Source organism: Mesorhizobium delmotii, from assembly GCF_900149755.1.
Taxonomy (GTDB): Bacteria; Pseudomonadota; Alphaproteobacteria; order Rhizobiales; family Rhizobiaceae; genus Mesorhizobium; species Mesorhizobium delmotii.
Genome location: NZ_FUIG01000013.1, coordinates 1,678,369 through 1,792,198 on the forward strand (window position 1 = coordinate 1,678,369; position 113,830 = coordinate 1,792,198).

Sequence of the window (113,830 nt, forward strand, 5' to 3'; positions counted from 1 at the left end):
CGTTCGGTTTGATCGGTTTCTCAAGATAGGGCCGTTTCGCGGCGCGCAGGAACATCTGCGCGTCTGGGCTGATCGTGTCCCCCGTCAGGAAGGCTAACCTGTCGAGCTCGGCCGGATGAAGCTTGGCAATCTGGTTGAACAATCCCCGTCCATCCATGTTCGGCATTTTCAGATCGCTCAGGATCAGCGCGAAAGTGCGGTTCTGGAGGTGCAGCAGCGCTTCTTCGCCGGATCTGGCAATGGTGACCTTGAAACCATCTCGCCTGAGCACCTCAGCAACCAGCTCACCCACTTCCTCTTCGTCGTCCACGACCAGACAAGCAATACCGGTTGAATTCGGGAGCTCGTCTTCGGCCGTTTCGGCTCGTTCCTCGATACGGTCCGAAGCAGGCAGCGAAAGTATGAAGGTCGAGCCACCCCCCTCGGGGGATTCTACTTCGATGGTTCCTCCATGGGATTGAACGATCCGATGACAGAATGACAGCCCGATCCCGGTCCCTGACCCAATCTCTTTCGTCGTGAAGAACGGCTCGAAAATGCGGGGAAGTATCTCTTTGGGAATTCCCGGACCCGTGTCGGCAACGCTGACGACTATGTTGCCGGTTTTGGGATGAAGCCGCGTTGAAACCGTGATTGTCCGTCGCCCTTCCCAGCCGTGAAGCGCCTGTTCTGCATTGACAAGCAAGTTGATCAGCACCTGGCCAAGCTGATCGGGATCCGCCCAAATCGGGGGAAGACCAGGTTCAAGATGAACTGAAAGCCCGATGTCCGACGATCGAATCGAATAGCTCGCCACTTCCACCGCCTCGGAAATAATGTCATCGATCGCAACGTTTGAGGTTCGCGTCGGCTGCTGTCTGGCCATAGCCAGGAAAGTCTTGACGATCCTGGCGCAGCGTTCGGCTGCCTTGCTCATCTTGTCGGCGCGTTCCACGACCTTGGCGTCCGTTGCGGTCTCCTTCAACAGCGATGACAGGCCAAGCACCACCGAGAGCGGGTTGTTCAGCTCATGCGCAACCCCCGCCAGCAATCCACCGAGCGCCGACATTTTTTCGTTCTGGTGCAGCGTCTCGCGCTGTCGCTCCAATTGCTGCTGCATTTCGATACGGTCGGTGAGATCGTAGGCGTGGGAAACGATCACCTTCTCACCGTGGTAATCGATCAGTCGAGACGAAACCGAGCACCAGCAGGTTCCACCGTCCTTGCGTTTGAGCTGGGTTTCGAAATCGTCGACCAGCCCCGTCGCGAGCAGCCGTTCAACGTATCGCATCCGCTCTGAAGGATCGACATAATAGTCGACGGCGCTGGTGACGTCGCCGAGCAGCTCAACGGTGGCGGGGCTGCGGTAGAGCAGCTTCCCGTCATGCGCGCGGGTCATCTGGATGTTGACGGGGCAGGCTTCGAGGACTTTGCGGACCATTTCATCTGCTTCCTTGGCGGCCTCCTCGGCTCGCTTGCGCTCTGTAATGTCGACACGGGTGACCACGAACCCGCCTTCGCGGGTCGGACAGTTCGAGACGAAAAACCAACCCCCGTCCGTATGACGGAATTCCTGTTGCCGGAATTCGCGGCGGTCCCTTGCCCTCTCGGCAAGCCAGTCGTCGATCTTGTCCCGTGGAACCGGAAACTGGTTGCGCTCTGCGGTCACGCGGAGGAAATCGAACCAGTTCACCCCGGGAACGAGCACATCCGCGCTTATCGCGTGCATCTGGCGGTACCTGCTGTTGGCCAGCACTAGGCAATCGTTCCTGTCGTAGAGAGCAAACCCTTCGGCCAGAGATTCGATCGCGTCGATCAGCCGCTCGTTGGCCTTGCGCGTTTCTTGCTGGGCGGTGATCATGTCGGTGATATTAGTCGTGTTCGACACTATCACCTGCCTTCCCTGGAAATCGATCAGGCGAGCGGAAATCGAAGCCCAGAAGGCCTTGTTCTCGGTGTCGTACTGCTGGACCCGAAAATCATCGATCCTGCCCTTTGCGATCAGGGTGCGCTCCAATATTGCGCTATAATCTGGATCGACATAGTGGTCGGTTATTCGAGGACGGTCGGCGTAGAGATCTCTGGTAGCAGGATTGCGGTAGAGCGTTTCTCCCTCGATCGTGGTCATGTGTATCGGCGAAGGGCAGGCATCGAGCACCTTTTGCAGCAGTGCCGTGGCGTCGCGCTCGGCAGCCTCGGCCTTCTTGCGCTCGCTGATGTCGGCGCGCGTTACGACGAAGCCGCCAAGATCGGTGGGATGTATCGATACCGAGTGCCATTTGCCGTCGGAGAGGGGTACTTCGAAATGGGAGTGGAACTCAATTCGGCTTTGGATACGCTCATCGAGCCACTCATCCTCGCGCCCAACCGCATTGCGGAACACGCCGCGCTTGGCGGATTCGCGAAGGAGTTCGCCCCATTCCACGCCCGGTTCAACGAGATCCCGCACCGGGTGGTTCAACTCCCGGTAAAGACTGTTGCACATGACCAGGCGGTGGTCTTCGTCGTACAGCGCGAATCCCTCGGAGAGTGATTCAACGGCGTCTGCGAGCATCTCCCGCGCCGCGGCGACTTCGCCGTCACGCTTCTTCTGCTTGGTCACATCGGCGATGCCGGCGAGAACCACTCGCCGGCCCTGGAACTCGACAATCCTGAGATTGCCCGTGGCCCAGAACTCCTGGCCGTCGGGTCTTTTAAGAAGCACCTCGCAATTTTCGACGACGCCCTTTTGCATGAGCTCCCGATTGATTTCCCGGTGTTTCTCGGGGTCGACAAAGTAGTCGCCGAGCCGCACCGTCTCGCGTTGCGCCTTTTTGCTCCATCCAAGCAGCCGTTCGGCAGCATTGCTCTGGTAGATGAGTTCCCCCGAACTTGCATCGTTCATCCATACCGGCAACGGATGATGCTTGATCAGGAAACCGAACAGATCCTCGCGCTGCTTCCGTTCCGTGATGTCCAATACCCCGATGATGAGCGAGGGGCGCCCGCCATAAACGCCGCGACGGCAGTTAGTCGAGCACCAGACAGTCGATCCGCTTGCGTTTCTAAGCTGGATTTCGTGATCCCGCACGATGTCGGTGTTGCTGGCGAGAGAACTGATTTCATCGAATTCGCCAGTATTCACGAAATGATCCGTCAGGAATTGCGGCCCTTGCGGGGCCCATTTTCGGCCAAGCAGGTTCGACGCATCGAGGCTTTCGTAGAGGATCTGCCCGCTTCCCGCGTCCACCACCCAAACCGGCAGCGGGTGACTGTCCGTGATGCAGCGGAATATCTCCGCGTTTTCCCGGTGCGCGATCTGCGCTCGCTTCATCTCGGTAATGTCGACGCTTACCAGGGCCATGCCGCCATCAGGCCGAGGATGTGCGGTGAGCAACTTCCACCGGCCATCCAAAGTCTCCGCTTCAACTGGAGCGTCGTCGATTTGCGTCCATCGCGCCGCGGCGCTTTCAACAAACGTGTTGCCAGGCTCGATGGGGCGGCCGTCGAAACTCTTTAGATGTGAGAGGGCTTCGGCGACTGCGGCAATGGCATCCATCGGCTGCATCTCGCCGCGATTGAGCCGCTGGCTTCCAAATATCTGCGGATTGCTCCCAACGAGGACATTGTTGGCGTCAAAAAGGGCATAGCCTGTGTGTGTGGATGGCACCGGATTATCAGGCCGCATGGTCGTTCCCTTTGTTCACGTGATCTCCCGACGGCGGATACTAGACCCTCTTTGTTTCAGCACACATTCAGACGCCGCGTGATTTGTTTCAACTGTTTCGGCGCGTGGGAGTCTTCGCCAGCGCTGACGTGAAAACGAATTCTATCAATCCTCCGGAAAAACGGCCGAAACACGAATGGCCTAGGTTGCACGGCCGATATCAAGGCTCGAGCAAACGACCCGGACCATAACCAGCCACAAAATGCCGCCTGTCATCGCCATGGCGCGCGCGCTGAAACAAACGAAACACTCCCACCGCACCACTGAAAAACGTCGGAAACGAAGGCGGTGTATGACAAGAAGAGCCGCAGATGCGGCAAATTCAACCGGCGAAACGCAAATGTCTGGCGCCCAGGATGAACAATCTAGTCTTGGCGAGTGTCGATGCGTCTTGCTCTGAAACCTGAGGGTTCAATATGGATAAGCCAGTTACTTCGTACGATTTCCCCGACCGGCTCCTCGCGAGCCTTATTGACCAAAACCATCCGGCCTATGAAGAGGCTCGCGGGCTCTACAACGCTATGATCGACAAGCGGCCGCGCTGGATCGTCCCCTGCGCCGAGGTCGCCGACGTCGTCGCGGCAGTTAATCATGCCCGAGAGAAGCATTTGCTTCTTGCCATTCGCGGCGGCGGCCACAACGGTCCAGGCTTCGGCAGTTGCGACGGCGGAATGGTCATCGACATGTCGCCGATGAAACGGGTCGATATCGATCCCAGGACCAGCACGGTCCGCGTCGGGGCCGGCTGCACCCAAGGCGATGTCGACCGCGCCACCAGCGCTCATGGGCTGGCGGTGCCGGCGGGCCTCGTCTCGACCACAGGCATCGCCGGACTGACGCTGGGCGGCGGAACCGGCCATCTAACGCGCAAACACGGCCTCACCATCGACAATCTGCTTGCGGCCGAGGTCGTGCTGGCCGACGGCAGCGTCTTGACGGCAAGTGATGACGAACACCCGGAGCTGTTCTGGGCGCTGCGCGGCGGCGGCGGCAACTTCGGCGTCGTGACGCGCTTCACATTTCAGGCGCATCCGGCGAAGGATGTCTATGCCGGGCCGATCTTCTTCGACATCGAACATGCCGCAGAGATCATGCGCTGGTACCGCGACTTCCTGCCCGGAGCGCCGCGAGAGCTCGGGATGTTCTTCGGCATCAAGACGGTGCCCGCCTGCGACCCTTTCCCACGCGAGATCTGGGAAAGGCGCATCTGCGCGCTGATCAGTTGCTACAACGGCGCGGAGGAGGACGGCATCCGGGCGATGCAGCCCGTGCGCGACGCGCTTCCCAGGCCTCTGATGGACGGTATGATGCAGATGCCCTTCGTCGATCTGCAGGCGCTGTTTGATCCGCTGCTGCCGAAGGGCTTGCAGTGGTACTGGAAGGGCGATTATGTCGACGAGCTGTCCGATGCGGCCATCGCTGCCCATGCCGAGCACGGCTCGAAGACCCCGACCGAGCTGTCGCTGATGCATCTCTACCCCATCGACGGAGCGGTCCAGGAAGTGGCTCCGGACGCCACCGCCTGGGGAGCGCGGCGAGCGCGTTGGTCCATGGTTATCGCCGGCATCGACCCCGACCCGACGAAGGCGCCGGAGCTGAGGCGCTGGGCAAGCGAGTATTGGGCCGCGGTGCACAAGCACAACCCGCATGGTGGCGCCTATATCAACTTCATGATGGATGATGAAGGCGAAGCGCGCGTACGCGCCGCCTACGGCGCCAACTATGAGCGGCTCGTCGCGGTCAAGCGCAAATACGATCCGGCGAACCTCTTCTGCGTCAACCACAACATCCGGCCGTAAGCCGAGGCTGAGCCTGTCCGTCCTTGGGTCGCGCCGAGGCGGACAGGCCTGTGGCATGCGGAAGCCGGTGTCGCGCCATCGAGGAAGACTCTCGTCGAATCTCCGACGAGACCACAACCAACAAAATGCGGCCCGCCCCGTCGCGCGTGCTGCTGAAACAAACGAAACACTCCCACCGAACTACAGAAAAACGCCTGAACGAAAGCGGTACATGACAATAAGAACCGAAGACACGGAAGATTAAATGGGAGAGACGAAAATATCCAGAGCCAAATACCGAACATCTAGTCTTGGCAAGGGTCGACACGTTTTGCTCCGAAACCTGAGGTTCAAAATGCATAGGCCAGTTACTTCATACGATTGCCCCGACCGGCTTCGCGCGAGCCTTGTTGACCAAAACCATCCGGCCCATGAAGGGGTTCGCCGGCTCTTGCAACGCCATGATCGACAAGGGGCAGACGATCATTCGTTGCGGACGCCATGTCACACAGACGCCGCGCAGGCGCTCTGTACTGAGTTTCAAAGGTTTTGATGGCGCCGCGCGTGAAGGGCCAGCCTTGCTGCGGCCGCGGCTAAAACTAAACTACGATTGTCATGTTATCCTAGTCAGGTGCGCGGATCAACCTCCGAAGGCGGTCATCTGGGCAATGCCACCGCGGCTCATCTGGACAGTTCGGTCTCGGCCGCGATTGCCCTTTCAGCCGAAACGGTTGGCGCGGAAGGTTGCAAGCATGGGGTGCGGATTGCCGGAGGCGATTTCTTTGGCTAGCAATTCGCCGACGATCAGTCCAAGCGTGGCGCCGCTGTGGCTAAAAGCGACGTGAAGGTCGGCGACGGTCTCGACGGAGCCAAGCACCGGCTCGCCATCGCCGGGGATAGGCTTCGGGCCAACGGCGTAGGTTGCGAGTTGGAGCCGCGGATTGCCGTCAAGCACGGCGCTAGCTTCGTCGAGCAGTCCTTTTACGGTTTTGTCGTGCACGGTGTAGGTGTCGTCCGAGTTGACCACGACTTCTTCCTCCGACCATGCCGAATCCAAAACAAGTGCGCCATCCGGCGTCGGGCGTACCGCCACGCGCGGCGTATTCAGCACGGCGCGGAGGTCGGTCTTGATCGGCTTGGTCTTCAAGAGAAGTGAAATCGGCGTGGCGTCGGGGACATGGACTCCGATCTCCGCAAGCATGGAAGGCGTCGCTGGCCCAACGGCAAGGACGACTGCATCCGCCTCGACCGCCGCACCGCCAGCAGTGACGACGCCACGCGCGCGACCACCTGTGGCAACTATCCGCACGCGTCCAGCGTCCTGAACAAGCTTGCCGCCGCGCGAGCGGAATTCATTGAGCAGCAGATCGATCAAAGAGGGCAGGTCAACCCATCCTTCGCCAGGATTGAAAATGGCGCCCTGCGGGGTGACTGCACTGGCATTGACCCCGGGCGTCACTGCGCCAACTTCGGCAGGGCCGAGCAGAAGCGCGTCATAACCAATATCCTGCTCCAGCTGCCAGATGGACGCGATCTGGTTCGCCTTATCATCCGCATCCCAGGTGAGGCCGCCGTCAAAGCGAAGCCAGGACGCGGTTTCCGGCCTTGTGGCGGCCAGGGTCCGATAACGGTCGACGCCTGCAAGCCTCAAGCGGTGATAGGCAGTCTCCGCGCGTCGCGCTGAGTTCAGCCAGGAAAGTGAACGGCCGGATGCACCGTTGGACGGCGCGCCGTCATTGACAATGGTCACATCAAAGCCAAGGCGGGCGAGGTGCAGCGCAGTTGAGGTACCAAAGATGCCTGCGCCGACAACGACGACATGGCGCGGCTTTGGGAATGCAGTCATAGAGAAATCCTTCTACGCAGAAGATGGGCCGGAAATTGTGAGATCGCTACAAAGCGCTGCGGAACTAGTAGTCCGACAGCTTCTTCATGTAGCGCCTACCCTCGAGCATCGGCCGGTCGCGCAGACCTGCCAGCTTGTAGGCAAAACGCCATAGAGTGTCGAAGAAGACCAAAGGCACGAGATAGGGTTTGATGTGTTCGGACATACCGCCGAGGTCGAGTTCCGCTCCATCGAGCACCAGGATGTTTTCCCGGCTGCCGTATTTGATAAGGAAATCACGGGCACGTTCGGAAAGGCTCCGCGTTTCGTCCAAACCCAGCAGGACCACGAAGGAAGCATCCCTATCCACCACTTCGAATGGGCCATGAAAGAACTCGTTCGCGTGTATTGCCTGCGAGTCGTACCAGTGCATTTCCATGAGCACGCAGATGGCGTAGGAATAGGCCGCACCGTAGCTGGCACCGCTGGCTAGTGTGTAGATTGCCTCTCGAGGTGCGAAGCGAGCGGCGAAGGTCTCGAACCGGTCAGCGTAGGCCCGGTGCGCGCGCTCGATGGCCGGTTGAAGATGGCTCAGGCTGATCAGCAGGTCGTCGGTTAGCCCGCCGTCTTCCCGAGCATCGATCAAACCGGCGAGCAGCATGTAGAGCACGCCGTAATTGCTGTAGGCTGCATCGATTGCTTTGCCCGTCGTATACGAGGCCTGGTAGGCAATCGGGTGGTCGACCGCCCGCGCGAGGGGCGATGTTTGGTCGAGCGTCATGCCGATTGTCATTGCGCCTCGGTCTTTTGCGTGATTGGCCGCCCGCACGGTCTCCTTGGTGTTTCCTGTCTGCGAGCAAAGGACAACAAGCGTGTCAGGTCCCAACCGCCGCGGATCTCGGCAGACGAACTCATCCGCGTTGTAGATGTCGCAGGCGAAAGTGCCACTATGGCGGTCGAGGAAGTATTTGCCTGCCATCATGATCGAGAGCGAGCCGCCGCACGCCACGAGAAAGAGGTGCGAAAACTGCCTGCCCGCCGCAGCGTTCAGAGCGCGTTCTAGGTCGGCGGGCAGGGCGGAAATCATGAGCTTCCTCGTCTGGTTGACAGAGCTTTGGCCGGCGCACAATTGACAGATAATTGCCATTATGCGAACGTTCTCACATCCTTTTAAGCTGAAAGTCCTGTAATGGTCAAGATTGCCGCGATGGGCGATAACGTGGTCGATTGCTATCTTGCTCGCGGCGAGATGTATCCTGGCGGAAACTGCCTCAATGTCGCGGTCTATGTGAGCCGCTTCGGCGGGCAGTCGGCCTATGTGGGAGCGATCGGCAAAGACCGGGCCGGGGACCTGATCTGCACTGCACTGGCGTCGGAGCGCGTTGACGTCACCAGATTGCGGCGCCTCGAAGGGCCGACCGCTTACTGCCTCATAGGTCACCACAACGCCGATCGGATTTTCCTGGATTTCGATCTCGGCGTTTCGATGTTTACGCCGACGCAAGAAGATCTGGATTTTCTCTCAGGCTTTCAGGCCGTCCACATCGGCCAGTCCAGCGGGTTAGACCCATGGGTTGCCGCAGCTTCGAGTAAATCACTGTTATCTTACGATTTTTCCACGCGGCGGGAACCGGAACACCGGCGCGAGGTTGGACCCTATTGCTATCTGGCTTCTGTTTCAGGGGATGGTCTTGACGACAAGGAATTGGCCGTAGTCGCATCCGATCTGCTTGCGTGTGGTCCAAAGTGGGTTTTGGTGACGCGCGGTCGAGCCGGCGCGGTGCTTCACAGCGACACAGGCTCCTACCGTACCCCGGCGCGGCTGGTCGAACCCGTCGACACCCTGGGCGCGGGCGACACCTTCATCGCCCGAACGCTACTCGGCCTGCTTACGGAAGAGGCGCCTCAGGACATTCTCTGCCATGCCGCAGAGGCGGCGGCTGCAACCTGCCAGTACTACGGGGCGATCGGCCATGCGTCAGCAATCGATATAGGGAACATGACGCCCGAGATCCTCCGCGGAGCCCGGCACGCTCAACACGGGAAAACCGTCTAGCTGCGAAATTCTCCGAAACAATTGACGCGAGAAACGGACAATGCTAGGTGAAAGTGATAACGTTCTCATCCATCTCATTAAATGCCACCTAAGAGCATTTTGATGGATCAGACGTCGAGTGGGAAGGCCGGGTTCGGCTAATCGTAAGAGGAGAAGACATGCAAACGAATTCGAGCAGGCGCCAACTGGTGAAATGCGGCCTGGCGCTGTCTATCGCGCTGGCGACAGGACTTAGCACCTTGGCCGCGTCAACGCAGGTAAAGGCGAGCGACAACCCCTACAACCTCATCGACCCGACGGTGATCAGCGTCGGAACCATGGGCGATGCGAAACCCTACGTCTTCACCGACGCCAACGGCAACTTCACCGGCTTCGACGCTGAGCTCTTCCGCGACGTGGCGCACCGGCTCGGGTTCAAGGAGGAGCAGGTCGTCTTCACCGGCCAGGAATTCTCGGCGTTGCTGCCATCCGTCGCCAACGGCCGCTTCGACGTCGCTGTCGCCGCCATTGGCACGACCGCGGAGCGCAAGAAGACCGTGGATTTTGGCGATGGCTATCTCGCGGGTTACCTTTCGATCATTTCGGCCGATCCGGCTCTGACGAGCAATGAGAGCACCGCCGGAAAGCGCATCGGCGTGATCCAGGGGACGCTGCAGGAAATCTATGCCGAGAAGAATCTGAAGGGCGACATCGTCAAGTTCCCCGACAACAACACCGCGGTGGCGGCGCTGAACAACGGGACGATCGACGGCCATTTCACCGACTATGAGTCGGCCAAGCAGTATGCAGAACGCTATAAAAACCTGAAGATAACAATGAACGTGCCGTCCTTCGATGCGCCAGCCGGGTTCGTGGTCAAGAAAGGCAACGATGCCTTCCGCGAGGCACTGAACAAGGCACTGCGCGAGGCCATGGAGGATGGCACTTGGAAACGGCTGCACGAAAAATGGTTCGCGGGCACCCCCATGCCGGATCAATATCTGCCCAAGAAGTGAATTCGAGCGACTTCGCTGTGTTTTCCGGCCGGGCCCGTGAGCAACGGTGCCCGGCCGAGTTATAGATGGACTTGATATGAGCTGGTTCGATACCTTCTCCCGCAGCTTTCTTGATTTCCAGGCGATGGCAGAAGTTCTGCCAAACATGGTGATGGTCGGTCTCAAGAACACCCTGATCCTGGCCGTTGCCTCGACGTTTTTCGGGACGCTGATCGGTATCGTCCTCGCCGTGATGGGGATTTCCGAAAACCGGCCGCTGAAACTCCTAGCGCGGGTCTACACCGATATCTTCCGTGGGCTTCCCGCCATTGTCACTATTCTGATCATTGGCCAAGGCTTCGCGCGGTTGGGCCGGGACCTGTTCGGTCCATCGCCTTATCCGCTGGGCATTCTGGCACTCAGCCTTATTGCCGGCGCCTACATCGGAGAAATTTTCCGGGCCGGCATTCAGAGCGTCGAGCGTGGTCAGATCGACGCCACCCGCACGCTCGGAATGACGTATGGCCAAGGCATGCGCCTGGTGGTGATCCCGCAAGGCATCCGCCGCGTCCTGCCGGCACTGGTCAACCAGTTCATCGGCAACGTCAAGGACTCCAGCCTGGTCTATTTCCTTGGCCTGCTCGCCTCCGAGCGCGAACTGTTCCGCGTCGGCCAAGATCAGGCCGTGCTGACCGGCAACCTGTCACCGCTCTTGCTGGCCGGCGTGTTCTACCTCGTGATCACGGTGCCGCTAACCCACCTCGTCAACTACATCGACGCGCGCATGCGCGTCGGCAAGCGTATCACCGGCGTGCAGAGCGGCCTCAAGGAAGTCGCCGAGCTTGCGGAAGCCGGCGTGCCGGGCGCAGGGAAGTCGCCGGCAGCCGCGCCCACACGCTTCAAGGGCGGCAGCATCGAGGTCAAGAATATCGACATGGCCTACGGTGCCGTCCAGGTGCTCCATGACGTCAGTCTGAAAGTGGAGCCCGGGACGGTCACCTGCCTGATCGGGCCATCCGGCTCGGGCAAGTCGACCTTGCTGCGTTGCCTCAACCGCCTCGTCGAGTGTCGAGCCGGAGACATCCTGCTCGATGGTGAAAGCATCTACAAGCAGACCCCTGACCAGCTCCGGCGGCGTGTCGGCATGGTTTTCCAGCAATTCAACTTGTTCCCCGACCGCAGTGCGCTCGCCAACATTACCCTGGCGCTGCGCAAGGTAAAAGGCATGTCGCGCCAGGAGGCTGAGCGCGCGGCCTTAGCGAGGCTGCATGAAGTCGGACTCTTGGAGCGCAAAGACCATCGGCCGGCAAATCTTTCGGGCGGACAACAGCAGCGGGTGGCCATCGCGCGCGCCCTGGCCCTCGAACCCGAGGTTATGCTGTTCGACGAAGTCACCAGTGCCCTCGATCCGGAATTGGTAAAGGGTGTCCTGAACTTGATGGCCGACCTCGGACGGGGCGGGATGACGATGGTGGTCGTTACGCACGAGATGAACTTCGCTCGCAAGGTTGCAAACCAGGTCGTATTCATGGACGAGGGCCGGATTGTCGAGGCAGGGCGACCAGAGGACCTTTTCGACAATCCGAAAAGCCCACGTCTTCGGCGCTTTCTGTCTGAGGTGCTGTGATTGCAATGGTGTGTGCAACGGCGAGTGCTGCGGTGTTCGGGCTTGCGGGGTGGGCCTAACTGCCACTAGCTCGTCTTTACGACGCACGAATGGGCGGCGGGGCTTGCTGAGTGATTCAAAGATCGTCGAAAAACGCAACCATCATAGAGGTTGCTCGCCGGGCCGGGGTCAGCTCCGCCACGGCGGGGCGTGTGCTTGGCGACTACGGCTACAGCAGCCCCGAGGTTCAGGAGAAAGTGCGCGCCGCCGCAACTGCGCTGGGCTATCGCCCCAATCGCCTGGCAAAAGGTCTGATCACCGGTAAGACGCAGACTATCGGAGTTGTGGTCGGCGATATCGAAAGCCCATTCTACGCGAGCGTCTTGCGTGGAATAGGGGATGTCGCGCGCCGTGGCGGGTTCGGGGTTATCGTTACGAATAGTGACGAAAATGCCGAACTCGAGCGAGAGGCGGTGCAACTGCTGCTGGAAAAGCAGGTCGACGGTTTGATCGTCTCGTCGACCTTCGTGGATGAGCCGGATCATCTTCGTGAGGCAGTCGCGGCCCGCTGTCCCGTTGTGCAGTTCGACCGCATCGTGGCGGGCTTGGAGACCGATTCCGTGGTGGTCGACAACGTTTCTGTGACGCGCAGCAGCATCGCTGCGATGATCGGGGCCGGACACAGCCGCATCGGCATACTGGCCGAACTGGGTCCGGGCCAGCGCGATGATGTCGGCTCCTTTGTGGCGAACGTCGATCTCTCCAGCGCTGACGTTCGCTACCACCATCCAAGCTGGCAACGGCTGTTGGGTTATTTGGAAGCTCATCGTGCCGCAGGTATCGAGCCGGATCTGCAGTTGGTCCGCCGGGTGGCGGTCTATTCCAGCGAGGCAGCCCGCAAGGAGGCGCTCGATCTGCTGACAATGCGCAATGCACCGTCCGCTCTATTTACCGCCGACGGTGTGATGTCGACAGGCGTTCTGGAGGCGACTTCCGCACTGAAGCTTGTGATTCCAGGAGACGTTTCGCTGCTTTGCTTCGACGATCTCGACTGGATGCAGTTCGTGGCCCAAGGTATCACAGCCATCGCGCAGCCAGCGCACTTGATCGGAGCGGCGGCGGCGGAGCTTCTCTTGAAGAGGCTGGCGGAGGCTACATTACCTTTCGAGCACCGTGTCCTGACGGCCCAAATCGTGGAGCGCAATTCGATTGCCGTGCATGTCTAGCTGCAGGCTGGATGTTCTGAGGTCCCTGAGCGGAAGCGGGCGTGTCCCTGACATTCAACCCGTGGCTGCGTTGACCTAAAACGGTCGTACGTCATGCTGGAAAACATCGGCAGGTCAGTTTGAAACCGCTGACCTGAGCTTGCCCGGCTTGTTCGCTCACCAACACCGGCGGCTCATCGGTGCTCGTCACTGCCAGCCAGTCTGTGAAATATATTTCTGCATGTGAATTTTATTGACAATCGAGCCAACTCCTGCGAATGATCAGCTGCTGGGCCTCGGGAGGAGGTTCGGTCTCATCAACCACAAGCGGCGGCACGTAAGTGTCAGGCCGTCCAATTGACCAGGCTTCGGCCGAGGGAGGACTCTTGCGCAAATTTTTGAGCATGCTCGCCATTTCGGCAGCAGCCACCACAGTGTTGGGGGCAGGCCACGCCGCGGCCCAGGCCGCTAACCCGTTCAAGTGCGAGCCGGGTGAAAAATACGTCATGAACGTCATGGTTTCCGGCGTCGAATACTGGTTCCCGGTCTACGAGATGTTCAAGCAGGCTGGACAGCAGTTCGGTTGCGAGACCGAATACACCGGGACGCCCGAATACGATGTGAACAAGCAGATAGCGACATTCGACCAGGCGCTGGCTCAGAAGCCGGCTGGCATCCTGGTGCATCCGATGAACTCCGATCCGTTCATCGAGCCAATCAACCGGGCCATCGACCAGGGGACGGCAGTAGTCACATTCGCCGCAGATTCGCCCAACTCCAAACGAGTGTCCTACATCACCTCCGACAACGTCGCCGAAGGTACCTATGCAGCCGATGCAGTCGCCAAGGCGATGGACGGCAAGGGCGAATACGCGGTCCTTGAAAACCCCGGACAGGACAATCACGACAAGCGCATCGCCGCCTTCATCGCCCGCATGGAAGCCAAATGGCCGGATATGAAGCTCGTCGGCCGCGCGGCGTCGAATCAGGATGCGACGAAGGCCTATCAGGCCGTGCTCAGCCTTGCCCAGGCGCATCCCGAACTGGGCGCGGTGTTCATGCCGGAAGCCAACTCGGCAATCGGCGCCGCGCAGGCCGCGAAGGAGGGCGGCGGCAAGATCCGGGTTATGCTGGCCGACGTCAACGCCAAGATCCTCGATATGATCAAGGCCGGCGAAATCTTCGGCTCGGTCAACCCGAACCAGGGCATGCAGGGCTATATGGGCTTCATGCTGCTGTGGCTGGCCAAGCATCCTGAGCTGATCGATCCGATGAACGACGCCCGGCGGTCGGGCTTCAACGGCATGGGCGTGCCTTTCGTCGACAACGGCTTTTCCATCGTCACTGCGGAAAACGCCGATGATTTCTATTGGGATGCCTACCTCACACGGCGCGGCACCAAGGGCATCGAGGAATAAGTCCGACTTTATGCCTTCGGGCTCTTCGGAGATGCTCGAAGCGGGACGGGGCGCGTTCGCGCCCCGTCGACCAGGCCATTTTCATCAATCTCAACGCTGCAGGGGGACGGAGTGACTGCCGCCGCCATTCTTGAAATCCGCGAAATATCGAAATCCTTCGGCGCCATCAAGGCGCTGACCGGGGTCGATTTCACGCTGCAGCGAGGCGAAATTCACGCGCTGTGCGGCGAGAATGGCGCGGGCAAGTCCACGCTGATGAACATCATCGCCGGCATTGTGCAGCCCGACGATGGCACCATTCGTCTCGAAGGCAAGGGCGTCACCATCGCATCGCCATCCGTCGCGCAGCGGCTTGGCATAGGCCTCGTCCATCAGGAAATCGCGCTGTGCCAGGATGCTACGGTCGCCGAAAATATCCTCATGGCGGCCATAAACTATCGGCGCGCGCCGCTGATGAATTTTCGCCGACTCTACGCCGATGCGCAGAAGATAATGGACCTGCTGGCGCCGATCCCGGTCGAGACGCCGGTCGCCGAGCTTTCGATTTCCAACCAGCAGCTTGTGGAAATCGCCAAGGCGCTGACGCTCGAATGCCGGGTGCTGATGCTCGACGAGCCGACGGCCGCCCTGACCGAGACCGAGGCGCGGCGTCTTTTCGCAATCGTCCGCGATCTCAAGGCGCGCGGAATTTCAATCATCTACATCAGCCACCGCATGGCCGAGATCTTCAGCCTGTGCGACCGCGTCACGGTGTTTCGTGACGGCAGATATGTAGCGACCGATCCTATCGCTTCGGTCACTCCCAACGATGTCGTGCGCAAGATGGTCGGGCGCGAAATCACGCAGCTCTATCCGCAAAAGCTCTCGCCTGAACGGCGCACCGACCGCCCTGTGCTGTCGGTCGGGAATCTCTCCTATCGAGAGGGTTCCGACGGCGTCAGCTTCACGCTTCGTGCAGGCGAAATTCTTGGCATCGGCGGATTGATTGGCGCTGGCCGCAGCGAGATGGTTCAGACCGTTTGCGGCTTGCGCGCGAAGCTGTCGGGATCGGTCGAACTCAATGGCGAGCCGGTCAGCATCAGGACCTACAGCGATGCAGTGCGCGCCGGCCTGGTCTACCTCTCCGAGGACCGCAAGGCGTCTGGCCTGTTCCTCGACCTATCGGTTGCCTCGAACATCTCCGCGCTGGACCTTCGGAAACTGACCACACCACTTGGGCTGCTCGATCGCCGCGCCGAGGCAAAGCAAGCCACCGACCTGGTCGAGCGCCACGGTGTGCGCATGGGCGGCATCGAGACACAGGTGTCGACGCTTAGTGGTGGCAATCAGCAGAAAGTCGCCATCGCCAGGCTTCTTTCGGTCGGCCCCAAGGTGGTCATTCTGGACGAGCCCACACGCGGGGTCGATGTCGGCGCCAAAGTGGAAATTCATCGCCTGCTTCGCGACCTCGCCGAGCGGGGCGTCGGCGTCATCGTGATTTCATCCGAGCTTCCGGAATTGATCGGGCTCAGCGACCGGGTGCTTGTCATACGCGAAGGTGCCCTCGTCGGCGAACTGGAGGCGGACGAATTGACCGAAGAAGCGATCATGCTGCTGGCTTCGGGTGTCCGCCAGCAACGATCAAACGCAAGGCAGGTTCAGAATGTCGCTTAGACAGACCGGAGGAACCCTCATGGACGCCGAAATCAAGGCGAGCGCCCCCGGGCTTGGCGGGCGCAACTGGCTGCGTCTGGGGTCAATGCGCGAGGCGGGTCTGATCGCAATCATGCTGGCGCTGTGCCTCGCCATGACATTCGCCTCGCCGCATTTCCTGACTTGGGGGAATTTCCGCGCGATGCTGATGAGCTTCTCCATTGAAGGCATCGTCGTGGTCGGCATGACGATACTCCTCATTGTCGGCGGCATCGACCTTTCCGTCGGGTCGGTGGTCTGCTTCTCCATGGTCGTGTCAGGCGCTCTCTTCCTGATGGGTCTGGACCCGTGGACCGCGAGCCTCATCGGCATAGGCGCCAGCGCGCTGATCGGCGCGGTCATGGGCTTCTTCGTGACCGTCATCGGGCTCAATCACTTCATCACATCGCTGGCAGCGATGGTGATCGTGCGCGGTCTTTGCCTTGTCATCACCAAGGGAACCCCGCTGTCGCTGTTCACCCTGCCGCCCGGGTTCAAGGCGATCGGCCAGGGCAGCTTCGGCAATGTGCCTTATGTCATCGTCATCTTTGTCGTGGTCGTGGCCATCTTCGATTTCCTGCTTCGGCGTGCCACCGCCTTCCGTAAGGTCTTTTATACCGGCAGCAACGAGAAGGCGGCCCAATTTTCGGGCATCAAGACCAAGCAGGTCAAATTCTGGGTCACGGTCCTCTGCTCCACCCTGGCGGGCTTTGCCGGCGTCATCTATATGTCACGCTTTGGCGCTGCGACCCCGACCTTCGGCGCTGGCATGGAGCTCAACATCATCGCCGCGGCGGTGATTGGCGGAGCATCGCTCAATGGCGGCTCGGGCACCATCTTCGGCGCCATACTGGGCATGGCGCTGCTCTCGGTCGTCACAAGTTCGCTGATCCTGCTCGACGTTTCCGTCTATTGGCAGGACATGATCAAGGGATGCATCCTGCTCGCGGCGGTGTCGATCGACCACTTCCTGCACCGCAGGAAATCCTGAGCCGCAGCGCAAGAGTTGAGCATCCATCATGTCACCAACCAATTCGCGGGACGACGTCACGATCGTCCGCCAGATGTATCAGGCGCTTGTGCTTCATTACATGGAAGCCAAGACGCAGGCGGAAATCGCCAAGGAGCTCGGCATCTCGCATGCGACCGTCAACCGCCTCATCAAACGCGGTCATCAACTCGGGCTTGTCGAGATCAAGATCAAGTCGCCGGTCGAGCAACTGGTCGACATCGAGGCGCGACTTGTCGCGATAGGGGGACTCCAAAGGGCCGTCGTCGTTCCTTCCGTTTCGGACAATCCGCAGACTGCCCTCCAGCGCGTCGGCGAGGCGGCGGCGAGGCTGGTGCTCGAGACGATCAAGGACGGCGATACGATTTCCATTACCGGGGGCAAAGGAGTGAGTGCCGTCGTCGCCGGCCTCAAGCCGAATCGAAGCTACGACGTCGAGGTCGTTCCCGCGACCGGCCTGGTTCAGGGCAAGCACTACACCGACGTCAATCATGTCGCGTCTCTGATGGCCGACAAACTCGGCGGGCGCGCCTATCAGGTTCACGCGCCGCTGTTTGCCGACAGCCCGGCCCAACGCGACATGCTGATGGGCGTGCGGGCGGTTTCGGATGTCTTCAGCAAGGCGCGGGAAGCAACACTTGCGGTCGTCGGCATCGGCTCCATCCTGACCGACGATTCCAGCTACTACGATCTGCACCCGTCCTCGAGCGCCGACCGGCTGGCCATCGAACGCTCGGGCGCGGCGGGCGAGCTGCTCGCGCATCTCATAGACAGCAACGGCAAGCTCGCCGACTACCGCCTCAACCACTCACTGGTTTCGCTGACGCTCGAGGAATTCGCGACCATTCCGCAGTCGATAGGGGTCGCAAGCGGCGCAAGCAAGGTGGTCCCGATCCTCAGTGCCATGCGCGGCTCTCACCTCGACACTCTCGTCACCGACGAAACCACCGGCTTGAAGATCCTCGAGCTCGCCGAAGGAAATGCAGCATGAATTCTCGACAAATCACCCGCTCAATCGGCAAGTCCGGCGTTGTCGCTTCGGCGGTGGGACTCGGCACCTGGGCCATCGGCGGCTGGATGTGGGGTGGCACGGATGAAGCAGAATCGATCGCTGCGATCCAGGCGTCCATCGATGCCGGCGTCTCGCTGATCGACACCGCGCCGGCTTACGGTCTCGGCCGCAGCGAGGAGATCGTCGGCAAGGCCATCAAGGGCCGGCGCGACCGCGCGGTCATCGCCACCAAATGTGGCCTGAACTGGCATTCGAAAAAGGGCAATCACTTCTTCGATCAGGATGGAACGCCGGTGAACCGATATCTCGGTGCCGAGGGCATTGCTTATGAAGTGGAACAGAGCCTGCGGCGGCTCGGCACCGATTATATCGATCTCTACATCACCCATTGGCAGGACCCGACGACCCCCATTGCCGAAACAATGCAAGCGCTCGAACGCCTCAAATCAGCTGGCAAGATCCGCGCCATCGGCGCAAGCAATCTCAACCCCGCCGAGCTGCAGCACTACGTGACCGCTGGCCAGCTCGACGCGATCCAGGAAAAATATTCGATGCTGGATCGCGAGATTGAGCAGACATTGCTGCCGATCGCGCGCCAGCATCAGGTCGCTGCGCTCAGTTACTCGTCGCTTGCACTCGGCCTGCTTTCGGGCGCCATCGATCCGGCGCGTGAGTTCAGCGGTGACGACCAGCGCAAGGACAATCCGCGCTTCTCTCAGGCCAGCCGGCGCAAGGTAGCCGCTTTGAAGCATGCCCTGACCCCGGTCGCGGAGGTCCACCAGGCAAGCATGGCGCAGATCGTCATCGCCTGGACGCTGGCGCAGCCCGGCATCACCTTCGCGTTGTGTGGGGCGCGAAACGCGACGCAGGCGCTCGATAACGCCAGGGCAGGGGAGATTTCGCTGAGCGCTGCCGAACTCACGGCCGTCGATGCGGCGGTGGCCGGGCATCTCGTGGCGATAGATGCGTGATCGAAAGCGCATCCTGAGATGAATCGCATCCAGACGATCGCCGGCCTGCGCCAGAACCCCGATGTTGATGTGCTGGTAGTAGGCGGCGGTATTAACGGCATCAGCGTGTTTCGCGAACTCGCTTTGCAGGGCGTCGATGTGCTGCTCGCGGAAAAGGGTGATTACTGTTCCGGCGCCAGCGCCGCCCTCTCGCGCATGGTTCATGGCGGCTTGCGCTACCTAGAAAACGGCGAGTTCAAGCTGGTCCGCGAATCTCTGCTCGAACGCGATCGGCTGTTGAAGAACGCGCCGCACTACGTTGCGCCACTGCCAACCACAGTGCCTATCTTCGACCTGTTCTCAGGTATAGCAAATGGCGCAGTCCGCTTCCTTGGGCTAAGCCGTCGTCCTGGCCGGCGCGGCGCTTTGGTCATCAAGACCGGCTTGGCGATGTATGACTTATTCACCGCCGCACGGCGTATCGTCCCGACGCACAAGTTCAGGAGCCGCGCTGAAACACTCAAGGTCTGGCCTGCAATCAATCCTGCTATTCGCAACTCGGCGACATACTATGACGCCTGGGTCAGCCACCCCGAGCGGCTGGGTACCGAGATGCTGCGCGACACCATGAAGGAAAAGCCGTCCGCCCGGGCGCTCAACTACGCACGCGTATCGCTCGGTGACGCGAGCCTGGTGCTTAACGACGGACTGTCTGGCGAAACCGTGGCCGTGAGGCCGCGGCTCGTCGTCAATGCCACTGGTGGCTGGATCGACCTGACCAATTCGGCGATCGGAGCCGTTGCGCCGAAGCTCATGGGCGGCACCAAAGGTTCGCATCTGATCGTCGACAATCGCGAGCTTCATGACGCGCTCGACGGTCACATGATCTACTACGAGAACGAGGACGGCCGGATCTGCATCCTGTTCCCCTATCTCGGCAACGTGCTGGTCGGCTCGACGGATATCCGTGTCGACGATCCCGACCAGGCGTGCTGCGTGGATGACGAGCGGCAATACATCCTGCAGTCCCTGTCCTTCGTGTTTCCTGGAATCGAGATCGCTGATACCGACATCGTCTTTCAGTTTACCGGGGTGAGGCCGCTACCGATAAGCCAAGACAGTTTTACCGGGCGCATTCCCCGCGATCATTTCTGCGAGCTCATCGAGGGCGCCGGTATAGTGCCGCCGACGCTCTGCATGATCGGCGGGAAATGGACAACCTTCCGATCGTTCGGCGAGCTGGCAGCGAATATCGCGCTCGAGCGATTGTGCCGACAGCGCATCGTCGGCACCGAAAACATGCCGATCGGCGGCGGCCGGCATTTTCCCACTGCTCCCGAAAAATGGTGCGCAGAACGCGCGGCGGCGCTTGACATGTCGCTTGACCGCATGCGGACACTCTTCGAGCGCTACGGTACCGCAGCGGATGCCGTCGCCGCCTATTTGGCAGCGGGACAGGACGAGCTCTTGCCTGGCAGCGACTACTCGGCCCGGGAAATTCAGTATCTCATCGCTAATGAATATGTCGAACAGCTGGAGGACCTGCTGCTCCGCCGCACGACAATCGCCATCACCGGTGCTCTCTCTTCCGACCTTCTCGATGCGGTTCTCGATATTCTGGCTGTCGAAAAGAGCTGGGACGCTGCGCGCAAGGCGTTCGCGCGCACCGATTTCCTCGCCCTGTTGCAACGCCGGCATGGCGTCGATCTCGACCAGCTATCCCAAAAAGACCAAGGAAGGAGCGCCGAATGCGCATCAACAAGAAAGTCCGCATGAACCGGCTGTTCGGTGGGGCGCGCTGTCTCGACGTCGCAATCGACCATGGCGTATGCAACGAGCCGACGTTCCTGGAAGGGCTCGAGGATATGGCCGGCGTCGTCGCCCAGCTGGTTGCCGCGGGACCGGACGCCATTCAGATGAATTATGGCCAAGCCGATCTGCTGCAGTCCTTGCCCGGCAAGGACAAGCCGGCATTGGTCATGCGCATAGACATGGGCAATCCATATAACAAAACCCGCCATCGCTCGATGTGGGCCATCCTGCAGAACGAAGCCGAACCACTTATCGGCGCGCTGGAGATGGACGCGGCCTGTGTGGTCGTCAATCTATTCATGCTACCCGACGAGCCGGACCTGTTCCGGCAATGCGTCCACAACATTGCCCGCGTTCGCGCCGACTGCGAAAAATACGGCCTGCCGCTGATGATCGAGCCGCTGGCGATGCTGCCGAACTCGGATCGCGGAGGCTACATGGTCGACGGCGACCCCGAAAAGATCGTCACCCTGACCCGGCTCGCCAGCGAGATGGGCGCCGACATCATCAAGGCGGACCCGACCACCGATCCGAACGACTTCCACCGGGTGGTGGCGGCGGCGCGCTGTCCTGTCCTTGTGCGCGGTGGGGGCAGGGAGGATTTGCGCGCAGTCTTCGACAAGTCGGCGGCGCTGATGGCACAAGGCGCGGCAGGCATGGTCTATGGCCGCAACATATACCAGCATTCCAACCCTCGCGCCGTCGTGAGAGGATTGATGGCGATCATCCATGAGAATGCGGATGGCGCGGCGGCCTGGGAGCTCTACCAACAAGAATAATCTTTGCAGCTTGGGAGGAGCTTCAATGCAGCGATACATTCTTGGTCTTGATACGGGCAATACCGTCATCAAGGCCATCATCTTCGACACCGCCGGTCGCGAACTCGCGCTCGCCGCCCGGGACGGCCGCTCCTGCATGCCAAAGCCCGGCCATGTCGAGCGGGACCTCGGCGAATTATGGCGCAACGCCGTCGAGGTCATCCGTCAGTGTCTCGACCAGTCGGGCATCGACCCCCGCGACATCGCGGCGATCGGCTGCGCCGGCCACGGCAACGGGCTCTACGCACTGGACCGCGGCGGTGACCCGCTGCTCGGCATCCAGTCGCTCGACACGCGCGGCATCGGCATCGTCAGCGAATGGGCAGCCGCGGGCGTTGGCGACCGGACCTATGTCCACTGCCTGCAACGGCCCTGGGCGGCGCAGACGCCGACTCTGCTGGCGTGGCTCAGGCGCCATGACCCGGCGCTCTTTGCCAAAATAGGTACCGTCTTCCTGTGCAAGGATTTTATCGTCAACCGCCTCACCGGCGCGCGCTCGACCGAGACCTCGGATATGTCGGGCTGCGGGCTTTTGCACATGCCTGATCGACGCTACGAGCGAGAGTTGCTGGCCGCCTATGGTCTCGACGATTGCATGGAACTGCTGTCGGACGTGCTGGAGGCTTCCGACATCGCCGGCCATGTCACGCGGGATGTCGCCGCTGCTACCGGCCTTCTTGCGGGCACGCCTGTGGTGGCGGGCCTGTTCGATGTCGTCGCCAGCGCCATCGGTTCGGGCGTCACCAGCACCGGCGCCGCCTCGATCATTGCCGGCACCTGGAGCATCAACCAGGTCATCACCGAAGAGCCGATCCGCGATCCGTCGATCTTCATGCTGTCGACCTTCGATCCGGTGCGCTACCTCGCCATCGAATCGAGCGCCACTTCGGCCGCAAATCTCGAATGGATCGTGCGTGAGTTCTTCGAGCATGCGCCGCCGGCAGGCGCATCGCCATTCGAAATCTGCAGCGAGCTTGTTGCTTCCGTCGATCCCGCGGGAGACATGCCGATCTACCACCCCTTCCTTTACGGCTCGCAGCAGAATGGCAAGGCGCGTGCAGGTTTCTACGGCATCGCCGGCTGGCATACGCGGGCGCATATGCTGCGCGCACTGTTCGAGGGCGTCGTCTTCGAACACCGGCGGCATGTCGAGACGCTGCGCCGAGCGGGAGCGACTGTCAGCCAAGCGGTTCTTTCGGGCGGCGGCTCGCGCAGCGCCATCTGGCCGCAGATATTCGCGGATGTGCTGGACGTGCCGGTGACCGTGGCGCGCAGCCGCGAGACGGGGGCGCTGGGAGCTGCAATTGCAGCCGGGACAGGCGTCGGCCTGTTTGCCGATTTTTCTGCGGGCGCCGCCGCGATGACCGCGCCCGACCGCTGCTACCAGCCCAATAGCGAGATCGCACCGGCCTATGAGCAGCGTTATCGTCTGTATGGCGAGATCAACCAGGCCATGGGTCCGCTATGGGACAGGATGGCAAGCGAACGGACGTCCAATTGACACAGACCGCTGCCGATTTTGGACAATACGACTTCATCATCGTCGGCGCAGGTTCAGCCGGCTGCGTGCTGGCCAACAGACTGTCGGCCAATCCAGCCATGCGCGTGCTGCTTCTGGAAGCCGGCGGCAGCGACCGCTATCACTGGGTCAACATTCCCATCGGCTATCTCTACTGCATGGGCAACCCGCGCACCGATTGGCTGATGAAGACCGAGCCGGAGCCCGGGCTGAACGGTCGTGCGCTCAACTATCCGCGCGGCAAGCTTCTGGGCGGCTGCTCGTCGATCAACGGCATGATCTACATGCGCGGCCAGGCGGCCGACTATGATGGCTGGCGGCAAGCCGGAAATCCTGGTTGGGGCTGGGATGACGTGCTTCCATATTTCCGCAGGTCCGAGGACCATTTTGGTGGCGCCAACGACCTTCATGGCGCCGGTGGCGAATGGCGCGTCGAGCGCCAGCGCCTGTCGTGGCCAATCCTGGATGCTTTCCGCGATGCTGCCGAGGAACTCGGCATTCCCCGAACCGAGGATTTCAACGGCGGGACCAACGAGGGGTCGGGCTATTTCGAGGTCAACCAGAGGAAGGGCGTGCGCTGGAATACCTCGAAGGCGTTCCTGCGGGGCGTGCTCCGGCGGCCGAATTTGCGCGTCGTAACCGGCGCCGAGACCGAGAAGCTGGATTTCGACGGAGCTTGCGTCACCGGCGTTGTCTTCCGCATGGGCGGCCAGTTGCATCGTGCGCGGGCAGGCGAGACGATACTTGCCGCCGGCGCGATCAATTCGCCGAAGCTGCTCGAGCTTTCCGGCGTCGGCCGACCTGCCGTGCTTGGCGCAGCAGGAATCCCGGTTCGCCACGCGCTGGAAGGCGTCGGCGAGAACCTGCAGGATCACCTGCAGATCCGCACGGTCTTCAAGGTCGCCAATGCCTCGACGCTAAACCAGCGCTACCACAATCTGTTCAGCCGCGCGGCCATGGGCGTCGAATACGTCGTCCGTCGCAGCGGACCACTATCGATGGCGCCGAGCCAATTGGGTATCTTCGCCAGAAGCGACCCACGCCTGGAGACGCCCGATCTCGAATATCATGTCCAGCCGTTGAGCACTGACCGGCTGGGCGAGCCGCTGCATCGCTTCCCCGCGGTCACGGTTTCGGTCTGCAACCTCAGACCGGAAAGCCGCGGCACCGTCCACATAGGGACGCCCGATCCGCAGGCGGCTCCGAAGATCCGGCCGAACTATTTGTCTACCGAGGGAGACAGGGCCGTGGCTGTAGCATCGCTCCGCCACGTCCGCCGCCTGATGAAGGCGCGCGCCGTTGCCCGTTTCGCGCCTGAGGAAATGCTGCCCGGTGCACACTATGAAAGCGACGAAGATCTGGTCCGCAAGGCCGGCGATATCGGCACTACGATTTTCCACCCGGTCGGCACCTGCAAGATGGGCGCAGGCTCGATGGCAGTGGTCGACGGCCGGCTGCGGGTGCACGGCATTTCTGGCCTGCGCGTCGTCGACGCTTCGATTATGCCGACGATCGTTTCCGGCAACACCAACTCTCCAGTGGTCATGATCGCGGAGAAGGCATCGGAAATGATCTTGCAGGACGCCAGCCAGAAGAAATAATCCTCGGTGGTGAGGTGACGCAGACCGGCAGCTAGTCGCTGTCGTGCCGTCGCCACTCCATGGAGCGATCGACACCGGCAGCGCCGAGGAGTTTACTGCGGCTTTGTCGCGCAGATCGCGAAGCGATGTTGAGTGGCGCGTTCGAGCGCCTTGGGCCAACTCATCTGTCGAGCCTGAGCGCGATGGATCGCGCCCAGTTTCCAGTCGACGACCGGCTGCTCGAACCCGGCTTCGGCCAGCAAGCGCACTATCTCTTCCGCCCGTGCGCCGCCCGAGAAATAGACACGGGCAAGAATGTTCTGGTGGCGTCTGGCCAGGGCGGCGCCGTCATTGTCCGAGACCCGGGACTTGCCGGCCGTGAGCTTCTCCCAAACTTCCCGCAAAACCATCGCCCAGTTGCGGCTGACAAAATCGCCGTCGATGACCAGCAGCTTGCCGCCGGGCTTCAGCAGTGAGAACCATTCGGCAAAGGCCGCCTTCGGATCCAGCAGCGTCCAGACCAGGTGACGGGTGACGATGACATCGTAGCTCGCCTTGTCCTCGAGCGTCCGTTCGGCATCCCTCACGATGAAGCGGATATCGGCGCCGCGGTTTTGTGCCTTGGCGCGCGCCTTGGCGAGCATGGCTTCCGACCAGTCGAGGCCTGTCACCGCAAAGCCTAGATCGTGCATCAGATGCGAAATAACGCCTGTCCCACAGGCGAGATCCAGAGCCGCCCGCCCGGCGCCTGGCCCAAGGTGCCTGCTTATGAGCGCATGCCAGGCAGCGCGCTCCCGCTCGGAAAAAATCTCGTGGCCGACCTGCAGGTCGAACGTTTCGGCGCGGTCGGACCAATAGTCCCGAATTTCGTCGCGCAGCGAATAGTTTGCGTGAGCCGTCATTGCCCGAAACGCTCTCCCCAAAAGCGGTACATTGGAATTGCTCTAAAAGATAATTCTTGATTACACAATTCATGTTTTCTAAAGCCGGGCCGGTAAACTGAATTGCGAGAGCACAATGATTTTGAAATCGATATTTGCGGCCGCGGTCGCCCTCGCGGCCTTGATGCCGCTAACCCACGGCGCGCGCGCCGAAACCGTCACCGACATTAGCGGCCGCAAGGTCGAGGTGAAGACGCCGGTCGAGAAGGTCTTCCTCGGCGAAGGCCGGCAAATCTACCTGATCGCCGCGCTCGATACCGACAACCCCTTCAAGCGAATCGTTGGCTGGCGCGAGGATTTCTCCCAGGCTGATCCCGACAATTACGCCGTCTATCTGGGAAAATTCCCCTCGATGGCCACAATCCCGACCTTTGGCGGTTTCAAGGACGGCACCTTCGACATCGAGCAGGCGATCGCGCTTCAGCCGGACGTGATGATCATGAACATCGAGTCCAAGCAGGCGACCGAGGACGCGCAATATATCGAAAAGCTCGCCGCCGTTGGCATCCCGGTGGTCTATGTCGATTTCCGCGAACATCCCTTCACCAACACCGAGCCGAGCATGCGCCTCATCGGCAAGCTTTTTGGCCAGGAAAAGCGGGCCGAGGCGTTCATCGCCTACCGCGCCGCGCAGATCGCGCGCGTCACCGAGGTGATCGCAGAGAAGGATCCAAAGCGCCCGACCGTCTTCGTCGAGCGCGCCGGGGGCTACTCCGACGATTGCTGCATGAGCTTCGGTAACGACAATTTCGGCAAGTTCGTCGAGATGGCCGGTGGCCGCAATATCGCGGCGGATCTGATCCCGGGCACTTTTGGCGCGCTCAATCCCGAACAGATCATCGCAAGCGATCCTGACCAGGTGATTGTCACGGGCGGTAATTGGGAGGCCTATGTGCCGGGCGGCAAATGGGTCGGCGTCGGTCCAGGCGCGGACGAAGCGGCAGCAATGAAGAAGCTTAAGAGCCTGACGGAACGGCCTGCCCTCACGGGCATCAAAGCGGTGGAAAACGGGCAGGTGCACGCCATCTGGCACCAGTTCTACAACAGCCCCTATCAGTTCGTCGCCATCCAGCAGATGGCCAAGTGGCTGCACCCCGACCTGTTCGCCGATCTGGACGCGGAGGCCACCTTCAAGGAGTTGCACGAGAAGTTCCTGCCGGTCGAATACAGGCCTGGCCATTGGGTCTCGCTCTCCGATGGGCAGTGAACCAGCGGCGCTGTCAGCCACAGAAGGGCGCGGCCTCTACCGCGCCCTCGTCCTGCGCAAGCAACTCATCCTCGCAGGGCTCGCCCTGGCGCTGCTCCTGAGCCTTTGCATCGACCTCGCGCTTGGCCCGGCCAGCTACAGCCTGGACCAGGTTGTGCTCGCGCTCGTTTCTCCCAGCAGCGTCCCGCTTCAGGTGCGTGTCGTGCTGTGGGAAATCCGGCTTCCCATCGCGCTTATGGCCGTGGTCGTCGGCGCGGCACTGTCGGTCGCCGGTGCACAGATGCAGACTATCCTCAACAATCCGCTCGCCAGCCCGTTCACGCTCGGCATTTCGGCGGCGGCCAGTTTCGGCGCCGCGCTCGCGCTCGCCTTCGGCGTCACGCTCATCCCCGCGGCAATCGAATATGTCGTGCCGCTCAACGCCTTCGTGGTGGCGATGCTGACCGCATTCGTTATCCACCTGCTGAGTCTCAAGCGCGGCGTGACGGTCGAAACCATCGTGCTTCTCGGCATCGCGCTCGTATTCACCTTCAATGCGCTGCTGTCGCTCGTCCAGTATCTTTCCTCAGAGCAAGCGCTCGCCGCGGTCGTGTTCTGGACCATGGGAAGCCTCACCAAGGCCACCTGGCCCAAGCTCATCATCATCAGCCTCATCCTTCTCGCAACGCTTCCGATATTCGCACGCCGCGCGTGGGCGCTGACGGCGCTGCGGCTGGGCGAAGACAAGGCCGCGAGCTTTGGCGTCAAGGTCGCGCGCCTGAGGCTCGAAACCATGATGATGGTGAGCCTGCTTGCTGCCATTCCCGTCGCCTTCGTCGGCACGATCGGCTTCATCGGGCTGGTCGGTCCGCACATCGCCCGCATGCTGATCGGGGAGGATCAGCGCTTCTTCCTGCCCGCCTCGGCGCTTTCGGGGGCACTCATCCTTTCGGCGAGTTCGGTTGCCAGCAAATCGCTCATTCCAGGCACGATCTTCCCGATCGGCATCGTCACCTCGCTAGTCGGCATTCCCTTCTTCATCTCGCTGATCCTCTCGAATGTGAGGCGCTCATGGTAACGATCAGGCTCGATGATCTCGGAGCCTTCCACGGGACGCGGCTCGTCCTTTCGGACGTTTCAACTCCCATTTTTCGGGGTGGCGAGGTAGTCGCCGTTATCGGGCCCAACGCAGCGGGCAAGTCGACGCTATTCAAGCGCATCGCCGGACTTCTGGAGGGCCCGGGCCGTGTCTGCCTCGAGGGAGCGGTGAAGGGGCCGGACGGCATCTGCTATATGCCGCAGGATACGGCAGCCAACGCGGTGCTGACCGTCTATGAATCGATCCTGCTCGCCCGCAAGCAGGGCTCGGCCTGGTCGGTCGGCGACGGCGACCTCGCACTCATAGACGGCATCGTGGCCGCGCTCAGCATCGCGGATATTGCCTTTCGCAACGTCGGAGAATTGAGCGGCGGGCAAAGGCAGGTGGTAAGCATTGCCCAGACCCTCGCGCGCGAACCTGAAATCCTGCTGATGGACGAGCCCACGTCCGCGCTTGACTTGCACCGGCAGGTCGAGGTGCTGAGCTTCATGCGCGGGCTTGCGCGCAAGCACGGGATTGCAGTGCTGATCGCAATTCACGACCTCAATCAGGCCCTGCGCTTCGCTGACAAATGCATCGTCATCGCCGAGGGACGGATGTTCGCCTGCGGTACGCCGGAAGAGGTCGTCACGCCGGCGCTCCTGCGTGATGTGTACCGCGTCGAGGCGAGGATCGAGCGCTGCTCGCGGGGCATCGGTCATGTAATGGTGGATGGCGTCGCGGACGAAACGGCAGCGGCCGCGTCGATGGCAGCTTAAGGCATCGCCAAGGCGGCTACTTTGGCGACGAATGGGGGCGTTCACTCACGATCGCTGCACGTCCTTCGACGAGCCGCTGTTGTACGAGACACCTTGGGTAGACAGAGGTCGTGAAAACGCGCGATAAGGTTAGCCTGCGCAGATCTAGGGATGGCCGGGGCACCAGAAGATGGCACGCCGAATGTGCAACGCAATGCTTGGCTTCGCGGCGCTTGCCATAACCGCGTGCCAATCGGCTCCTGAAACGCCGCGACCCACCCTCGAACCTGCGTTAGGCTCTGGTACCATTCCTGCCCAAACCGCCTCGGATCCTGCCGCTGTTCCCTCCGGCTCGGCAATTATGGATCAATCCGTGGCGGTCACTCCCCCTGACAAGACCGTTCCGACAAAATATGCTGTTTTTTCGGGTCTATGGGCCGGACGTTTGGATGGGATGTATGACGCCAAACTTGCTGTTGAGACGATTTCTTCCAATGGGAAGGTCACGGTTACCTATGCGTGGGGAACTCTGGGCGACAACCATCCGGGCGAGGCCGCCGGCGTTGGAAGAATTGTGGGGACTACGTTGAAGCTTGAGCGCCTACCGAATGGCGCAGACGTCAGTCTTGTCATGCGGCCCGACAGAACCCTGGCCGGAACCGTTAGGCTTGCCGGCCAGACCTACACGGGCGCGTTCCTCAAGCAATGATCAAAAGACGTGTCTGAAGGCTATGTAGGGCCAAGCGACTGTTCCATATTGCAGCCTGTTGTTACCGGGGTGGGGCCTGCTGTTGCCCCATCAGCCCGCGTCCTTCGTCCAGAGGGCGCCGACTCCTGATCGAAGATGACCGCAGGCGGTTGGGTCTATTCGACGCTCGCTTGGTCGCCGGTCTACCCGCTGTTTGCGCTGACCGCGTCACCAAGCACCTTTGTGCGGGGCTGCATGCGCGCGGCCGCAGGAGCGAAGACCGAAATCGCCTTCGGGTGGACCTTGAAATGCGCCGGGGTCGAGGTGACGATCTCACCATCGGTGTTCACCGGCATCGGCCTTTTCGTCTCGATGTCGAACTCGACGCATCTGGCCGTCCTAACCTCGCTCCAGGCGCCGTGTGTGCCTGAGCGGAACGAGCGCAGCAAAAGCGCCATCTTCCAGAGGTTCGTCATTTCCAGGCTGTACAGGTCGAGATGGCCGTCATCGATCTCCGCCGTCTCCTCAACGACGTTGCCGCCGCCATAGTGCCGGCCGTTGCCGACTGCTATCTGGTAGGTCTCGACTTCGGTCGCTACGCCCTTTTCGGTAATCCTTGCTTCGAAGTGGCGGGCCTTGGTCAACACTTTCATGGCCGCCAAGGCATAGCCAAACCGGCCGAAACGTTTCTTCAGTGCCGGGTCGAGACCCTGGGCAAGGTCGGTGCTGAGGCCGATGCTCGCAACATTGAAGAAAGCGTGACCATTGACGGTCCCGACATCGATCAGACGCCTTCCGCCCTGTACGATCACGTCTGCGGCCTTCCGCAGATCCAACGGTATTTCGAGCGTTCGTGCCAGATCGTTCGCCGTCCCCATCGGAATGATGCCCATCGGCAGCCCGCTTTCCATGGCCGCGACCGCCGCTGAGGACACCGATCCATCGCCGCCGCACACGATCACAAGGTCGGCCCTATGGCGAAGGCGCACGATATCGCGTGCTATCTCGGGCAGCGCCTCAAACGTCTCGACGCTGACGCGGAGCCCACCGGCTTCCAGCCGTTCGACGACCGGTGCGATAGATTCCTGCCCGCGTCGCGCCTTTGGATTGACGAGCAGAAGCGCGCGTCTGGTCGTGATGTCGTTCATGCGGCGTAGATAGGGTGCTTGCCTGCGGATTACGACGTCAACAGGCGCGCCTGGGAAGGCCCAGAGTTGAATTTTCGTAACAGCCGGAATTGCTGGTTGTCACATCCGATGAGGAATCCGCACAGTTGACGACGTTGTGCGCCCGTATCGCTGCGGCCAACTTGGCCGAACCTGGCGCTCAAACATCCTTTATGGGTCGACTTTCTCATATTTCGACTGTCGATCAATCCGAAATTTTCGTTTCATGATTCGCTCAGAGTGATTTCCGGATCCATTTTGCCAGGACGCCAACGATGCCCTCCCGGAACAACAGCACCGCGACAACGAAGATGATGCCTTGGCCGATCGTGACCCAGTCGCCAAATGTCGCGAGGTAATTCTGCATCGTCACGATGACTGCCGCGCCGACGATCGGTCCGAACACCGTGCCCATGCCGCCCAAGAGCGTCATCAGCACGACCTCGCCGGACATGGTCCAGTAGACGTCGGTAAGCGACGCCAATTGGAACACGATCGCCTTGGTTGCGCCGGCGACGCCGGCGAGCGTCGCCGACAGCACGAATACGGCGAGCTTGTAGCGGTTGACCCGATAGCCCAGCGAGATCGCGCGGGGCTCGTTCTCGCGGATCGCCTTCAACACCTGTCCAAACGGCGAATGGATGATCCGATAGATCAGCAATATGCCGGCGAAGAAGATGGCGAGCACGAAGAAATAGAGCACTTCGCTCGAGCGCAGGTCGATCAGCCCGAACAGATGGCCGCGCGGCACGGCCTGGATGCCGTCCTCACCGCCGGTAAACGCCGCCTGCAACGAGAAGAAATAGATCATTTGCGCAAAAGCCAGCGTCACCATGGCGAAATAGATGCCGTGGCGGCGAATGGCGAGGGAGCCAATCGCGAGACCGAGCACGGCTGCCACCAGCGTGCCCGCGATAATGGCGAGTTCAGGCGTCAGACCCCACACCTTTGCCGCATGGGCCGAGACGTAGCTCGCCATGCCGAAATAGGCAGCGTGGCCGAACGACAAGAGCCCGCCATAGCCGAGCAACAGGTTGAAGGCGCAGGCAAACAGCGCAAAGCACAGCACCTTCATGACAAAGATCGGATAGAGCAGAAATGGCGCGGCGATGAGGAAGACGAAGAGCGCGGCGAAGATCGCAAAGTGATGACGTGGCATGCCAGCGGCGCCAACCGAGGTGATGGCCGCCATAGCGATCGGGTTGGTGTCGGTTGTCATCACACACCCCGCCCAAACAGACCGGCGGGCTTGACGAGCAGCACGAGCGCCATGATGACAAAGATCACCACGGCCGAGCCTTCCGGATAGAACACGCGGGTCAGACCCTCGATCAGCCCAAGCCCGAAGCCGGTGAGGATCGAGCCCAGAATCGAGCCCATGCCGCCGATGACGACGACGGCGAAGACGACAATGATCAGGTCTGCCCCCATGTTCGGATTGACTGCGTATATCGGCGCGGCGAGCACGCCGGCGAAACCCGCCAGTGCGACGCCGAAACCATATGTGAGCGTCACCAGCAGCGGCACGTTGATGCCGAACGCGCCGACCATGGTCGGGTTCTCGGTCGCTGCCCTGAGATAGGCGCCAAGGCGGGTCTTTTCGATAATGAACCAGGTCGCGAGACACACGATGAGTGAAGCCACGATCACCCAGGCGCGCGAATTTGGCAGGTACATGAAACCGAGATTATGCCCGCCGGTCAGAAGCGGCGGCGGCGGGTAAGGCAGGCCGGATACGCCGAAAAACTGGCGGAAGAAGCCGACGATGATCAGCGCCAGGCCGAAAGTGAGAAGCAGCCCGTAGAGATGGTCGAGGTGATAGAGTCGTCGGATCAGCACGCGCTCGAGCACGATGCCGGTGGCGCCGACGATCGGCGGCACGATGAACACGGCCCACCAGTAGCCGACGCCGAGATAGTTGAGCAGCATCCAGGTGCCGAAGGCGCCCAGCATGTACTGCGCGCCATGCGTGAAATTGATGATGTTCAAGAGACCGAAGATGACCGCCAGCCCGAGGCTCAGAACCGCATAGAAGGACCCATTGATCAGCCCGAGCAGCAACTGGCCGAACAGGACCTGCGGCGGAATTCCAAGCAGTTCGAACATGGTCGCTCCGGCTGACTTGTCGACGAAAGGACGCGCCGAGCGGCTCGGCGCGTCGTTGGCGAGGCTCGCTTACTTGACGAGCGGACAGGCGCCGTCGGCGAGCGGGCGGAACGCTTTGTCGGCCGGAATGGTCGCAACCGTCTCGAAATAATCCCATGGCCCCTTCGATTGGTCCGGCTTCTTGACGCGGAACAGATACATGTCGTGCAGCTTGCGCCCGTCCGCGCGGATCGTGCCCTTGCCGAACAGCGGATCATCGGTCGGCATTTCCTTCATCTTGGCCATCACCTTGGCCGCGTCCTTGTCGCCAACGGCTTCGACGGCTTTAAGGTAATGCAGGACCGAAGCGTAGACTCCGGCCTCGATCATCGAAGGCTTTTGTCCGGCATTCCGCTCCTGGAAGCGGGCAGAGAATTCACGCGTTTGATCGTTCTTGTCCCAGTAGAATGCGCCGGTGAGCACGAGGCCCTGCGCCACGTCGAGGCCAAGCGCATGCACGTCATTGATGAACATCAGCAGGGCGGCGAGCGCCTGGCCGCCCTGCGTGATGCCGAATTCCGACGCTTGCTTGACCGCGTTGATCGTGTCGCCGCCGGCATTGGCGAGGCCGACGACCTTGGCACCCGACCCTTGCGCCTGCAGCAGGAAGGACGAGAAATCCTGGCCGGGGAAAGGATGACGGACGGCGCCGAGAACCTTGCCGCCCGATGCTTCGACGACCGCCGACGTATCACGCTCGAGCGCGTGGCCGAAGGCGTAGTCCGCCGTAACGAAGAACCAGCTATCGCCGCCCTGTGCGACCATGGCCGAGCCCGTGCCGTTGGCAAGCGCCCAAGTGTCGTAGGTCCAGTGGACGGTGTTGGGCGAACAGGCTTTGCCGGTGAGGTCCGACGAGGCCGGACCCGAGGCGAGGAAGATCCTGTTCTTCTCCTTGGTGATCTCGTTGACGGCGAGCGCCACCGACGAGGTTGGCACGTCGGCGATTACGTCGACATTTTCGGTGTCGTACCACTGGCGGGCGATGTTCGAGCCGACGTCCGGCTTGTTCTGGTGGTCGGCGGAGACGATCGACACATTGATGCCCTTGTCCGCCGCCTTGAAGTCTTCCGCCGCCATCTGGGCGGCGATGACCGAGCCTTCGCCGGCGATGTCTGCATAGATGCCGGAACGGTCATTCAGAACGCCGATCTTGACATCCGTGGCGTAGGCCGCGCCGGCCATCAGCAGGCTCGCCGTTGAAGCCAGAATAAATCCCATTTTTTTCATCGCTACTTCCCTCCGATTGCGGCGCAATGCGCCGTTGATGATTGCCTCAGACACCGAGATAGGCGTGCAGCTTGTCAATGTTGGCGTCGAGTTCGCCGTTGGGGATCATGTCGATCACGCGCCCCTGTTCCACCACGTAGTGACGGTCCGCGACCAACGCGGCGAAATGAAAATTCTGTTCGACGAGCACGATCGTGAATCCCTCGTCCTTGAGCCGGGCAATGGTGCGGCCGATCTGCTGCACGATGACGGGCGCAAGCCCTTCGGTCGGCTCGTCGAGCAGCAAGAGCTTCGCGCCCGTCCGCAATATACGACCGATGGCGAGCATCTGCTGTTCGCCGCCCGAAAGCTTGGTGCCTTGGCTCGAAAGCCGCTCCTTCAGGTTCGGGAAAAGCTCGAAAATCTGCTCGACGCTGAGCCCACCGGGGCGCACCTGCGGCGGCAACATCAAATTCTCCTCGACCGAGAGACTGGAAAAGATCGCGCGTTCCTCGGGGCAGTAGGCGATGCCCATCTGCGCGATCAACCGCGACGGCAGCTTGATCGTCTCCCGACCGTCATAGGTGACCGAGCCCGAGCGCCTGGAAAGGATGCCCATGACGGCCTTCAGCGTCGTCGTCTTGCCGGCGCCGTTGCGGCCGAGCAGCGTCACCACTTCGCCTTCGCCAACCTCGAAACTCACGCCGTGAAGCACATGGCTCTCGCCGTACCAGCCCTGCAGGCCATCGACGCGGAGGAGGGGTCTCGCCGAGGAGGCAACAGACGGCCTGCTCGTCAGTTCAACTTCAACCATGGCCGGCCCCGATATAGGCTTCGATAACGTGCGGATCTTTGGAAACCGCAGCATAATCGCCTTCGGCGAGGACTTTGCCGCGCGCGAGCACGGTGATGCGGTTCGACAGCGAGGCTACGACCGAAAGATTGTGCTCAACCATCAAAATGGTGCGGTTCTTGGAGATGCGCCGGATCAGCGCCGAGATACGCTCGATATCTTCTTGCGCCATGCCGGCCATAGGCTCGTCGAGGAGCAGCATTTCAGGGTTCAGCGCCAGCGTCGTCGCGATCTCAAGCGCGCGTTTGCGGCCGTAGGACAGATCGCTGGCGCGGATATCTGAAAACTCGGTCAAGCCGACATCGGCGAGAAGAGCCGCACCCTCGCTATTGAGCTTGGAGAGCACTTTCTCGGAGCGCCAGAAATCGAAACTGTCGCCGCGCCGGCGCTGCAGCGCGATGCGGACATTCTCGAGTGCCGTCATGTGCGGAAACACCGCCGATATCTGGAAGGAGCGCACAAGGCCCAGTCGCGCGATGTCGGCCGGCTGCATCCTGGTGATGTCGCGGCCTTGGTAGCGGATCGAGCCGCGCGTTGGCTGGAGGAATTTGGTCAGCAGGTTGAAGAGGGTCGTCTTGCCTGCGCCGTTGGGGCCGATCAGCGCGTGGATCGATCCTCGCTCCACCGTCAGGTTGACATTGTTGACAGCGACGAAACCCCCAAATTCCTTAGTCAATCCCGCGGCTTCGAGGATCGCTCCGGAATTCATGCGCGGAAGCCTTCGCCCGTCATCGGCGTGAAAACGTGGAACCGCGCTGCGAGGCTGTCCGCCCCCAGGGTGACTTCCATGGTTTCCTCCGTGGCTCTCCCGCCCGCAACAAACGACCTAATGCACATCGCGTCAAGGCTGCAATTTTCAGAAGCGTCTAACTTCGCGAAAAGCTGAGTCAACTGCCCTTGGCACAGGCTCGCCTGGAGAAGCTGGCGTGCGGTTGGCATCACATCCGATCGGGCGGCATTTACAGGGATCTGTTGCGGTCTTTGACTGCCGGCGCTGTGGCACGGGGCCTTCGATGAACCCCATCCCTGGCCGAGCAGTGCGAAATCCTCGCCGCCCGACTAGATGAATGCGAAAAGCTTAGCTGCGCTAGTTCGAGTTGGGGTTGTCCTCGCCGCGGTTTGGATCCTTTGCCGGCAGCCTGGCTGCTCTGTTGGGCTTGTCCTTCTTGTCCTGATTGCCGCCGCGGTTGCTCGACGCGGCGATTGTTCCCGCGGGGAACATATCGGCCTTTCGAGAGTTCGCGCTATAGGACCGCAATGAACGCGAGGAAGGGGGGCGTCGAAGCTTTTTGAAGGATGACCTTCGCTTTCGAGAAGTTGTCAGGATTGATCGTGGACACACCAGACGAAGCTGTGGACGCGGCACCGCGGATAAGCGGCGTCGATCGTGCACGGGTGCGACAAACTTTTGAAGTGCGATTCACGGTCGAGCGCATGTGCAGCGACTACTTGGCGATCTATCGCTCGCGCAAGGAGGGCACAACGAATGCACTTGGTTCTCAAAACAAGCGCGCTAAAAATACCGCAATTAAAAATACCGCAATGATGACTATGTCTACCTGACAGAGCAAGGAGAGGGCTCGGCTGCCCGGATCAGCGCCTGAGCCGCCTTGGTCGCTTCTGAACAGGAGGAGTTGACCATGACCACTCAACTCGAAGACCGCAAGCTTGATCCAGCCGTGGCGCTCCCGGCGATTGACGAGACGGCACCGCGCGAGCCGCATCGGCAATTTGCGCTGAAGCATGAGGATTGCTTCGTCGTCGCAGACAGCTACGGCGATATACGCGGCACCGGCGACGGGCTTTTCCGCGACGACACGCGTGTACTATCGCGCTTCCGTCTGTTCGTCGGCGGCCGGATGCCGTCGCTGCTCGGCGCCTCGCTGTCGCAGGACAACATCCTGTTCACCGCCAATCTCACCAACCTGGCCACTATCGGGCCGAATGGCAGCGAAGCATTGCCGGGCGTCGTCCATATCGACCGGACGCGGTTCATCTGGCAGGACCGCATGTTCGAACGCATCACCTTCACCAACTATTCCGCGCGCGAGGTGGATCTGCCGGTCCGGCTCGACTTCGACGCCGATTTCCGTGACATGTTCGAGGTGCGCGGCACTACGCGTAGCCGCCGCGGCCGCGCGCATGACGCTCTGGTCGGCGAGGTGGGCGTAACGTTCCGATATGAAGGCCTCGACAATGTGGCTCGTCAATCGGTTATCGCATTCTCGATCAAGCCCGATCAGGTGCACCCCAACCACGCCGACTTCCTCATTCTCGTGGCAAGGCGTGACAGCAGAGCATTGTACCTGGAGGTCGGCCACAGCGAAGAGACCCCCTCCAGCGACCGCTTTCGCGCGGCCGCTGCGAGAGCCCGCTTTGCCATGCGCTCAAAGCGCCGGCAGGGCGCCACCGTCTTCAGCTCCGGCCGCGTGTTCAACGATTGGCTGACACGCACCCGCGCCGACATCGCGCTACTGACGACCGATCTGGAGACCGGGCCATACCCATATGCCGGCATTCCCTGGTTTTCGACGGCTTTCGGCCGCGATGGCGTTATTTCCGCCTTACAGATGCTCTGGCTCAATCCGGACCTTGCTCGTGGGGTGCTGGCCTTCCTTGCTCACTATCAGTCGACCGAGACCTCTGTGTTCGACGATGCCGAACCTGGCAAAATCATGCATGAAACCCGGAAGGGCGAAATGGCCGTGCTGCGCGAGCTGCCGTTCGGCCGCTACTATGGCGGCGTCGACACCACGCCACTCTATGTCTATCTGGCTTCGTCCTACGCCGATCGCACCGGAGACGAGGCATTCGTCGATCGCATGTGGAACTCGCTGGGCGCTGCCACTGCGTGGATGGAGGAGGTCGGAGCCCGCAACGGGGAAGGCTTTGTAACCTACAACAGGGCGGCCGACACGGGGCTGTTCAACCAAGGCTGGAAGGACAGCGCCGATGCCATCTTCCATGCCGACGGCACGATCCCCAAAGGGCCGATCGCATTGGTCGAGGTGCAAGGTTATGTCTTCGCCGCATATCAAGGTATGGCCGCGCTGGCCGCCAGACGCGGCGACGATGCAAAGGCGGCGCACTGGAGCGCCCTGGCAGAGGGCATCCGTGAGGCGGTGGAGACGCATTTCTGGATGCCGGACCGAGATTTCTATGCTTTGGCAATCGACGGAGAAGGCAAGCAATGCGCGGTTCGCGCGTCCAATGCCGGTCACCTGCTCTACGTCGGGCTGCCTTCAGCGAAACGGGCGCAGGCACTTGCCACCCAGCTGCTCTCAGGTCATCTCCATAGCGGTTGGGGCGTTCGCACACTGGCCGACGACGAGGTCCCATTTAACCCGATGTCCTATCATAATGGGTCGATCTGGCCGCACGACACTGCACTCTGCGCTTCCGGGCTCGCCCGCTATCACGAGCGCGACAGCGTCGTGAAGCTGATGAGCGGTATGTTCGAGGCGGCGGTCCGTTTCAACATGCGCCTGCCGGAGCTGTTCTGCGGCTTTACGCGCGCGGCCAGCGATTCACCGGTGGCCTACCCGGTCGCATGTCTGCCGCAGGCATGGTCGGCAGGCTCCGCATTCATGATGCTGCAGGCCTGCCTGGGCATCCGGGTCGACGGCTGGAAGCGCGAGATCACTGTGGAGCGCCCGCGGCTGCCGATCGGTATCGACAACATTGTTATCCGCCATCTGGCCATCGGCGAGGCGAAAGTCGATCTCATCTTCGAGCGCATTGGCGACCGCGTTGTGTGCTATCTCGACCATCGCCATGAAGGTCTGGTGCCTCTGGTGGTGCGCTCTTAGCGCAGGCTGGCTGGCCATGTGCTCCGTGATGGACACTGCCATCAATGACTACGGCGCAACTGATACCTGCGCCGATCGCCAGCGCACCGACTGTACGGTGGTACCCGCCCAAGCCAAACCGGACGACTATCTGCTCGCCAGCGTCGCTACAAGATCGCTGAAACGTCGCCCTGGATGCTGACATGCTGGCGCAGGAGCGTGCGCGCCCGCTCCGCGTCGCCGGCGAGGATTGCTTCCACGATCGCGCACCCACCGTCCTCATTGCCCTCCGCGCATGCTCCGGGCTTTCCTTCTGGCAGAACGTCGCGCCAGCCACAATGAGCCGGCGCGACTTTGGTTCTTCATCTGTCGCCGGGCGTGTCGGGCGCACTGTTATGCTCCCCAGACCTGCCGGGATCCCGATCGCCTAGCTCGCCGGCAGCACCTTCACCGCCATTGCCTGGACCTGCGTTGACGTGGCCGGAGTTGCCGTTTCCGTCGTCATCGCCATCATCGCCATCATCGCCCCCATCGCCGCCGCCGCCATCGCCGCCATCGCCGCCACCGCCGCCATCATCGCCCCCATCGCCATTATCGCCGCCATCGCCACCATCGCCATTGTCGCCACCGCCGCCACTATCGCCGCCGCTGTCGTCGGCAGCCAAGACACTTTGGATTTGCGCAGTGGTCATCGGCGGACATTGGTCGATTTGCGCCGCCGTGAGAATGTCAGTCCGGTTCAGCGCCACGCAGCAAAGCTCATAGTTAGCGTTCGTCAGAGGGTTGCATTGCTGAGCCGTGAGTACGGGCCGCTCGATCTCTTGGACTCGTGCTGGAACGGTCGCCGCCACTCCAAAAAAGGTGGCTGATATCAACACTATACCGGTGCCGTTGAGTAGTGACTCTAGCGTGCACATATTAGCTCTCCATTATATTAACTGCTACTAAAACGCGAATACTGTTTCAAATGTTCCCGTCACCGTTACAATTTGTTAACCAAAAACAGGACGCTAAGGCGTCGCGAGGGATTGCTTTAGGTTCAGCGTCGACTATTGCGAGGCGACCACAGAGGCCCCTCGTTTATGATGCGAATTCTGACGCTGCGCACATGCGCTGTCCTGCTCTCGGCCTGCACCCAGGCTTCCGGCGCTGGCACTACAATGCAGACGCAGGGCTATGCGCTTGCGCCCCCTGCCTTCAAAACCTTCTGCGCTAAGGAAAAAACGCTTTGCGACACCAGAGGCAAGACCAAAGTTGTGGACTTGACGGGACCTCGCAAGGCGGAGCTCGCAAGAGTCAACGCCGCAGTCAACCACCGCATTGCTGAACGAAGCGATGTCAGCACCACGGGCAAGGCCGACGAGTGGGACTTGCCGAAAGACCAGGGCGATTGCGAGGACTTCGCCATCCTCAAGAAAAGCGAGCTACTCAAGCTCGGCTGGCCGGCTTCTGCCCTGCTGCTGACTGTGGCGCGCAGCGGGAAAGAAGGCCACACCGTTCTGACAGTGCGCACCAGCCAGGGTGATCTGGTGCTCGACAACAAAACGTCGGCGATCAGGGACTGGTCGCGAACGTCCTACCGTTACTTTGCACGCCAGTCACAGTCGAACGGCAAGGTGTGGGAGCGGATAGGCAAGGCCGGACAACCGTAGGCGCGTCTGCGGCTCGCGCAACCGCTTGTGCTGCGGTCCCTCAAGATCGTTCGGGCACGCGTTTTTGGCGAGCGCGAACTCGCGATGCTGAAATGGGATATGCCGTCATTGCGCAACTGAGCCTATCACGAAACGCGAATCCGCAGCATGTGAGGGAAGCCGCTATAGGAATGTTCGATGTTTGTTCGCCAAAAGTCGCGTAACATTGTATTCGGGAACCACTGGGCGATCCACTATCTGCTCGCCATCGTCGCTACAAGATCGCTGAAACGCTCGCCCTGGATGCTGACATGCTGGCGCAGGAGCGTGCGCGCCCGCTCCGCGTCGCCGGCTAGGATTGCTTCCACGATCGCGCCATGCTCGGCGAACGAGGTGGCAACGCGGTTGCGCACGCGAAGCTGGAGACGCCTGTAGGGTTGCAGACGGCGATGCAGTGCGACGCACTGCTCGGCCAGGAAACCGCTGTGGCTGGCAGCATAGATAGCCTTGTGAAAACGTTCGTTATCGTAATAGTAGAGGTCGCTGTCGCCGGCCGAGGACGAACGCTCGCAATCTGCATGCGCTCCCAGGATGGTTGTGCGATCGGCATCGGTGAACCGTCGCGCGGCCAGCGAACCGGCCAAACCTTCAAGTTCCGCCATCACCTCGAACATTTCGAAAACGCGGTGCGGTCCCGGATCGATCACCACGGCACCCCGGCGCGGCCGGATCTCCACCAGCCCGATCGCGTTCAACTGCATCAGCGCCTCGCGCACCGGCGTTCTCGACACGCCGAAGCGTGTTGCCAATTGCACCTCGTCTAGTCGTGCACCGGGGGCGAAGTCGTTCGAGATGATGCCGTTTTCGATCTCGTCACGTAGGCGTTGAACAACATTCCCTGACATTTTTCGGACTCCAAAATGCATTACCCGAATTCTTGTATGCAAGATAGTTGACTTTGCGCACAATCGCATTTAATAACGATACCATAATAGGCAAGTCGCACACAATTGGCGGATTCAACCGAGCAGTAGCACCGCGAGCGCGCGGAGGGTCTTTTGCGCCGATTTCGACTTTGCCAGGAGGACTCCGACATGGCAGGCATCTCGTTCTTTAGCGATATGGTGCAAAGCATCACCGATCGCGGCCGCAGGCTGCTTGCGGCAGGGGCGCGCAGCGAGCCGGTCCAAGCCGAGACGAATATCGAAACACTCTGCGACATGCTTTTGTCGAGCCGGGGCGAAGCCTCGGGCATGGCATTGGCCGCCGAGGTCCTTCAGCGCTGGGCCCAACTGGACGCGGCCGGTCAGCAAGACTTCGTGCGTATGCTGCACGAACAGTTCGGCCCAGACATCGCCAAGCTTGACAAAGCCATCGAGCGCTACCGCAGCGACAGGAGTTCGGACGCCGTCATCGAACTGCACCAGGCAGCCGAGCCGCGTCGCCAGGAACTGGTGCGCAGACTCAACCTGGCCCCCAAAGGCACGGCAAGACTGGTGGAGATGCGCGAGCGCCTATTAGCCATGAAGGATGCGACGGAACCGTTTCGCGCCGTCGATGCCGACTTCGCCCACCTGTTCGGCTCATGGTTCAACCGCGGTTTTCTGACCCTGCGTCCGATCGACTGGTCGACGCCAGCCGACATCCTGGAGAAGATCATCAGATACGAGGCTGTGCATGAAATCGCCGGCTGGGAGGAACTGCGGCGGAGGCTAGCTCCAGCCGACCGCAGGTGCTTTGCGTTCTTCCACCCGCGTCTCGCAGACGATCCGCTGATCTTCGTTGAGGTCGCGCTGACCAAGGCGATTCCCTCTGCCATCGCTGATGTGCTCGATGTAAACCGTTCGTCGATCACGGCCCAGGACGCCACCACCGCTGTCTTCTATTCGATCTCCAACTGCCAGGACGGACTGCGCGGCATCTCTTTCGGGAACTTTCTGATCAAGCAGGTGGTGGAGGATTTGCGCCGCGACCTGCCGGGCTTGAAGACCTTCGTGACGCTGTCGCCGGTTCCGGGTTTCGCTGGCTGGCTAGCAAGACTGCGCAAGGCGACCGATGCGAGTCTCGATGATCAGGCCCTCAAGACGCTCGAGTTGCTGGACGATCCGAGCTGGGCGGACAATCCGCAGAAGGCACGGGTCGTGGAAGCTGTGCTCCTCCCGCTCGCCGCACGCTATTTCGTCAAGGAACGTGCCACCGGCAGACGGCCGGTCGATCCTGTGGCGCGTTTTCATTTGGGCAACGGCGCTCGCCTTGAACGGCTGAACTTCCTCGCCGATCGCTCCGCCAAGGCGATGCGGCAGTCCCACGGCTTGATGGTCAACTACTTTTACAAGTTGGACGACATCGAGGCGAACCACGAAGCCTTGGCGCAACATGGCGAGATCGCTGCTTCGCCGGAGGTGAGAAAACTGGCGGCAACCGCTTCGACCGACACCAGTATTGGCGCCCCGGTTCGTCGACGCCGCACCGAAATGCAGAAAACCTAAAAGCAAATTGGGAGGAGTTCAATGAGCAATCACCTGTTCGACGCCATGCGAGCATCCGCCAAGTCAGGCGAGTCGATTTTCATCGAGACTATTGATGGTCAGCGTTGGACCTATGCAGATGCGCTGCGGCTCTCCGGACAGATCGCCAGCGCAATTGATGTGCTCGGCGTTCGCCCAGGCGACCGCGTCGCGGTCCAGGTGGACAAGAGCCCGCTGGCTCTGATGCTCTATCTCGCATGCGTGCGCTGCGGGGCGATCTATCTGCCGCTGAATACCGCCTATACGCTGGCTGAACTCGACTATTTTATCGGTGACGCCGAACCGCGGCTCGTCATCGTCTCCTCGAAGTCGCGAGCTGATGTCGAAAGGATCGCGCACGGCCACGGCGCGATCGTCGAAACGCTCGATGCGGACGGCGCCGGGTCGCTCATGGAGTTGGCCAGGGACGAGTCTGCCGATTTTCTCGACGCGGCGCGCGCGCCTGACGATCTCGCCGCGATCCTGTACACATCTGGGACCACCGGCCGTTCCAAGGGCGCAATGCTGACGCACGACAACCTTTTGTCCAATGCATTAGCACTGCGCGAATGCTGGCACGTGACCGCAGCCGACCGGCTGATCCACGCGCTGCCGATTTTTCACACGCATGGGCTCTTCGTGGCGACCAATGTCACGCTGGTTTCCGGCGCCTCGATGTTTCTGCTGCCAAAGTTCGAGCCTGGCGAAATCCTTCCTCTGATGTCGCGGGCGACGCTGATGATGGGCGTGCCGACCTTCTATGTCCGGTTGCTTCAGCATGAGGGCCTGAACCGGGAGACGGTCGCCAACATTCGGCTGTTCATCTCCGGCTCGGCGCCGCTGCTCGCTGAAACGCACGCCGCATTCAAGCAGCGCACCGGTCACGCCATTCTCGAACGCTACGGCATGACCGAAACCAACATGAACACCTCAAACCCCTATGACGGCGAGCGAAGGGCAGGGACAGTAGGTTTCCCACTCCCGGGCGTGTCGATGAGGGTCACCGATCCGGCCACGGGCGAGACGCTCGGACCAGGCGAAACCGGCATGATCGAGATCAAGGGCCCGAACGTTTTCAAAGGTTATTGGCGGATGCCTGAAAAGACTGCGGCGGAGTTCACCAAGGACGGCTATTTCATCAGCGGCGACCTCGGCAAGATCGATGAGGCGGGCTATCTCCACATCGTCGGCCGCGACAAGGACCTGGTGATCTCCGGCGGCTATAATATCTACCCGAAGGAAGTCGAGGGTGAGATCGACCGGCTCGACGGTGTCGCCGAGAGTGCGGTCATCGGCATTGCACATCCGGATTTCGGGGAGGGGGTGACGGCCATCGTGGTGCTCAAGCCCGGTGCCACAATGGACGAAAAGGCCGTGCTCAACGCGCTGAGCGACCGCCTCGCGCGCTACAAGCAGCCGAAACGGGTGATCTTCGCCGAGGACCTTCCGCGCAACACCATGGGAAAGGTGCAGAAGAACCTTCTGCGCGACCGGTTCAGCAACCTTTACATGCCCGCCTCCTAGGAGGCGCTGACTACCCTGCGTTGGTGCTTGGGAGCGAGACCAGCGCAGGCTGATCTACTACCGATGGAAATGAGAACGGGCGCCTGAAGGCGTTTCCCGAGGGAGGAAGCTATGAACATCCAGATTCTGTCGATCGCGCTGCTGGTCGGCATGTTCGTGATCGCCACCATCCAGCCGATCAATATGGGCGCACTCGCCTTCGCATGCGCCTTTCTGGTCGGCTCGCTCATCATGGCTATGAAGCCGGCGGAAATATTTGCTGGCTTCCCGAGCGACCTCTTCCTGACACTGGTCGGCATTACCTACCTGTTCGCCATCGCCCAGATCAACGGTACTATCGATTGGCTGGTCGAGGGCGCGGTCAAACTGGTGCGCGGACATGTGGCGTGGATTCCCTGGGTCATGTTCCTGGTCGCCGCCGTCATCACCGGCTTCGGTGCGCTCGGACCTGCGGCGGTCGCCATCCTGGCCCCGGTGGCGCTGGGTTTTGCGTTCCAGTACCGCATCAATCCGGTCATGATGGGATTGATGGTTATTCACGGTGCACAGGCGGGCGGCTTTTCGCCGATCAGCGTCTATGGCGGCATCACCAACCAGATCGTCGAAAAGGCGGGGTTGCCGTTCGCGCCGACATCACTGTTTCTCTCCAGCTTCTTCTTCAACCTGGCCATCGCCGTCCTCGTATTCTTCGTCTTCGGCGGCTCGAAGGTGCTGCGTAAGTATTCGATGGCGTCGGGACCGCTGCCTGACCTCCACCCCGAGGGCGTGACGCAGTCAATCGTCGGCCACGGCGGCACGCCGGCTACTCCGATCAGCCATCACGTATTTGAGGAGCAGACAAAAAATGTGTCGGCGCTTTCCGGCCTGACTACGGAAACGTTGACGACATTAATCGGCCTAACCGCGCTCGCGGTCGGCGCACTTGTCTTCAAGTTCAATGTCGGCCTGGTCGCGATCACTGTCGCGGTCGCGCTCGCACTCCTCTCGCCGAAGACCCAAAAGGCAGCGATCGACAAGGTCAGCTGGTCGACGGTGCTCCTGATCGCCGGCATCATCACCTATGTCGGCGTCATGGAGAAGATCGGCACGATCGACTACGTCGCCCACGGCATTTCAAGCCTGGGCATGCCGCTGCTGGTTGCACTCCTCCTCTGCTTCACCGGCGCCATTGTATCGGCATTCGCCTCGTCCACGGCATTGCTGGGAGCCATCATTCCACTGGCCGTGCCCTTCCTTCTGCAGGGACAGATCAGTGCCATAGGTGTGGTTGCCGCGATCGCGATCTCCACCACCATCGTTGACACCAGTCCGTTTTCGACCAACGGCGCGCTGGTCGTCGCCAATGCCCGGGAAGCAGAGCGCGAGAGCGTGCTGAAGACGTTGCTGATCTACAGCGCGCTTATCGCCATCATCGGCCCTGTCATCGCCTGGCTGGTTTTCGTGGTCCCCGGATTAGTTTGAACGGTCGGCCGCTTCCCGGACATTCCCAATCAGTCTGGCCGCTCCGGTGCAATTTGACCGGCGGCCAGGCTTGACCCCGAACCTGATCTGGTCGGCGTCAACAAGAAAAACGCCGGCGCAGGCAGAACTGATTCCCTATCAAAGCAGCCGTTGGGCCGATAGGGTGCCCCGCCCGGTTTGGCTACGTGACCCCGCTCAGGCGGGCGAGGGCGCGTAGCGGCTGCCCAGCGAATAGCGGCTGCCGACATAGGTGAGCTTGTTGACGGTGGCGACCGCCGCGCCTGACCAGGTCCGCCGATGCAGGAGCAGGCAGGGGTCGCCTGGCCGGATCATCAAACGGCCGGCGGCCACCTCGTCGGCGGCGACGGCCGAGATCACGTGCTCCACTTCCGTCAGCGGCGTCGCCCGCTGCAGATAGTCGTAGGTGGTGGTCGCAACAAAATTTTGCCGGTGGTAGTCCGGTGCGAGAGCCGAATTGACGAAGCGTTCCTCAAGCTGGACGGGCACATCGTCCTCGAAATGCACGATGATCGAATGGGCGACCGGCCTGCGGCGCATGAACTCGAAGGCGACAATGAGGTCCAGCGCCGGGTCGCGGATCTTCTCGAGCACGACGACCTCGGCCCTGTGGCGTCCGCCGCGCGCGGCGATCTCGCCGGCGATGTTCCTGATTTCGATGAGAGCAGATTGCGGTTTCGGCGGCGCCACGAAGGTGCCTACGCCCTGGATGCGCAGGAGGTGGCCTTCCGAGGTCAGTTCCCTCAGCGCCCGGTGCACGGTCATGCGCGAGACGCCGAGCGTGCTGACCAGCTCGTTTTCGGAAGGCAGCCTGCGGTCCTTCGGCCATTTGCCGCTGCCGATGTTGCCAAGCACGTAGTCCTTGACCTTTTCGTAGAGCGGTCCGGCAGTTTCAGGAAGCTTGATCATCGCCCTCTCTCCATTCGGACGATGGTCTTCAGGCCGCCGCTCGCGCCTGCGATCAGGCGGTGGTAGGCGGCGGGAATTTCGCCGATCGCGATCTCCTCGGCCACGAAACGCGACAGCGCGGGGGCGAGATCACCAAGCATGGCTACGGCCGGCGCAAGCTCGTCGGCGAAGGCGTGGCAGCCGACAAGCGCGATCTCGCGCTCGACCAGGAAGTTGGGGTCGAGGTCGAGGCGGCCATGCGAAATGCCGACCAGCGCCAGCGTGCCGCCGCCGGCCAAACGATCGAGCAGCCGCGCCATCACCGTCACATTTCCCGTCGCGTCGATGGCATGGCGCAAGTTGGGATCGTGGGGCAGGATGTCCAGGTCGACGACGGTCGCGCCGCTCACCTCGGCCACGAGATCCGCACGTGCCGCATTGCGGTCGGCGACGAGGACCGGTCTCTCGCTGCGCCGCGACAGGAGCAGCGCCGCCAGCCCGCCGATCGGGCCGCAACCGGCGATAAGCACTGGCGCCCCGGCCGGCGCCGACAGCCGCCGCACTGCGTGCAGGGCGACCGCCAGCGGCTCCGCCATGGCGGCTATTGCGGGATCGAGCGCGGGGTCATGGCGCAGGAGCAGCCGCGCCGGCAGCTCCGTCTCTTCCGCGAAGCCGCCGTCGCAGACCTCGCCTACAAAGCCCAGTGTGGCACAGACATTATGCAGGCCGGCCCGGCAAGCAGGACATTCGCCGCACCAGAAACGCGAATCGGCGACGACCCGGTCTCCGAGGGCCACCTGGGACACGCCGGCCCCCACGGCAGTCACTTCGCCGGCGAACTCATGTCCAACGACGCTCGGCGCGCGGCTGATCCACTGACCGGTGCGGAAATTGTGGAGGTCGGAGCCGCAGATGCCGGCGGCCGTCACCCTGAGCCGCACCCAGCCAGGCCCTGGTTCGCCGGGAGACGGCACATCCTCGACCCGCAAGTCGCCCGCCGCATGGAGTCTGGCCGCCTTCATCATCCGCTACCGCACCAAATATCGGTCGCGCACGTCGGAAACGGCGTGTTCGTGCGAGGAAAAGCCTTCATAGCGGGCAAGCGTGCGGGCATGACGCGCGAATTCCGGATAGGCCGTCGCCGTCACGTAGCCGATGGAAGAGCGCTTGACGAAATCCGTGACCGAGAGCGGTCCACAGGTACGCGCCCAGCGGCTGGTCGGCAGCACGGCGTTGGGGCCCAGCCCGAAATTGCCGATCGAAACCGGCGTGTGCGGCCCCATCAGGATCTCGGCGGCTTCGGTGATGTGGCCAAGGTGCGCAAAGGGATCGGTGGAGAGGATCTCCAGATGCTCAGGTGCGTAGTCGTTGATGAAACGGTAGCTCTCCTCGATCGATGCCGTCAGCACGATGCCGCCACAGGCACCGGTCAGCACTGCGGTGGAGAATGCTACCCGCTGATCGGTCATGCGCGCCCAGTGCTCGGGCAGCGCCGCCAGTGCCTCCTCCGCCACGCGGCGGCTGTGGGTCACCAGATAGGCCGACGAGTCCGGCCCGTGCTCCGCCTCGATGAGGAGGTCGAGCGCGGCCAGTCCGCCATGTACGCTGTCGTCGGCGAGGATAATCGCTTCCGACGGACCGGCGGGAAGGCCTGGATCGATGACTCCCGCAAGCAGCCGCTTGGCCGCAACGACCCAAGGGCTGCCTGGACCGACGATCTTGAGCGCGGGCTTGATCGTCTCTGTGCCGTAGGCGACCGCGGCGACCGCCTGCGCGCCGCCGCATTTGTAGACCGTTTCGACGCCGGCGAGGCGCGCCGCAACCAGTGTCGCTGCGTCCACCGAACCATCGGCCGCTGGCGGCGTCATGATAGCAAGCTCCGGGACGCCCGCCACGACGGCGGGCACTGCGGTCATCATTGTCACCGAAGGGAACGCCCCCTTGCCGCGCGGGACATAGAGCGCCACCGAGCGGATCGGCGTGAAGCGGTCCCCGGCATAGGCACCGGGCCGCATTTCCTTAAGCCACATCGCTTCCGGCTTCTGCTCTTCGTGGAAATGCCGGATGTTGTCGATGCCGAAGCGAATGGCGGCGACCACGTCCTCGTCCACCATGCCGAAGGCGGCATCGAACTCGGCGGGGCTGACCTTCAGCCGCGCGGCATCGAGATCTGCCTTGTCCAAGTCGCGGGCGAAGCGGACGAGCGCGGCGTCGCCTTCTGTTCGGACCGCCTCGATGATCGGTGCGGCCTTCTCCATAAAGCCAGAGAGATCGGTCTCTGAGCGCCGCATCAGTGCGGCTCGACTGGCGGCGTCGAGTTGGCTCAAGTCGTGGAACGATACGTTTGGCATAGGATTTCCTTTTCGGCCCGGCGGGCCGGCATTCCTCATTTCGATTTCAGGAAGATGTCGAGCCCGACCAGCCTGTCGAGCAGGAAGACGGCGACAGCCGAGCAGGCGATGAAGACCACGGAGATCGCGGCAAGATCCGGCGTGATGATCGAGCGGATGGAGTTGTAGATCAGCACCGGCAGCGTCACGATGCGGGCATCGACGAGCAGCAGGCTGACCAGGAACTCGTTGAGCGCAAGGATGAACATCAGCAGCGAGCCGGTGATCACCCCCGGCATAACCGCCGGCAGGGTGACGGAGAAGAACACCTGGAGCGGCGGCGCGCCGCAATTGGCGGCGGCCAGTTCCAGGTCCGGGTCAAGTCCGGTGGCACTCGCAGTGACTGCCCAGATCATGAAGGGAAGGTTGATGACGCAGCAGGCGATGCCGACCGGCCAGAGCTGGCCGAGAATCCCGGCGTTGCCGAAAATCAGCATGAGGCCGATGCCCGATCCGATCAGCGGGATGGTAAAGGGCAGCAGCAGATAGATCTGGATCGTCTTCTCGAAACGCACCGCATATTTCGCCAGCGCGATGCCGGCCAGCGTGCCCACGGGAATGGCAACGATCGTACAGACCGTCGCAACTTGGAGCGTGCGCAGGAAAGCGTTGCGCAGGTCGGAGGCCTGCGAGATGCGCGCATACCACCGCAGCGACAGCCCGTCCGGCGGAAACGTGATGATGTTGCCGCCGGTGAAGGAAGCGCCGAGCACGACGACCGTCGGCGCCGAAAGCGTCACCAGGGCGATCGTAACCAGGGTCCACAAGACAACGGATTTGCTGCGCGAGCCGCTCACGCCCGTGACCTCCCCATCGCAAGCGTTCCGGCTCCGAACAGCGCGAACACCAAGCCGACGAGGATTGACCCGAGCGCGACCAGCATAAGCGCCAGCGTCGCGCCGAGGCCCTGGTCGGACGTTCGGAAGAACTGGTCGTAGATGGCGTTGGCGATAAAGTCCTGCGAGCCGCCGCCAAGGATTGCGGGGACTGCGAAATCGGTGAGCGAAAGCGTCAGCACCACCACGCCGGCGCCGATGAAGCCCGGACGAGCGAGTGGCAACACGACATGGATGAACGTGCGAACCCAGTTCGCGCCGAGCGATCCAGCTGCCGCCTCCAGCTCTTCGGGAATGGCGGTGAGTGCCGGCGCCAGCATCAGCACGGCAAACGGCAGCATGTACTGGACGAGGCCGAACAGCACGGCGGGATAGTTGTAGATGAGCCGCATCGGGGCGACCCCGACAAGGCCGAGTGCCTCGTTCACCATGCCCTGGTTGCCTAAGATGATCAGCCAGCCATAGGCACGCACTACCTGGCCGATGAAGAAGGGCAGGAACAGCGCAATCAGCAGGAATTTGCGCAGTCTTGGCGAACGCGTGCGCACCATCAGATAGGCGTAGGGAAAGGCGAAGACGAGTGTCACCGCGGTGACGATCAGGGCGGCGATGAGGCTGCGCTGCGCGACAACGAGGAATAGCGGCTCTGTCAGCGCCCGCCGGAAATTGGTGATGGAATAGTCGTCCGAGAATTGGAAGGTGGTGGTATCGAGCGTGCGCAGGCTGGCGTCCGCGATCTGGATGAGTCCAAGCGCGAGCAGTCCGACCAGCAGCACCGCCGGAAGCAGCATCAGATAGGGCGTGGCGCGCCTTAACCGAGCCGGCCAGATGGCGGCGGCAATGCCTTCCAGCGCATCCATGATGCGCCATTTCAGGGGATAGGCTGTCCTGGCTGCCCGCATGAAAAAATCCGTATCCGACGTCGTGAAGGAGCCGGTGCCGCCAGGGCAGCACCGGCCGACCCGGCGTCAGCCCTGCATGATCGCCTTGAACTTGGAAAACCACTCGCTCTCGTTCTCGACCTGGACCTTCGAGGAGATGCGGATGAGGCGCTGGAAATCCGCTTCGGTGGTCGGATAGGACGGATCGCCCACCAGATCCTTCGGCGGTGTGAGGCCCGGCACCACGCCCGGCAAGCCGAGGCCGTCCAGCCAGACCTGCTGCGCTTCCTTGGTCAGCGCATGGTTGATGTACTGCTTGGCCCAGTAGAGTTCGTTTTCCGGCAGGCCCTTGGGGATCCACAAACCGTCCGTGTCGAATTTCGCACCCTCCTCCGGCACGACCCATTCGATTTTCACGCCGTTCTTGCGGGCCTCTCGGGCGTTGGTCGAGATGGTGCATGCGGCGTCGATCTCGCCGTTCTGGAACCAGGTGGTGAAGTCGGGATCCTCGCCCAGCAGCGGCTGCTGCGCCTTCATCTTGGTGATGAAATCCCAAGCCGGCTGCATGTTGCCGGGTATGTCCTCCAGCTTGCCGCCACCGGCGACCTGGGCTGGGAAATGGAAGCCGATGCCGTCATTGTAGAAGGCAAGCCGCCCCTTGAACTTCGGGTCGAGCAGGTCTTTCCACGATTTCGGCGGTCCGTCCGGGAATGCCGCAGGCCGATAGGCAAGCACATAGACATAGCCGTAGGTATTGACGATCGGGAAGCCTTCCAGACCGGCCGGCTTGGCAAGGTCCGTCACATTGGCGAGGTTCGGCAGGTCGGAGAGGTCTTCCGTCACGCCGCGCAATGCCGATTTCGTGGCATTGGTGGTGGTGTCCCAGTTGATGTGGATCGGCGGGACCCGGTTCTGCGCTACGGCCGCCCAGACCTTGGGCTGGATCTCATTGTCTTCGGTCAGGTCGTGACGAACAGCAATCCCCGTCATTTTGGTGAAGCTGTCGGACACGCCGGCTTTCAAACTATCCACCCAACTGCCGCCCCAGGCGCGCACGATGATCTCCGCCGGCTTTTCCGGTTCCTGCGCATAGGCGCCGCGCAGGCCGAGCGCCGAGGCGCCGCCGAGCGCGGCACTGGCCTGAAGGAAGGTTCTGCGGGAAAGATGGGATAATGTCGGCTTAAAGCGCTTCATCTGCATTCTCCTCTGGGTTTGACCGGTTTCCGGTTCTATCGAAAAACGAGCATGTCCCTGGCATTCCACCCCAGGAACACGCTTTCGCCTATGTCGAACTGCGTGTGCGCGGCGGGATCATGGTCGAAAACGCGAATGACCTCGTCGCCAATCGCGGCGCAGGCTACCTCGTAGACCATACGCTCGCCTTCGAAGATGGTGTCGGTGACAGTTCCGGCCAGCATGCAATCGAGCTTCGACAGCTGCGCAGCCTCGCCGGCGAGGCGGATCTGTTCGGCGCGGATCGCTCCCGACGCCTTGCCGCCCTCCGCAGGTGGATTGACCGGATCGCCGATCTTTCCGGCAAGCATCAGATCACCTCGAAGGATGGAGACGTCGCCTGCTTCCGAGACGGCCCGTACCGTGCCGGCAATGAAGTTGGTGACGCCGATGAAATTGGCGACGAAGGCGTTGCGGGGCTGGCGGTAGGTGTGGATCGGCCGTGCCTTCTGCTGAATCTCGCCCTGATCCATGACGACGATATCGTCGGAAACCACCAGCGCCTCGCGCTGGTCGTGGGTGACGTTGATCGTGGTGACGCCGAGCTCGCGCTGGATGCGGCGGAATTCGAGCTGCATTTCCTCGCGCAGCTTGCGGTCGAGCGCAGCCAGCGGCTCGTCGAGAAGCAGCAGGTCGGGCTCGAACACCAGCGCGCGCGCGATCGCGACGCGCTGCTGCTGCCCGCCGGAAAGTTCGTGAATGCGCCTGCCGCCATAGCCCTCGAGCTGGACCAGCGCGAGATATCGCTCGACGCGGTCCGGAATGGTGCGTGCGTCGCGCCGACGCATCTTCAGCGGGAAGGCGACATTCTCGGCCGCCGTCATATGTGGAAACAATGCAAGCCTCTGAAAGACCATGCCGATCGACCGCTTGTGCGGGGGCACCGCGCTCACCGCTTCGCCGTTGATGAAGATCTCGCCGCTGCTCGGGGTCTGGAACCCGGCGATCATGCGCAGGAGGGTTGTCTTGCCGGACCCAGAAGGCCCGAGAATGGTGAGGAACCGGCCCTTCGGCAGATCGAAGGATGCATTCTTGACGGCATGAACCCCATCGAAGTCCATCCCGACGTTGCGGACCGTGACTGCGATTTCCCTGCCGCCTTCCGCTTCGCGTGAAGCTAGGGCCCGGAAAGGCTCCTGCATTGCGGTTCCCCTTGTTTGTCGCCGGTCGCATGCAAGAACGTCCGCGCTGCGAGGTGGTATATACAACCATATACAAGCCGTCGGGTCTACACGGTTCTTGTTGCACCACACTTCAGTCGCTCAGATGGATGCGAGATAACCGCCGTCGACTGGGAGGCAGTGCCCGGTGACATAGGCGGATGCCCCGCTGGCCAGGAACACGACGGCTCCGGCCAGATCCTGCATCGTGCCGAAGCGCCGCTGCGGGATCTTGGCCAGCATCGCCGTCTGCCAGTCGGGATCCTGATAAAAAGCATCCGTCATCGCCGTATGGAAATACCCCGGAGCGATGGCGTTGACGCGGATTCCGAGCGATGCCCATTCCGCGGCGAGCGCGCGCGTCATGCCCAGGAGCCCAGACTTGGACGAACCGTAAGGCACCGCGGTCGGAATGCCGACATAGGAGGTCAGCGAGCAAAGATTGATGATCGCGCCACCGCTGTTGCCGGCAGCCATCCGCCGCGCCGCAGCCTGCGCGCAGAAGAAGGCGCCCTTCAGATTGGTCGATACGATGCGGTCCCACACTGCCTCGTCGACGTCGAGCGAGGGCTGGACTTGCTCATAGCCGGCGTTGTTGACCAGGATGTCGAGCCCGCCAAAGCCATCCGCGACATCGTCGACCACCACGCGGATACGATCGGTGTCGAGCACGTCGAGAGAGCGGCAAAGCGACCTTCGCCCGTTAGCGTTAATTCGGTCCGCCGTCTCACGAAGGAATGTTTCGTCGCGGGCGGTCACCGCGACGTCGGCACCAGCCGCGGAGAGCGCCTCCGCCATGGCCTGGCCGATGCCACGGCTGGCGCCGGTCACCAGCGCTTTTTTTCCCGTCAGGTCGAACAAGCGAGCGGCGTCCATGCTGTCACGGTTCCTGCATTCCCGAAAATTGCATGCTGGAAACGAACACCAGTTGCGGCCGGTTGTCTATACATCTTGCGATCTTCGCCGTGACGATCGGCGATATCGCCTTGGGCATCCAGAAAATTCGACCCGATCAGCGTGCCGAGCGTCTGGAGCGGGAACTCTCGTATTGTCGTCGGTTTGCCGATCGGATCTTCGGGCTGACCGAGGAAGCCGCGATGGCCTATGGTACTGCCGTGCGGCAGGGCCGCGGGATGTCGGCGCCCGACTGCATGATTTGCTGCAATCTCAAGGGTGAATAGCGGCCGCTTGGCGACGCGGAATTTGGGGGTCTTCGGCACGACTGGTCTCAAGTCGTTCTCGCCGTGGGAGTTCTGACCGATCGGATATGGCTCATTCAGGACTGGAGCATGGCGGCAGGATTCTTTTGCGCCCCTGTCCAACCACCCTCGTTGCATTGCGGGTGATTGGACAGTTTTGCATGGGAAGGCAAGTTCTCCGTATATTAACGGCCCGCCCATGGTGCACGACCCCTAAGAACCTTGCCGGACTGTGGCTGTCCTTCCTTTGGGGCAACCACGGGTGGAGGCAAGGAAGCCGTGTGACTGGTGTCTAAGGTCATTCCGCTGTTGTCGACGCCAGTAACGAATCCGCGGGTCGGGTCGCGATCCGGGTTTTGATTGGCAGCGAGCGAGACTCCCGTCGACATGGCAAGGAGGGCGATAGCCGTTATAAGCTTGTTCATCGTATTTTCCCTTCTTCGAATGAGCAGACCGGCCAATCGGCGCCTCGCGCGCTATTGACTCCTGCTTGCGAAACCGCTGTCGGCCTCCTGTCTCGTCACCATGACGAGCCTTCCTGCTCACGATTAGAACTTACGCTACCCCTGTCGCAGAGGTTTGCCCGGGTGCCATCGAAATGTATCCGAATGTATGCGAAATCTACGCGAGAGCGTCGTAGCTCTTGGCCTTCGGTCGCTTCGACAAATTTGGCTACAACTTTTTCTCGGCCGTCTGTCCACGTTTGGGCAGCCAAATACGTGTCGGCGTCATCTGGTCCTGTAAGCGGCGCTGCCTCGGTGACGTACAGGCGCACAATCCCCCATTGATTGGGTCGTCGATAGGCGCAGGTGCGCCGATGCGGTCACGCGAGAACACGCGAGGGTCTTCCGGTGGCCATGGAAATTTCCTGGCGCTGACCGCGCGGCGTCCAGCATTCGGTCGTTGGTGATGGTTCGCGACCGTAGCTGTAAATTGTGTGTCGGTTGCGTTGATGTGCCCGTGAAAAGATGGTAACGCGATATTAAATATTGTTTCGGGTCGTTACCTTGGGCGGGGCGAATGGGATTGGTGATACCGCGGGCATGGCTGCGTGCCGGCCTACTGTTGGGCTTGATGATGTCCGCGACGCCGATGGAGAAAGCTTCGGCCGATGTGGTGTCTGGTGCCATGGCCACAGGGCAGCGGAGTTCCATCCCGGTCGGCCACGTTGAATTCTGCCGAAGGCATGCCTCAGAATGCAGGATACGATCGGGCAGGGTCCCTCCAGTCCTTTTGAGCAGAGGCATGGAAGAAAAACTCGCGTCCGTCACCCAACTCGTGAATAGATCGATCAAGCCCGTGAGCGATTTTGCCGTTCACGGCACGATGGAATTTTGGTCCTATCCTGACAGCGCGATCGGCGACTGCGAGGACTACGTCCTGCTTAAGCGCCGGATGCTCAATTTGGAGGGCATATCGCTCTCGAACCTTCTGATCACCGTCGTCAAAAAGAAGGACGGCGAAGGGCACGCAGTGCTGACGGTCAAGACCGACAAAGGCGACTATGTGCTCGACAACCTCAACGACGAGGTGAAGCTTTGGTCGAAAACTGGATATAGATTTCTAAAAAGGCAATCGTCCACAGATACCGGGCGCTGGGTCGCGATACTTGAATACCGCGACGTTCTGGTCGGTGCGGTCGACTGAACCTCTCGCCTCCGCAAGCGCGATGACGAGCCTGAGCATTTCGACGCGCACCTGCCGCAGGGCGTTGATCTGGCTGCATGCAAACATGTGATAATGAGACGCCGGTGCCATCAACTGCGCGCGCGGCGCGAGCCCGGCAGTGAGTTAACTCCGACAGCCCGGCAGGGATCGACTATTTCCTGATTGGGCCCAGGCACGTGACCCGTGATCTTGAGTCGCACCCCATGCGAGTTCCAACCTCGACGTTGCCTTATTACGGGCACCGGAAAGTGCTTTCTTGCGGCGCTCGAGAAGCCCATGTCCTTCAGCCGGAACTCGACTTCATTCCGCGTCTGATGCCGGCAGAGCTTTCGATCCCGCCCGTTTTTATGAACATACCGAAAATGCTGGTACCGATGAAATTAAGAGATGTGGCACTCGCTGTTGTTTCGAAAAAACGCAGAGGCGTGGCTTGGTATAAGGTCTCTCAGAAGAAGGCCGACAAATACGGCTTTTATGTTTATTCCAGTCATATGGTTTGGAAGGACCAGCCGTTTTTCCGAAAGGCGCTGCAGCGAGTCAAAGACATCCGCGGGATTCCAGATCCCCGGGCTTTCGTCCTGCAAAGCTGCTTGCGATCGATCGAGCGCATCGATGGCGATGTGGCCGAATGCGGCGTAAGGCAAGGCCGGTCGACGATATTCATGCTGATGAGTGATCTTCGGCCACGACACTACCACCTTTTCGACTCGTTCGCTGGCCTCTCCGAACCAACCGCAGAGGATCGCAAGCTAAACGGCCGAACGCCATGGAAGTCCGGCGATCTCAGCACCGACGAGAAGGTAGCCAGAGAGAATGTTTCCGACTTCAGCAACACCACTTTTCATGTGGGATGGATACCAGAAACTTTTTCCAGCGTGTCCGACCGGCGTTTCGCCCTGGTCCATATTGACGTCGATCTATACGAGCCGACACGTGACGCGCTTGCCTTCTTCTACGATCGGGTGTGCGCGAATGGCATGATCATTTGTGACGACTACGGCTCTGCGCTCTGTCCTGGAGCCCGAAAGGCCTTTGATCAATTCTTCGAAAACCGCCCTGAAGGCATCATCGAACTTCCAACGGGGCAGGCGATTGTCGTAAAGGCAAGCTAGCGCTGAATGGCTGCGGCTACGGCGACGGAGCAAAGTATGCATTGAAGAACTGTTCAACGATCTCGTCGACGACTGATATCTTTACGTGCCGTAAGTCCTCTCTATAGCTACGAGCAAGGCCTCCATGGGTGACAAACTCGAATGAGGGAAGATAATGGACATTGTCCCGTTCCCGGCAGACTTGACCAAGCACAGCCCGAAGAACGGATTTGCCTTCAGTGCTCGCGGTGACGACATCCGCGTCTTGAAACGTCCGAGCCAACGCAACCGGTGAGACTGTAAGAATTATCGGTGCATCGGGTTTGTTTTGACGGACCATGTCCACGGTGGCCATCACGTTGGCGTAGTTTTCCTGAAAGTTGCTGACGTGAAGCGTCGTTTCCTGCATTCCGCCTCCGCCACGATAAAGCGGTTTCTGTGCTGCTATTTTGCCACTGGCCTTGTTGATGAAGACCTCAGTCATTCCGAAGGTGAATATGAATGCCGTGGCTGCATCGAAGCCAACCCGCATCTCTCGGTTCACGCTCTCGATCACCTCTCTGAGAACTTGCGGAGATTTGGCGAAGATGCCACGGCGGTACGGGTCCTGAAAGCAGATTGGGCCCCAAGGAGCACGTTTCTTGACCTGCCACCAGTCGTCATGGGCCTGATCCCACAACCCGAGCATTTGCTCGATCTGAAGGCGAACCGTGAAGGTGTTGTAGAAGTTCATATGCTCCTGCCGAGGCAGCTCATCTACAATGGCCTGTGCCGGGTCGAAGCTGATATTTCTATAAGACGGAACGCATGCGATCTGCCTGCTTGTCAATGCACGTCGAATTTCCTGCGCGAAACAACTCCCCATCGTGAAGAATATGTCGTCAGAAGTGAATATTGAAGTTTTGCGAATTGTAATGGCGCCCGAACTGACAAAGTCGTCATACTTCGTGTTTGATTTGTTCGATGCCATCAAACGGATAGGTTTGATGTATCCGAGTTGGTGGCGCAGCCGAAAGTACTTTCGTCGAACTCGCTCTAGTAATGTCACAATAGCTCCATGATCTTCATAGCCGGCCGCCGACAGCAATGCCCGACATTTAGTCCGCTTCGCCGCCAGCCGCAATCAGGAGGATTCAAGATTGACTATAACTTCGAACGAAGTCAGACGTCAGGTACCAGTTTGGCGCATGTGTGACGGCGTCGAGAGAATTTCATGGATCGGCAGGAGCGAGGGTCGTCACAAAAACGATACATCGCATCGGGAAACGGAATGAGCGCAAAGAAACGAATTTCAGCGGCCCTGACGTATCCGCCGGTCAAGCGCCTGATCGTCGAAAACCTACCACCGCATAAGACGCTGTATGTGACAGGTTTGCTGTGTTCGATCGCCGCTGCGGCGGCGACCGGCGCAACGGCCTGGATCATGAGTGTCATGGTCAATACCATTTATGTGGATCGGAACGCTGCCGCCGCATGGGGTATCAGCCTCGTGATTATCGGCATTTTCCTGATCAAAGGGATCGCTGACTACTGCCAGACTATTACGACGGGGAAGATTCGCCGGGCCATCGTTTCGGACCTTCAAAATCGGCAGTTTTCCCGAATGGTGCGTTTCGACATCGGCCGGTTCGCCAACCAGCATCCGGCGAAATTCGTCTCCAAGATCATGTTCAACGCGCGCGCCGGGGCCGCCGTTATTCTCACCCTCACGAGCAGCTCTGTCTCCGATGTGCTCAAGCTGATTGCCCTGGCAAGCGTCATGGTCAAGCAGGATCCGGTGATGTCGCTGATATCCGTGACGGTTCTACCGCTGCTGTTCCTATCGGTGGGCGCCATAACCAGGAAGCTCAAGGCGCTTGCAAGGGGTGAGACGGAGTTGGCTGCACTGGTCCAGTCGATCGGCACGGAAGCCGTCGAAGGCATCCGCACGATCAAGTCCTTCCAACTCGAAGACAAGGCAGCCGCCAGCTTCGCAAAGGCCGTCGGCAAGATGGAAAGGCGCGGCATCCAGATCAACCGGACATCGGCGTTGATGAGTCCATTGATGGAGACCGGCGGCGGTTTCATCATCGGCCTTTTCGTTATGTATGCCAGTTGGCAGACCCTCGGCAACGGCAAGACGCCGGGCGAATTCATGGGCTTCATAACCGCCTTTATGCTTGCCTATGAGCCCGTCAAGCGGCTCGCCCGGGTCAATGTCGACATCCAGAAGCAAATGGTGGCCGTCGAGCAGATGTATGATTTGATCGATACCCCCGAACAGCGACAACTCGCAACCGCGGGCGAGCATCTCACCGATGTCGAGGGCAGCATCCGTTTTGAAGATGTCGCCTTCACCTATGGCGGCAACAGCCCGGCGCTGCACGGTGTTTCCTTCGAGGTGCGACCTCGTGAGAAGCTGGCGATCGTCGGCCGCTCCGGCGCCGGCAAGACAACCATCGTCAATCTTGTCCTGCGCCTGATGGAGCCGGACAAGGGCAGGATTCTCCTCGACGGAAAGGATATTTCGAAGATCAGCCTCTCCGACGTTCGCGACAATATCGCACTGGTGTCACAGGACGTCTTCCTGTTCGAAGGCTCGATCCGTGACAACATTCGTGACGGACGCCCGAACGCCACCGATCGGGAGATCGAGTCCGCGGCGGACCTCGCCCGGGTCACCAGCTTTGCCTCTAACCTGGAAAACGGGCTCGACACGCTTGTCGGGCCGAGCGGTACCAATCTGTCGGGCGGGCAGAAACAACGCGTTGCCATCGCGCGCGCCCTGCTCAAAAATGCTCCGGTGATTGTCTACGATGAAGCAACATCCGCGCTCGACGGCGAAAACGAACGGGCGGTCATGGAGGCTGCGTTCGACGATGCATTTCAGCGCACGGTGATCTGCATTGCGCACAGGCTTTCAACCATCAAGGCGGCCGATCGTATTCTGGTATTTGACGCTGGCATGCTGGCGGACTCCGGAACTCACGACGAGCTTGCCGAGCGCAGCGAAATCTATCGCTCGATCTTCCATCTGGAAGCGTCCGCTCCGATCGTCGAAGGCGGAAAAACGCTGCGGCAGAGCGTATTGCGCTGAAGGTCGATGACCAGCTTTTACCACGGTTCCTATATCCGGTACGTGATTGGCGGATTGGGCCTGCAGTTGCGCCGATACACAAAGGCCGTGCGCAGGCTGTTTACCGGCTCCAAACCTCGTTCCGTTCTTGAGCAGCAGGCCAAGGTCGACGCGTTGATCGCGCGCCGGGACTGGGCAGGGCTTGAAGCAAGTACCAATGAAATGGCCATCATGGCCGATCGTGCCCGCGACCCTGAAATGATGCAGAAGGCAGGCCAGGCGTTCGAACGGCTGGGCAAGTTCGCGCGGGCGGCCGAGCTTCGGCTTTCCGCTCGCCGGCAACGAAAAGGGAAAGGTGCCAACGAGTGGACTGGAGAAGACCTCGGTTCGGATACACTGCTGATCGATCTTGTAGAGGATGACCCTCGCAGTCTTGGCCGGGTTATCCGCCATGCGCGACTGGCCGGTGCCGCCGCTGCATGCGCGCAAAGCGCGACAATTCGGGTCGAGCCGCGCCTTGTATCGCTTGTACAGAGGACGTTCCCGAATGCGACCGTGGTCCCAGCGCAGCAGAATGTCGTTGGCGACAAATTTGCGACCTTCGAAAATCTCGCCTGGGTTTTCGGCCGCGATGCCGAAAGACTTGCCGCCGATTTCGTGCCGCTGCGGGCAGATCCTGAACTCGTCGAGACATTCCGCAAGCGCTATCGCTCGATGACGGATCTGCCACTGGTGGGTCTGTCCTGGGGCAGCAAATCCCACACCAAGGACGTGCCTGATTTCCCCGAATGGGCGCGGTTCATCGCCCGGACACACGCGACGTTCGTTTCCCTCCAGTACGGACAGATCAAGCCGGCGCTGCGGCGCCTGCGCAACGGCAATGACGCACGCCTTATCTATGATGACAGTGTCGATCAGATGGTTGATATGGACCGTTTCGCCGCGCAGGTCGCCGCACTCGATGCCGTCGTAACGATCAGCAATACGGCGGCCCATCTGACCGGAGCACTCGGCGTGCCGACTGTTTTCCTGATCGATGACAATTTCCAGACAGCGTGGCCAGTGATTGGCGATCGAACGCCCTGGTATCCGAACGGCGTCGTCATGCGCAAGGAAGGACGCACGTGGCCGGTGGTGCTCGAAGACGTCGGCCGGCGCCTCTCGTCAATCCTGACGGCGCGTTCGAAGCTGTCTAGCGATAGTTGAGGGTCGCCGTGCCGAACAGACGAGCCACTCTTGAGAAGGCAAAAGCCGCCGACCTGCGCCCGCAAGGCGTTGACGGCAAGCGGCTGCAGAAGGTTCTCGATCGGGCAAAGAAGTTTTTCAGGCGTCCCTCGCGCCATGCTGACGAAAGCGTCGAACGGCATATGAGCCTGATGGCGCAGAGTGTCGAGCGGCGTGACTGGCAGGCGGCGCGGGATCATGCGCTGGCACTCGGCCTGCTTGGTGAGCAGCTTGGCGATCGCGGGCTTGTCAAAAAGGCCGGGCGTGGACTGAGACGTCTTGGCGCTGGGAATCGCGCCTGGCAGTTGATTGCGTCGAGCAAGCAAGTGCCCGGCCGGCCCGAATGGGATGGCAGTGATCTTGCGGGTCGCCGGCTTGCCGTCGACCGGCGCGAAGGCGATCTTGCAATCTTCCTCCAGTTCGCATCGCTGCTTGGGCCGGTAATCGCAGCTGCCGACCGATGCACCGTCTTTGTCGAGCCGCGACTCGCGCCACTTTATCGCAGAACATATCCTGCGCTCGATGTCAGGCTAGAAGGAGAAGGGGAGGAGGCGATGGACGCCGATGTCTTCGCCTGCTTCGAGACACTGGCGAAGCATTTCTGGCCGGATGAGCCAACAGCACGCGCGCCCTTCCTTCCATTGGAGCCGGATCGCCGACTGGTCGCCCAGCTGCGCAGCACCTATCTCGATCGTGGCCCGGGTCCTCTGATCGGCTTCGCCTGGGGAAGCCTGAACAAGAGCAAGGACCTGCCGGCTCTGGACGATTGGCGGGCGCTGCTCGGCAATCTGCCAGGACGTTTCGTCAGTATGCAATATGGCGATGTCGGGCCAGCGCTCTCCGAATTCGAACGCTGGGCGCCAGGACGCATCATCCATGACGCTTCCGTGGACCAGTTGTCGGATATGGACCGCTTTGCCGCGCAAATTGCCGCGCTCGATGCGGTGGTGACGATCAGCAATACCGGCGCCAATCTGGCGGGAGCGCTTGGCGTCCCGACTGTGGTCATGCTCGACGATGGGTTTCGGCTGTCGTGGCCCGCCTTCGGCGAGACGGTAGCCACATATCCAAACGTTCGGCTGGTTCGAAAGGGTGGCCAGGTATGGGCGTATGCAATGCAGGAAGCAGGCAAACGGGTTACACAAATCATCGATGGAGTTGATGATGGCCGGTAGCCAACTCCTTCGCCGGTTCCGCCGCGGTGTCGCGCTTGCAGGCTACAACTACAAGGTCTGGTTCCGGCGCCACCGGCGGCAGCTTTTCCTTCGCTGGCGTGATGGCGACATTGCCGATCAGATGGCGGATTATCGGCGAAGCGTCGAGGCGCGCGATTGGTCGGCCGCACTGCCGAAAGCCCTGGCTCTGGGGTCGATTGCGAAGTCGAGGGGCGAGGTTCGCCTGCTCGACGAGCTTAGCAAAGCACTGATGCGCATGGGCGCCTACGGCCCGGCGGCCGAGCTCAAGATCGCCCGGCGCCACATCGTTGAGGGCCGCGTCAACGGCGAATGGCTCGGCCAGGATATCTCGGACCAGGTCCTGCTCGTCGATCTGATGGAGACCGAAAAGCAGGGTCTGGCCACCGCGATCCATCATGCGAGTTCCGTCGGCCGTGCGCTCGCCCGAGCCGCTCGTTTGATCGTCCTGGTCGAGCACCGGTTGGTGCCGCTCTTTCAGCGGACATTTCCCGCCGCCGATGTGCGAGCTGTCGGTCCGGGGAACAAGGCCGCCTATGGCGAGGCCCAGGCCTTTGCGGGCGTTCAGCATCTGACTGCCGTGTTCGAGACAGATGAGACCACGATCCGGGAGCATTTCGTCCCGCTGAAGCCGGACCCGGCGCGGGTCGCTGAACTTCGCGCTCGCTATCGCAAGGATGGGCGGCCGTTGGTCGGCATCGCATGGGGCAGCTCCAATCCCGGCAAGGACCTGCCGCCACTTACGGCATGGCGCGGGCTTATCAGCCGTCCGGACCTCCGGTTCGTTTCGCTGCAATATGGCCAGGTCGAGTCCGACCTGAAGATCCTGACCGATGGCGAGTTCGCGCGTATTCTCCATGACGGATCAATCGACCAACTCGTCGATATGGACCTTTTCGCGGCGCAGGTTGCCGCGATGGACGCCGTGGTAACCATCAGCAACACCGGGGCGCATCTTGCGGGCGCGCTCGGCATCCCGTCGGTCTTTATTCTTGGCGATGGTTTCAAACGTTCCTGGCCGGTCGAGGGCGATCGCACACCCTACTATCCATCTGCAGTGCTGGTCTCGAAACGGGAGCGGCCTTGGGCCGCGGTGATGGAAGACGCACAAAACCACATGGGCTCACTCATCAGCGCTGGTTGAATCCATCACGCAATACATCGCGAGTGTGCCAGGCAGGTCACAACCGGCGAAGTAGTCAAGCGTCTTTCTTGACGGCGAGAGCATTGTAAACTACCCGGCGGGCGGCCGTTCTGAATTTCACGGATAAGAGGCGATGCATATCTTTGGGTAGGTCGAGAACCAAGGCGGCTTCTCCTGTCAGCGAAGGCTTTGTGCAGCGGCTCCTCGCGGCGTACCGGCTTGTGCATCCAGGAAATCTGTTCAAGCGCGGGCGTATCTACGCTCGCGGCAGGGCAGCGACGAGGACTGTCTACTTCGTCCCACACAACCGCAACAATGTTCGGCTGCTGGCTGACGCGGGAGAAATTCTGGTTGACCGCGGCATCCGCTGCGTGTTCGCGCATCTCGATGGATTGAAACGCGGCGGCATAGCGCGACCTGAACTCAACGCCCGGGGGATATCGCATATCGGCTTTGCCGAACTCGAGCGGATGATCAGACCCGGCGACATGCTGGTGACTGGAAATGACTATGCGCCGCAATTCTTTAGGCGATTCATCGACTCCATCAACTTCGGCATGATCCGTGTAGTCGGCCTGATCGGAGGTGCGCGGCTGCTGCAGCCGCATCGATTTGTGAGAGCTGACTACATCCTGTCGATGGGACCAGCGGCGCTGCAGCAAAGACGACAGCCGACATACGTAGTCGGCTCGCCGGTCATTGAGCGTGCCGTCGGAAGCGCTGGCGCCAGGCACGATGAAGGGCTTTTTGTGCTGGTCAACTTCAAGGGGGATATCGAAGAGCCCGCAGATCGCCAAGCGATTGAAGCCGTGACAGCCGCATGCGCGAAACTCGGCCTTGCCTATGTCGTTAGCGTCCACCCCACGATGTTCGCAAAAGTCGATATGCCGAACAAATCGACCCTGGATTTCGCACAGCTGCTCCCAGACGCTCTGGCGCTCGTAACGCGCCCAAGCACCACTGTTTACGAAGCAATCGCCTGCGGCATTCCGGTGGTGCTGTTTCCGCTGGTTTCGCCCATGGTCGAGTTCGACAGTCCTATGGGCGCTTTCAAACCAACATTGTCGGAGCATGACCTCGTCGAAGATATCCGCGCTGCGGTCAGGTCAAGGCCGACTTATTTTGAGCAAAGCCGGGACTTCCTCAACGCCAATCTGTCGATTGATCCAAAGGTGCCGGCTTCGCAACGGATCGCCAATGCCTTAATCGATATTTACAATCGCTGATCTGCTCGATCAAAGTGCCCGCAATCGGAGTCCGCAAGTTGAGTTTGTTTTCCAACTTTTTTGCAAGAAAGCCGCCCCTCCTTGTCGTCTCGTTTCCCAAATCCGGGCGGACCTGGCTGCGAGTAATGCTTGACGATCTGGGCGTCGATGCGGCTTACACGCACGATGGTTCCGACCACAAGGATCTGCGTGACATTGCGCAGATCAGCCCCGACAAGTCTCGTTACAAACGGCAGCGGATTCTGTTCCTGACGCGAGACCCCCGCGACACCGCGGTTTCTGGATATTTTCAGGTCAACAAACGCCATGGGCTGGAAGCAGGTCCGATCGGCGATTGTATAAGAAGCCCCAAACACGGTGTCGAGAAGATTGCCCTTTTCAACCTGCAGTGGTTCGCAGCCGCAAGTCACATGCGAAAGATTGCGCTTCTGCGCTATGAAGATGTGCAGCGGGATACAAACGACGCATTGCGCAGCATCGGGAAATTTTTGGGGAAACCTTTTGAGGAGTCCCAGCTTGCCGATGTTGCCGTCAGCAGATCGTTCAAACGCATGCAGCAATCTGAAATCTCAGGAGAGCTGGGTGCGCGCTATGGCGGAAGATTGCAACCGCGCAATCCTGACGACCCGGAAAGCTTCAAGGTTCGAAAAGGTAAGGTCGGCGGGTATTTGGACTACCTCAGCGCGGATGATGTAGCCTTTTGTGACAATGTGCTTGCGCGGCTCGATTACTGGAAGCGGCTCGATGAAGCCTTTCAGCGGCATGGCATATCTTATGCCGACGACAGGGCAGGTGTGAATTGATCCGATGCAAAGGCTTTGTCTGCGGATGCGGACATAGCGGCACCACGCTGATAGCGACGATTCTTGCTTCGCATGCCGATGTCTTTTTGCCATTCGAAGAAACCAACGTGTTTTTCAAATGGGCTCCACTTGCGCTGTATCGCTACTCGAAGCTGAAACGGGCGGCCATTGGGGCGGGCAAGTCGGTGCTGCTTGAAAAGACACCGCGTCATATCAGGCGTGTCGACCGGATACGACGCCTGGTGCCGGGCGCGAAGTTCGTGATGCCGGTACGCGATGGGCGCGATACCGTTGCTTCGCTGACCAGGCGGCTTGGCGATGCGACCGAGAGCCTGGATCGCTGGATTTCGGACAACACAATGGTGCTTGCCGAGCGCGGCAGCACGGACGTCCTGATTTACCGCTACGAAGATCTTGTCGATGACCCGGAAGCGACCATCGAAAAGATCTGCACCTTCCTGGGATTGTCGTTCGACCAGAGTTTGCTCGACTATCATCGGAGCCCGCAACGATGGTTCACACTTGATGCGCAGCCCCAACATGCCGCGTTGCGCAACCAGCAGGTGAACCAGCCAATTTACGATGGCCGCGGCCGCTGGAAGACCGAACTGGGTCAGCAGGAATTGATGGAGCTTACCGAGGGGCGTGGGAAATCCCTGATGCAGGCGTTCGGATATCTTTGAGACGGCGGCGCGACCGCTTTACGCTGGAAGCGCGCGCGCATAGCCAAACTGATCGAAGTCGCTCTCATACGCACGATAGATGGTGTCAGCCAGTTCTGGCGTGAAATAGTCGGCAAGCCTGCGGCGCGAGGAGGTGTGCAGAGGTGGCATCGCCGCGCGTCTTACCTCGTCGCTCGCATCGACATGATCGAGAACCCGTTCGAAATCCTTTGCGAAAGTCTCGGTCTTGCCGATGAGGTCGAACGCAACGCCTGGAAGGTCGACGATGTCGCTTTGCCTCTGCCAATGCTTGTCGATGCGCCATGTGGACGTCGTGCAGGCAAAGGCGACGAAATCTGCAAAGGACAGGCTCTTGTCAGCACCGACAGGCAGCGCCGGATCAGCCCTTTCGCGGTGGGCTAGATAGACCTCCACCCTGCCATAACCAGGCACTAGGGGACGGTCGCGATATTGGTCGGCCCAGCACGACAACAGCCTTGTATAGGGATTGCGAACGAAGGTAAATCGCAAGGCTTCGGGACTTGTGGCCATGCGATAGAACTGCACGACGCCATGGCGAGGCGCCTGCAAGTTCGACGCCTTTCGGTTGTGCACCTTCCAGTTCTGGTCGCTGCGCCACCCCGACACGGTGTCGTTGCCGATCATGGCTGCAAGGTTGCTGCGAATGCGGCTGCTCGCCGCCTTTGGCGTGGCGAGGTACAGGATCTTGAGTTGTGGGACTACGTCGATCAGGTCGTCCGGCAGATATGCGGTTTCCATGGCTCTGCGGTAAAAATCGAGCGCTTCCGGATGCGCCCAGGCAAGAAACGGCTCCTTGACCAGACCGCGAAGATTTCGCAGTCCTGGTCGCAACGAGCGCTCGAGGCGGCGGATCACGCCGATCTTGCGTTTGCCCGAGATGACCGTGTCGGCGGGCGAAACATGGCTGGTGGTCATCGGCAAAACCCTCGCCTTGAAAGCAGTCTACCAGTCGTGGCATAGCCGCAACCACGCAGAACTATAGCGAATTGCCCCTATCCAGGACCGGCTTGCTGCGCTTAATAGACTGCGAAGAAAGTCCCGCCAAGTTCGAAAGCTTAATCGTGGTGCAAAAGGGCGTAGCGAGATCGCATGGATTTGTCACAGCATGATCAACCGGTTCAATCTGAACCGAAGACGCCTATTGTGTTCGTACGCCAGCGCTATGCGCCTTTCGGCGGAGGCGAGATCATGCTGGAAAACATCATGGCGGCGTTCGCGGCGCGTCAACGGCCGGTGGCCGTGCTGTCCGGCGACTGGCCGCGATACGAGGGCATAGAATTCATCCATTGTGCCGGTCGCCGCTTTCCCCGCTCCCTGCGGGCGACATCCTTTGCTCGAGCTGCATGCCGCAAGATCGCCGAAATGCCGCCGGCCCTGGTGCAGAGCAACGATCGCCTTCCGTGCTGCGATGTCTTCCGGGCCGGGGAAGGCGTTCATGCCGCCTATCTTGCCGAGCGGCGGCGTTTCGAGACGCGGCTTGGCAGGGCAGCGATGGCGCTGAGTCCCTTTCATCGCCAGACGCTGCGTCTTGAACGCACAACCTATGCCAGCCCGCGGCTAAAAGCTGTGATTGCCATTTCGAAAATGGTGGCTGAGGACATTGTCCGTCACTACGACTATCCCGCGGAACGTGTGCACCATGTTCCCAACGGGGTTGACCTGGATCGCTTCAACCTGGAGTTGCGACAACGGCATCGGGCCGCGGTCCGCGCGCAGCTCAATGTTGAGGATAACAGGCCGGTCGTTCTCTTCGTAGGCTCGGGTTTTGCGCGAAAAGGACTTCTTCCATTGATGAAGGCTGTCGCCACGCTGGACGGTGAGCCGGAGGTGTGGGTCATTGGCCACGATTCGCGCGCCAATGCCTTCAAGCAGGCCGGCGACAGACTTGGTCTTGGCGCAAGGCTCAGGATGCTGGGGCCGCAGAAAGACACCTTGCCATGGTACGGCGCGGCCGACATTGCCGTGCTGCCTTCCATTTATGATCCATTCGGCACAGTGGTGATCGAAGCCATGGCCAGCGGCTTGCCCGCCGTGGTAAGCACCGGGTGTGGGGCGCGCGAGCTTGTCGATCGGTTCGAGCCGACGCTTGTTTGTGACGCAGCCACCGTAAACGAGCTCGCCGCCGGGCTTGCCCGCGCGTTGCAGCTGTCGTCACGGCCTGAGACCGCGGCCAAGGTCAGAGCGGCGGCCGAACACTACGATTTCAACGTCATGATCAGGAGAATGATAGCGCTCTACGAAGGTCTCGACCTGAAATAATTTTCGACATTTTTTTTGAATCCGTTAGTATCACTCGAAGTGCCAACAGGCCGGGGGGCAGTTTCATTTGAACAACAGTAGCAGTTTTGATGCCGGAACCGTCTGACCGTGCCGGCGCTCTCAGTCATCATAATCAGCCGCAATGAGGAAGCGTGCATTGCCCGTTGCCTTCGCTCGGTACATTTTGCCGACGAAATCGTCGTTCTCGACAATAACAGCACCGATCAAACCAGGGACATCGCCAGTGGACTCGGGGCCAAGGTCCTGATCACCCTCGATTGGCCCGGTTTCGGCGCGCAAAAAAACCGTGCCCTCGCCGCGGCGACAGGGGATTGGGTCCTTTCGCTTGATGCCGACGAATGGGTCGAGCCACCGCTGGCTGCAGAAATCAGAGCCGCTATCGCCAACCCAAAAGACTATGACGGCTTCGAAATACCAAGAAGATCCCGCTTTTGTGGGCACATTGTCCGCCATGGCGGCTGGTCGCCCGATCTGGTGCTCAGGCTTTTCCGTCGACAGTCCGGGCGCTTCAGCAACGACACGGTGCACGAGAAAGTTGTGGTGAATGGGAAGGTTACACGCTTGTCCCACTCTATGGAGCATGACTCCATCGCCGACCTGGCAGACGCGCATGACAAGATCGGCCGATACGCAGAAGCGTCCGCGGCGCGGCTGCTTGCCGAGGGCAGAAAAAGCTCGATAAGCAAGGCGGTCTTCCGCTCGGCCTGGGCCTATATGAACAGCTATGTTTTCAAGCTGGGATTTCTGGATGGTTCGACCGGTGCGATGGTCGCTGCTTATTCGGCCAGCTACACCTATCAGAAGTGGGCGCTTGTCGCATTGGGCAGCGAGACGAAATCCGCCGAAAAAAGCCGGACCGAGGTGAAAGGCAAATCCGTGAGATTCAGAAATCGCCCTGGCTAATTTCTGCACCATTGTTGCCGAGTTGTTGCCAGACAGCTAGGGTATGACCGTTTTGAAATCAGGAGCCAAGGTACTGAATATGACTGATGCGTTTAGGGTATTCGTTGGATGGGACAGCCGTGAGCCAATCGCCTACGACGTAGCGCGGCACTCTCTGCTTAAAAACGCTTCAGTGCCTGTCTCCGTCATTCCCATCAAACAGGACGAACTGCGTGCTCGTGAACTGTATTGGAGGGAAAAAGATCCGCTCGCGTCAACAGAGTTCACCTATACGCGGTTTCTCACGCCTTTTCTCGCCGACTACACGGGTTGGGCTTTGTTCTGCGATTGCGACTTCCTGTGGCTCGGTGACATCGCAGGTTTGCTGGAATACACGAAGTCGAACAAGGCGGTCTATTGCGTCCAGCATGACTATACGCCGAAGGCCACCACCAAGATGGACGGCGTGGTCCAGACATCCTACCCACGAAAAAACTGGTCCTCGCTGATGCTGTTCAATTGCGCGCACCCTTCGGTTAAATCGCTTACGCCAGAGGTCGTGAACCGCGAAAGTGGTGCCTACCTCCATCGAATGCAGTGGGTCGCCGATGAGGACCTGGGCTCGTTGCCAGTAGAGTGGAATTGGCTTGAAGGTTGGAACGAAAAGCCGGCGCTTGGCACACCCAAGGCGGTCCACTATACAAGCGGCGGTCCGTGGTTTGCCGAGTGGCAAAATGTCGACTATGCGGATCTGTGGATAGCCGAACGCGACGAATTCTTGGGTAATGCCGATCAGACAGAGGCGTCTCTTCGCGCTCGGCGAGCCGGCAGCTAATCCGACCGATCGGCTCGACTATATCAGACGTTTCGTCGGGGCTCCGGCAACGTGCGGTTGTGCAGATCTGTGAACAGACCGCGCGTGCCTGGTCGAAATCGAACGAGCGGGTTGTCGAAAAGCCACTTTTGGCGGCGTGCTTTGCAGCGCGCCAATGAATCGCCTTGGGCCAATCGCACCCCGGTTCAATCCGCAGGGCCAGGCTTCAAACGCCGATTCCACGGTGTGGGAGAGCCGACCTGCGTCGCCTTTCGCAAGGAGACTCTCTCGAGATGCTCTCTCTGCTCCGGCTGATCAGGGCCATTTAGCGCTTGGCGTTGGCACAGCGTCTGCTGCACCAAGCCAGCAACTGCTTCGTCGTTGTTGCGGCATTTGTTCGCGGATCGCTGGCCACTCCAGATCGAATGAGTTTGCACTCGCTACTGTGATTTTCTGAGGATCACGTCTGAGGCTATTGGCGCCCCGATGCCTGTTGGACCCAATCGGCCCGATGAGACGGGACGGGGCCGCAGCCCCAGAGGACGATATCGAGATCGTCTTTGAAAAGCGGGGTGCTAGATCGTTTCGTGTCGTATTGATGGGGTGTAGCCAGTCGCATCGACACAGGGCAGGGCAGTCTATCGACAAACGGAACATCCCGTTCAGCCTACCTGCGATGATAGGCTGGATTCAGGAGGCTTGAAGCGATGGCGAAAAGAAGTGCGGGCATTCTGCCTTACCGCAGATCGACCAACGAACTGCAGGTGTTGCTTGTCCATCCGGGCGGGCCGTTCTGGCAAAGCCGCGATCTTGGCGCATGGTCGATTGCAAAGGGCGAGTATGGTGATGACGAACAGCCGGAAGCTGCGGCGCGTCGCGAATTCGTGGAGGAAACCGGCTGGCAGCTCAAGGCAGCACTGCTTCCGCTGGGAGAACTGCGCCAGCGCGGCGGCAAGCTCATTACGGCCTTCGGCGTCGAAGGCGATTTCGACGCCGGCAGCCTGCGCAGCAACATGTTCGAGATGGAATGGCCGCCGCGCAGCGGCCGCATACAATTGTTTCCAGAGATCGATCGCGCAGGGTGGTTCGGCCTCGATATGGCCCGGGAAAAGCTGCTTGTCGGCCAGCGGCCTTTTCTCGACCGGCTTGTGGTGTCTGTCTAGGTCGACCCAATGGCCGACCGACATCTTCCTAGGGCACGAAGATAAGGAACAGATAGGCGACAAACACGACGAGATGAACGAGCCCCGTCAGCATCGTTGTTCGGCCCGTCCCAAAGCTCACGATGCTGATGGCAAGCGCGAGGATGAGAAGCACGGTATCCCCCGGGCCCAGACCAAGAGTCAGGCTTCGTCCTGTGAGTAGGCTCGCCGCACCGATCGCCGGGATTGTCAGGCCGATTGTGGCGCAGGCCGAGCCGAGGGCGACATTCAGCCCTCGCTGAAGTTCGTTATTGAGCGCTGCCCGAACCGCCGATACCGCCTCCGGCATAAGCACAAGCGCAGCGACGAAGAAGCCCACGATTGCGTCCGCCTGGGTAACATGAAGAAACGCGAGCCCATCCTCGATGCTGCCGGCCACCTGCTCGGTCAGAAGAACGATCCCTGCCAGTCCGATAAATAAAAGGAGCACGTTGGTGGTCACTTTCCCACCCTCAGATACATGCTCCTCATGTTCGGCGCTGGACGTCAGATCCTCAATAAAATCGCCCCGATGGCGCACCATCTGGGCAAAGACGAACGCTCCATAGAGGAGGATTGAAAGAACGCTCACGAAAGCGAGTTGCGATGCGGAGAACGCACCGGGGCTTGTTGCAAGAGTGTAGTTTGGAAGGATCAGCGTAAGAACCGTCAGCGCCATAATGACGGCAAGGGAAGCGCTGGTGCCCTGTCGTTTGATGTCCTGATATCGATGCTTCAGCCCACCCAGGGTGAGGCAGACCCCGACCACACCAGTGCACACGATCATGACCGTCGAAAACACGGACTCGCGTGCCAGCGTCGGGTTGTTCTCGCCATGCAGCATCATCGAAACGATGACCGATGCTTCGATGGCCGTCACCGAAAATGTCAACAGCAGCGTGCCATAAGGTTCACCGAGCCGCCATGCGACGGCTTCGGCATGATGCAAAACCACAAACACGGTCGCGAAGATGAAGATAGCGACCACGATCAACGCAAGGATCTTGATCGAAAGCAGCGAAGGCTCCATCGACGCGGCGCCGAAATGAACTAGGGCGGCCAGGCCCAAGGAGCCGATTGGGAACAGATATTGGCCGATCGGTCGTCGATGAACAGCCAAGACGGATTTCCTCATCGCCATCGACGGCCGCAGATCGGGTATTCCAGAAACGGACCGAGGCCCACCGTATCAGTGTACTTGCGGCTGCCTGTCCGTTCAATGGCCGCGTGCTCAATCGACTTGGCGCAACGAAACTGCCGAGCTCGATGCCGCATGTGCCGAATCACAATTAAGCCCTTGAGTTTTTGCGCTTAGGGCAATAGCTAGGTGCTACCAGGCCGGGCCCCTCTGGCAGTCCATCAGGACTGTGATGTCGGACTGGAATTCAATCCGGGTGGCCTGGCTTTGAGATTTCTTCAGCTGTAGCAGCATTTCTCTTGTCATACGCGGTGTCCGCGTTGCTCTACGGTTATGCTCGCAAGCCGCGTCACCCCTAGCTGAACGCAAGGGTGCCGTATGACAGAATTTTTTAGTCCTGAAGCAATGACCGCTCTCTTGCAGGTCATCATGATCGACCTGGTGCTGGCCGGTGACAACGCCATCGTTATCGGCCTTGCCGCGGCCGGACTACCCAAAGAGCAGCGCAGAAACGCAATCGTCGTTGGTATCATCGCAGCGGCCGTTCTGCGCATCGGCTTTGCGGCCGCGACAACCCAACTCCTGCAGATCGTCGGCCTGTTGTTGGCTGGCGGTATATTGCTGTTGTGGGTGTGCTGGAAGATGTGGCGCGAACTCCGGCAAAACCATGCGCAGGAAACACAGGCGATCGAAGCGCTTTCGGAAAGTGATGTCGACTACGATGGCATCGTAGCTGGCAAAGCTCCACGCAAGACCCTGGCGCAGGCAACCTGGCAGATCATCATCGCCGACGTCTCGATGTCGCTCGACAATGTTCTGGCGGTAGCGGGTGCTGCGCGCGAACATCCAAACGTATTGATCTTCGGCCTTGTCCTCTCCGTCGCGCTGATGGGCATTGCCGCAAACCTCATTGCCAATCTGCTTCAGAAGCACCGTTGGATTGCCTATGTCGGCCTAGTGATCATTCTCTACGTGGCTGCCGACATGATCTATCGCGGTGCGCTTGAACTTCTGCCTCACGTCGCGGGCGTTTGAGACACAGAAAATGGGCCGGAACGACCTCGTTCCGGCCGATTTCTGCTTATCGCTCCCCTACGATTTAATGCATGTCGCGAAAAAGTGTGCAGCGGTTTTGCGATAACGACATGCATAAAACAACAACCTAAAGCGCGTCGCGTGAGCTCGGTCGAACGCGACGCGCTTTAGAGCGCACTCACCCGATCCGGCGGTAGAAAGAACATCCTCCTGCTCAGATCCGTGTGAGTCGCGGTTTGCTCCCACGCAAACGACCAAATCGGAAGGCATCCGAAACCGCCGAGCGGACCATAAGCATTTCGCCTATGGTTTCGTGTGTCATGAGCCCGACCAGCCGGTCGGAATTGTCCACGACGGCGATAGCTGGCACATCTGCCTGCTGCATGAGCCGCAGGCTTTCCTCGAGACTTTTGCGGTAGTGTATTTTCGGGATATCGTTCCGCATTGCGCTCGCGACCGGTTCAGCAGGCCCCTTTTCCTTCAATGTCCGGATCATGTCGTTGCGTGTCACCAATCCCTCAAGGTGGCCGGCGGAGTCGATGACAGGGAAGTCGTGCTGCGTGGTCGAGAGCAGCATCTCGATTGCCTCGTCGAGCGTCGCCGACCGTTCCAGCCGGGCGAACTCGGTGATCATCACGTCACCGACCAGGACGCTTGTGGCAACCTCGCGGATCTGTGCGTTCTGCGCTTCTGCTGCCGCGGCGAGATAGACGAAGATGCCGATGAAGATCAGCAGCGGGTTGTAGAACAACCCAACGAAACCGAAGACGAAGGCCAATCCTTGCCCGATCGTGGCGGCGATCTGGGTGGCGCGCGACCAGGAAAGGCGGGCGGCGAGGGCGGCGCGCAGGATACGGCCGCCATCCATCGGGAAGGCCGGGATCATGTTGAAAAGGACCAGGAAGACATTGACCCCGGCAAGCCTGGCGAGAAAATTCATACGCGGATCCTCGATCCCGGCCATCTGTTCGACACCCGCCGACCCGCCGAGCAAGACGAAGATCAGCGCGGCGATCGCGACATTGACCAGCGGCCCCGCGACCGCGATCACGAACTCCTGCCCCGGCTCTTCGGGCATGCGTTCCAGCCTGGCCACGCCGCCGATCGGGAAAAGCGTAATATCCGGCGTGCTGATGTCGAAATACCGTGCGGCGGCGATGTGGCCGAATTCATGCAGGACCACGCAGGCAAAGACGGCAATGATGAAGGCTACGCCTTCCCAGGCGGCTGGCGTGCCGCCGATCTGATAGTGCGTCAGCCAAATCCAGACGAGCAGAAGCAGGAAGGTAAAGTGAACGCGCACGGTGGTGCCGGCGATCGTCCCGAGGTTCAGCGACCAACCCAAATCTGTCCACTCCGAGAGGCCCCACCTTCGCAAGAAGCTTTGGCAGGACGCTTGCAATCGTTCGAGAACATCAGGCGCTCAAGCTCATCGTCTGCGACTGATACCCGCCTTGGTGTCGCGCGTCCCGTCGCAAGAAGAGTTTATCACGACATGACATCCCAGTGAACGTGCGCCATCGTGATCCGATGAGTCCGAGTCTGCACGGCCATTTCGCCCTGTCGCGCTTTCTCGGCGCTGAAGGACATGCTGCTTCGGATTGTCATCCATGGATTGTTCCTGAACCTTTGCCGAAAAACATCGCAATGCAGGCGCCCGGCCGCGCGTCGGCGTTGGCCGACGCACCGCGAAACAAGATACGTTGACCTGGCGCTGACGTGTCGCGCGTCAGTCAGTGAGCAGTCTGCGAATGCTCGCCGCCCGGCTTCGAGATGTCGCTTAAAGCCTCTCCCGCTTCTGCCGCTTCGCTACTCGTCGCGAGATCGCCAAGAGAGATGATGCCGACGAGCCGCTTGTCGCGGTTCAGAACCGGAAGCCGACGTACCTGCAGGTCGCCCATGTTTTCAAGCACATGCTCGACGTCTTCGTCATCGAAGCAATATTTTACCTCCGGGCTCATGACATCACGCACCTTCGTGTCAGGTCCCTTACCCAATGCTACGCCGCGGATCGCGATATCACGATCGGTGATCATCCCGACCAGCCGGTCGTGGTCGCCCACGGGCATCACTCCGGCGTCAAGCTTGCCCATGATCTGCGCTACTTCGCGGATGGACTGTTCGGGGTTCGCGACCTGGACATTCCTCGTCATGCAGTTGCCGACTTTCATGGCAATCTCCCTTTAACTTGCGAAGCCCCGCCGCCGGTTTTGGTGTTGACCTAGGAAACGAACTCTTCGGCGGTAACGTTCCCTTGAATCTGAATGCCCCGCAGAGGTTTTTCACCTGCAGCCGGAAGGCTGAGAAGGCCCGCGTCGCGGGGACGTTGCGGTATGTCTTTGACGCGAAGTCGAACCACACAACGGCCGCGCTTCACTGCGCCCATGGCCGTAACTGCCGCGGCAACGACAAACGCCAACGACCGGCCAAACTGGAACCCCGATGGGCGATACGACGTTCCAGGAGACAACTCCAGCCAACGGAGAATTCGAATGCAGCCCTCAGCCGCAAATTCCGCCCGCCATCCCGGCGCGCTTACAATCACCCCGTTCAATGGAACCGTGACGGTCAGGTTCTCCGACGCGATCGTCGCCTCAACCGAGCGGGCAAAAGTGCTTCACGAAGAAGGACATGATCCCGTTTTCTATATCCCTTTCGAGGATATCTATTTCGACCTGCTGGAGAAGACGAACACCACAACGCACTCCCCGCTGAAGGGCACGGCGAGTTACTGGCGGGTCCACGCGGTCGGCGGAGCGGCTGACGACTTCATGTGGGCCTACGAGACGCCCGACACGCCGGCATTGGCCATCGCCCGCCATGGCGCCTTCGATCCCGACAAAGCGCGGATCGATGCCGATCCTGCCGAGGACAAGCGACATACGCCTCACATCCCCGAATAGAGCGTCGCTTGAAGTTCCCATATCGGCCGATCACACCAATCTCTCCGTCATTCGGAGAATTCTTCGTCGAGGACTCGCAGCCCGTCTTCATATTTCGATGTCGACGCGCCAATCTGCCGTGCCTGCCACAGATTGTCGGTAAGATCTGCGCGCTTGACCGGCAGCGCCAATGGGTTGGCTGCTGCTCTGCGCACGAAAGCGAGGTCGTCCTCGTCCGGCCGGCGTGTCATGGCATCGACTGCCGACACGATGGATGTTCCAAAACCAGCCGCCTCGAGCCGATCGCGGTCCCAATCGTCGCTTTTCTCAAGCACGTCGTGAAGGTAGGCAACGGCCTTTTGGTCGAGGGTTTCGACGGCGTCAACGACCCGGCGGCAATGCTCGATATAGGGCCGCCCGGTCTTGTCCGCCTGCCCGGCATGAGCTTGTTCGGCGATTTTTGCCGCACGGTAAAGCACGCTCATCGTGTGAATCCTTGCGTTGTTCCGATGAGATTCCTTGATTTAATCGTCAATTCGCTGCCGAGTTCCATTCGACGAGACCAGTACTGGGACCCACCATTGCTCCTTTGTCCCACGGTGCGGCAGGCCAATCCCGCAGCAAACCCAGCCAAGCCGCTGCATCAACCTATAGTTGTATTACACCAGGTTGCCGGGCTCATCAAAGCAGCCGACATGCAATGCGATTTCTTGCGGCGAAGCGTCGTAGGCAAGGCTGAGTGGAGACCCGCCGCCTTGCAGAAGCCTCTGCCGGCGCGCATGACCGTTCTTCACCTATACAGAAGAGGGGGATGGTTTCCAGTGGCCATTCATGGCCTGGATCGATAAGTCCAAGTGGATTGATCGGTCTAATGCGATCGACATAGGGACGCTATTTCCAGGGCGAGCGGTGAGCTGGCGGCGTGAACGAGCCGCCTGCGCTTGTCAGGACGCCTATCATGGAAACCACCTACGACACCCGGATTTTGGATGACCGCACGGCGTGGGGCGCGGTGCTGTCGATGGCGCTGTGCGTCGCCGTGCTGATTGCATCGGAGTTCATGCCGGTCAGCCTGCTCTCTCCGATCGCAGTGGATCTCAGCATCACAGAGGGCCGGACAGGCCAGGCCATCTCGATCTCTGGGGCCTTTGCCGTGGTTACCAGCCTGCTGGTCGCCGGCCTTACGCGCCGGATCGACCGCAAGCTTGTCGTGACCGGCTTCACGGTGCTCCTGATCGTTTCCGGTCTCGCGGTGACCTTTGCGCCGAACTTCGCGTTGCTGATGGTCGGCCGTGCGCTGCTTGGCGTGGCGATCGGTGGCTTCTGGTCGATATCGACCTCGATCGTCATGCGCCTCGTATCGGAAGACCGCGTCCCGAAGGGTCTCGCCATGCTGAACGCCGGGAACGCGATCGCAGCTACGATTGCCGCTCCGCTGGGAAGCTTCCTCGGGGCCCATGTCGGCTGGCGGGGCGCCTTCTTCCTCGTCGTGCCTCTCGGCTTGTTGGCGCTCGTCTGGCAATGGATCAGCCTGCCGCCGCTGCCCCCCGCGCGGAAGGAAGGCGTCCGGTAACGTGCTGGCGCTGCTTGGCCGCCGCGCGGTCGTGCTCGGCATGGCCTCGATCCTGTTCCTCTTCATGGGTCAGTTCGCACTCTTCACCTACCTACGCCCCTTCCTTGAGGGCGTCACTGGACTCGGCATTTCCGCGCTCTCCGCCATGCTCCTCGTCATGGGCCTGGCGGGTGTTGCAGGCACGTGGTGCATCGGACGGCTGTTGCGAACCCGATTGTTCAGCGTCTTGGTCGTCATCCCGCTCGTGATGTCGATACTTGCCGTCGCGCTGATTGCCCTCGGATCAATGCCCATCCCCGTTTCGCTGCTTCTCCTCGCCTGGGGCTTCTTCGGCACCGCCGCCCCCGTGGGATGGGGGACGTGGCTGAGCCGTACGCTGCCCGACGACGCGGAGGCGGGAGGCGGCCTCCAGGTCGCCACCATTCAGCTCGCCATCACGGGTGGCGCGGCGATCGGAGGAATGCTCTTCGACACGATCGGTTGGTGGGGCGCGTTCGCGTTCGGCGCGACGCTGCTATGCGGTTCCTCACTGCTCGGCCTCGCCGCATGGCGCACAACCCCGAGGTTTTTGCCATGATCAAGCCGCCCACCCTCAGTCGCCGGGCATTGCTCGGCGACGTGGCAATGACCCACATCGCAATCCAGGAAGTCCAGGACGGCAAAGTCGTGGACTGGATGGAGCACGTTACCGACGAACAATACCAAGGAGACCAGTGATGACCGATACGATCAAGAACAAGGTCGTGATTATCACCGGCGCATCATCCGGCATCGGCGAAGCGACGGCGAAGTTGCTCGCGAGCAAGGGTGCCAAGGTCGTGCTCGGCGCGCGGCGAGAGGAAAAACTGAAGCAGATCGCCGACGAGATCGGAAAGGTCGGTGGTCAGGCCGTCTACAGGGAGTTCGACGTAACCAAACCGTCCGACAACGACGCGGTCGTAAAGCTTGCCAAGGATACGTTCGGCCGCGTCGATGTCATCTTCCTGAATGCCGGGCTCATGCCGAACTCGCCGCTCTCCGCACTGAAGACCGACGACTGGCACCAGATGGTCGACGTGAACATCAAGGGTGTTCTGAACGGCATCGCGGCAGTACTGCCAGCCTTCATCGAACAGAAGTCCGGGCATGTCATCGCGACGTCATCGGTTGCGGGGCTCAAGGCCTATCCAGGCGGTGCTGTGTATGGCGGGACAAAATGGTTCGTCCGCGACTTCATGGAGGTCCTGCGCATGGAGTCCGCCATGGAGAGGACGAACATCCGCACCGCGACGATCTATCCGGCCGCGATCAACACCGAGCTGCTGAACACTATTAGCCAGAGGCAAATGCTCGACCAGATGCAGAACACGTATGACAAATACGGGATCTCGCCGGACCGGATTGCCAATGTCGTGGCCTTCGCTATCGGCCAGCCCGAGGACACGACCATCAACGAGTTCACGGTGGGGCCGGCAAACCAGCCCTGGTAAGGCGGGGATGGATCGTGTGGTTACGGGCAAGATCAAGCAGCGTCTTCGATCCCGAACTGCCGCTAGCCCAGGTTGCGGATGCCTACCGCGCCATGGATGGGCGGCGGGCTGCCAAAATGCTGCTTCGGGTCTGACTAGCGGCCGACGGGCGACGGTGAACGCGCCTGTATAGCAACCGGTCCGGCGCGACGCAGAGACCGAAGGACTTGCCGTGCGCTGGCCCTTGAACGTCTCATGAAATGGAGAAAAGACGATGACGAATGCCCTGCCTTTGATTGCCACGACGCTGGTGCTGCTCACTTCCGCTGCCGCCCAGGCTCAGGCAATGCTGGTCTCGCCCAACGGGTCACGCGTTTCCGTTCCGGGTCCTGCGGAAACGTTCACCGGCACCGTCACGGTCACGCCGCTGTTCGCGCCCAACGAGCACAGCAGTGCCGGCGGCGGCCTGGTCGAGTTCACACCGGCCGCTCGCTCGTACTGGCACACGCATCCGGCAGGCCAGACGCTGATCGTTACGGCGGGTGCGGGCTGGGTCCAGGAAGAAGGCGGAGAGAAGATCGCCATCAAGCCCGGCGACGTCATTTCGACCCCACCCGGGGTGAAGCACTGGCACGGCGCAGCCGCCGAAAGCTCCATGAGCCACATCGCGATAACGCCTGCGCGCGACGGCAATGTCGTCGAGTGGCTCGAGCCCGTCACCGACGACCAGTACCGCTGATCCCGAACCCGAGACGTAAGGAGAAGATCATGAAATCCGTTGCGGCTCTTGCGCTGGCCATGACCGTTGCACCTGTCGCCGGCAATGCAGCTTCAGGCGCCAATGACGATGTCGTAGCGCCTGCTCTCGAGCGGTATGAACAGGAAACTCTCGAGAAGGGGCTCTGGGCGCGGCCGGGCCTGTCCGCGCGCGACCGAAGTGTCGTTACGGTCGCGGCCGTCATTACGCGCAACCAGACGGGTCTAATGCCCGAGCAAATCCGCCGCGCGCTCGACAACGGGGTCAAACCCGCCGAACTCTCAGAGATCATCACGCATCTCGCCTTCTACGCAGGCTGGGGCAATGCCATGGCGGCGGTCGATGCGGCCAGGCCCGTCTATGCCGAGCGAGGCATCGGCGCCAACCAGCTTCCGGCAGCCGCCCCGACGCTGCTTCCGCTCGATGAGGCAAAGGAGGCCCGGCGTGCCGCGAGCGTCGAGCAGACCACCGGCCCGGCCTCTCCGGGCCTGGTGCGGGACACCCGCGAGGTGCTGTTCCGCGATCTGTGGCTGCGCCCGGACCTTGCGCCGCGTGACCGCAGCCTGGTCACGGTCAGCGCGCTGATTTCTGCCGGCCAGGTCGCTCAGGTGCCGTTCCACTTGAACCGCGCCATGGATAGCGGACTGACCCGCGAGGAGGCCTCGGAGGTCATCAGCCATCTCGCATACTATGCCGGTTGGCCGAATGCATTTTCGGCAGCGCCGGTCGCGCGGGAGATTTTCGAGAAGCGTACGAACCCTTAAGGGCGGCAAGGCACGAGGTCAGCGGATGATCAGGCCGGCATATCAAATGACGCTTCCGCCATGTTGAGCGACCGCTGGAGGAGGCCGCCGCGCTTTCAGGCCCCGCCATAGCGGAGGGCATCGACGATGACTTTGAAGGCCGGCAGGTTCTGCCGTCGGCTCGGGTAATAGACGTAGTAGCCCGGGAATTTCGGGCACCAGTCATCGAGCACCTGCACGAGATTGCCAGATGCGATGTGACGGTCGACGAGGTCCTCCGGCACGAAGGCGATGCCGTAACCCTTCAAAGCCGCATCGACCATGGCGTAGGAGGCGTTGAAGGTGAGCTGCCCATCCACCCGGACGCGAAGCTCATGACCGTCCTTCTCGAATTCCCAGGCATAGAGCCCGCCGCCACGAGTCTGGCGCATGTTCATACAGTTGTGCCCAATCAGCTCCTGCGGGTGGCGAGGCGGAGGATGCTCGGCGAAATAGTCGGGGGACGCGACCGCGACCATGCGCCAGTCCGGACCGATGCGGATCGCAATCATGTCCTTCTCGACGCTTTCACCCAACCGTACCCCCGCGTCGAACCCATCTTCGACGATGTTGCGCAGCCCGTTATCGATGCTGAGTTCCAGCTTGATGTCGGGATAATCTGCGAGCGCCGGCCTGAGCTTCGGCCAGACGAGGCTGTCGAACGCGTGATCCGAAAGGGTCAGCCGGATTGTTCCGGCAGGCTTATCGCGGAACTCCATCAGCGAGGCGATCTCCGCTTCGATTTCCGCAACGCGCGGTGCAAGCGACTGCCGTAGGCGCTCGCCGGCCTCGGTCGTCGCCACGCTGCGGGTCGTGCGCGTGAGCAGCCTAATGCCCATACGCGTTTCCAACCGCTTGATCGTGTGGCTGAGGGTGGACTGCGTGATGCCGAGCTTTGCGGCGGCGCGCGTGAAGCTCTTTTCCTCGGCAACGGCCAGGAACCACAAAAGGTCGTTGAAGTCTTCCTTGGCCATACCGTTTCCCAAACTGATCGCTGAAGATTTATGTCTCCCATCGATCAATGCAAGCGAATTAACGACCCTAATGCTCTTGATCGGGAGCGGCTACCCTGCCGGTCCGACAAGCCAACAGCCAGTCGTGTTGGCTTTCTCGCGAACCAAAAGGTGAAGGCCATGGAACTGACCATTAACGGCTCGACATTTCAGGTCGACGTCGAACCGGATACGCCGCTGCTCTGGGTAGTACGTGAAACCCTGGGTATGACCGGCACGAAGTATGGCTGCGGCGTCGCCCAGTGCGGCGCATGCACGGTGCTGATCGACGGACAGGCCACGCGATCCTGCGTGACGACGGTGGACAGCGTCGTCGGGATGGCGATCACGACGATCGAGGCGATCGAGCAGGATACCGAGGGCCGTAAGGTGGTCGAGGCGTGGCTCGCCAATCAGGTGCCGCAATGCGGCTACTGCCAGTCCGGCCAGGTGATGGCCGCCACAGCGCTCCTCAAGCAGACTGCGCAGCCCACCGAGGACGACATCGCCGGCGCGATGGTGAACCTCTGCCGCTGCGGCACCTACAACGCGATCTCGGCTGCCGTCCGGCAGGCCGCCCAGGCGTGAGGAGGAAACCATGAACGACATGACTCCTAGTCGGAACCACTGGTCCACAGGCAGCGAGGACGGTCCGCTCAACATCTCGCGCCGCAGCTTCCTCGGTGGCGCCGCAGCGCTCGTCTTATCCGTCACGGTGCCAGTCGGAAGCGCCCGGGCGCAGGCCGCCGCATCCATCACGCCCGGAGCTCGCGTCAGTGCCTTTCTGGAAATCCGCCCTGATAGCACCGTGCTGTTCCGCAGTGCCTTCATCGAGGGCGGACAGGGCATCTTCACCGCCATGGCGCAGATTGTCGGTGAGGAGTTGGATGTCGATCCCGTGAACTTCACGGTCGAGGGAGCGCCTCCCGGTCCCGATTATCTCCTGACCGGCGGCGGCCGCTTCACCGGCGGCAGTATGTCGGTGCGCATGAGCTACGAGACCATGCGCAAGCTCGGCGCCTCGGCACGCCAGATGCTGCTGCAGGCAGCGGCCGCGCGGCTCGGGCTGTCCATCTCGGAGCTATCCACCGAACCGGGCCGCGTGGTCCATGCAGCGTCCGGGCGGGCGATCCCTTACGGCGAGATCGCCGATGCGGCCGCCGATCTGTCGGTACCGACGGATGTCGTGCTGCGATCTCGCGACGATTTCCGCTGGATTGGCAAGCCCGTTCGCCGGCTCGACGGGCGCGAGAAGTCGACGGGACGCGCGCAGTATGCGATCGACCTCAAGGTGGACGGTATGCTTCACGCCGCCGTCCAGCACAGCCCGCGTCTCGGCGGGGAGCCGGGCGCCTTGACGAACGAGGCCGAGGTTCAGGCCATGCCCGGCGTGCACTCGATTCACCGCTTGCCTGGGGCAGTGGCGGTCGTCGCCGACAGCTGGTGGCGAGCGCGCCGCGCGGTGGAAGCTCTGCAGGTGACCTGGACGGAGCCTGCGGCTGCAACGCCTCGCGCCATGCCGGCTGATTTCTCCTCCGAGACCCACAAGGCAATGTTGAAGTCGACACCCGGAGACGGCGTCGCTTTCGAGCAGGAAGGCGACGCCGCAGGCACCCTTGCCGGCGCAGCGCGGATTGTGGAGGCGACCTATGACGCTCCCTACCTCGTGCACGGGCAGCTCGAGCCGCCCTCGGCGATCGCGCATTGGAATGCGGACGGGACTCTCGAGCTTTGGATCCCAAACCAGGCGCCCGAGATGTTCCAGGCCGAGGCTGCAAAGGTCGCGGGCATCGAGCCGGGCAAGGTGATCATCCACTCCCCTATGCTCGGCGGCTTCTTCGGGCGGCATTTCCTCTATCAGACGGCCAATCCGTTCCCGCAGGCGATCCTGCTAGCGAAGGCGGCAGGTCGTCCCGTCAAGCTCATCTGGAGCCGCGAGGAGGAATTCCTGCGCGACACGTTGAGACCAATGGGGGTCGCCCGTTTCCGCGCCGGTCTCGACGGCGACGGTTTGCCGGTCGCTCTGGATGCCGTTGCGGTGGGTGAAGGTCCGACAGGACGTTGGTTCGGCCGCCAGCCGGACAAGGTGGACAGCTCCGCCGTCGAAGGCATCGCGGGTAAAGTCTATGCGATTCCGAACCGGCGCGTCGGCCAGGTTCACGTCGACGACCCGGCGATCATCGGCTTCTGGCGGTCGGTTGGTCATTCGATGAACGACTTCTTCTACGAGACGTTCTTCGATGAAATGGCCGACGCAGGTCAGCAGGACCCCTACGAACTGCGGCTGCAGCTTCTCGCGGACAGCCCGCGCCACAGCAATCTTCTGCAGGCAGTCGCCGATCTGTCCGGGGGCTGGAAGCGCGGTCCCTTCGCGGCAGAGGACGGCAGCCGCCGCGCGCGCGGCGTCGCGATGGCGTCGCCGTTCGGCAGCGAGGTGGCGACGATCGCCGAGGTCTCGCTGCGCGACGGTGCGGTCGTGGTCCACGACGTCTGGGTGGCGATCGATCCCGGCAGCATCGTCAATCCGGCCATCATCGAGGCGCAGGTGAACTCGGCGGTCGCCCTCGGCCTGTCCTCGGCGCTCTTGGAGGAAGTCGTCTATGTCGACGGCATGCCGCAGGCGCGCAACTTCGACGGCTATCCCATCCTGCCGCCAGACCGCATGCCGCGCGTGCATGTTCGCATCGTCGAAAGCGGTGCGCCGATGGGCGGCATCGGCGAGCCTGGCCTGCCCGGCGTGCCGCCGGCGGTGGTTAATGCCGCCTCGGTGCTCACGGGCCAGCGTATCCGCAGCCTGCCCCTCTCGAAGCTCGACCTGAAAGGCATGGAAGGATGAGGAATCTCGTACTACCTGCCTTGACGATGATTGCAGCAACCTGGGCAACGGATCTGTCCGTTGCCCAGGAGGCGGATCCCGGTTCAGGAGAGCGCCTGTTCCGGCAGCGCTGCGGGGCCTGCCACCAGATCGCGACCACCCGGAACGGTGCCGGACCTCACCTGCAGGGCGTCGTCGGCCGCGCCGCCGCCAGCGTCGAAGGCTTCAATTACTCGCCCGCCCTGCGCGACTCCGGCATCACCTGGACGCCCGAGACGCTGGAAACCTACCTCGCGAATCCGACTGCCATGGTGGGCGGCACACGAATGGTTCAGCGCTTCAACAATGCCGAGGAGCGGCGCGCCATCATCGAATTCCTGAACAGCATGTAGCGCGGCGCCAGAGCCTGTTCGGGCAGCGCTTGATTCCCCGGTGTCCCCCGACTTTTGAGGCTGTAATTGATGGCCAGGCCGCCACCGACCGTGGGTAGCGCCTGTTTGTGCCGGCCTAGCATTTCATCTGCTTGCCGTCGGTTACCTTTAGTCCACTTTGAAGCCGGCCATATCTGGCGAGACGGCCAATGCATGTCGCGCAAAAGTGTGCAGCGGTTTTGCGATAACAACATGCATAAAACGACAACCTAAAGCGCGTCGCGTGAGGCCGGTCGAACGCGACGCGCTTTAGTCGCGAGACGGTCCATCAACAATCCCGGAATTGGGCAGAATTCCAAAATCCTGTGACTTGGCACCTTGTGCCGCGATCAAAAATCCGTCGGCGTGGAGACCTCGCCGCAGCAACTCTCTGACGGCTGCCGATCGGCTTGGCATGCGCCTTTCGAAACGCCAGTTTTCCAGTGCAGCCAATTCATCAGCAGTCAGCATGATCTGCAGTCGTTCGGGTCTTTCCAGTTCGGCCATTTCTGCCTCCAGCCGCTCAAAGTTAGTATTTAGCTAAGAGTTAGGGAAAGGCTGAGTGTGCGTCAAGGTCGGTCAATAAGCCGTTGGCGTGAAAGGCCCGGAGTTAATGTGAGGCGTCGATTGCGTATCCTGCGTGATATGCTAACTTGTTGATTTTACAGGAAATTTCTTGGATTTCAGCTTGTTATTAGAGCCGATCTGGCGCAAGCTGATCCCGAGGGACAAACCGCTCCTGAAAGGAGGGTTCTCCATGAGAGACGGTTATTCGGTTCGTTTGTGTCACGACGTCGACCGGCAAGTGTGGGCAGCCGCCCGGTGCAAGGGGATAGTCAATGTCACTGCGGTGGCTGAGACCGTTCGGCTGCGAAACCTCGCCGAAAACGTTGCGCTTGAAGACATCGAATGCCTGGTGTTGCAAGCCGCCCAGTTCTACGGGGCAGCCATGGAGTTCGACAGCCTGACCGTCTTCGAATTGGCTAACGTCCAACGGCTCTCAGTTCATCGCGATGCTTTGCCCGGGAGAGGCAACCTCGACGTTGTGGAGGACAGGGCAGTTTCGCTCTATCTTCGCCAGCCGGACCGAACGCAATAGGTCCGGCTGAGCGTCAGCACAGTCGGTCGGCGGAAAGCGTTCAGCTTCCCGGGCGCTTTCAATCGGCCGCGTTATCCTGCATCGACGCCTGGACGAAATGCAGCGGCGCTTCGAGCGTCCAGGTGACGCCTTGCTCGTGGAACTCCAGCCGCCCGCTGCCGCTGAGCGCTTGTGGCGCCACGCGCTCGAGGACGACCGCTCCGAAACCGCGCCCCCTGACAGCGTCCAGGATCGGCCCGTCCAACTCACGCCAGACCAGTCGAAAGGTGTCGGCGCCGTCGCCGGCAGGGATCACATTCCAATCGATTTCGACGCGTCCGCCGTTGCAGGACAGCGCTCCATGTTTTGCCGAATTGGTGGCGAGTTCGTGAAAGGCTATGCCGAGATACTGCACGGCATTCGGCTGCAGAATCAGCATTGGCCCGGCCATCGATACGCGGGACTGCGCTGCAAAGGCCTTGAGCTGTGCCTTGATGAGTTCGCCGACCGTGGCGCCGCGCCACTCGGCATTGACCAGGAGATCATGGGATTCCGAAAGCGCCGTGATGCGCTCCCGGACCTGCCCGAGGAAAGCCTCAGGTGTGCTCGTCAGCTTGCTGGTCTCGCGGATCATCGAGATGATGACCGAGAACTGGTTCTTCACCCTATGGTTGACTTCGCGCATGAGCAGACGGATGCGCCGTTCGTTCTCCTTGTGGGAACTGATGTCGCGCGCGATCTTGGAGGCGCCGACGACCCTCCCGATGGCGTCGCGGATCGGCGAGACGGTGAGCGAGACGGAAACGAGCGTGCCGTCCTTGCGCAGTCGCATCGTCTCATAGGAGGGGACGCGTTCGCCGGCGCGGATGCGGCTGATGATCGAGACTTCCTCGTCGAGACGATCGGGCGGAATGAGCATCGTCACTGGCCGGCCGATCGCCTCGGCAGACGTGTAGCCGAACAGGCGTTCTGCAGCGTCGTTCCAGCTGGTGATAATGCCATTCATGTCCTTCGAGACGATGGCGTCCATCGACGACTCGACAATGGCGGCAAGACGCATGCGGGCTTCATCGCCCAGCGTCTGCGTGCGCAGGTCGAGCAGCGTGTTGATCGCACCGACAACATTGCCCGCTTCGTCGCGAAGCAGGCGTGGGTGAGCCCTGAATGGGACGAGTTCGCCATCCGGCCGCTCCGCAATCGCCTGGTCCCAGGAGACATCCCGTCCTTCGCGCAGCGCCACGGCCATCGGACACTCGCCATGCGCCATATCCCGACCGTCCAGGTGACGAAGCTTCCACGAGCCGCACCATAGGTCCCGACCGACAACAGGACGATGGCCCCAGAGCTCGGCTGCGGCTTCGTTGAAGAAGGTGATACGTCCCTGTTCGTCGACGGTGTAGATGGCGACGGGCAGTGCCTGCATCAGATCGGCAGTCGGAATCCCCGGAACTCCGAGGCCGATATCGGTTTGTTCAACGAAGTTCACGTATGGGCGCCATTCTCGTGGATTTCTGCAGCGGACATAATGCCCTTGAGCGATTTCGGTTCCGTCGGGACAATCACGTGCGCCCCTTTGCCCGCAGCCGCGGCGACATTCCCGGACGAGGCCTAAAGCGCGTCGCGTTCGACCGACCTCAACCGACCTCACGCGACGCGCTTTAGGTTGTTGTTTTCATGCATGTCGTTATCGCAAAACCGCTGCGCACTTTTGCGCGACATGCATTAGAGCGACACCGGATCAACGCTGAAGTTTGTCCGCCTAATCGTGCGGGCACTAAATGCGTCCGAGAAGGACCAGGATAATCAAGATCAGCAGCACGAGACCGAGGCCGCCACCGCCATAATAGCCAGTGCCGTAGAACGGCCCGCCACCCAGACCGCTGAACCCGCCAAGCAAGATAAGGATCAAAATGATGATGAGTATGGTTCCGAGGCTCATGGTGGTTCTCCCATTCTTGCGCTGCCGCACCATACAAGGGCACGCCCATGCGCCTGTTGATGACGGTATGAACTCCCAGAGGGGCTTCCTGTTCCACCGGAAGTAGCATCGTTGTCGCTCGTCTAGCGGGAAAAGCCGGTAGGCTCACGAGAAAGCCCGCCGGCCGGGAGCCAGCGGGCCCGGACCACTGCGCCAGGCGGTGCTCACAGTCAGACGGCCTGATGATGTTCGGCGCCTCGGATTTTCATGCGAAAATGCGAGGCGCCGCGCCGCAGGCTTCAACGAAGACGTGAATAACTATTCACCTTCCTTGGCGTGCCGGTCGGGTGCCGCCGCCCTTCTTTTCGGGGTCATGAGTATGGTGGCTGTCGCGTTCGCCTCCGCCGCCTGAGATCTTGCTGCGGCTGCGCAGATCGGAATCGGCTGGCGGCTTTTCTATCACCAGCGGCTCCTTGGCATTTTCGTGCGATGCGCCAGGACCGCCATGGCGGATGCTGGCGCGGGTCTTCTTCGACGTGGACATGAAATCACCTAACGGTCCTGCTGGTGGCCCTGATGGGTCGTATTGACTTTCGTGTTGCCCTGCTGGCCCTGTTTGTCGGGATTTGGGGCGGAATGGCTGTGCTGCGTTTGGTCGACAGGAACCGACTTCCTGTCGCCCGGACCCTTAGGACTCTGGTTCTCGGCCGGAACGGGTGGTGGTTTTGTGCTCATGACGTTCTCCTTTCACTAGCAAAAACAAGCAGGCCCCCGAGAAGGTTCCTGAAACGAACCGTGCGAGGGGCAAACTTCTAACATTGCCAATTCCGGCCTTGTCGGCGCGTCGCAGCGCAATAATCTTTTGTTAGGGCGTGGGCACTTCGACCTATCGAAAGGAGCCGACCATGAAACACCAAACACTCGACCAACTGCAGACAATTGCAAAAGTTGAGCCCTCGGCGACATACCCGACCATGTCTCGGACGCAGCGGATCGAGCGTTGGGCAAAGCTTCTCGAACAAAATCCACGGCGTTGCCTCGGAGCGCTTTCAGGCACCGAATATCTCAGTCCTGAAGCTCGTGCCGTAGCGCGTGGCGCGGGGTCGCCGATCACCGTTGCCTATGAGGATCCGGTGCTGCGCGCCATGGGTCTGAAAGATGATACCTACGGTGAGGCAAAGCGCTTCTTCGAACTCAGTGACTGGCAGTTGCACAACATCGTCTGTCACTGCCACGTCGGTGCTACGATGCAAGCGCGATGGGCTGCCGCCAGAGTTCGCCGGACAATTACCGGGAACAGACTTCTGGCTTGGCTGAGGGCAAGGTTTGTGCATTGAGGCCAGCGCAGAACGGTGACGACAAGTCTTGATCGTTCTCGTTCGCGACTGGCCGCCAGGTGCTGGTGGCATTGCCTGCAACGCAGTGGATGGTGGAGCCGATGTCGTGCTTTCAGAGCGGCCGGGTGAAGACCTCATGCTCGCCCGGTCGGGGCTCATTGTCGGCGAGCACGAATTCGAGCGGACCCCATCTAAAGGGTGACCAGGATGAAGCTCGACTTCATGTGAACACGGCCCGCGCTCATACGATCCATACCACCACATATGCATCGCTCTCGGAGGAACAATAGCCGGTTGTGGTTGTTGGGATCGTCTGATGGAAGAAGGCAGCTACGAGAGCGCCCAGCGCCTCTATTTCGACGAGTCTAGCCGAGCAAGGAAGAAAGTGATGGCGTTCACTTTGACCAGTCCCGCCTTTCAGAACGGCCAGCCCATTCCGGATCGTCATGCCCGGCGCGGCGATAATCTCTCTCCGTTTCTGGAATGGAGCGATCCGCCGCCGGGCACTCGGAGCTACGTGCTCGTAATGGAAGATACGGATGCACCGTCACAGGCGTCCCGGCATTGGGTCGTCTACGACATCGGCGGAGACCGGCGTCATTTGGCCGAAGGTCGGAGTTCCAAAGCGCGAACCGAGGACCTGCCTCATGGCTTCAATGATTTCGGTAATCTTCACTACGATGGACCCGACCAGCATCCGGGCGGTAAGCCACACACCTACCGCTTCAGGCTCGCGGCCCTTGGCATTGCCAATCTTCCCATCGGCCCGGAACCCGATGCCCTGGTCGTGTGGCAGGCTGCCCGTGAAAACATGTTGGGTGAGGCGGAATTAATCGGCACTTACGGATGAATCAGCGCCAAGCAGCTTCGTTCTTCTGCTCGTAATGGCTGAATGCGGTCCGCAGTCAGTTGCCCGTCGGCACGGCTTGTCCGCAGAATTGGTTCACTTTGAACTTGAACATTCCGGGGAACTTCGAGCATCCGGGCTCAGGCGGCCACCTGAAGCACGATCTTGCCGCGCGTATGCTCGCTCTCCAGCCGTTCCTCGGCCTTAGCGACCTCCCCCAGAGGATAAGTCGCCTGCACGAACGGAGTTACCTTGCCGGCGTCAATGAGGCGGCTGATCCTCGCAAGCTGCGCCGCATTTGGCTCAGCCAGATAAGAAACGCCACGCGCCTGATGCAGGCGTGCCTGTTCGGCCGAGGGCTCAGAAACGGTGGAAACAAGTATCCCGCCGGGCTTCAGTACACTCCAGGAGCGGTCCTGTGTGTCGCCCGCGACCAGATCAAGAACCATATCGATGTCTTCGACCTCATCCTCGAAGCGCTGGTTCTTGTAGTCGACGGCCTGGTCGGCGCCAAGCTCGCGGACGAAATCGAAATCTTCGGCAGCAACGGTCGTCACGACAAATGCGCCCGCAGCCTTGGCAAACTGAATCGCCAGATGTCCGACACCGCCGGCGCCGCCATGGATGAGAACCCGCTGCCCGGATTTGAGGTCGCCATGGTCGAAAAGCCCCTGCCATGCTGTAGTCCCCGCAAGCGGCACGGCGGCGGCTTCCACATGGCTTAGACGTTCCGGTTTTGCCGCCGCTTCCGTCGCCTTGACCACGACGTATTCGGCGTTGCCACCGCGGTCGTTGCCAAGCATCGCAAACATCGGATCGCCCTTCTTCAACGTATGCGCCCGCGTGCCGCACAGCTCCACCACGCCCGATACGTCGCGGCCGAGCGTAACGGGCAGGTCCCCGCCCGCCGAACCCTCGCGGGTCTTGTAGTCGACGGGATTGACGCTCGCTGCGCAGACCTTGAGCGTGACCTCGTCGTCACGGGGCTGAGGCATCGGGACTTCATCCAGCGACAGAACCTCTGGTCCGCCAAACCTATGAACACGGACTGCTTTCATGGTCACCATAGAGTTCCTCCTTGTTTCGGGGTCCAGCGCAGGTCTGGAAGCGGGACGAGCATCGGGTGAATGGGATACGCGGCGATCCTGGCAGTCGAATGCGGATTTCACCAATCACTGGGGCCATCATCTTTCACTTAATCCGCTTCAAAGCCTTGCCCACCTAACCGGATTGCGGGCTGGAAGTTCCGATGAATTTCCGGGTTCGGGTCGTGGCATTCAAAGACCGTTCTCTCGGGCTCTACGAGAGACCTTGCGCAGAGTTCATCCCGTGACATTCCCGCAATCTCGTCAGGGAACTTTTCTGGAGGCACATGGTTGGAATGTGCGGCCGAAAGAATCCAGGCCCGTGCCAAGGAGGTTCGCCATGAAGCTTCGCGAGTTGATGGACTAAGTGAAGGATATGCCACCGGATACTCTGGTCTGTGCTGCCGAGATTGACGAGGCCTTTGCGGTCAACATTGCTGGCATAGAAACAGTAGAAAGTGCCCGGATCGAAAGCCGCAAGCCGGACGGCATCGAAGCCGTCGAACTCGCCAACGGGAACGACAAGGTTGTCGTAATCCGCTGGTGAACCGCTGGCTCATGCTGGAGCCGTCGCATGCTTGATCACTGAGCGCTGGAGGAGTCGCAGACCATGTTTCCGGTATTGAACAAAAGACTTTGCGCCGGCCTGATCGCCGGAACTCTGATGCTCTCGGCCGGCGGGTTTGCTCCGCTCGCAGCCCAGGAAATCCCAAACGACTTCACGGCGATCGTGCGCGAGAAAATTCCAGCCGTGGTCGCAATAACGACCAAACAGATCATCCAGGGCCAGGCGACGCTGGATGACTTTTTCAGTCCTTTCGGTAGGCCCGGCCTCGGACCGGAGCAACCACAGGTGCGAGAGGCCCTTGGTTCCGGCTTTGTGATCAGCCCAGAGGGGTACATCGTCACCAACAACCATGTCGTTGCCGATGCAAGCGAAATCCATGTCGTATTCTCCGACAAGCAGACTTTGCCTGCGCGGCTCGTCGGCCGGGATCCGGCAACCGACCTCGCGGTGCTGAAGATCGACCCACGGTCCAACATGACAACGACCGCCTGGGGTGACTCCGATGCAGTACAACCCGGCGCATGGACGATCGCGATCGGCAGTCCGTTCGGGCTCGGTGGGACCGTCACCGTCGGCGTGCTTTCGGCCCGTTCGCGCGACATCAATGCCGGTCCCTACGACGACTTTCTCCAGACCGACGCCTCAATCAATCGGGGCAATTCCGGCGGTCCCCTGTTCAATGCGCGCGGCGAAGTAATCGGGGTCAATACGGCCATCGTATCTCCCACAGGTGGCAGCATAGGCATTGGCTTTGCGGTACCATCCCGCACCGCCCGGAACGTCGTCGACCAGTTGATCCGCACCGGCAGGATCGAGCGCGGCTTCATCGGGGTGCGTCTCCAGGAGATCACCCCGTCGATTGCCGAGGCGCTTGGAATACCCGGCAGCAACGGAGCGCTCGTGGCCTCGGTCGAGCCCGGCAGTCCGGCAGAGCGGGCAGGTATACAGGCGGGAGACGTGATTACGCGATTTAACGGCAAGGACATCCAGAGCGTCCACGATCTGACGCTCGCGGCTGCGAGCCAAAAGCCGGGAACAAAGACGACGCTGACAAGGAATCGCGGGGGCTCTCAGCAGGAAGTAGCTCTGACCATCGGTCAGCGCGACGATGAGGAGGGACAAACCGGTGCCGTTCCGGGACCGGAAGCGCCGGACCAACGGCTCGGACTGTCGCTCAGTCCAATCCCGGATGAGGCGCGCCAGCAGCTCGGACTTCAGCCGGGCACCGCCGGGTTGTTCGTGCAAGAGGTGGCGCCGAACAGCCTCGCCGACCAAAACGGCCTCCGCGCGGGCGATGTGATCGTGTCAGCCAATAACCGGGATGTGACACAGCCGTCGGACATACAAGAGGAGTGGACGAAATCCCGCCAGCAGAACAAGCCCATATTGTTCCGCATCAACAGGCAAGGGCAATCTCTTTTCGTTGCCGTGGCCACGGCCAAATCTTGACGGGCCAGATCTTGACGAGAACGCGTTGAGCATAAGCTTGGCGAGCGTAAGCTTGGCCGAATAGGTCACACGCTTTCGCGAAGGCGGTCTTTACGCTGGCAACGGGAACAACAGCCGACCAAGGCCGTTTCGTCCAATGAGTCATTCGAACAGTTGGCAGAAAAAGGAGGCTTCGATGAGCGCCACCGGACTCGACGTATTCGACAAGACGCTGCAGACCACAAACATCTGGCTCGACGAGATCATGGCCGAGATGGGACCGGATCGGCAGATCGCATGGCATGTTCTTGGAGCGGTGCTCCACGCCCTGCGCGACCGCATGCAACCGGATCTTGCGGCCCACCTCGGCTCGCAGCTGCCGATCCTCGTGCGCGGCGCCTATTACGACCAATATCGGCCTTCCAAGACGCCCGAGAAGTTGCGGTCGCTCGACGAATTTCTGGCCAAAATCAAGGCGGAGCTGGAATTCACCCGACCGGTCGATTCAAAGGATGCATTCAGGGTCGTATCCAAGGTGCTCGCTCACCATGTGGGAGAGGGGCAGATGATCAAGGTTTGGGATTCCTTGCCAGCAGAAATCAGGCGCGTCGCTGAAGCTCAGCAAGCGGCGTGAAATAGCGCAGGAATCTCGGCAGTCTCGGCCGTAACGCTTCTTTGAGGAGATGGAAATGCCACTTACCCTTATCAGCCCGGCGTTCCCGGCTGGCGGGAAAATCCCTGAAAGGTATACCCGTGACGGCCAGAACGTCTCGCCGCCGCTGAAGTGGTCCGGTGTTCCGGATGATGCGAAGAGTCTTGTTCTTGTCGTGCAGGATCCCGACGCGCCGAGCGGGATCTTCGGGCACTGGGCGGTGTTCAATATCCCGCCCGATGCCAGCGAACTCGCCGAGGCGCAGGATGGCAAGCCAGGTCCGTCGGCACTTCGCCAAGGCACCAACGATTTCGGCAATGCATATTACGACGGCCCGCAGCCGCCAGTGGGGCATGGCGTCCATCATTATCATTTCCGGCTGGCCGCGCTCGACGTGCCGAGCCTCAGTGTGCCGGGACAGGCGGGCGTGCAGTCTGTCTGGAAGGAAGCCCAGAAGCATGCGCTGGAGCAGACCGAGCTGGTCGGAACCTACGCACGGTAACGCCGGGCCGTGTCAGTCGCCGCCTTTTTTACAGCGCGGCCGGGGCAAGCGGTTTTCGAGCCGGGCCATGGATGACCGAACCGTTGGCGGCGAAAATCGAGCCATGGCAAGGACAATCCCAGGTGTTGTCCGCGTTGTTCCAGGTCACGGTGCAGCCCTTGTGGGTGCATGTCGCCGAAACGGGGTGGAGTACCCCTTCAGTGTCTCTCAACGCCGCGATCTTTTCGTCACCCCTGACGATCACACCGCCCATGCCGGGCACGATGTCGTCGAGGCTTGAGACAATCGATTGGCTGCGGCCATTCTTATGAAAGTCCTCGGGATAAGACCGCGCCGGGTCATAGAGCCTTTGCCATGGGCTCGACCGAGCGCAGATCAAATCCGCGATCATCGTGCCTGCGGCCGTTCCATTGGTGATGCCCCAGGCGTTGAATCCCGTGGCGATATGAAAACCGCAGGCTTTGTCCGGATCGGGTTCGCCGGCATACGGAACTCTATCGGCCGTATCATAGTCCTCGTTACACCAGCGCCACGCAACGTCCCCAACTGGAAGGTTCATTCTTGCCCATTGTTCCAGCTCGACGAACCGTTTCGCCACGTCGCCGTCCTGGCCCGTGTCAAACTTGGGGCCGAGCGCGACCAGCAGCGGGCCTTCGGCATCGCGGCCGGTGCGGATGGAATGCGTCGGATCATCGATGCCGATGAACATGCCGTCGACGGCAAGAGGGTCATCGATCCGAAACGCCATGGCGGTGTGGCAGCGCGGCTGGGTCCGGTTCGCCATTCCGACGGGGCTCTTCACCGTCATGTTGGTGGCGACGACCACATGCTCGGCGTGAACGGTGCCGCTGTCGGTGACGACGCGCCAGCGGCTTGCCTCGCCGATCGAGATCGCGCGGCTGTTTTCGAAAATCCGTCCGCCACGGGCCGTCACCGCTTGAGCCAGGCCAACCAGATACATCGCCGGATTGAACTGAGCCTGGTCGGAGAAACGCAGAGCGGCGGCCGTTTCGAAAGGCAGCGGCGCACGCTCCAGAACATCGGCGTCCAGCCCAACTTGGCGCGCGGCCTCTGCCTCGGCCACGATCTCCGCGCGCCGGCTTGCATCGCAGGTGTAGGTATAGGCGTTCTTGGCCTCGAGATCGCAGGGGATTGCATAATTGCGAACCCATTCCCGGACCTGGACGGCGCCGGCGGAATTCGCATCGGCATAGGTCTGCGCCAGGTCCCGCCCGAAAGTGTCGATGAGATGGCGATAGATCAGCGCGTGCTGCGTCGTGATCTTGGCCGTCGAGCGGCCGGTCACCTGGCCGCCTGTCCGCAGGCCTTCGACGACGATCACCGACCGACCGGCCTCGCAAAGGCGAAGCGCCGTCGTGAGCCCGACAATCCCGGCGCCCACGACAACGGCATCGGCATGGATCGAGCCTTCGAGCGGAGAATAGTTCGTAGCGGTGGCTGCCGCCACCCAACAGCTTCCCGGTTTTCCCGAAAGAATGGCCATTTCACCGGCGTCCCATGCGTTCGATGCATCTCCATCGACAACCCGCCCCGGCGCGAAAACGTTCCGGATTTACCGTCTTCAGTCGTTGTTTGGCCGTCCGGAAGCTACAAACGCACTGGGAAGATGCGAGGTGCAAGCCATCACCCAGGTGATCGCCTCGCGATCGTATTCATCGCCGGAGCGCCAATCCTCGAAGAAGGTGTTCAACCTCCCGATACGCTCGGGCCAGACGCCCGCGGCCTGCAGGCCCAGCGACACGCCGTAATTGGTGAAGGCGAATTTCGTATCGGGCAGCCACGGCGCGCGGCTGAAATAGCCCGGCGGGTCGACCCACATCGTTTCCAAATTCCGCAGCGAACGTTTCGTCTGCGCTTTGGCCCATGGCTCGGCGGGAAAGAGGTGGGCGAGCCACAGCATCATGCCGAGGCCGAGATCCTGTTCGATGTCGAGGGTGCGCCAGTCGCGCTCCATTAGGTCATGCATCTGCGCGATCTCGGGCGCCAGCGCGTCTTCATCGAGCATCCGGTAGGAGACGTAACCATCGTAGGCATCCATGCTGCCGAGACCGTAACCGGGATAAGGACCGCTCAAATCCTCCTGCATTTTCCAGATCACGCCGCGGCCGGGGATCACGAAGGCCGAATGGATATCGCGCGCCAGCTCAATGCCGCGCGCGCGGTATCGCGGTTTCAGATCGCCGAGCCGCGCCAGGGCGAACAGCCACATCGCCAGGTATTGGAAATACTGTCCGTCGCGATCTGCCGCTTCGCCGATCCTCAATCCGCGCCGCCGACCGAGCACACGCTCGACCTCCGCCACCAGCCGTTCAGCCTCACCCAGCCAACGTTCCTCGCCGAGCTCCTTGTAAAGCGAGACATAGAGCACGACCGCAAAAGCATCGGTCCAGAGATAGCGCAGGCCGTTGGGCCAGATGCCTTCGGCGCGCATCCAGTCGAGTTTTCGCAGGACATAGTCAACGTCGCGCAGCATAACGCTGATCTAGAGCCCGAACGGATAGGTATCGGGTGCTCCGGCCTTGGCATGCTTCGGCCCGAGCTGAGTGCCGGCCGGCTATGTGCGCGTCGCAGTTGCGAGCATGCGGCATGTCGAGCATGTCTGCCTCCGTTCCGATTAGTCTGGGTCAGATCGCAAACGATCTGGTCGGCGGCGGGTTCCTTGGCCATCGCAATAAGCACCAGCCCGTTCCGCCGGCCCGACCCCGGAACCCTCCGTCTGTTCACGAGTTCCTTGGTCAGTCGCTCACTTCCGCACGAAATGGTTGAGGAGGTTTCATTGCCGCGCCCGATCGTGCTCTCGCTGGGCAGCATCAATGCCGATCTGCAGTTCGACGTTCAGGGCTCCCTTGGCGATGGCGGCACCGTTAGGGCCAGCGGCTTCGCCCAACGCGCCGGCGGCAAAGCCGCCAACGTTGCGTATTTCACCCATCGCCTCGGCGTTCCGACGAGGCTTATCGGGCGCGTCGGCGATGACCAGTTTGCGGAGATGGCAGTCGGTCCGCTGAAGGCGGCGGAGCTCGACCTCGGGTCCGTCGGCGTCGCCCGCGACGTCCCGACTGGTGTTGCCATCGTGGCGGTTCCTAAAGACGGCACCAAAGCCATTCTATCCGCGTCCAATGCCAACATGTCCTGGAATGACGCGGCCGTTGACAACGTCGTGGCAGCGATCAGGAATTCTCCTGATCGATCGATACTCGTTGCGGACTTTGAGATTCCCTTGCCAGTCCTGAATGCCGCCTTCGCGACGGCGCAAGAACGTGGGTTCAGAGTCCTGGTCGACCCGACATTCGCCGACCAAATCGATCGGTCGCAACTCTGTCGCTTCTGCGCGATTACGCCAAATCAGCAGGAGGCTTCGGATCTGCTTGGCCTGCCGATCGCCACCAATGACGATGCGGCCCGAGCGGCGCTCCAACTGAATGCGCTCGGGGTGGAGATAGCATGCGTCAAGCTCGAAGACGGTGGCTGCTTTCTCGCACTGGATCACGACGCAATGCAAATTCTCGCCCCGCCGGTCGATGTGATCGACAAGACGGGTGCAGGCGACGCGTTTATCGCGGCAATGGCCGTCGCCTTGCTCGACGGCAAGTCCGCCTACGACGCCGCTTGCTGGGGCGTCGCGGCTTCGGCGATTGCCGTCAGGAAAAAAGGCGCACAGGAATCCTATCCATCAATGATGGAACTCCAGCAGATGATCGGGTCAGTCGAACGCTGCAACGGACGTGAATTGGTATAGGCTGATGCCATTACTGTTAGCCGGCGGCCGAAGACTGCGCCGTTACGGCCTGTGGCGAAGGTCACCTGCTCGCGCCCGGCAAGGCCTAAAGAATGGTTCGAGCCACCCGCATCCAGTATTTTGGCTATAAACCAATTCGTACCTTGTTTTTCCCTGTGCAATTGCCAACCATGGAAATCGATTGATTCGGAGCTTGTCTATGCGTGGACTGCGAGTGGCCCTGGCTGTGGTGATCTTGAGCATTTCAGTCAGTTCTGGACTCGCCGATGACAATTCTCCCTTTATCTATTTTGCGACCCAAGATCCTTTCACAGAGGGTCTGCCGACGAAGAATGATGTCTTTGTCTTTGGTGGCGTGTTTGCGAGCGGGGCCTTCGGGGATACGATCAACGTTTTTGGTGCCGACTACACGGACAACTATATAATCGGGGCCGCATACGGTCGCGATCTCGTCGATATAGGCGCTGGTTTCGTTCTTGGCGGCGTCACCGGCGCGGCGATAAGATTTGGCTAAGACGATGATACGTCCGGCGAACTTTGGGTCGGAGGGCGACTTCGCCACCAAGGCCTTGTCATTGGTGATTTGGCGATTGCGCCCGCACTGACCGCTGGATTCAGTGCCGTTACAGGCCCTACCGAGATCGAGCGCGATCGCGAAATCCGCTACGATGGCGATGCATCATTCCTCGGCTTCGTCGGTGCGGAGCTTTCGTTCAGAGTCAGGCAAGCTCCCAATGTCGAACTTGTCTACCAGCCCCACCATAGATCCGGCGCCAATGGTACAATTGGCGATATGAAAGAGGGTTCCAACGCGAACACTCTTGGAATCCGTTATCGCTTCTAATGCTCGCTGCTGTTGGTCTTTTGCCTGCGCCCCACGTGTCCGTATTGGGCTCACAGTGAAGACGGCGACACTTTCGTGATAGGTTTGCACGGGAGATGGCGACCGTGGCTCCAATTTGGGATCACTTGTGAACGAAGCAGCCAGGAGAAGGCGGCCGGCGGCACTTTCGGAGAAGAGGTTCTGCGGCGGTTCGGCATCGGTCTCAATGCCGATCGGCATGATAAACCATTGAAATCTAAGGGCGTCGAGGGTCACCCTGTCGCGCCATTTCGCACTCACGCTCTATCCTTCAGAGTGTCGAGGGGCCCTTTCAGCGCAGACCTGGGCTGGATCAACTCTGGCGCAATCAGGAAGGTCTGTGGCGTCGTCGTCGGTTCATCGATCAACTCGAACGCCTTCGTAATCATCGCCTCAACATTCTGCCGCACCATGATTACCGGGAAGGGCAGGAAGGAGCCGAACGGATCGTAGTCGTAGCAACCGACGACGAGCTCACTAAACATCTCCGCCGGCCGGCCCGCCATGAAACGCAGCAGACCTTCCATATTGATCGACGAATTGATGAACAGCGCGCGCGGCAGCTTGCCATGGCGTTGGTAAAACGCCTCAAAGGCACGCAAAGTTATATCAGGCGAATACCCGGAGGACTGCACACCGTCTTCAGGGTCGGCGCCCAGCAATGCCTTCTTGGTCGCATGGAAAGCGGCGATGCGTTCGCGGCTGGCGTGGTCGTTGCGGCCGCCAAACAGAAACAGCTCGTCCGGCCGCAGAGGATCATCATTGCCGAAGCGGCGGATGATTGCTTCCGTCAGCATCCGTGCGCCCCCATAATTGTCGCTGATCACCGAATGCGCCTTCGCTCCCGGCAGGTCGATGTTGACATGCCTCAGCCCCGCCGGTTCGCAGACCTCGTGCACGCCGTCCGGATCGGTGGCGCCGACGATGAAGAGCTGGTCGATTGAATAGGAGATCAGCGTCTCCGCGGTCCGCCGTTCCTCTTCCGGGTCGCGGCTGGCGCTAACCACGACTGGGCATTGGCCGCGGCTTCGCACATGCCCCTCAAACGTCTGCGCCATGGAGGAGAAGTAGCGATTGTCGTGGACGGGCAGCATCAGGCCGACCAGGCCCGATCGCGAGCGTCGCAAGCCTCGCGCCTGCAGATTGGTGGTGTATTGGTGGAGTTCGGCGAGGCCGAGAATTGTTTGCGCCGTACTTTCCTTGATGCGGCGCTTGCGCCAAGTGCCGTTCAGGACGGCACTCACGGTCGACGGCGAACTGCCCGATAGCACGGATAGGTCATAGATCGTCGCCTTCTTCTTGACCCGCTGATCCATCTGGCGCCTCCGGCGCGTCTATTTAGGGCAATATCCCGCTTGACGAGAGCTTCTCGATGCACAATAGTTTCTGCACCATCGATTGTGCAAGCGAAAACCGGTGGATGATCGATGGGGAAGTGCCCCGTCTCTTTCGGGGAGGTTTCTAACGGCCGCCGTCGTTCGACGGCTCGAGTGTGTTCCCACTAGGAACGTTATGGGAGGAGTACAGATGAAAAAGCTCATGATCGCGGCGCTTGCCGCGACCCTTATGATTGGCGGATCATTCGCTGCGATGGCACAGCAGGCCGGCAAGGTCGGTGTCGTCGTCAAGATCGGCGGCATTCCGTGGTTCAACGCAATGGAGGCGGGTATCAAGGAGCGCGGCCAGAAGCTCGGGATCGACGCATTCATGGTCGGCCCGACCAGCGCTGATCCAGCACTGCAAGTTCGCGCCATCGAGGATCTGATCGCGCAGGGCGTCAAGGTCATCGGCGTCGTGCCGAATGATGCGAAAGTGCTGGAACCAGTCCTGCAGAAGGCCAAGGACGCCGGCATCATCGTCATCACGCATGAATCGCCTGGCCAGAAGGGCGCCGACTGGGACTTCGAACTCGCGTCCGCGACCGGCTTCGGCGAGGCTCATGCCAAGCTCCTGGCGGAGAAGATGGGCGGCAAGGGTGAGTACGCAGTGTTCGTCGGCTCGCTGACGGTGCCGCTGCACAATGCCTGGGCCGATGCGGCAATAGAATATCTGAAGAAGAACAACCCGGACATGAAGCTTGTCGGCGAACGTTATGGCGTCGCCGAGGATGTAGACAAGAGCCGCAGCACTGCGCTTGACCTGATTTCCGCAAATCCAGGCTTGAAGGGTTTCCTCGCCTTCGGCAGCCAAGGCCCGATCGGCGCTGGCCGCGCAATCGAAGAGCGCCGGAAGGTGGGCGAAATTTTCGTGCTCGGACCATTCTCGCCAGGCCAGGGCCGGAAGCTCATCAAAAGCGACGCGATCTCCGGCGGATTCATGTGGAATCCGAAGCAGGCGGGCGAGGTTTTCGTCACGCTGGCTGACCATCTCATGAAGGGCAACGAGATCAAGGACGGCGATACGATCGAAGGGCTAGGGACAGTCAAGCCGGACTTCGAAAACCGTAACATCATCGTCGATCAGCTGGTCCCAATCAACAAGGACACTGTCGACGATCTCGCGGCGATGGGCCTGTAAGGCCTCAAGCTAATGGCGGCCGGGCCGGCGTCGAGCCGGCCCGGCTGCAGAATTGCAAACGCGATTGGATCCAGGGTTTCAACTCGATGGCTGATCAGGCACTCGATGGCGCCGCATCACGGCCGCTGCTGTCGCTCCGCAACGTCAATATGACGTTCGGCGGCGTGAAGGCGCTGAAGAATGTCAGCTTTGAGGTGCTGCCGGGCGAGGTGCATTGCCTGGCCGGCGAGAACGGCTCCGGCAAGAGCACGCTGATCAAGGTCATTACGGGCGTGTACAAGCCCGAGGCGGGCGCCGTGATCGACTATGATGGCCAGAGCTACTCCCATATGTCGCCGGTTACGGCGCAGGCCAGCGGAATTCAGGTCATCTGGCAGGACCTCGCCCTGTTTCCCGAGATGACTGTCGCCGAGAATATCGCGTTCCAGACCGTCATCGGCCGCTGGCCGCGGCTGGTGAGCTATGCCGAGATGCGCCGTGTCGCGATCAACGCCTTGCAACGTCTTGGTGTTACCTTCGATGTCGATCTAGCACTCCACCACTTTCCCATCGCACAGCGGCAGATCGTGGCAATCGCGCGCGCCCTCGTCGGCGAGGCAAAGCTCGTCTTCATGGACGAGCCGACGGCGTCGCTCACCCAATCCGAAACCGACTATCTGCTGGACATTGTGCGCAATCTGTCGGCGTCGGGCGTCGCCGTTGTGTTCGTCAGTCATCGCCTGGCGGAGGTTCTTGAAATCTCCAGCCGCGTCACCGTGCTGCGCGACGGCGCCCTGGTTGGCGTCTACCCAACCAAAGGCCTGACCCAGTCGCGCATCACCGAGTTGATGACGGGCAAGACCTTCGACTATTCCGTCCTGCATCGCGATTTAAGCACGAGCCCGGTCATGCTTGACGTCAAGGGGCTGTCGCGGCCCGGCGAATTCGACGACGTGTCCTTGACGGTCCGGCGCGGCGAGACGCTCGGCATCACCGGGTTGCTCGGGGCAGGGCGCACCGAATTGGCGCTAACATTGTTTGGCATGCGCAAGCCGAAATCGGGCTCTGTCGTCCTGGATGGCAAACCCGTTCGCTTCGGTTCCAACCGTGACGCGATCGCCGCCGGCGTCGCCTACCTTTCGGAAGACCGGCTGTCGCTCGGTCTCATTCAGCCCCAGGCAATCGCCGACAACATGGTCATCGCCTCGCTGGACAAGATCCTTTCAGGCGGTTTCATTTCAAGCGATCGCAAGAAATCTCTGGTCAATCGCTGGATAAGGGATCTCGGCGTCAGGATCGGAAAGCAGGACGACGCGATCTCGACCCTGTCAGGGGGAAATCAGCAACGTGTCGCCATTGCAAAATGGCTGGCGACCGATCCGAAGCTGCTTATCCTCGACGCACCGACGGTCGGCGTCGATGTCGGCGCGCGCGCCGGCATTTTCGACATCGTTTCCAAGCTGGCGGACAGCGGCCTGGCCATTATCCTGATCTCGGACGAGGTGCCTGAAGTCTATTTCAACGCGGACCGTGTGCTGCACATGGCTCAGGGGCGCATTGTCGGCGAATTTACGCCGGGCGCTACGACCCTCCAGGCGATCGAGGAGGCGGTCTATGCGTAGGTTTGTCCGCACCCACGCAACGGAACTGGCTTTGCTCGCCGTTATCGCCGTCATCTGCGTCTTCCTTTCGTTCGCGACGGACCGGTTCTTCACCCTCGGCAACGCGTTTGACCTTCTAAACACCAGCTCGGTGAGCATCATCTTCGCCGTCGGCCTGCTGGTCGTGCTGATCGCCGGCGGCATTGACATCTCCTTCGCTGTTGCTGCCTCCGTTGTGCAATATCTGACGGCGACCGTCCTCGGCTGGATCGGCGGCGGGAATTGGATTGTCGGTTTCATCATCGCTGGCGCATTGGGCGTCGCGCTGGGCTGCATCAACGCCTTCCTGATCCACGGGTTCAGGATCATCTCGATCGTCGCCACGATTTCGACTTTCAACATTTTCTTCGGCTTGCTGATGTTTTTCACAGGCGGCGTGTCGATCTACAACCTGCCGGACTGGCTCACCACCCGCGTCGTGCTGTTCGAGCGAGAGATGGCTGACGGGACCTGGGCGGAGATCACCCTGCCTGTGCTCATTATGGCCATATGCGTCTTCGCGACCTGGGTGTTGATCACGCGCACCACCACTGGTCGCCAGCTCTACGCATTTGGCGACAACCCGGAGGGCGCGCGCCGCTTCGGCATCAATATCGGTGCCATGCAATTTATCGCCTTCGGCTGGCTTGGCCTGATGGCGGGCATCGCCGGTCTCGTCCAAGCGCACTACGCGCAGGAGGTTGTGCCGAATGCCCTTTATGGGCGCGAACTCGACGTCCTGGCAGCCGTAGTTCTTGGCGGTGCGCGGCTCGGCGGCGGCAAGGGCAGCGTGCTCGGCTGCATTCTGGGCGTTCTGTTGGTCTCGATTACCCAGAACGGACTTAATTTGATGGGTGTGTCGCCTTTCGCGTTCAAGATGATCGTTGGCGCCATCATTCTTGCCGCAATCACCCTGTCGAACACCAGCATCGAACGCCTGCTGCCGTTCCTGAAAAGCCGACGGGTGCCTTCATGACGGTTTTGATTGAACGCGTCCGCAACGCGCTCGGCCCCGAACTTGCAGGTCCGTTTGCCGCGTTCGTGGCGGTCATGGTCGTGTTCGGCTTTGCCGCGCCGAACTTTCTTTCCCGTGCTACCTTTGGATCCGTCGCCTTCCAGCTGCCGGAACTCGGCCTCCTCACACTCGCCATGCTGCTGCCGATCCTGACCGGCGGCCTGAATCTGGCCATCACCTTCACGGCCAACATGGCCGGCCTGACGCTGGCTTGGGTCCTGCAAAGCCAGGGAGGCGTCGACGCGGGCATCGGCGCCTTTGTGCTTGGCTCGGTCCTCGCCATCGCGGTCGGCGCACTGAGCGGGCTGATCATGGGGCTCGTCATCGCCTACACCAAGGCTCACCCGATCCTGGTCTCGCTGTCGATGATGATCTTCCTGCGCGGTCTCGGCGAATTCCTGACGCGCGGCGGCGACGTGTCCGGCATTCCCGGCTTCCTGGCGCCGATCGGCTACGGTTCGATTTTTGGCATCCCGGTGCCGTTGCTCATCTTCATCGCTTGCGTGCTGATCTGGCACGTCTTGCTGACGCGCATGAAGCTAGGCTTCAACACCTACATGATAGGCTCCAATATCGAGGCCACGCGCTATTCCGGTATCAATACGCGCAAGGTGCAGGTTCTCGTCTACACATTGTCCGGCGCGATGTGCGCGGTCGCCGGCATCATCATGCTGGCGCGCTTCAATTCGGTGCGTGTCGGCCACGGCGAGTCTTACCTGCTGATCACCGTGCTTGCCTGCTTCCTTGGCGGGGTCAATCCGTTCGGCGGCTTCGGTCGGGTGATCCCGGTCTTCGTTGCGCTGGTCGTGCTCCAGCTTCTGTCCTCGGGACTCAATCTGATGGGCGCAAACCAGCATCTTGCGACGGCAGTCTGGGGCATCCTGATGATCACGGTGATGATCCTGCGCTGGCTTGCCGGGCGCATCAAATTCCTAAACACAAACAGAGGATGAGTTAGATGCATGGTTTTGGGGTCCACACCTCGATGTGGACGATGAACTGGGACCGGGCCGGCGCGGAGAAGGCGATCGCGGCTTCGGTCAAATACGGGATGGACTTTATCGAGATCGCGCTTCTGAACGCGCCGGCGGTCGATGCCGCGCACACGCGCGCCTTGCTCGAAAAGCACAATCTTCCTGCCGTTTGCTCGCTTGGCCTGCCGGAGCGCGCCTGGGCCTCGGTGCGGCCGGATGCCGCCATCGAACATCTCGAAGTGGCGATCGACAAGACCGCCGAGATGGGCGCGCTGGCGCTTTCCGGCGTGATTTTCGGCGGCATCGGCGAACGCACCGGCCTGCCACCCACCGAAAAGGAATATGACAACATCGCCCATGTGCTGACCGTCGCCGCCAAGCACGCCAAGAAGCGCGGCATCGAGCTCGGAATCGAGGCGGTGAACCGCTACGAGAACCATTTGATCAATACCGGCGCGCAGGCCGTCTGGATGGTCGAGAAAGTCGGGGCCGACAACATCTTTGTTCATCTCGACACCTACCATATGAACATCGAGGAGAAGGGGGCCGCCAACGGCATTCTGGCCGCCCGCGATCACCTGAAGTACATCCACTTGTCTGAAAGCGATCGCGGCACACCAGGCACCGGCAACTGCCCCTGGGACGAGATTTACGCAACGCTGGCGGCGATCGGCTTCAAGGGCGGACTTGCCATGGAAAGCTTCATCAACATGCCGCCGGAAGTCTCCTACGGCCTCTCGGTCTGGCGGCCGGTTGCGAAGGACGAGGCCGAAGTGATGGGCAATGGCTTGCCGTTCCTGCGCAACAAGGCTCGCCAATACGGTCTGATCTGACACGATGGATGACGGGCAGAAGGCGGACGGCGCAAGGATCGCCGTCTTCGACGTCGGCAAGACCAACATAAAGCTCTCCGCGATGACGCTCGACGGCGTGCTCGCGGAGAGCCTCTTTGTCCACAACGAAGTGCGGCCCGGTCCACCTTGGCGGCAGCACGATCTCAACGGCATCAGCGACTGGTTGTTCGGCTCGCTCGCCACTTTGTGCCGACACCATCCGCTGGAAAAGGTGGTCGGCACCGGACATGGCTCCGCAGGGGTTCTGGTGAACGCAGATCCCGACGACACTTGCGCCCTGCCGATGATTGATTATGAGCAGGACCTGCCGCCGGCAATTCGCGATGGTTACGCGCCGCTTTCGGGCGATTTCTTCGATCGCGGCAGCACGATCATGCTGAAGGCCGCCCACCAGGCGCGCCAGCTGTACTGGATGCAGCAGGTTGATCCGGAGCGCGTCGCTCAGGCTCGGTGGTATCTGGGCTTGCCTCAATATTGGGCCTGGCGGCTGTCGGGCGTGCCATCGGCCGAAACGACCATCCTCTCGGCGCAATCACATCTGTGGAACAATGTGCGCAAGCGGTGGGCGCCCATTGTGGCGGGGCAGGGATGGCAGCGCCTCATGCCACCATTTCATCCGGCCTGGGAGAGGTTGGGGCCAATCCGGCAGGATCTGGCGCGCCGGCACGGCATACCGGAAAAGCTGTCAGTCCTGACCGGTGGCCACGACAGCAGCCTGAACCTCTACCGCTACCAGGCGGCAGGGATGCGAGACGCCTGCGTGATCTCTACCGGAACCTGGATTGTCGGAATGTGCGCGGCGACACCTCTCGACCAACTCGATGAAAATCGCGGCATGGTGCTGAACAGCGACGTGACAGGACGCCCGGTCGGCGGCGTTTTGACCATGGGCGGACGTGAGTTCAGTCATGTAGCAGGGCAGGGGCAAGAAGGAAATGCAGCCGACGCTGCGCTGGTCAGTTTGCTGATTGAGCGCGGCACCTTCGCATTGCCGTCGTTCGGCGACGATGACGGCCTGTTTCCCGGCAGCGCTGGGCGCGGCCGGTTTGAAGGGCCGCCTGCAGAATCCCCTGCAGAGCGCAAGGCGCTCGCGGTGCTCTACGCCGCGCTGCTGACGGTGGAATGTATCGATGCGCTGAACGAAAACGGGCTGGTTGCATTGGATGGCACCTTCCTGCGAGACCCGCTCTACGCCACACTGGTTGCCGCGCTGCGGCCAAACGCCGAAACGGTCTACAACCTCGACTCCTATGGCACCGCTTCGGGTGCGGCGCTACTTGGCGAACACGAAACTCGTGACACGCCGGCTCCGATCGCGCTCAGCCTGCCAGCCGCCTTTGCCGGCGATCATGAGGCGCTCGCAGCCTATGCACAGCGGTGGCGCGAACTGATCAAGCGAAACAACTTGCAACAGGGCAAGACCAGCAAAAGGAACGATCGATGACCGATGACAGCGCTCTGCGCCGCGAAATGGTGGATGTTTGCCGCCGGATGAACTCCAGCGGTATCAACCAGGGCAATGCCGGCAACCTGTCGGTGCGCTCCAGCGACGGTTTCCTGATCACGCCCTCGTCGCTGCCCTACGAAACGATGACGCCCGAAGACATCGTCGAGATGGGCTTTGACGGCACTTATGTCGGCCGACGGCCCTCCTCGGAGTGGCGCTTCCACCGTGACATTTTGAGGGAGCGGCAGGAGATCAACGTCGTACTGCATTGCCACTCTCTCTACGCCACGACGCTGGCCTGCCATCACAAGACGATCCCGAGCTTCCATTATATGACAGGAGTGGCGGGCGGTACGACCATCCGCTGCGCCGGCTACGCGACCTTTGGCACGCAGGCCTTGTCCGACAATGCCTTGGTGGCACTCAAGGATCGCCTCGCCTGCCTGCTCGGCCAGCACGGCCAGATTTCACTCGGCAAGACGCTGGAAGCGGCGTTGTGGCTGGCGAACGAGGTCGAAACCCTGTCGCGCATGTATGTCCAGGCGCTTACCCTTGGCGAGCCGCCGGTCCTTTCCGACGAGGAGATGGCGCGGGTGATCGAGCAGATGAAGAAGATGAGCTATGGCCAAGCGCCGGATCCGGAGGGAACGAACGATTTGGCGCGGCCGCGTGGCGCTGCGGCATAGCACTGCTTTGGCAGATTTTAGTGGAGAAAGGTCTGTTTTCCCCGTCGGCCGCATCAAGCTCGACTGTGGCAGGTTACGGCAAACGTTGAATCAAATCGTTCAGCAAAAGCAGCAACACGCCGGCGACCACAGCTGCAGCCGCGTCGTCCAGCATGATGCCAACCCCACCCCTTACTTTCTCATGCACGACGCCGATGGGCCAAGGCTTGACGACGTCGAAAAACCGGAAAGCAAGGAAACCTGCTGCCCACCAGACCGGGTCGAGCGGCAGCATGGAAAGCGTTGCGGCGGTGCCGAAGGTCTCGTCAATGACGACGATCTGCGGATCCTCCGTCCCGGTACGGGAGATGACATGCGACGACGCCCATACTCCCACGGCGAATACGGCCATGTAGGCAAGCACGATCAGCCAAGGCGATGCAGGTATCAGGACCGCGGCAAGAGCCACTCCGACGCCCGCGCCGACCGTGCCCGGCCATACCGGAGATAATCCTGCGCCGGCAGAGGTCGCGAGCAGGTAAGCAAACTTAGGCAGAAATTTACGCATGGAGTTTTCGGACGGCTTCCCCGCGAATTGCGAATATAGGTTATAACGCCACCTTTCGGGTTACTACCGCTAGACCGCCAGTCGATTTGCGACAGCGGACACAACGGGTATTGCAGAAACAGCGAAACAATATCGGGCTGCTGTCGCAGCAACCGAAAATTTTCCGTTTCGCCGCCAGCTTGGCAGCCTCTGGCTACCTTAATCCATTGGCCGCATTCGCCAAAGAAACCCTGCTGGGTTGAGCTGGGAAAGACGTCTGAGCCAGTCTAGGTGCCGACGGGCTGGAACGAACCCGCAATTTGCCGGTTAAGTTCCGCAACGACATCATCAGAGGAGCCGAGTAATCATGATCGCCGGTCTCATGAAACGTCGTATCGACCCGCTATGGGAGCAGGCCGCTTCTCCGCTGGTCGGGCTCGGCATGACCCCGAACCAGGTTACATCAGGCGGGCTAGTGCTCGTCGCCCTGTCATGCGCCGCCTATCTGTACCACCAGTCAAGCCTTGCCTTTGGCCTTTGCCTCGCGTTTGCCTTCACCTTCGACGCGCTGGACGGCGCGGTTGCCCGTCGCAGACATATGAGCACCAAGGCCGGTGGTTATTTCGACGCCATGGCCGACCGTTATCAGGAACTTGCCGTCTTTGCGGCAATAGGCTGGGTCGCTGATCTGTGGGCGATCGCAATGATCGCATTCGCCGGCGGGATCCTCACCAGCTACGCCAAGGCGCGGACGGCGATCGAAATCCCTATAGAAAACCACGCGTGGCCGGATTTCTTCGAACGGATGGAACGCCTGGTGTTCATTTGCGTGCTGCTAGTCGCCGACGGATTCGTGACCGCCATGGGCGCCGCTTCGCCCTGGATGCTGACGGGCGGGTTCGCGCTTTACGCACTGCTGGCAAACGCCACAGCTGTGCAACGGATCAATCGCGCATTTGCGATGCTCAAACGAGCGGACGCGAAGCAGCCGTGAGACCGCGAGAACCCATACTGGTTTTGGGCGGCGGAAAACGCGAGGCGCTGTCGCGGGCACAGTCGGGTTAAAATCAATCCTCGCGCGGCCTGCGTCATCTCTGGCCATAGCGAAGTTGCTGACCCTGTGGGGCCAGATGTCCGCACCGTCGTTAGACCGTTTCGAGCCGGCTGAACCGAACCGGGATGAGTTTGCGAGTCTTCAGTTGCCCTGCCGAATTCTTGTCGATGACCGTCAGCAACTGCACTTCCTCAGGTCCGACAGGCAGAACCAGGCGTCCCCCCGGCTTGAGCTGATCAAGTAAAGCCGGCGGCGCCCGCCCAGCCGCGACGGTGACCAGGATCTTGTCGAATGGGGCGTGCTCGGGCCAGCCGCGAGACCCGTCCCCGACACGAATGCTGACATTGGATAGACCGAGGCCCTGCAGGAGAGTCTCGGCGTGGCTTGCGAATTCCTCGATGATTTCGACGCTCCAAACGTGCCCGGCGAGTTCCGCGAGGATTGCGGTTTGGTAGCCCAGCCCGGTGCCGATCTCGAGCACCGCCTCGTGCGGTTGGGGAGCAAGGAGATCGGTCATGAGAGCGACGATGAACGGCTGCGAGACGGTTTTATCGAAGCCGATCGGCAGCGGCATGTCCTGGTAGGCATAAGGCGCAACCGAGGCTGGCACGAAGAGATGCCGCGGCACTCGCCGCATCGCAGCCATCACGCGCTCATCGAGCGCCGCCTTGCCGAGTTCTTCGCTTGCAAGGTCGGTATGGATTGCAATCATCTCGACCATGTGCCTGCGTAGCACTGCGAGATGCTCTTCGTTCATTGGCTTCATGACCGTCGGGCTTTCTTCAACCAGGCTCGCTGCCAGATAGGCTTATATCCCGTTCGTCACATCAACGCCCGCCATCGTTTCCAGTTGCGGGTGGCCCACGGCGACCGGAGGTAATTTTGGCGTTGCATCTTGATAGATATCGTCGGCGGCCCCGGAGATCCGGTGCCATTTCGCGCGTGCCATGTCGCCATAACGGTATGTCCTGGATCGCGGTGATTGAACGATGAACGGCTGAATCGCGTGCATGCGTGGGCAGCGGGCGATCTCGACCGGGGCGTTGTCGTTGTAGTAGTGGACGCCTGTTTCACCGATGCTGCGACTGCTGCATGGCTTCGGCAGCGGATGCCGCGACAGGCGGTTCGGGAGGTTCCTCACTCACCTACACATCGGAGTTCCTAAATATCCAGCTAAAGTCCGGAGGCTGCTGCTTTATCGCTTCCAGGAGTGCTGAGTGGAACTCGTCGGGGCCCTCTGCCTTGCCGCTCGGCCGTCGTGGTTGAATCCTCATCAGCTAAAGTAGTGAAATCTGATGGAACTACCGGCCCTGATGTGCCATTTTACCACGTCGTGAGAGAGACGAAGGCAAATGAGCCAGCACAATGCCACTGTGATAGGCGTCGTGGTGCCGATGTTCAATGCCGAGAGAACCATTCTCCCGACGCTGACCAGCATCTGCCAGCAGAGCCACCAGGCGCTGGACATTATCGTAGTGGATGATGGGTCGACGGACCGGTCCGCGTCAATCGTGGCCGCCTATGCCGAGCAAGATCGGCGTATACGCCTTTTCAGGCAGCCGAACGCGGGTGTTGCGCACGCACGCAACAGCGGCGCCGCTGCCACCGATGCGGAGTTTCTAGCGTTCGTGGACGCGGATGATCTTTGGGCTCCATCCAAAATCGCACTGCAACTGCGCGTCCTGCAGGAAGGAGGCTCGTCAGCTGGCCTGGCATATTGCTGGTTTGCGGAGATCGATGAGGACGGTCGGATATTTTCATTCAAACAGCCCGATGCCCATGGTCGCGTGCTGCAACGCATGTGCAGAAACAACTTTGTCGGTAACGGAAGTTCGATGCTTCTACGTCGCTCCGCATTCGAGCGGGCGGGACAGTTTGATCCTTCCCTGAGGGCGAGGAACGCACAAGGCTGCGAAGATCTTCTAATGTGCCTCAGAATAGCGGAGAATTACGAGTTTCGTGTCGTGCCCCAACATCTTGTGGGTTACCGGAGGACGATCGGCAACATGTCGAGCGATGTCATGCAGATGTTTCGTTCGTATGAAATTGTCCTAGCCGAGTTTCGCGAGAAATATCCGCAATTTGGGAGCGATCTCAATGCCCATCTGCTTGACACGATCAATGGGTTTGCCGTGAGAGCTTTGATTCAAGGGCGGCCTTCCGCAGCCTGGTACCTGTCGAAGAAGCTCTTTGTCCTGGAGCCGCGCACGGCCATTTCACGTCTGCCTCACACGGTCGACGTCTGCTGCCGGGGGCTGGTTCCTCGCTGGATCAAGGTTCGAGTGAAACGGATGCGAAACGCCGAGTCTCGGCCTCTTTATGGAAAGATTTATCTGGAGAGGTGAGCGCGTCCCTGTTCGGGCGTACCGAGCCAGAGCTGTTGAAGCTAGATGCTTGATCCCAGGCTTTGGCGGCGCACGCGGCAGTCACGTCATTGCCCGGACCCTGAGCGGCCACCAAAACGATCTTGGCCCGGACCACATTTCCATAGGACACGTGCAACTACGCGCCGCCTCTATACAATATTTAATTGTTTAGTTCGCGACCGCCGCTCCTGGTGGGGCCAGCGTAATTGTGATGGTGTCACCCGGAGCAAGCAGAGTATCTTCAGTCGCCTCGGTCGTCGCTGCCTGTCCGTCAGTGGATCGGGTTACACCGATCGTAATTCGGTCCCCTTCGCCTACAAGGTCGCTGCGCATCTGCATCACGTAGGCGATTTGTTTGGTCAATGAATCCATCTCAGCGCGCATTTGCGTCATCGCCGCGCGTTCAGCCTGCAAGTCAGCCAACAGGTCAATTCGACCCTGGTCGATAAGCTTATCAAGACTGCGCTGCAAATCCCCTTGGTCGCGTTCAAGTCGAGCGATCTCAGCGTTGGTTTGCAAAGCGCGGGTCGCTGACAAGAGCACTGCGCGTTGAGCATCGTTGACCCTCGTGATCTGGATCAGACCTTTTTCGAAGAGCTTCTTGAGGCGATCAAGTTCCACCGCATCTGCGGCTGCGCCCGCTTGATCCGCCTTCTGCTGCTCCTTCAGGTAGCCCATTCGTTCCGCCGCCTTGGTTGTGGCCAACTTAATTGAAGCGCGCTCCTTCTCCTGATCCGCATAGACAGCTTCAAGATGCTTCCCCTCCTGCTGCAAAGCTTCGTCGCGACGAGGTTCGAGGCTCGGGTCACGTTCTGCGTCCGGAAGCTCAATCGCTCTGGCGCCGCTCAGCTGCGCCTCTATGCGAGCAGCCTTGATTTCGCTTTCCTGGTACTTGATGCGCAGAATGTGGAGGCGGCCACCAAGGTCCGCTGCTGTCATTTCAGGGTTTTGAAGCTCACCGCGACCGAGCTGGTAACCGCCGCCAGCCGCCACAGCTTGTCGGACAGTCATGCCTGGTCTGAAGGCCTGAGTCCCAGGAGAGGCAATGTCCCCGTCAATATAGACGGGTCGGTATTCCTCAATATCAACTACAATCTGATCCGGATAAAAACCAGTCCAAGTCTCAGTGCCGTCGGCGGATCGTTGCGGAAGGGATTTTGGTTTTAAAACCTCAACTACCTCCTTG

General features: G+C 60.8%; 105 protein-coding genes and 5 pseudogenes (2 of these 110 running past the window's edge). 67 read left to right on the plus strand and 43 right to left on the minus strand.

Annotated features, from left to right (window positions below; all coding sequences use genetic code 11):
- Positions 1–3,517, minus strand: partial view of a PAS-domain containing protein gene (locus tag BQ8482_RS09455; RefSeq protein WP_165848469.1) — the 5' portion only. 44 nt of this gene lie to the left of the window's left edge; 3,517 of the gene's 3,561 nt are visible here — the first part of the coding sequence; its start codon is at positions 3,515–3,517; its stop codon lies beyond the left edge, outside the window.
- Positions 3,518–4,101: 584 nt separating this feature from the next.
- On the opposite strand from BQ8482_RS09455, the gene BQ8482_RS09460 reads away from it, so the two are divergent.
- Positions 4,102–5,484, plus strand: a complete 1,383-nt coding sequence (locus BQ8482_RS09460) for an FAD-binding oxidoreductase (protein ID WP_123147190.1) — start codon at positions 4,102–4,104, stop codon at positions 5,482–5,484.
- Between the two features lie 697 nt (positions 5,485–6,181).
- Here the strand turns inward: BQ8482_RS09460 and BQ8482_RS09465 are convergent.
- Complete coding sequence (locus BQ8482_RS09465; RefSeq protein ID WP_123147191.1) at positions 6,182–7,309, minus strand: NAD(P)/FAD-dependent oxidoreductase; 1,128 nt, start codon at positions 7,307–7,309, stop codon at positions 6,182–6,184.
- A 64-nt stretch (positions 7,310–7,373) separates the two neighbouring features.
- A complete protein-coding gene (locus BQ8482_RS09470; RefSeq protein ID WP_123147498.1) occupies positions 7,374–8,375 on the minus strand; it encodes an SIS domain-containing protein in 1,002 nt (333 codons plus the stop codon).
- A gap of 102 nt (positions 8,376–8,477) precedes the next feature.
- On the opposite strand from BQ8482_RS09470, the gene BQ8482_RS09475 reads away from it, so the two are divergent.
- The 13 genes from BQ8482_RS09475 (at position 8,478) to BQ8482_RS09535 (ending at position 24,939) form a co-directional block, all read left to right on the plus strand.
- Complete coding sequence (locus tag BQ8482_RS09475) at positions 8,478–9,344, plus strand: PfkB family carbohydrate kinase (RefSeq protein ID WP_123147192.1); 867 nt, start codon at positions 8,478–8,480, stop codon at positions 9,342–9,344.
- Between the two features lie 158 nt (positions 9,345–9,502).
- Positions 9,503–10,339, plus strand: a complete 837-nt coding sequence (locus tag BQ8482_RS09480) for an ABC transporter substrate-binding protein (RefSeq protein WP_123147193.1) — start codon at positions 9,503–9,505, stop codon at positions 10,337–10,339.
- Positions 10,340–10,415: 76 nt separating this feature from the next.
- Complete coding sequence (locus BQ8482_RS40030; protein WP_123147194.1) at positions 10,416–11,945, plus strand: amino acid ABC transporter permease/ATP-binding protein; 1,530 nt, start codon at positions 10,416–10,418, stop codon at positions 11,943–11,945.
- Between the two features lie 110 nt (positions 11,946–12,055).
- Positions 12,056–13,150, plus strand: coding sequence for a LacI family DNA-binding transcriptional regulator (locus tag BQ8482_RS09490; protein WP_123147195.1), 1,095 nt, complete (start codon positions 12,056–12,058; stop codon positions 13,148–13,150).
- 365 nt (positions 13,151–13,515) lie between these two features.
- A complete protein-coding gene (locus BQ8482_RS09495) occupies positions 13,516–14,547 on the plus strand; it encodes a substrate-binding domain-containing protein (RefSeq protein WP_123147196.1) in 1,032 nt (343 codons plus the stop codon).
- A gap of 111 nt (positions 14,548–14,658) precedes the next feature.
- Positions 14,659–16,200 carry a sugar ABC transporter ATP-binding protein gene (locus tag BQ8482_RS09500; protein ID WP_123147197.1) on the plus strand — a complete coding sequence of 514 codons (1,542 nt, stop codon included), beginning with the start codon at positions 14,659–14,661 and terminating at the stop codon, positions 16,198–16,200.
- A gap of 19 nt (positions 16,201–16,219) precedes the next feature.
- Entirely contained in the window at positions 16,220–17,209 is a 990-nt protein-coding gene (locus tag BQ8482_RS09505) for an ABC transporter permease (protein WP_123147198.1), read from the plus strand.
- A 28-nt stretch (positions 17,210–17,237) separates the two neighbouring features.
- Positions 17,238–18,218 (plus strand): sugar-binding transcriptional regulator, encoded by a 981-nt coding sequence (locus BQ8482_RS09510; RefSeq protein WP_123147199.1) that lies wholly within the window; start codon positions 17,238–17,240, stop codon positions 18,216–18,218.
- Complete coding sequence (locus BQ8482_RS09515) at positions 18,215–19,210, plus strand: aldo/keto reductase (RefSeq protein WP_123147200.1); 996 nt, start codon at positions 18,215–18,217, stop codon at positions 19,208–19,210. The genes BQ8482_RS09510 and BQ8482_RS09515 overlap by 4 nt, the downstream gene beginning before the upstream one ends.
- An 18-nt stretch (positions 19,211–19,228) precedes the next feature.
- A complete protein-coding gene (locus BQ8482_RS09520; protein WP_123147201.1) occupies positions 19,229–20,965 on the plus strand; it encodes a glycerol-3-phosphate dehydrogenase/oxidase in 1,737 nt (578 codons plus the stop codon).
- The gene (locus BQ8482_RS09525) at positions 20,938–21,780 is read left to right on the plus strand and encodes a class I fructose-bisphosphate aldolase (RefSeq protein ID WP_123147202.1); all 843 of its coding nucleotides are present in this window, start codon (positions 20,938–20,940) and stop codon (positions 21,778–21,780) included. The genes BQ8482_RS09520 and BQ8482_RS09525 overlap by 28 nt, the downstream gene beginning before the upstream one ends.
- 25 nt (positions 21,781–21,805) lie before the next feature.
- The gene (locus BQ8482_RS09530; protein ID WP_123147203.1) at positions 21,806–23,320 is read left to right on the plus strand and encodes an FGGY-family carbohydrate kinase; all 1,515 of its coding nucleotides are present in this window, start codon (positions 21,806–21,808) and stop codon (positions 23,318–23,320) included.
- Positions 23,284–24,939 carry a GMC family oxidoreductase gene (locus tag BQ8482_RS09535; RefSeq protein ID WP_165848470.1) on the plus strand — a complete coding sequence of 552 codons (1,656 nt, stop codon included), beginning with the start codon at positions 23,284–23,286 and terminating at the stop codon, positions 24,937–24,939. The genes BQ8482_RS09530 and BQ8482_RS09535 overlap by 37 nt, the downstream gene beginning before the upstream one ends.
- A gap of 92 nt (positions 24,940–25,031) precedes the next feature.
- On the opposite strand, the gene BQ8482_RS09540 is transcribed toward BQ8482_RS09535, so the two are convergent.
- The gene (locus tag BQ8482_RS09540; RefSeq protein WP_123147204.1) at positions 25,032–25,820 is read right to left on the minus strand and encodes a class I SAM-dependent methyltransferase; all 789 of its coding nucleotides are present in this window, start codon (positions 25,818–25,820) and stop codon (positions 25,032–25,034) included.
- A gap of 163 nt (positions 25,821–25,983) precedes the next feature.
- Here BQ8482_RS09540 and BQ8482_RS09545 point away from each other — a divergent pair, with 163 nt between their 5' ends.
- The 4 genes from BQ8482_RS09545 (at position 25,984) to BQ8482_RS39090 (ending at position 29,590) form a co-directional block, all read left to right on the plus strand.
- Positions 25,984–27,066 (plus strand): ABC transporter substrate-binding protein, encoded by a 1,083-nt coding sequence (locus tag BQ8482_RS09545; RefSeq protein ID WP_244602710.1) that lies wholly within the window; start codon positions 25,984–25,986, stop codon positions 27,064–27,066.
- Positions 27,056–28,123 carry a FecCD family ABC transporter permease gene (locus BQ8482_RS09550; RefSeq protein ID WP_123147206.1) on the plus strand — a complete coding sequence of 356 codons (1,068 nt, stop codon included), beginning with the start codon at positions 27,056–27,058 and terminating at the stop codon, positions 28,121–28,123. The genes BQ8482_RS09545 and BQ8482_RS09550 overlap by 11 nt, the downstream gene beginning before the upstream one ends.
- Positions 28,117–28,902 (plus strand): ABC transporter ATP-binding protein, encoded by a 786-nt coding sequence (locus BQ8482_RS09555; protein WP_123147207.1) that lies wholly within the window; start codon positions 28,117–28,119, stop codon positions 28,900–28,902. Before BQ8482_RS09550 ends, BQ8482_RS09555 begins: the two co-directional genes overlap by 7 nt.
- 193 nt (positions 28,903–29,095) lie before the next feature.
- Positions 29,096–29,590, plus strand: coding sequence for a hypothetical protein (locus BQ8482_RS39090; protein ID WP_244602677.1), 495 nt, complete (start codon positions 29,096–29,098; stop codon positions 29,588–29,590).
- A 182-nt stretch (positions 29,591–29,772) separates the two neighbouring features.
- Here BQ8482_RS39090 and BQ8482_RS09565 read toward each other — a convergent pair whose 3' ends face one another.
- From BQ8482_RS09565 to BQ8482_RS09590, 6 genes are all read right to left on the minus strand, one after another.
- Entirely contained in the window at positions 29,773–30,717 is a 945-nt protein-coding gene (locus BQ8482_RS09565; protein WP_123147209.1) for a lipid kinase, read from the minus strand.
- A 253-nt stretch (positions 30,718–30,970) separates the two neighbouring features.
- Positions 30,971–31,894: a branched-chain amino acid ABC transporter permease gene (locus tag BQ8482_RS09570; protein WP_244602711.1), complete on the minus strand. Its 924-nt coding sequence runs from the start codon at positions 31,892–31,894 to the stop codon at positions 30,971–30,973.
- 59 nt (positions 31,895–31,953) lie between these two features.
- Positions 31,954–32,841 (minus strand): branched-chain amino acid ABC transporter permease, encoded by an 888-nt coding sequence (locus BQ8482_RS09575; RefSeq protein ID WP_123147211.1) that lies wholly within the window; start codon positions 32,839–32,841, stop codon positions 31,954–31,956.
- Positions 32,842–32,910: 69 nt separating this feature from the next.
- A complete protein-coding gene (locus BQ8482_RS09580) occupies positions 32,911–34,107 on the minus strand; it encodes an ABC transporter substrate-binding protein (protein WP_123147212.1) in 1,197 nt (398 codons plus the stop codon).
- 46 nt (positions 34,108–34,153) lie between these two features.
- On the minus strand, positions 34,154–34,900 hold the full coding sequence (locus BQ8482_RS09585; protein WP_123147213.1) for an ABC transporter ATP-binding protein: 747 nt from the start codon (positions 34,898–34,900) through the stop codon (positions 34,154–34,156).
- Positions 34,893–35,648 carry an ABC transporter ATP-binding protein gene (locus BQ8482_RS09590; protein ID WP_123147214.1) on the minus strand — a complete coding sequence of 252 codons (756 nt, stop codon included), beginning with the start codon at positions 35,646–35,648 and terminating at the stop codon, positions 34,893–34,895. The genes BQ8482_RS09585 and BQ8482_RS09590 overlap by 8 nt, the downstream gene beginning before the upstream one ends.
- Before the next feature lie 623 nt (positions 35,649–36,271).
- Here BQ8482_RS09590 and BQ8482_RS38615 point away from each other — a divergent pair.
- Complete coding sequence (locus BQ8482_RS38615; protein WP_208867603.1) at positions 36,272–36,502, plus strand: hypothetical protein; 231 nt, start codon at positions 36,272–36,274, stop codon at positions 36,500–36,502.
- A gap of 77 nt (positions 36,503–36,579) precedes the next feature.
- Positions 36,580–38,748: an amylo-alpha-1,6-glucosidase gene (locus tag BQ8482_RS09605; protein ID WP_123147216.1), complete on the plus strand. Its 2,169-nt coding sequence runs from the start codon at positions 36,580–36,582 to the stop codon at positions 38,746–38,748.
- A 126-nt stretch (positions 38,749–38,874) separates the two neighbouring features.
- On the opposite strand, the pseudogene BQ8482_RS09610 reads toward BQ8482_RS09605, so the two are convergent.
- Positions 38,875–38,996 (minus strand): annotated as a pseudogene (locus tag BQ8482_RS09610) (GntR family transcriptional regulator); the annotation flags it as partial.
- Positions 38,997–39,154: 158 nt separating this feature from the next.
- Positions 39,155–39,397, minus strand: coding sequence for a hypothetical protein (locus BQ8482_RS38620; RefSeq protein ID WP_208867604.1), 243 nt, complete (start codon positions 39,395–39,397; stop codon positions 39,155–39,157).
- Between the two features lie 415 nt (positions 39,398–39,812).
- On the opposite strand from BQ8482_RS38620, the gene BQ8482_RS09620 reads away from it, so the two are divergent.
- Entirely contained in the window at positions 39,813–40,379 is a 567-nt protein-coding gene (locus tag BQ8482_RS09620; RefSeq protein WP_123147500.1) for a transglutaminase-like cysteine peptidase, read from the plus strand.
- Between the two features lie 233 nt (positions 40,380–40,612).
- Here BQ8482_RS09620 and BQ8482_RS09625 read toward each other — a convergent pair whose 3' ends face one another.
- The gene (locus BQ8482_RS09625) at positions 40,613–41,263 is read right to left on the minus strand and encodes a GntR family transcriptional regulator (RefSeq protein WP_123147218.1); all 651 of its coding nucleotides are present in this window, start codon (positions 41,261–41,263) and stop codon (positions 40,613–40,615) included.
- Positions 41,264–41,452: 189 nt separating this feature from the next.
- Between BQ8482_RS09625 and BQ8482_RS09630 the strand changes: the two genes are divergently transcribed.
- The 3 genes from BQ8482_RS09630 to BQ8482_RS09640 all read left to right on the plus strand — a co-directional run bounded on the left by BQ8482_RS09630 (position 41,453) and on the right by BQ8482_RS09640 (position 45,850).
- Entirely contained in the window at positions 41,453–42,847 is a 1,395-nt protein-coding gene (locus tag BQ8482_RS09630) for a malonyl-CoA decarboxylase (RefSeq protein WP_123147219.1), read from the plus strand.
- A gap of 21 nt (positions 42,848–42,868) precedes the next feature.
- Complete coding sequence (locus tag BQ8482_RS09635; RefSeq protein WP_123147220.1) at positions 42,869–44,389, plus strand: malonate--CoA ligase; 1,521 nt, start codon at positions 42,869–42,871, stop codon at positions 44,387–44,389.
- 111 nt (positions 44,390–44,500) lie between these two features.
- Positions 44,501–45,850: an SLC13 family permease gene (locus tag BQ8482_RS09640; protein WP_123147221.1), complete on the plus strand. Its 1,350-nt coding sequence runs from the start codon at positions 44,501–44,503 to the stop codon at positions 45,848–45,850.
- A 195-nt stretch (positions 45,851–46,045) separates the two neighbouring features.
- Here the strand turns inward: BQ8482_RS09640 and hutC are convergent, their stop codons facing one another.
- The 8 genes from hutC to BQ8482_RS09680 form a co-directional block, all read right to left on the minus strand.
- Entirely contained in the window at positions 46,046–46,777 is a 732-nt protein-coding gene (hutC, locus tag BQ8482_RS09645) for a histidine utilization transcriptional repressor HutC (RefSeq protein ID WP_123147222.1), read from the minus strand.
- Positions 46,774–47,778, minus strand: a complete 1,005-nt coding sequence (locus BQ8482_RS09650) for a zinc-dependent alcohol dehydrogenase (protein WP_123147501.1) — start codon at positions 47,776–47,778, stop codon at positions 46,774–46,776. Before BQ8482_RS09650 ends, hutC begins: the two co-directional genes overlap by 4 nt.
- Before the next feature lie 6 nt (positions 47,779–47,784).
- Positions 47,785–49,107: a histidinol dehydrogenase gene (gene hisD, locus BQ8482_RS09655; protein ID WP_123147223.1), complete on the minus strand. Its 1,323-nt coding sequence runs from the start codon at positions 49,105–49,107 to the stop codon at positions 47,785–47,787.
- Positions 49,108–49,142: 35 nt separating this feature from the next.
- The gene (locus tag BQ8482_RS09660) at positions 49,143–49,943 is read right to left on the minus strand and encodes an ABC transporter permease (RefSeq protein ID WP_077381150.1); all 801 of its coding nucleotides are present in this window, start codon (positions 49,941–49,943) and stop codon (positions 49,143–49,145) included.
- Positions 49,940–50,884 carry an ABC transporter permease gene (locus BQ8482_RS09665; protein ID WP_123147224.1) on the minus strand — a complete coding sequence of 315 codons (945 nt, stop codon included), beginning with the start codon at positions 50,882–50,884 and terminating at the stop codon, positions 49,940–49,942. Before BQ8482_RS09665 ends, BQ8482_RS09660 begins: the two co-directional genes overlap by 4 nt.
- 66 nt (positions 50,885–50,950) lie before the next feature.
- Positions 50,951–52,057: an ABC transporter substrate-binding protein gene (locus BQ8482_RS09670; RefSeq protein WP_123147502.1), complete on the minus strand. Its 1,107-nt coding sequence runs from the start codon at positions 52,055–52,057 to the stop codon at positions 50,951–50,953.
- Between the two features lie 35 nt (positions 52,058–52,092).
- Positions 52,093–53,238 carry an ABC transporter ATP-binding protein gene (locus BQ8482_RS09675; RefSeq protein ID WP_244602679.1) on the minus strand — a complete coding sequence of 382 codons (1,146 nt, stop codon included), beginning with the start codon at positions 53,236–53,238 and terminating at the stop codon, positions 52,093–52,095.
- Positions 53,239–53,358: 120 nt separating this feature from the next.
- Positions 53,359–54,132 carry an SDR family NAD(P)-dependent oxidoreductase gene (locus tag BQ8482_RS09680; protein ID WP_123147225.1) on the minus strand — a complete coding sequence of 258 codons (774 nt, stop codon included), beginning with the start codon at positions 54,130–54,132 and terminating at the stop codon, positions 53,359–53,361.
- A 59-nt stretch (positions 54,133–54,191) separates the two neighbouring features.
- Between BQ8482_RS09680 and BQ8482_RS09685 the strand changes: the two are divergent.
- From BQ8482_RS09685 to BQ8482_RS09695, 3 genes and pseudogenes are all read left to right on the plus strand, one after another.
- Positions 54,192–54,513, plus strand: a pseudogene (locus tag BQ8482_RS09685) (PIN domain-containing protein); the annotation flags it as partial.
- A 1,070-nt stretch (positions 54,514–55,583) separates the two neighbouring features.
- Positions 55,584–56,102 carry a transglutaminase-like cysteine peptidase gene (locus tag BQ8482_RS09690; RefSeq protein WP_244602713.1) on the plus strand — a complete coding sequence of 173 codons (519 nt, stop codon included), beginning with the start codon at positions 55,584–55,586 and terminating at the stop codon, positions 56,100–56,102.
- A 197-nt stretch (positions 56,103–56,299) separates the two neighbouring features.
- A complete protein-coding gene (locus tag BQ8482_RS09695; RefSeq protein WP_133254721.1) occupies positions 56,300–57,235 on the plus strand; it encodes a TylF/MycF/NovP-related O-methyltransferase in 936 nt (311 codons plus the stop codon).
- A gap of 16 nt (positions 57,236–57,251) precedes the next feature.
- Here the strand turns inward: BQ8482_RS09695 and BQ8482_RS09700 are convergent, their stop codons facing one another.
- Positions 57,252–58,337 carry a GSCFA domain-containing protein gene (locus tag BQ8482_RS09700; RefSeq protein ID WP_133254722.1) on the minus strand — a complete coding sequence of 362 codons (1,086 nt, stop codon included), beginning with the start codon at positions 58,335–58,337 and terminating at the stop codon, positions 57,252–57,254.
- 147 nt (positions 58,338–58,484) lie between these two features.
- Between BQ8482_RS09700 and BQ8482_RS09705 the strand changes: the two genes are divergently transcribed.
- The 7 genes from BQ8482_RS09705 to BQ8482_RS09735 all read left to right on the plus strand — a co-directional run bounded on the left by BQ8482_RS09705 (position 58,485) and on the right by BQ8482_RS09735 (position 66,542).
- Positions 58,485–60,290 (plus strand): ABC transporter ATP-binding protein, encoded by a 1,806-nt coding sequence (locus BQ8482_RS09705; protein ID WP_165848471.1) that lies wholly within the window; start codon positions 58,485–58,487, stop codon positions 60,288–60,290.
- A gap of 6 nt (positions 60,291–60,296) precedes the next feature.
- Entirely contained in the window at positions 60,297–61,475 is a 1,179-nt protein-coding gene (locus BQ8482_RS09710) for a glycosyltransferase family 9 protein (protein ID WP_123147230.1), read from the plus strand.
- Between the two features lie 8 nt (positions 61,476–61,483).
- Positions 61,484–62,668, plus strand: coding sequence for a hypothetical protein (locus BQ8482_RS09715; protein ID WP_133254723.1), 1,185 nt, complete (start codon positions 61,484–61,486; stop codon positions 62,666–62,668).
- Positions 62,655–63,830: a glycosyltransferase family 9 protein gene (locus BQ8482_RS09720; protein ID WP_123147232.1), complete on the plus strand. Its 1,176-nt coding sequence runs from the start codon at positions 62,655–62,657 to the stop codon at positions 63,828–63,830. The genes BQ8482_RS09715 and BQ8482_RS09720 overlap by 14 nt, the downstream gene beginning before the upstream one ends.
- Before the next feature lie 371 nt (positions 63,831–64,201).
- Entirely contained in the window at positions 64,202–65,056 is an 855-nt protein-coding gene (locus tag BQ8482_RS09725; RefSeq protein WP_133254724.1) for a hypothetical protein, read from the plus strand.
- A 38-nt stretch (positions 65,057–65,094) separates the two neighbouring features.
- Positions 65,095–65,859: a sulfotransferase domain-containing protein gene (locus tag BQ8482_RS09730; protein ID WP_133254725.1), complete on the plus strand. Its 765-nt coding sequence runs from the start codon at positions 65,095–65,097 to the stop codon at positions 65,857–65,859.
- A gap of 107 nt (positions 65,860–65,966) precedes the next feature.
- Positions 65,967–66,542: a sulfotransferase family protein gene (locus BQ8482_RS09735; protein WP_208867605.1), complete on the plus strand. Its 576-nt coding sequence runs from the start codon at positions 65,967–65,969 to the stop codon at positions 66,540–66,542.
- An 18-nt stretch (positions 66,543–66,560) separates the two neighbouring features.
- Here the strand turns inward: BQ8482_RS09735 and BQ8482_RS09740 are convergent, their stop codons facing one another.
- A complete protein-coding gene (locus BQ8482_RS09740) occupies positions 66,561–67,478 on the minus strand; it encodes a sulfotransferase family 2 domain-containing protein (RefSeq protein WP_123147236.1) in 918 nt (305 codons plus the stop codon).
- A gap of 228 nt (positions 67,479–67,706) precedes the next feature.
- Between BQ8482_RS09740 and BQ8482_RS09745 the strand changes: the two genes are divergently transcribed.
- The 4 genes from BQ8482_RS09745 (at position 67,707) to BQ8482_RS09765 (ending at position 71,702) form a co-directional block, all read left to right on the plus strand.
- Complete coding sequence (locus BQ8482_RS09745; protein ID WP_165848473.1) at positions 67,707–68,822, plus strand: glycosyltransferase family 4 protein; 1,116 nt, start codon at positions 67,707–67,709, stop codon at positions 68,820–68,822.
- 108 nt (positions 68,823–68,930) lie between these two features.
- On the plus strand, positions 68,931–69,746 hold the full coding sequence (locus BQ8482_RS09750; protein ID WP_208867606.1) for a glycosyltransferase family 2 protein: 816 nt from the start codon (positions 68,931–68,933) through the stop codon (positions 69,744–69,746).
- 43 nt (positions 69,747–69,789) lie between these two features.
- A complete protein-coding gene (locus BQ8482_RS09755) occupies positions 69,790–70,560 on the plus strand; it encodes a glycosyltransferase (RefSeq protein WP_425294076.1) in 771 nt (256 codons plus the stop codon).
- Between the two features lie 686 nt (positions 70,561–71,246).
- Complete coding sequence (locus tag BQ8482_RS09765) at positions 71,247–71,702, plus strand: NUDIX hydrolase (RefSeq protein WP_123147240.1); 456 nt, start codon at positions 71,247–71,249, stop codon at positions 71,700–71,702.
- Between the two features lie 28 nt (positions 71,703–71,730).
- Here BQ8482_RS09765 and BQ8482_RS09770 read toward each other — a convergent pair whose 3' ends face one another.
- On the minus strand, positions 71,731–72,840 hold the full coding sequence (locus BQ8482_RS09770; protein ID WP_244602680.1) for a calcium:cation antiporter: 1,110 nt from the start codon (positions 72,838–72,840) through the stop codon (positions 71,731–71,733).
- A 396-nt stretch (positions 72,841–73,236) separates the two neighbouring features.
- Here BQ8482_RS09770 and BQ8482_RS09775 point away from each other — a divergent pair, with 396 nt between their 5' ends.
- Positions 73,237–73,893: a TerC family protein gene (locus BQ8482_RS09775; protein ID WP_123147241.1), complete on the plus strand. Its 657-nt coding sequence runs from the start codon at positions 73,237–73,239 to the stop codon at positions 73,891–73,893.
- A 214-nt stretch (positions 73,894–74,107) separates the two neighbouring features.
- Here the strand turns inward: BQ8482_RS09775 and BQ8482_RS09780 are convergent, their stop codons facing one another.
- Positions 74,108–75,238, minus strand: coding sequence for a site-2 protease family protein (locus BQ8482_RS09780; protein ID WP_123147242.1), 1,131 nt, complete (start codon positions 75,236–75,238; stop codon positions 74,108–74,110).
- A 161-nt stretch (positions 75,239–75,399) separates the two neighbouring features.
- Between BQ8482_RS09780 and BQ8482_RS37645 the strand changes: the two genes are divergently transcribed.
- A complete protein-coding gene (locus tag BQ8482_RS37645) occupies positions 75,400–75,600 on the plus strand; it encodes a hypothetical protein (protein WP_133254726.1) in 201 nt (66 codons plus the stop codon).
- A gap of 26 nt (positions 75,601–75,626) precedes the next feature.
- On the opposite strand, the gene BQ8482_RS09785 is transcribed toward BQ8482_RS37645, so the two are convergent.
- Entirely contained in the window at positions 75,627–76,064 is a 438-nt protein-coding gene (locus BQ8482_RS09785; protein ID WP_123147243.1) for a CBS domain-containing protein, read from the minus strand.
- Positions 76,065–76,385: 321 nt separating this feature from the next.
- Between BQ8482_RS09785 and BQ8482_RS09790 the strand changes: the two genes are divergently transcribed.
- Positions 76,386–76,796: a DUF427 domain-containing protein gene (locus BQ8482_RS09790; protein WP_123147244.1), complete on the plus strand. Its 411-nt coding sequence runs from the start codon at positions 76,386–76,388 to the stop codon at positions 76,794–76,796.
- A gap of 47 nt (positions 76,797–76,843) precedes the next feature.
- On the opposite strand, the gene BQ8482_RS09795 is transcribed toward BQ8482_RS09790, so the two are convergent.
- The gene (locus tag BQ8482_RS09795) at positions 76,844–77,260 is read right to left on the minus strand and encodes an HD domain-containing protein (RefSeq protein ID WP_123147245.1); all 417 of its coding nucleotides are present in this window, start codon (positions 77,258–77,260) and stop codon (positions 76,844–76,846) included.
- 473 nt (positions 77,261–77,733) lie between these two features.
- Here BQ8482_RS09795 and BQ8482_RS09800 point away from each other — a divergent pair.
- The 5 genes and pseudogenes from BQ8482_RS09800 (at position 77,734) to BQ8482_RS09825 (ending at position 81,317) form a co-directional block, all read left to right on the plus strand.
- Positions 77,734–78,925, plus strand: a pseudogene (locus BQ8482_RS09800) (MFS transporter).
- A 38-nt stretch (positions 78,926–78,963) separates the two neighbouring features.
- Positions 78,964–79,065: pseudogene (locus BQ8482_RS09805) on the plus strand ((R)-mandelonitrile lyase); the annotation flags it as partial.
- The gene (locus BQ8482_RS09810; RefSeq protein WP_123147246.1) at positions 79,065–79,817 is read left to right on the plus strand and encodes an SDR family oxidoreductase; all 753 of its coding nucleotides are present in this window, start codon (positions 79,065–79,067) and stop codon (positions 79,815–79,817) included. The pseudogene BQ8482_RS09805 and the gene BQ8482_RS09810, both read left to right, overlap by 1 nt.
- Positions 79,818–80,070: 253 nt before the next feature.
- Positions 80,071–80,535: a (R)-mandelonitrile lyase gene (locus BQ8482_RS09820; RefSeq protein ID WP_425294077.1), complete on the plus strand. Its 465-nt coding sequence runs from the start codon at positions 80,071–80,073 to the stop codon at positions 80,533–80,535.
- Positions 80,536–80,564: 29 nt separating this feature from the next.
- Entirely contained in the window at positions 80,565–81,317 is a 753-nt protein-coding gene (locus BQ8482_RS09825; protein ID WP_123147247.1) for a carboxymuconolactone decarboxylase family protein, read from the plus strand.
- 95 nt (positions 81,318–81,412) lie between these two features.
- On the opposite strand, the gene BQ8482_RS09830 is transcribed toward BQ8482_RS09825, so the two are convergent.
- Positions 81,413–82,309 carry a LysR family transcriptional regulator gene (locus BQ8482_RS09830; protein WP_123147248.1) on the minus strand — a complete coding sequence of 299 codons (897 nt, stop codon included), beginning with the start codon at positions 82,307–82,309 and terminating at the stop codon, positions 81,413–81,415.
- 159 nt (positions 82,310–82,468) lie between these two features.
- Here BQ8482_RS09830 and BQ8482_RS09835 point away from each other — a divergent pair, with 159 nt between their 5' ends.
- From BQ8482_RS09835 to BQ8482_RS09845, 3 genes are read left to right on the plus strand one after another with little or no spacing between them, the layout of a single operon-like run.
- On the plus strand, positions 82,469–82,915 hold the full coding sequence (locus BQ8482_RS09835; protein ID WP_123147249.1) for a (2Fe-2S)-binding protein: 447 nt from the start codon (positions 82,469–82,471) through the stop codon (positions 82,913–82,915).
- A 10-nt stretch (positions 82,916–82,925) separates the two neighbouring features.
- Positions 82,926–85,163: a xanthine dehydrogenase family protein molybdopterin-binding subunit gene (locus BQ8482_RS09840; RefSeq protein WP_123147250.1), complete on the plus strand. Its 2,238-nt coding sequence runs from the start codon at positions 82,926–82,928 to the stop codon at positions 85,161–85,163.
- A 26-nt stretch (positions 85,164–85,189) separates the two neighbouring features.
- Positions 85,190–85,534 (plus strand): c-type cytochrome, encoded by a 345-nt coding sequence (locus BQ8482_RS09845; protein ID WP_244602717.1) that lies wholly within the window; start codon positions 85,190–85,192, stop codon positions 85,532–85,534.
- 288 nt (positions 85,535–85,822) lie between these two features.
- Here BQ8482_RS09845 and BQ8482_RS09855 read toward each other — a convergent pair whose 3' ends face one another.
- Complete coding sequence (locus BQ8482_RS09855) at positions 85,823–86,059, minus strand: hypothetical protein (RefSeq protein WP_123147252.1); 237 nt, start codon at positions 86,057–86,059, stop codon at positions 85,823–85,825.
- 169 nt (positions 86,060–86,228) lie between these two features.
- Here BQ8482_RS09855 and BQ8482_RS09860 point away from each other — a divergent pair, with 169 nt between their 5' ends.
- Positions 86,229–86,651 (plus strand): hypothetical protein, encoded by a 423-nt coding sequence (locus BQ8482_RS09860; RefSeq protein ID WP_244602681.1) that lies wholly within the window; start codon positions 86,229–86,231, stop codon positions 86,649–86,651.
- Between the two features lie 58 nt (positions 86,652–86,709).
- Here BQ8482_RS09860 and BQ8482_RS09865 read toward each other — a convergent pair whose 3' ends face one another.
- The 4 genes from BQ8482_RS09865 to BQ8482_RS09880 form a co-directional block, all read right to left on the minus strand.
- A complete protein-coding gene (locus tag BQ8482_RS09865) occupies positions 86,710–88,116 on the minus strand; it encodes a PAS domain S-box protein (RefSeq protein ID WP_244602682.1) in 1,407 nt (468 codons plus the stop codon).
- 288 nt (positions 88,117–88,404) lie between these two features.
- On the minus strand, positions 88,405–88,569 hold the full coding sequence (locus BQ8482_RS09870) for a DUF3309 family protein (RefSeq protein WP_077381102.1): 165 nt from the start codon (positions 88,567–88,569) through the stop codon (positions 88,405–88,407).
- A gap of 301 nt (positions 88,570–88,870) precedes the next feature.
- A complete protein-coding gene (locus tag BQ8482_RS09875) occupies positions 88,871–89,092 on the minus strand; it encodes a hypothetical protein (protein WP_123147253.1) in 222 nt (73 codons plus the stop codon).
- Between the two features lie 8 nt (positions 89,093–89,100).
- A complete protein-coding gene (locus tag BQ8482_RS09880; protein ID WP_123147254.1) occupies positions 89,101–89,283 on the minus strand; it encodes a hypothetical protein in 183 nt (60 codons plus the stop codon).
- A 170-nt stretch (positions 89,284–89,453) separates the two neighbouring features.
- Between BQ8482_RS09880 and BQ8482_RS09885 the strand changes: the two genes are divergently transcribed.
- Positions 89,454–89,885: a hypothetical protein gene (locus BQ8482_RS09885; RefSeq protein WP_095491718.1), complete on the plus strand. Its 432-nt coding sequence runs from the start codon at positions 89,454–89,456 to the stop codon at positions 89,883–89,885.
- 115 nt (positions 89,886–90,000) lie between these two features.
- On the opposite strand, the pseudogene BQ8482_RS40520 reads toward BQ8482_RS09885, so the two are convergent.
- Positions 90,001–90,109: pseudogene (locus tag BQ8482_RS40520) on the minus strand (DUF4396 domain-containing protein); the annotation flags it as partial.
- A gap of 92 nt (positions 90,110–90,201) precedes the next feature.
- On the opposite strand from BQ8482_RS40520, the gene BQ8482_RS09890 reads away from it, so the two are divergent.
- Positions 90,202–90,735 carry a YbhB/YbcL family Raf kinase inhibitor-like protein gene (locus BQ8482_RS09890; RefSeq protein WP_244602683.1) on the plus strand — a complete coding sequence of 178 codons (534 nt, stop codon included), beginning with the start codon at positions 90,202–90,204 and terminating at the stop codon, positions 90,733–90,735.
- 137 nt (positions 90,736–90,872) lie between these two features.
- Here the strand turns inward: BQ8482_RS09890 and BQ8482_RS09895 are convergent, their stop codons facing one another.
- Positions 90,873–91,727: an NADP-dependent oxidoreductase gene (locus BQ8482_RS09895; RefSeq protein WP_244602684.1), complete on the minus strand. Its 855-nt coding sequence runs from the start codon at positions 91,725–91,727 to the stop codon at positions 90,873–90,875.
- A gap of 466 nt (positions 91,728–92,193) precedes the next feature.
- Between BQ8482_RS09895 and BQ8482_RS09900 the strand changes: the two genes are divergently transcribed.
- The 4 genes from BQ8482_RS09900 to BQ8482_RS09915 all read left to right on the plus strand — a co-directional run bounded on the left by BQ8482_RS09900 (position 92,194) and on the right by BQ8482_RS09915 (position 94,967).
- Positions 92,194–92,364: a sugar phosphorylase gene (locus BQ8482_RS09900; RefSeq protein WP_244602685.1), complete on the plus strand. Its 171-nt coding sequence runs from the start codon at positions 92,194–92,196 to the stop codon at positions 92,362–92,364.
- 63 nt (positions 92,365–92,427) lie between these two features.
- Positions 92,428–93,834 (plus strand): Do family serine endopeptidase, encoded by a 1,407-nt coding sequence (locus tag BQ8482_RS09905; protein ID WP_123147255.1) that lies wholly within the window; start codon positions 92,428–92,430, stop codon positions 93,832–93,834.
- Between the two features lie 175 nt (positions 93,835–94,009).
- Positions 94,010–94,447 carry a DUF2267 domain-containing protein gene (locus BQ8482_RS09910; RefSeq protein WP_123147510.1) on the plus strand — a complete coding sequence of 146 codons (438 nt, stop codon included), beginning with the start codon at positions 94,010–94,012 and terminating at the stop codon, positions 94,445–94,447.
- Positions 94,448–94,502: 55 nt separating this feature from the next.
- Complete coding sequence (locus BQ8482_RS09915) at positions 94,503–94,967, plus strand: YbhB/YbcL family Raf kinase inhibitor-like protein (protein ID WP_123147511.1); 465 nt, start codon at positions 94,503–94,505, stop codon at positions 94,965–94,967.
- A 28-nt stretch (positions 94,968–94,995) separates the two neighbouring features.
- On the opposite strand, the gene BQ8482_RS09920 is transcribed toward BQ8482_RS09915, so the two are convergent.
- Together BQ8482_RS09920 and BQ8482_RS09925 are read right to left on the minus strand one after the other, a co-directional pair.
- On the minus strand, positions 94,996–96,471 hold the full coding sequence (locus tag BQ8482_RS09920; RefSeq protein ID WP_123147256.1) for an FAD-dependent oxidoreductase: 1,476 nt from the start codon (positions 96,469–96,471) through the stop codon (positions 94,996–94,998).
- A 78-nt stretch (positions 96,472–96,549) separates the two neighbouring features.
- A complete protein-coding gene (locus tag BQ8482_RS09925) occupies positions 96,550–97,461 on the minus strand; it encodes a hypothetical protein (protein ID WP_123147257.1) in 912 nt (303 codons plus the stop codon).
- A gap of 303 nt (positions 97,462–97,764) precedes the next feature.
- On the opposite strand from BQ8482_RS09925, the gene BQ8482_RS09930 reads away from it, so the two are divergent.
- Together BQ8482_RS09930 and BQ8482_RS09935 are read left to right on the plus strand one after the other, a co-directional pair.
- A complete protein-coding gene (locus BQ8482_RS09930) occupies positions 97,765–98,724 on the plus strand; it encodes a PfkB family carbohydrate kinase (RefSeq protein ID WP_165848474.1) in 960 nt (319 codons plus the stop codon).
- A gap of 199 nt (positions 98,725–98,923) precedes the next feature.
- Positions 98,924–99,238, plus strand: a complete 315-nt coding sequence (locus tag BQ8482_RS09935; RefSeq protein WP_123147259.1) for a hypothetical protein — start codon at positions 98,924–98,926, stop codon at positions 99,236–99,238.
- 165 nt (positions 99,239–99,403) lie between these two features.
- Here the strand turns inward: BQ8482_RS09935 and BQ8482_RS09940 are convergent, their stop codons facing one another.
- Together BQ8482_RS09940 and BQ8482_RS09945 are read right to left on the minus strand one after the other, a co-directional pair.
- Positions 99,404–99,823: a hypothetical protein gene (locus BQ8482_RS09940; RefSeq protein ID WP_133254727.1), complete on the minus strand. Its 420-nt coding sequence runs from the start codon at positions 99,821–99,823 to the stop codon at positions 99,404–99,406.
- Between the two features lie 20 nt (positions 99,824–99,843).
- Positions 99,844–100,902: a LacI family DNA-binding transcriptional regulator gene (locus BQ8482_RS09945; protein ID WP_123147261.1), complete on the minus strand. Its 1,059-nt coding sequence runs from the start codon at positions 100,900–100,902 to the stop codon at positions 99,844–99,846.
- Positions 100,903–101,113: 211 nt separating this feature from the next.
- On the opposite strand from BQ8482_RS09945, the gene BQ8482_RS09950 reads away from it, so the two are divergent.
- The 7 genes from BQ8482_RS09950 to BQ8482_RS09980 all read left to right on the plus strand — a co-directional run bounded on the left by BQ8482_RS09950 (position 101,114) and on the right by BQ8482_RS09980 (position 108,698).
- Positions 101,114–102,103 carry an autoinducer 2 ABC transporter substrate-binding protein gene (locus tag BQ8482_RS09950; protein ID WP_077381096.1) on the plus strand — a complete coding sequence of 330 codons (990 nt, stop codon included), beginning with the start codon at positions 101,114–101,116 and terminating at the stop codon, positions 102,101–102,103.
- An 86-nt stretch (positions 102,104–102,189) separates the two neighbouring features.
- On the plus strand, positions 102,190–103,704 hold the full coding sequence (locus BQ8482_RS09955; RefSeq protein ID WP_123147262.1) for a sugar ABC transporter ATP-binding protein: 1,515 nt from the start codon (positions 102,190–102,192) through the stop codon (positions 103,702–103,704).
- Positions 103,697–104,698, plus strand: coding sequence for an ABC transporter permease (locus BQ8482_RS09960; RefSeq protein ID WP_123147263.1), 1,002 nt, complete (start codon positions 103,697–103,699; stop codon positions 104,696–104,698). The genes BQ8482_RS09955 and BQ8482_RS09960 overlap by 8 nt, the downstream gene beginning before the upstream one ends.
- Positions 104,695–105,690, plus strand: a complete 996-nt coding sequence (locus tag BQ8482_RS09965; RefSeq protein WP_123147264.1) for an ABC transporter permease — start codon at positions 104,695–104,697, stop codon at positions 105,688–105,690. Before BQ8482_RS09960 ends, BQ8482_RS09965 begins: the two co-directional genes overlap by 4 nt.
- Before the next feature lie 5 nt (positions 105,691–105,695).
- Positions 105,696–106,544, plus strand: a complete 849-nt coding sequence (locus BQ8482_RS09970) for a sugar phosphate isomerase/epimerase family protein (protein WP_023799537.1) — start codon at positions 105,696–105,698, stop codon at positions 106,542–106,544.
- A 4-nt stretch (positions 106,545–106,548) separates the two neighbouring features.
- Complete coding sequence (locus BQ8482_RS09975; RefSeq protein ID WP_123147265.1) at positions 106,549–108,009, plus strand: FGGY family carbohydrate kinase; 1,461 nt, start codon at positions 106,549–106,551, stop codon at positions 108,007–108,009.
- Positions 108,006–108,698 carry a class II aldolase/adducin family protein gene (locus tag BQ8482_RS09980; RefSeq protein WP_123147266.1) on the plus strand — a complete coding sequence of 231 codons (693 nt, stop codon included), beginning with the start codon at positions 108,006–108,008 and terminating at the stop codon, positions 108,696–108,698. Before BQ8482_RS09975 ends, BQ8482_RS09980 begins: the two co-directional genes overlap by 4 nt.
- A 73-nt stretch (positions 108,699–108,771) precedes the next feature.
- Here the strand turns inward: BQ8482_RS09980 and BQ8482_RS09985 are convergent, their stop codons facing one another.
- The gene (locus BQ8482_RS09985) at positions 108,772–109,245 is read right to left on the minus strand and encodes a phosphatidylglycerophosphatase A family protein (protein ID WP_123147267.1); all 474 of its coding nucleotides are present in this window, start codon (positions 109,243–109,245) and stop codon (positions 108,772–108,774) included.
- 346 nt (positions 109,246–109,591) lie between these two features.
- On the opposite strand from BQ8482_RS09985, the gene BQ8482_RS09990 reads away from it, so the two are divergent.
- Positions 109,592–110,218: a CDP-alcohol phosphatidyltransferase family protein gene (locus BQ8482_RS09990; protein WP_123147268.1), complete on the plus strand. Its 627-nt coding sequence runs from the start codon at positions 109,592–109,594 to the stop codon at positions 110,216–110,218.
- 151 nt (positions 110,219–110,369) lie between these two features.
- Here the strand turns inward: BQ8482_RS09990 and BQ8482_RS09995 are convergent, their stop codons facing one another.
- Positions 110,370–111,044, minus strand: a complete 675-nt coding sequence (locus BQ8482_RS09995) for a protein-L-isoaspartate(D-aspartate) O-methyltransferase (RefSeq protein WP_123147269.1) — start codon at positions 111,042–111,044, stop codon at positions 110,370–110,372.
- 42 nt (positions 111,045–111,086) lie between these two features.
- Positions 111,087–111,419, minus strand: a complete 333-nt coding sequence (locus BQ8482_RS10000; RefSeq protein WP_123147270.1) for a hypothetical protein — start codon at positions 111,417–111,419, stop codon at positions 111,087–111,089.
- 211 nt (positions 111,420–111,630) lie between these two features.
- Between BQ8482_RS10000 and BQ8482_RS10005 the strand changes: the two genes are divergently transcribed.
- Entirely contained in the window at positions 111,631–112,623 is a 993-nt protein-coding gene (locus tag BQ8482_RS10005) for a glycosyltransferase family 2 protein (RefSeq protein ID WP_123147271.1), read from the plus strand.
- A gap of 189 nt (positions 112,624–112,812) precedes the next feature.
- On the opposite strand, the gene BQ8482_RS10010 is transcribed toward BQ8482_RS10005, so the two are convergent.
- Positions 112,813–113,830, minus strand: partial view of a polysaccharide biosynthesis/export family protein gene (locus BQ8482_RS10010; RefSeq protein ID WP_123147272.1) — the 3' portion only. It continues 278 nt past the right edge of the window; only the last 1,018 of its 1,296 coding nucleotides appear in the window; its start codon lies off the right edge, out of view; the stop codon is at positions 112,813–112,815.

What these genes read in the sequence shown, in the direction of transcription:
- BQ8482_RS09520 (WP_123147201.1), top strand. Translation starts at nt 19,229, where the DNA reads ATGAATCGCATCCAGACGATCGCCGGCCTGCGCCAGAACCCCGATGTT.
- BQ8482_RS09605 (WP_123147216.1), top strand. Translation starts at nt 36,580, where the DNA reads ATGACCACTCAACTCGAAGACCGCAAGCTTGATCCAGCCGTGGCGCTC.
- BQ8482_RS09875 (WP_123147253.1), bottom strand. Translation starts at nt 89,092, where the DNA reads ATGTCCACGTCGAAGAAGACCCGCGCCAGCATCCGCCATGGCGGTCCT.
- hisD (WP_123147223.1), bottom strand. Translation starts at nt 49,107, where the DNA reads ATGCCAAACGTATCGTTCCACGACTTGAGCCAACTCGACGCCGCCAGT.
- BQ8482_RS40030 (WP_123147194.1), top strand. Translation starts at nt 10,416, where the DNA reads ATGAGCTGGTTCGATACCTTCTCCCGCAGCTTTCTTGATTTCCAGGCG.
- BQ8482_RS09980 (WP_123147266.1), top strand. Translation starts at nt 108,006, where the DNA reads ATGACCGATGACAGCGCTCTGCGCCGCGAAATGGTGGATGTTTGCCGC.
- BQ8482_RS09855 (WP_123147252.1), bottom strand. Translation starts at nt 86,059, where the DNA reads ATGGCCGAACTGGAAAGACCCGAACGACTGCAGATCATGCTGACTGCT.
- BQ8482_RS09545 (WP_244602710.1), top strand. Translation starts at nt 25,984, where the DNA reads ATGCCGCTAACCCACGGCGCGCGCGCCGAAACCGTCACCGACATTAGC.
- BQ8482_RS09525 (WP_123147202.1), top strand. Translation starts at nt 20,938, where the DNA reads ATGCGCATCAACAAGAAAGTCCGCATGAACCGGCTGTTCGGTGGGGCG.
- BQ8482_RS09790 (WP_123147244.1), top strand. Translation starts at nt 76,386, where the DNA reads ATGCAGCCCTCAGCCGCAAATTCCGCCCGCCATCCCGGCGCGCTTACA.
- BQ8482_RS09775 (WP_123147241.1), top strand. Translation starts at nt 73,237, where the DNA reads ATGACAGAATTTTTTAGTCCTGAAGCAATGACCGCTCTCTTGCAGGTC.
- BQ8482_RS09755 (WP_425294076.1), top strand. Translation starts at nt 69,790, where the DNA reads ATGACCGTTTTGAAATCAGGAGCCAAGGTACTGAATATGACTGATGCG.
- BQ8482_RS09580 (WP_123147212.1), bottom strand. Translation starts at nt 34,107, where the DNA reads ATGAAAAAAATGGGATTTATTCTGGCTTCAACGGCGAGCCTGCTGATG.
- BQ8482_RS09920 (WP_123147256.1), bottom strand. Translation starts at nt 96,471, where the DNA reads ATGGCCATTCTTTCGGGAAAACCGGGAAGCTGTTGGGTGGCGGCAGCC.
- BQ8482_RS09590 (WP_123147214.1), bottom strand. Translation starts at nt 35,648, where the DNA reads ATGAATTCCGGAGCGATCCTCGAAGCCGCGGGATTGACTAAGGAATTT.
- BQ8482_RS09955 (WP_123147262.1), top strand. Translation starts at nt 102,190, where the DNA reads ATGGCTGATCAGGCACTCGATGGCGCCGCATCACGGCCGCTGCTGTCG.
- hutC (WP_123147222.1), bottom strand. Translation starts at nt 46,777, where the DNA reads ATGATCAAGCTTCCTGAAACTGCCGGACCGCTCTACGAAAAGGTCAAG.
- BQ8482_RS09870 (WP_077381102.1), bottom strand. Translation starts at nt 88,569, where the DNA reads ATGAGCCTCGGAACCATACTCATCATCATTTTGATCCTTATCTTGCTT.
- BQ8482_RS09985 (WP_123147267.1), bottom strand. Translation starts at nt 109,245, where the DNA reads ATGCGTAAATTTCTGCCTAAGTTTGCTTACCTGCTCGCGACCTCTGCC.
- BQ8482_RS09740 (WP_123147236.1), bottom strand. Translation starts at nt 67,478, where the DNA reads ATGACCACCAGCCATGTTTCGCCCGCCGACACGGTCATCTCGGGCAAA.
- BQ8482_RS09680 (WP_123147225.1), bottom strand. Translation starts at nt 54,132, where the DNA reads ATGGACGCCGCTCGCTTGTTCGACCTGACGGGAAAAAAAGCGCTGGTG.
- BQ8482_RS09960 (WP_123147263.1), top strand. Translation starts at nt 103,697, where the DNA reads ATGCGTAGGTTTGTCCGCACCCACGCAACGGAACTGGCTTTGCTCGCC.
- BQ8482_RS09830 (WP_123147248.1), bottom strand. Translation starts at nt 82,309, where the DNA reads ATGGCCAAGGAAGACTTCAACGACCTTTTGTGGTTCCTGGCCGTTGCC.
- BQ8482_RS09460 (WP_123147190.1), top strand. Translation starts at nt 4,102, where the DNA reads ATGGATAAGCCAGTTACTTCGTACGATTTCCCCGACCGGCTCCTCGCG.
- BQ8482_RS09795 (WP_123147245.1), bottom strand. Translation starts at nt 77,260, where the DNA reads ATGAGCGTGCTTTACCGTGCGGCAAAAATCGCCGAACAAGCTCATGCC.
- BQ8482_RS09570 (WP_244602711.1), bottom strand. Translation starts at nt 31,894, where the DNA reads ATGCCACGTCATCACTTTGCGATCTTCGCCGCGCTCTTCGTCTTCCTC.
- BQ8482_RS09650 (WP_123147501.1), bottom strand. Translation starts at nt 47,778, where the DNA reads ATGAAGGCGGCCAGACTCCATGCGGCGGGCGACTTGCGGGTCGAGGAT.
- BQ8482_RS09540 (WP_123147204.1), bottom strand. Translation starts at nt 25,820, where the DNA reads ATGACGGCTCACGCAAACTATTCGCTGCGCGACGAAATTCGGGACTAT.
- BQ8482_RS09720 (WP_123147232.1), top strand. Translation starts at nt 62,655, where the DNA reads ATGATGGCCGGTAGCCAACTCCTTCGCCGGTTCCGCCGCGGTGTCGCG.
- BQ8482_RS09470 (WP_123147498.1), bottom strand. Translation starts at nt 8,375, where the DNA reads ATGATTTCCGCCCTGCCCGCCGACCTAGAACGCGCTCTGAACGCTGCG.
- BQ8482_RS09910 (WP_123147510.1), top strand. Translation starts at nt 94,010, where the DNA reads ATGAGCGCCACCGGACTCGACGTATTCGACAAGACGCTGCAGACCACA.
- BQ8482_RS09845 (WP_244602717.1), top strand. Translation starts at nt 85,190, where the DNA reads ATGATTGCAGCAACCTGGGCAACGGATCTGTCCGTTGCCCAGGAGGCG.
- BQ8482_RS09995 (WP_123147269.1), bottom strand. Translation starts at nt 111,044, where the DNA reads ATGAAGCCAATGAACGAAGAGCATCTCGCAGTGCTACGCAGGCACATG.
- BQ8482_RS09925 (WP_123147257.1), bottom strand. Translation starts at nt 97,461, where the DNA reads ATGCTGCGCGACGTTGACTATGTCCTGCGAAAACTCGACTGGATGCGC.
- BQ8482_RS09475 (WP_123147192.1), top strand. Translation starts at nt 8,478, where the DNA reads ATGGTCAAGATTGCCGCGATGGGCGATAACGTGGTCGATTGCTATCTT.
- BQ8482_RS09905 (WP_123147255.1), top strand. Translation starts at nt 92,428, where the DNA reads ATGTTTCCGGTATTGAACAAAAGACTTTGCGCCGGCCTGATCGCCGGA.
- BQ8482_RS09640 (WP_123147221.1), top strand. Translation starts at nt 44,501, where the DNA reads ATGAACATCCAGATTCTGTCGATCGCGCTGCTGGTCGGCATGTTCGTG.
- BQ8482_RS09945 (WP_123147261.1), bottom strand. Translation starts at nt 100,902, where the DNA reads ATGGATCAGCGGGTCAAGAAGAAGGCGACGATCTATGACCTATCCGTG.
- BQ8482_RS09530 (WP_123147203.1), top strand. Translation starts at nt 21,806, where the DNA reads ATGCAGCGATACATTCTTGGTCTTGATACGGGCAATACCGTCATCAAG.
- BQ8482_RS09890 (WP_244602683.1), top strand. Translation starts at nt 90,202, where the DNA reads ATGGAAGAAGGCAGCTACGAGAGCGCCCAGCGCCTCTATTTCGACGAG.
- BQ8482_RS09895 (WP_244602684.1), bottom strand. Translation starts at nt 91,727, where the DNA reads ATGCCTCAGCCCCGTGACGACGAGGTCACGCTCAAGGTCTGCGCAGCG.
- BQ8482_RS09970 (WP_023799537.1), top strand. Translation starts at nt 105,696, where the DNA reads ATGCATGGTTTTGGGGTCCACACCTCGATGTGGACGATGAACTGGGAC.
- BQ8482_RS09625 (WP_123147218.1), bottom strand. Translation starts at nt 41,263, where the DNA reads ATGTCAGGGAATGTTGTTCAACGCCTACGTGACGAGATCGAAAACGGC.
- BQ8482_RS09565 (WP_123147209.1), bottom strand. Translation starts at nt 30,717, where the DNA reads ATGAACGACATCACGACCAGACGCGCGCTTCTGCTCGTCAATCCAAAG.
- BQ8482_RS09555 (WP_123147207.1), top strand. Translation starts at nt 28,117, where the DNA reads ATGGTAACGATCAGGCTCGATGATCTCGGAGCCTTCCACGGGACGCGG.
- BQ8482_RS09620 (WP_123147500.1), top strand. Translation starts at nt 39,813, where the DNA reads ATGCGAATTCTGACGCTGCGCACATGCGCTGTCCTGCTCTCGGCCTGC.
- BQ8482_RS09670 (WP_123147502.1), bottom strand. Translation starts at nt 52,057, where the DNA reads ATGAAGCGCTTTAAGCCGACATTATCCCATCTTTCCCGCAGAACCTTC.
- BQ8482_RS09630 (WP_123147219.1), top strand. Translation starts at nt 41,453, where the DNA reads ATGGCAGGCATCTCGTTCTTTAGCGATATGGTGCAAAGCATCACCGAT.
- BQ8482_RS09840 (WP_123147250.1), top strand. Translation starts at nt 82,926, where the DNA reads ATGAACGACATGACTCCTAGTCGGAACCACTGGTCCACAGGCAGCGAG.
- BQ8482_RS09785 (WP_123147243.1), bottom strand. Translation starts at nt 76,064, where the DNA reads ATGAAAGTCGGCAACTGCATGACGAGGAATGTCCAGGTCGCGAACCCC.
- BQ8482_RS09915 (WP_123147511.1), top strand. Translation starts at nt 94,503, where the DNA reads ATGCCACTTACCCTTATCAGCCCGGCGTTCCCGGCTGGCGGGAAAATC.
- BQ8482_RS09705 (WP_165848471.1), top strand. Translation starts at nt 58,485, where the DNA reads ATGAGCGCAAAGAAACGAATTTCAGCGGCCCTGACGTATCCGCCGGTC.
- BQ8482_RS09675 (WP_244602679.1), bottom strand. Translation starts at nt 53,238, where the DNA reads ATGCAGGAGCCTTTCCGGGCCCTAGCTTCACGCGAAGCGGAAGGCGGC.
- BQ8482_RS09950 (WP_077381096.1), top strand. Translation starts at nt 101,114, where the DNA reads ATGAAAAAGCTCATGATCGCGGCGCTTGCCGCGACCCTTATGATTGGC.
- BQ8482_RS09965 (WP_123147264.1), top strand. Translation starts at nt 104,695, where the DNA reads ATGACGGTTTTGATTGAACGCGTCCGCAACGCGCTCGGCCCCGAACTT.
- BQ8482_RS09810 (WP_123147246.1), top strand. Translation starts at nt 79,065, where the DNA reads ATGACCGATACGATCAAGAACAAGGTCGTGATTATCACCGGCGCATCA.
- BQ8482_RS09880 (WP_123147254.1), bottom strand. Translation starts at nt 89,283, where the DNA reads ATGAGCACAAAACCACCACCCGTTCCGGCCGAGAACCAGAGTCCTAAG.
- BQ8482_RS09480 (WP_123147193.1), top strand. Translation starts at nt 9,503, where the DNA reads ATGCAAACGAATTCGAGCAGGCGCCAACTGGTGAAATGCGGCCTGGCG.
- BQ8482_RS09665 (WP_123147224.1), bottom strand. Translation starts at nt 50,884, where the DNA reads ATGCGGGCAGCCAGGACAGCCTATCCCCTGAAATGGCGCATCATGGAT.
- BQ8482_RS39090 (WP_244602677.1), top strand. Translation starts at nt 29,096, where the DNA reads ATGCTTGGCTTCGCGGCGCTTGCCATAACCGCGTGCCAATCGGCTCCT.
- BQ8482_RS09885 (WP_095491718.1), top strand. Translation starts at nt 89,454, where the DNA reads ATGAAACACCAAACACTCGACCAACTGCAGACAATTGCAAAAGTTGAG.
- BQ8482_RS09900 (WP_244602685.1), top strand. Translation starts at nt 92,194, where the DNA reads ATGCCACCGGATACTCTGGTCTGTGCTGCCGAGATTGACGAGGCCTTT.
- BQ8482_RS09535 (WP_165848470.1), top strand. Translation starts at nt 23,284, where the DNA reads ATGGGACAGGATGGCAAGCGAACGGACGTCCAATTGACACAGACCGCT.
- BQ8482_RS09505 (WP_123147198.1), top strand. Translation starts at nt 16,220, where the DNA reads ATGGACGCCGAAATCAAGGCGAGCGCCCCCGGGCTTGGCGGGCGCAAC.
- BQ8482_RS09820 (WP_425294077.1), top strand. Translation starts at nt 80,071, where the DNA reads ATGACGAATGCCCTGCCTTTGATTGCCACGACGCTGGTGCTGCTCACT.
- BQ8482_RS09835 (WP_123147249.1), top strand. Translation starts at nt 82,469, where the DNA reads ATGGAACTGACCATTAACGGCTCGACATTTCAGGTCGACGTCGAACCG.
- BQ8482_RS09710 (WP_123147230.1), top strand. Translation starts at nt 60,297, where the DNA reads ATGACCAGCTTTTACCACGGTTCCTATATCCGGTACGTGATTGGCGGA.
- BQ8482_RS09990 (WP_123147268.1), top strand. Translation starts at nt 109,592, where the DNA reads ATGATCGCCGGTCTCATGAAACGTCGTATCGACCCGCTATGGGAGCAG.
- BQ8482_RS10005 (WP_123147271.1), top strand. Translation starts at nt 111,631, where the DNA reads ATGAGCCAGCACAATGCCACTGTGATAGGCGTCGTGGTGCCGATGTTC.
- BQ8482_RS09585 (WP_123147213.1), bottom strand. Translation starts at nt 34,900, where the DNA reads ATGGTTGAAGTTGAACTGACGAGCAGGCCGTCTGTTGCCTCCTCGGCG.
- BQ8482_RS09935 (WP_123147259.1), top strand. Translation starts at nt 98,924, where the DNA reads ATGCGTGGACTGCGAGTGGCCCTGGCTGTGGTGATCTTGAGCATTTCA.
- BQ8482_RS09575 (WP_123147211.1), bottom strand. Translation starts at nt 32,841, where the DNA reads ATGTTCGAACTGCTTGGAATTCCGCCGCAGGTCCTGTTCGGCCAGTTG.
- BQ8482_RS09465 (WP_123147191.1), bottom strand. Translation starts at nt 7,309, where the DNA reads ATGACTGCATTCCCAAAGCCGCGCCATGTCGTCGTTGTCGGCGCAGGC.
- BQ8482_RS09635 (WP_123147220.1), top strand. Translation starts at nt 42,869, where the DNA reads ATGAGCAATCACCTGTTCGACGCCATGCGAGCATCCGCCAAGTCAGGC.
- BQ8482_RS09515 (WP_123147200.1), top strand. Translation starts at nt 18,215, where the DNA reads ATGAATTCTCGACAAATCACCCGCTCAATCGGCAAGTCCGGCGTTGTC.
- BQ8482_RS09825 (WP_123147247.1), top strand. Translation starts at nt 80,565, where the DNA reads ATGAAATCCGTTGCGGCTCTTGCGCTGGCCATGACCGTTGCACCTGTC.
- BQ8482_RS09510 (WP_123147199.1), top strand. Translation starts at nt 17,238, where the DNA reads ATGTCACCAACCAATTCGCGGGACGACGTCACGATCGTCCGCCAGATG.
- BQ8482_RS09975 (WP_123147265.1), top strand. Translation starts at nt 106,549, where the DNA reads ATGGATGACGGGCAGAAGGCGGACGGCGCAAGGATCGCCGTCTTCGAC.
- BQ8482_RS09690 (WP_244602713.1), top strand. Translation starts at nt 55,584, where the DNA reads ATGGCCACAGGGCAGCGGAGTTCCATCCCGGTCGGCCACGTTGAATTC.
- BQ8482_RS09550 (WP_123147206.1), top strand. Translation starts at nt 27,056, where the DNA reads ATGGGCAGTGAACCAGCGGCGCTGTCAGCCACAGAAGGGCGCGGCCTC.
- BQ8482_RS09765 (WP_123147240.1), top strand. Translation starts at nt 71,247, where the DNA reads ATGGCGAAAAGAAGTGCGGGCATTCTGCCTTACCGCAGATCGACCAAC.